Here is a 115,047-nt window from a genome sequence, read left to right on the forward strand (position 1 = left end):
CCCCACCCCACCCCCCTCCCCACCTACGCCTTCCAACACCACCGCTACTGGATCGACCTGACCGCGGACGCCGTGACCGCGGCGGCCGGCGGGTCCGGCGAGTCGCGGGGCCCGGCCGGTGCGCCCGTGCGCATCGCCGGTACGGACGCGACCGTGCACACCACCCGGATCACCGCGCGCAGCCACGCGCACCTGGCCGACCGCACTCCCGGCGGCACGCCCCACCTGCCGGCCTCGACCCTCGTCGAACTCGCCCTGCGGGCCGCCGACCACACGGCCAACAACACCGTCGAACAGCTCACCGTCCACGCCCCGTTGCCCCTCCCCACCACCACCGCCCTCGAGGTCCAGACCCGCACCACCCCCACCGACGACCCGCTGCGCCGGACCGTCACCGTCCACGCGCGCCCCGAGGGCCGGACCGACGTCCCGTGGACGGAACATGCCGTCGGCACCCTGGTGTTCGGCGGCCCCGGCGAGGCCTTCGACCTCGCCCCGTGGCCGCCGGTCGGCGCCGACCGGGTCGACGTGGCCGGAGTGCGGGACCTGCCCCTCGACGGCGCCCCGGAAGCGTTCGAGTGGGGCGAGGTGTGGCGCCGCGGGGCCGAGGTCTTCGCCGAGGTACGTCTGCCGGAGGAAGCCCACGGCCGGGTCGGCGGAGACGGTCTGCACCCGGCGCTGCTCGACGGCGCCGTGCGCGCCTCGGTCTTCCTGACGCCGGACGCCCCGGCGGCGGCGCCCGCGGGGCAGCGCGGCGCGGGCGAGTGGAGGGGCACGCGGCTGTACGCCACGGGAGCGACGTCCGTGCGGGTGCGACTGGCCCCCGTGGAGGGCGGCGAGGGCGGGCTGTCCGTGCGGCTGGCCGACGAGGAGGGACAGCCGGTCGCCGCCGTGGAGTCGCTCGTCCTGCGGGAGGTCGCACCGGCCGGGGACGCCCAGACCGGGTACCGGGGCGGAAGCGCCGAGCGGCGCGAAGGGCGGCTCGCGCTCCAGGAGTCCCTCTTCGAGGTCCGGTGGGTTCCCATCGCCCTCGACGGGCGGGAAGCGGCACCGGACTGGGAGGAGGTGTCCCTCGACGACACCTCCACGGTCCGGGCCCGGGTGGCCGCGGGCCACGGTCCGGACGCCGCCCTGCTCCGCCTCGAGCCGGCCTCCCGGGCCGGGGACGGGGACCTGGCGGCGCTGGCGCGGGCCCGGCTCGACCGGGTGTTGCCGCTGGTCCAGGAGTGGCTGGCGGACGACTCGCTCGCCGACGTACCCCTGGTCGTGGCGACCACACGGGCCGTGGCCGTCGCCGACGGGCAGGAGGTCGACCCCAGCGTCGCCGCGGTGTGGGGCCTGCTGCGCTCGACGCAGTCCGAGGCCCCCGGCCGGATCGTCCTGGTGGACTCCGACGGGGCGCCGGAGACCGGCGCCCAGGACACGGAGGGCACCCTGCGGCTGCCGGCGGGCGTCCTGGCGCTGCGCGAGCCGCAGGTCGCCCTGCGCGGGGGCCGGGCGTTCGTCCCCCGGCTGTCGTCGGCGGCGGCGCGGGTGGACCGCGCCGCGGAGGCGGCGGCCCCGAGCCCGTGGAACGGCTCGGGAACGGTGCTGATCACCGGTGGCACCGGGTCCCTGGGCGCGCTGTTCGCCCGGCACCTGGTCTCCGAGCACGGGGTGCGGCACCTGCTGCTGACCAGCCGGCGCGGTCCGGCGGCACCGGGCGCGGCCGAACTGGCCGCGGAGCTGGAGGAGTCGGGGGCACGGGTGACCGTGGCCGCGTGCGACACCTCCGACCGGGCCGCGCTCGGCTCGCTGCTGGCGGGCATCCCCGCCGAGCACCCGCTGACGGGCGTGGTCCACGCCGCCGGCGTGCTGGACGACGGACTGATCGGGACGCAGACCTCCGGCCGCGTCGCGGCCGTGCTGCGCGCCAAGGCCGACGCGGCCTGGCACCTGCACGAGCTGACCCGTGATCAGGACCTCGGGGCTTTCGTGCTGTTCTCGTCCGTCGCCGGTGTGATCGGCGGACCGGGCCAGTCGAGCTACGCGGCGGCCAACGTGTTCCTGGACGCCCTGGCCCGGCTCCGGGCCGCCCGGGGGCTGGCCGCCACCTCGATCGCCTGGGGCCTGTGGGAGCAGGAGGGCGGCATGAGCGGGCATCTGGAGGAGGCCGACCTCAAGCGGATCGGCCGCTCCGGATTCCGGCCGCTGGCGCAGACGGACGGTGTGGCGTTGATGGACGCCGCCGTCGCGGCCGGCCGGCCGGAGCTGGTCGCCACCCCCATGGATCTGGAGGCGCTGCGGACCAACGCCCTGGAGGCGCCGCGTGTGCTGACCGGTCTGCTGCCGGTTCCGGTACGCCGGGTGGCGCGGAACTCCCGCGCGGAGGGTACGGCGCTGGCGGAGCGCCTGGCCGGTCTCGACGAGCAGGCCCAGCACGAGCTGCTGCTGTCCCTGGTCCGTTCCGCGGCGGCGGCCGTCCTCGGACACGCGGACGCGAGCGGCGGCGGCATCGCCCCGCAGCAGTCCTTCTCGTCGCTCGGGTTCGACTCGCTCACCTCGGTCGAGCTCCGCAACCGCCTGGGGCAGGAGACCGGTTCACGGCTGCCGGGCACGCTGATCTTCGACCATCCGACGGCGGCGGCGCTGGCCGAGCACCTGCGCACGACCCTCGTCGAAGGAGCCCCGGCCGGCCGGACGGACGTCGGTCAGGCAGGCCGGGCCGTCGACCTCCGGGCCGAGATCACCCTCGCCCCGGACATCGTCCCGGCGGACGGGAGCGCGCCCGTCACCGACGACCCGGAGCACGTGCTGCTGACCGGTGTCACCGGATTCGTCGGCTCGTTCCTGCTCAGGGACCTCATGCGGTCGACTCGCGCCACGATCCACTGCCTGGTGCGCGGTGAGGACGAGGCCCTGGCCGTGGAACGGATCCGCGCGAACATGGAGTGGTACCGCATCTGGGACGCGGTGGATCCCGCGCGTCTCAGGGTCGTGCTCGGCGATCTCGCCCAGCCGTGGCTCGGGCTCGGCGAGGACGGGTTCGACGCGCTGTCCCGTACCGTCGACGTGGTGTACCACGCGGGGGCCACGGTGCACTGGCTCCGCCCGTACACCGAGCTCAAGGCGGCCAACGTGACGGGGACGCAGGAGGTCCTCAGGCTCGCCGCCCGGCACCGCACGGTCCCGGTCCACTACATCTCCACCGTGGGCGTCTTCGCCGGCCCGAAGGAGGACGGCTCCCCGCTGTCCGTGGACGACGTCACCGGCCCGCCGGAGGCCCTGCCCACCGGCTACGTGCAGAGCAAGTGGGTGGCGGAAGGCGTCATCGAACTGGCGCGGGAACGCGGTCTGCCCGTCAGCGTGTACCGGGTGGACGTCGTCTCGGGCGACCAGGAGACCGGCGCCTGCCAGACCCGCGACTTCGTCTGGCTGAGCCTGAAGGGCCTGCTGAGCGCGGGCGCCGCGCCCACGGGCGTGTCGGGCGACATCCACGCGGTGCCGGTGGACTACGTCAGCGGCGCGGTGCTCGCCCTGTCGCGGCAGCCGGAGTCGCTGGGCCGGACGTTCCACCTGTCGAACCGCAACAGCCTCGACTACGGCGAGTTCGTACGGTACCTGCGCTCGCGTGGCTATCCGCTGCGGGAGCTGTCCTGGGAGGCCTGGCAGGAACGGGTCGCGGCCGACGTGGACAGTCCGCTGCACCCGCTGATGGCGGCGTTCGAGGTGATGGCCTTCGACGGGGGCCGCTTCTACCCCGCCTTCGACACCTCCGCCACGGACCGGGCGCTCGCGCCCAGCGGCGTCGTCTGCCCGGCGATCGACGAGGAACTGGTGGCGCGCTACGTCGAGTTCTTCGTCGGCGTCGGCTACTTCCCGGCCCCGCCGGCCCAGGCCGAGGCGGTGACGGCGGCGGGCGTCCCGGAGCTCGCGCCGCAGGACTCCTGACACGAGCGACGACAGCACGGCGGCGGGGCGGCAAGGACCGCTCCGCCGCCGTGCTGTCGTTCCCGGGCCCGGGTTCGCCGGCCACCAGTACGGCACCGCCCGCCGCCAGATCCGCACACGCCGGCCGCCAGGTCCGCACCCACTCCCGCCCGCCCGCAGCGGCGTTCACCGGCCCGAAGCGAGCTCCGCGGGGGCTCCGCGGGCCATGAGCGGCGTTCCCGGGCCCGGAGCGGCGTTCCCGGGCATGCGTACGGGCGGTCCGGGAGCGCGCTGTCCGGCGCGCCCCGGACCGCCCGGAGGGGGTTCTGGGGGACGAGAGGTCGACGAAGGTGCAAGGCCGCATGTGCGAGACCGGCCGGCACCGGGCCGCGGCGGAGCGCGCCGCGCGTGTCAGGCCCGGGCGAGGTCCGCGACGGGTGCGAGGTCGGTGCGGATGGCGTCCGCCACGTCGCCGACGAGCGCGTCGAGGTAGAAATGGCCGCCGGGGAAGACCCGTACGGTGCCGCCTCCCTGGGCGTGGTCGAGCCAGGTCCCCGCCTCCTCGGGGGTGACGAGGGGGTCGGCGTCCCCGACGAGGACGGAGACGGGGCAGTCGAGGGGCTGGGCGGTGGCCCAGGAGTAGGCGCCCAGCGCGCGGTAGTCGGAGCGCAGCGCCGGCATGGCCAGGGCCATCAGCTCGGGATCGTCGAGGACCCCCCGGCTGCCGCCGAGCCGGCGCATCTCGGCGGCCAGCTCCGCGTCGCCCCGCAGGCCGTCGCTGCGGCCCGGGCCGAGCGACGGCGCGCCGCGGCCGGAGGCGAAGAAGCGCACCGGGCCCGGGCGCCCGTCCCGGATCAGACGCAGGGCGGTCTCGTAGGCGACGACGGCTCCCATGCTGTGCCCGAACAGGGCGTAGGGCCGGGTGGACGCGGTCGGGAGGGCGGCGGCGACGAGGTCGGCGAGGTGGTTGACGTCCTCGACGGGCGCCTCCTGACGGCGGTCCTGACGGCCCGGGTACTGCACGGCCAGCACCTCGACGGTGGGGGCGAGCGCGCGGGCCAGGGACACGTAGGCGCTGGCCGCCCCGCCCGCGTGCGGGAAGCAGATCAGGCGCGGGGCGTCGTCCAGGGGCGGCCCGAATCGGCGCAGCCAGGTGTCGTTAACGTTCTCGTGCACGACTGGGTTCTCCTTGGTTCTTCTCGGCCGTCACCCGCGGTCGGCGACCCGCGCCGCGGGTGACGTGCGACGGTGACCGGCCAGGCCGTTCAGTACTGGGAGCGCGGTGTCTCGCGCGGGTCGTGCTGCGGGTCGGGGGCGTGGGCGCACCGGGGCGGGCAGAGGCCCGCCCAGTGCCCTGAAAGGGATCCGAACGCACCGGCCGTGAAGTGCGACAACACCACCAACCCGGGGTGGGTCTCCTCCTCGCGGGGCACCGGGCGGGCAGGAATCGATCGGAACGCTGTGCTGCGCATGCATCTCTCCTGACGTCCACCGGATCAGGGACGGGTACGGTGACGGGCGGCCGCGGACAGCGCCGGGCGAGCTGCCCGGAGGGTCGTGGGACGTCGCCCGAGGAACCGAGGATCGGGAATCGGGATTTCGCGGAATCGAGACTCGCGGAACGAGGAATCGAAGCCACGGTATTGCGGTGGCCTCGCGGGCCGTTCACCTCACGGTCACGGCCGGGGCACTCCCGTGGCGCCGCGTCCGTGACCGGGGAATGACCGGTGCGGGACGCCCGTCGGCACGGACGTCGCCGGAGGAGCACCGGCGGCCGGGAGCCCACCCGGGCCACCTCGACGCACCCGGCGCACCCGGCGCCCCGATGCACCCGGCAGCCCCACACACAGACACCCGACACACCCCGGCAGGGCCGGGGTGTGTCGGGTGGGGGTCCGGTCACGGCCGACGCTCGTCCGCGACAGGGCGCCGACGGGTGTTCGCCCGCCCTCTCTCAGCGCACGGTCGGACCGTTGCCCGGCGTGTCGTCGTACGCGGCGAGCGGGGCGTCACCGGGGCAGGCGACCCCTGCCGGGATCCTGTTGAGCACGCCGCGCACGAGGGGGTCCGCGACCGGGCCGAACGGGGGCCGGCCCCCGGGCCGGCCGGTGGGCAGGAGGTCGCGCACCCGGCCGGTGTCCCGCCGGGGTACGGGCGGTTGCCCGACCGGGAGCCGGCCGGCTGAGGGCGGGGCGGTGAGCGTGACCGTGGTGGTGTGGCGCCTGCCGGCCCCCCATTCGGGCCGGCGCCGCAGCAGTTCCGGGCGGGCCGTGACCACGACGAACAGGGGGACGGGCGTGGGCAGATCGGTGAGGGACTCGACGAAGTCGAGCACGTCGTCGTCGGCACGGTGCACGTCGTCGACGGCCAGCACGAGGGGGGTGCGGGCGGAGACGTGCGTGAGGAGTCGCCGGCAGGCCTGGAGGACGTCCTGCCTGGCGACGTCGGGGTGGGGAGCGTTCCTGAGGCCGTACAGCACGCTCAGCGCAGCGGAGAGCCGGTCCCGCTCGGAGGCGAGGTCGACCGACTGGCCGAGGGTCGCCGACAGCCTGCCGTAGACGGCGGCCGGGGAGTCCTGCGGGGAGATGCCGCAGAGGGTGGACACCATGCCGGTCATGACCGTCATGACGTCGTTGTCGGTCGACCTGGGGATGCGGGTCATCAGCCACTGCGCCGGCTCGCCGTGGCCGTCGGCGAGGCCACCGCGGAACTCGTCGAGGAACCGGGTCCGGCCGGCACCGGGTTCGCCCAGGACGGTGACCAGGTGGGTCGTCCGGCGGCGCCGGGTCCAGTCCGCCAGGCCCTGGACCAGGACGAGTTCCGCCTCATGACCGGTCGCCGAGCCGGCAGCGGAGGAGCCGGGGTCCTCGCCCCGGACGCCCTCGACCAGCCAGTCGCCGTCGGTGAATCCCGCGGCGGGCCGGTAGGCGACGGCGCCTTCGGTGGTCAGGCGGGTGCTGTCGCAGACCACGATCTGGCCGCCGGACACCGTGGAGAGCAGGGTCTGGCAGCGTTCCACGAGGGATCCGAACACCGACGGTGCGGCGGAGTCGCCGGACGCGAGGCGTACGAGGGCTTCGCCCGTGGCGACGGCCAGACTGAGCTCCGGGAGCGCGGCGGGCAGGGCGGAGCGGTCGGCCTGGTCTCCGGCGGTGGCCAGGAGGTGGTCCCGGATGGCCAGGGCCGCGCGTACGGCGCGCTCCTCGCAGCCTTCGGCGCCGGTGTCGGCCAGTCCGAACGCCAGCAGGGACAACGGGCCGATGGCCAGGGCGACCTGGCCGCCGAACTGTTCGGCCTTGTCCGCGACGACGGCGGCGACGTGCTCCAGGGCATCGTCGATCTGCGCGGGCCGGAGCTCTCCGGTGTGCTCGCCGAACGGGCTGCGGACCAGCACCAGGCTCATGTGGCGCCGCTCGGGCCGGACGCGCTGGGGCAGCCGCGCGGGCCGAGCGCCCGTCGCGCCGGCCGGGGCGACCGGCGAGGCCGGGGTGGTGGGGGTCGTCAGGCCGGTCACGACGGTCCGGACGGTCGGTGCCGAGGGGGCGGCGGGCTCCTCGGCGTGGGGCGTCGCGTCGGCGAGGAACGCGGGCACGGCACCCGCCGCCGTGCGACCGGTGGTGCCGGGGGCCGTCGGCTCCGCTCGCGGGCGGTCGTCGAGGGGTGCCCGGGGCACCGGCACGGCGGGCGGCTCGACGCGGTGGGACCGCTGCTCGGGGACGAGGGCGGGGTCGTGCGTGAGGATGGCCCGCTGGAGGGACTGCAGTTCACGGCTGGGTTCGAGGCCCAGGTCCTGGGCGAGGGCGGACCGCAGCCGGCTGTAGGCGTCCAGGGCCTCGACCTGTCGTCCGCACCGGTACAGAGCGAGCATGAGCTGTCCGCACGACCGCTCCCGGAAGGGTTCGTCGGCGACGGTGGCGGTGAGGTCGGCGAGTACGTCGTGGTGCCGCCCGCAGCCGAGCTGCGCCTCGAAGTAGTCCTCCATGACGTCGAGCTTGGCGCTCTGCAGCGCGGTCAGGCCCGGCCAGGCGATGCCGGTCTCGACGAGGTCGGCGAGCGCCGGTCCGCGCCACAGGGCCAGGGCGTCGCCGAGCAGGTCGGCGGCCCGTTCCGGGGTGCCGGCGGTCAGATGGGACCTGCCCTGCTCGACCTTGCGGTGGAACTGGTGCAGGTCGACCTGCTCGGGTGCGACGCGCAGCATGTAGCCGGGGGCCTGCGTGACCACCGCGGCCGCCTCGTGCGAGGAGTCCGAGGAGAAGAGGCCCCGCAGGCCCCAGACGGCGTTCTGCAGGACCTTTCGGGCGGTGGGAGGTGCTTCGTCGAACGCCCATAAGGCGTCCTGTAACTCGCTGACGGCGACGACGCGGTTCATCTGCAGCAGCAGGAACCCGAGGGTGGCCCGCTGCTTCGCACCGCCGAGACTCACCGGACGGCCGTCCACCAGAACTTCGAGCGGACCCAGAATCCGAAATTCCATTGCTCCCCCTAGCGTGATACGGACGTTCAGGACGGCCGGTGACGGGTCTGTCCGGCCTTCGGGTCGGGCCCTGTCGACGGTGAGGCCGACAGGGCGGCATGGCGCGTGCCACCAGCGTGTCGTCGGTCGCGGACGGGCGCACGGTGGACGGCAGTGGACGGCGGTCGGGACGGGACGGAAGAGCACTGCGGGCGCGGCGACACTGACGGCCCGGGTCAGAGGTGCACGATCAGTGACCACAAAAATACCTTCCCGAACGTCAGTTTCTTCGAATCGGTCTGCGACTTTGCCATCTCACCCTCTGACCAGTGGCGATACCCGTCGACGGGCTCCGCGAGGGTTCGGACGGGGCCGGAGCGCCGGTCGCGGGGCGGTGCGCCGGGCCTGCGCCGCGAGCGCGACCGGGGCCACCGGGCTGCGACGAGGGCGGACTTGACACACGGAGGCGCCGATCCGGCCAGGACGGAACGCCCCGCCGGATCCGCGGCGGACCGACGGACCCGGGCGCCTCTCCCGGACCGCCACGGGGGAAGTTCCCGCAGGTGAGAGGAGTTGACGTCGCATCAGCACCGGTCAGGGAGCGGTGCACCGGCGGAGGGCCGCCGCGCCGGCGGGGCAGGACGAGATGCAGCCAGATCCCCCGGGAAACCCTTGGCTACCTTGAGGAATGAACCCCTCGAAGGAAAAATTCTCCAGAGAAGGTTATTGCTCTTCCGCCTGGGGAACCTCCGGCGCGACGACCGCCCGTCGGCCGGCGTGGGGCCCCGGCGGCCCGGTCGCCCCGGGCGAACGGTCCCCCCGAACCGACGCGTGGAAAGGTAGGACACCGTGCCGAAGCAGGACCGAGCCAGGAGGACCCATGAGGTGCTCCTGGACGCCGCGGCCGGCGAGTTCGCCCGGTACGGCTACGCCGGGGCGAACCTGGAGCGCATGGCCCTCCATGTCGGCATGACGAAGGGGGCCCTGTACGCGCACTTCCCGTCGAAGGAAGCCCTCGCCGCGGCCCTGACGGTCCCGTTCGACCAGGCGTGGCGGGCGATCCTGCGGCAGACGGACGAGGCGGGCGGCGACGCTCTGGCGGCGCTGCAGTGCATCGCGTTCAGCCTGGCGCGCCGGCTGAGCGTCGACATCCGCTTCAGGGCGGGGCTGCAGCTGGAGTCGGAGGGGGCGCGGGCGCGCGGTGAGGTCCCGGCGATCGTGGGCGACGTGACGCGGGCGGCCGTCAGGCTGGCACGGCAGGCCCAGCAGCGGGGCGAGCTGGGACCGGCCTACACGCCGGAAGCGCTCAGCAGTCTGCTGGCCGCCTCCACGTTCGGCATGTACCACACGATGTCGCTGCACGGACTGGACACCATCCCGCATGAGGCGCGCCGGATCTGGCAGCTTCTCTTCTCCACGCCGACCCCGTGCCCCGCGGACACGGCCGTCACGTCCGGGCGATACGCGGTCGACGGAGCAGCCTGAACGGCCCCGAGGGGCACGCCCTCACGGGACGGGCGAGAGGCGGCGAGCGACGGACACAGCGGCGTGAGCGCCCCGGCGGCCGGTCAGGCGCACGGGCGCCGAGCGCGGTCCGGGGCGGGCGGCGGCAGGGCCGGCGGCGCCACCGGGTGGAGCTGCCGAAAGGCGTAGGCGGCCGAGACCATCGTCATGTGGTGGTGCCAGCCGGGGAAGGAACGCCCCTCGAAGTCCTGGACCCCGTAGTGCGCCTGGAGGTCGGCGACGCAACGGCCGACGCCGGCGGCGCTCCGCACCAGGGCCAGGGTCTCCTCCATCCGGTGCTCGGTGAGGCTCGTGATCCAGAACCGTTCGGGGTGGTGGCGCCCCTGCGAGGCCGGCCGCGCCAGCGACAGGTAGGTGCACGGCACCCCGGTCGCCTGGTTCCCGCCGGACGCCCGGCCGGCCGCGGGGGCGAGCCACAGCCGGCCGAAGTGCACGGTGAACGGCTCCCGTCCCCCCGGCGAGCCGGGGCGCGCCACCCGATGGGCCCGGCGCGTGGGGCTGTGCGCCGCGGCCTCGGCGACGACGCCCGCGGGCGGCCCGGCCTGGGACAGCCGTGCGAGCTGCTCGGCGCTCACCTCGCAGACGAAGTCGGCCCCGTGCCGGACCAGCCCGTCCAGCACCTCCGCCGCCTCGGGGTGGTGCCGCAGGTCCAGCAGCCACGGCGCCTCGCCCGCCCGGCCGCACGCCGCCGCGCGCGCGGCGAAGTCCAGAATGTGCGCCCCGGCCGGACGCGCCTCGACGGACGCGGGGATACGGGCCCGGGCGCGACGCTCCGCGTCCCGGCACCAGGCGTCACCGAGCAACAGGCGCCAGTCCACCGGGACACACGTCGAGTCCGTGACCACGAACAGGGCTAGGGCGACCTGGCAGTTGACGGTACGTCCGGACTCCGCGTCGAACCGCCGGTGCACGCCCACCGAGTGCTCGCCCCGCTTGGGGATCGTCACCTCCGCGACGCTCCAGGCCCGCGGCGGACCGAGCGCGGTGACCGTACGGAACACCGCCTGGCGGACGGGGGTCCACTCCCAGGGACTGTTGTTGATGAACTGCTGCAGCCCGTTCGCCGCCTGCGTGGTGGGCGCCGCGGCCGCGGCCAGCCGCCGCATGGTCTTCTTCCCCGGGACGCTCAGCAGCGCCCGTAAGTAGGCCTGTGCCCAACGCCTTTGATCCGCCCGCCCCAAGGGCTGGAACACGTCCTCCGCGAACGCCCGCAGCAGGCGCGTGTCGACCGGAGCCGTGCCCGGCGCGTCCCCTAACGGCATGTGAAGCTCGTCCCCCCTCGTCCGACCGGGCGCCCGGTGACTCCCGCACCCCCCGAACGAAAGATACCTTCTCGAACGTCAGTTTCACGGCTGCACCACCTCCCCCCGCCCACGGTCAGTACGGCAGGACGTCGGCGGCGGGCAGGGCGGCCGACAGCTCCCGGCTTCCGCCGACGACCACGGGACGACCGACCTCGGTCAGCATCGGCAGGTCCGAGAGATGGTCCCCGTAGGCGTAGCAGTCGTCCGCCGCGACGTGGGGATACCCGCGGAGCACGGCACGGACGGCCGCCCGCTTGCCCTCGCCGATGACCGGTGGGCCGATGACGGCTCCGGTGTAGAGCCCGTCGCGGAGGTGAGGACGGGTGCCCCGCACGTGGGCCGCGCCGATGTCCGCCGCGATCGGGTCGAGCACGGCGTCGAACGCCCCCGAGACGAGGACCAGGACGGCGCCCTCCTCCCGGTGGCGGCGGAGTGCCGCCCTGGTACGGGGCAGGTAGAAGGCACCGCCGGCGCGACGCTCGTCGAACCAGCGCCGCCCCCACTCGGCCACCTCCCCGGCGGGCTGTCCCCGCCAGGCCCCGTAGTACGCCCGGTTCGCCTCCTCCCGCCCGGCGCCCGCCCGTTGCAGGCGAGCCAGGTGCTGTCGCGTCGCGCGCGCGTGCCGGGCCCCGGCGTCGCCGTACCGCCCGGTGAAGAAGAACTCCAGGAAGTCGAACAGACTCTTGGGCCTGATCAGGGTCTCGTCGACGTCCGTGAACACCAGGGTGCCGGCCGAGGTCACGACGATCCCTCTCGGACGGATCGCACGGTCACGGCGTCCGGCGCCGGCCGGAGCGCATCGGAGAACGCGGCCGCGGCGATCTTCCCCCGCAGCGCCCCGTGCGAGGCGACCGTGCGGACATCGCGCACATGCCGGCCCAGGTCACCGACCCCGCCGGGGAGTTCGGCCTCGTCGGCGCCGGTCAGCAGGTCCATCGCGGCGGCCAGGCGCTCGGCCGCGACCTGGGCGTCACGCCGGTTGCGGGCGACCGCGTACGGCGAGACGTCCCCGTCGTCCGCCCTGCGCACCGCCTCGGCCAGCAGCGTTCCCACGGCCTCGACGTCGGCGCGGGCCCGTGCCCACCGTTCCGCTCGGCCGTCCCCGCCCGGCGCCGGGAAGGGGCCCGCCGGCCCACGCCCCGCGGGTCCCGGCCGGTCCGGGCCGCCGCCCCGGAACAACCGCTCGCCCGTCACGGCCAGAGCACGGCGGGCCGCCCCCAGCGCCGGGGTGCAGAACAGCAGTCCGCCCGCCAGATGCGCGGGCGCCACGTGGCAGCGGGCCCGGCCCTCGGGGGCGCCGCCGGCGACCAGGACGTCGAACGGGACGGTGCGGCCGGCGGGTACGAGGGTGGCGGGCACCACGACCCGGTGGCTCGCGGTGCCGCGCATGCCGCTGCTCCGCCAGGTGTCGACCACCGTCACCGCGCTCCGGGGCACCGCACACACCCGGAACCGCGGCCGCCCGCGGTCACCGGGACGCCCCGTACCGACGCCGACGGAGGTCTCAGGGGCGCACAACAGCAGCCAGTCCGCGTGGTCCGCGCCGCTGACGACCGGCCACTCGCCCTGCAGCAGCCATCCGCCGTGGGCCGGGCGGACCGTGCCGGACGGCGGCATGAGTCCTGCCGCGATCCGCGCGTCGGGCGAGGCGCCCCACACCTCGCGCTGCCCCTCCTCGGGCAGCAGGGCCGCGAACCGTCCGTGCGCGGCCCACAGCATGCCCAGCCAGGCGGCCGAGGCGCACCCCTCGGCGACCTCGGCGGTCGCCCGGAACACCTCGGTGAACGTCCCCTCCCGTCCCCCGAACCGACGCGGTACGAAATGCCGGGCGAACCCCGCCTCGTCGAGGGCCGCCAAGGTCGCGGCGCCGAGGCGCCGCGCCGCGTCCGCGGCGCGCGCACCGTCCTCGGCCACGGCTGCGGCCCGCGCGACGGCCGCGCGACGGAAGCCGGGCGCGGCCACGGGAGCCCTGCCGGACGTCACGGCCTGTCCTCCTTCGATCGGAGCTTCGGATGACACACGGAACTCGCCTCGGCCGGGGCCCGGCACGCTCATGCGGTCCCGGCCGCGGCGGCGGGCGCCCAGACCGTCCTGGAGGTCATGACGACGGCGCCCTGCTGCACGGCGTCCACGAGCAGCTCCCGCGCGCCCGGCCGGCCCTCCGCGGCCCGGTCGGAACGCACCACGAGCCGTGTGGGGAGGTCGAGTTCGGCCCAGGCGAGACACTCGGAGGCCAACGACACCAGCCCGTACGTCCCCGCGTCGGGAGAAGGCGAGGGCGAGGAGGAGAGGGAAGGCGAGAGGGGGGAGGAGAGGGAGGAACCGGCACCGTTCACGAGCAGATGCCCGAGCTGCCGGAAACCTTCGAGGACGACCATCAACGGCAGATGGTCGGTGGGATGGTCGAAGAGGATCGCGTGGTCGAGATCGGCCGCGAGCAGCCACTCCCCCGGCCTCTCGCCGGCCACCAGGACACTGTCCTTCTCCCGCAGGCGCCCCACCGAAGCCCCGGCGACACGCCGGGGCGCCCCCGCCGCCCGCCCGCCCGGCAGCCCGGCGACGCGCCCCGTCGCCTCGGCCGGACGGCCCGCGGGCGGCACGACACCGGGGCGGCGGCGCAGCCGGTGGTAGTACGACTCGTCGACGGCCACCACGCTCAGCCCGCCCCGTCCGCACACGACGCCCGCGACGCCGAGCTCGGCCTCGATCCGCATGCCCCGGCGCCGCGGCGAGTCCTTGCCGACCGGGGACCAGCGGACCTCCAGCGCCACCCGGAGCGGCTCCCCGCCCACCCGCAGCGCCTCCGGGTCGTCGATCACCAGGTGCATGTCCCGGCCGACGAACCGGTGCTCCAGCGGGACCCCGTAGTGCCAGTGCGCCACGTACACCAGCGCCTGACGAATCGTCTCGGCGAACAGCAGCGGGTCGCTCCGGCCCGCGGGGTCCGGATGATAGAGCGCGTGATCGCGCGGCCACTGCGCCGCGACCAGGAAGTGGTCCTCCCCCAGTGCCACGGCGTCGGTCAGGAACACCTCCGAGACCGCCGCCCGGTGCACCAGACGCCGGGGAATGGTCTGCTGGAACGCGAGCTCCCCCGCCCGGCTCACGCGACCACCCGCCCGGCCGTGCCTAACACCGCGTGCTGTCCCATAACGCCACCCCCGTCTGGCCGTCAACCCGGCTTTTCCCCGGGCTCTGTTCAACCGTAAATCTACCTTCGGGAAGGTATCTTTTGGCTCGACGGCCCCGCCAATGCGGCGTAGATCACTACCAGTTGACCCTTCGGTGCGATCGGACAGCGGTCAGAATCCCGACATCCGGGCCATGATGTGGGGGGTGTACATCGACCGCCGGACGCGGATCAGACCGGAGTGTGAGGACCGAAGACCATGAACAGACCCGCCACACCTTCCGACCCGGCTCCGCGTCCCGACGCTCCGGCGGACACCGCGCGCACCGCCGTCAAGCAGCAGCGCGCCCTTCGCACCCGCACGCGCATCCTCGCGGCCGCGGCCCAGCTCTTCGCCGACAAGGGGTTCCCCGCCGTCACCATCCAGGACGTCGCCCAGCACGCGGACATCACCAAGGGCGCCGTCTACTTCCACTACGCGAACAAGGAAGCCCTCGCGCACGCCGTCGCCAACGAGTTCTACGCGCGGATCCGTGACATCGCCGACACCATCGAGGACAAGAGCCTCACCCCGCTGTCGGCCGTCGCCGAGCTCCTCACCCGCACCGCCATCGCGCTCCGGGACGACTGCGTCATGCAGGCCGGAGCCCGGCTGCAGATCGAGCGGAGCATGATCACTCCCGAACTCCCGACGCCCTTCGCGGACTACAGCGACATCATCACCCGGTGGCTCCACCGAGGGACCCAGGACGGCACGCTTCCGTCCGCCACGAACCCCACCGCCCTCGCCCAGGTCCTCGTCTCCGCCTTCTTCGGCGCCCAGCACATCTCCTGGACCCTCACCAACCGCGCCGACCTGCCCATGCGCACCCACACGATCATCCAGACCGTCATCCCGCAGATCTAGCGGACGACGACACGCGGCCGGCGCGCCAGGGGCCTCGCCGGCGCGTCACGTGTCGCTCTGCGCGCCGGGGCGGTCCCCGCGCTTGCGCCCGCCGGGGAGCATCTCCTGCACCTTGGCCTTGAAGCCCTGGCGGATCATCGCACCACGGTCGCTGTCGCCCTTCAGGACGGACGCCGCCGCGGCCTCGATCTGGTCGAGCGAGGCGTGCGGCGGGATCGGCGGCACGGCCGGGTCGGTGACGAAGTCGAGCACGCAGGGCCGGTCGGCGGCCAGCGCGGTCTCCCAGGCGGCCCGGACCTCGCCGGGCTTCTCGACCCGGATGCCGTGCAGGCCGGCGAGCTTGGCGAAGTCGGCGTACGGGAAGTCGGGGAGCGACTGGGACGGCAGGAACTGGGGCGCGCCGGACATGGCGCGCATCTCCCAGGTGACCTGGTTGAGGTCCTGGTTGTTCAGGACGGCCACGATCAGCCGCGGGTCCTCCCACTCGCGCCAGTACTTGGCGACGGTGATCAGCTCCGCCATGCCGTTCATCTGCATCGCGCCGTCGCCGACCAGCGCGATCGCGGGCCGGTCACCGTAGGCGAACTTGGCGCCGAGGACGTACGGCACGCCCGGCCCCATGGTGGCGAGCGTGCCCGAGAGCGAGCCCCGCATCGCCCCGCGCAGCCGCAGGTGGCGGGCGTACCAGTTGGCGGCGGATCCGGAGTCGGCGGCCAGGACGACGTTCTCGGGGAGCAGTTCGTCGAGGGCGTGGACGACGTACTCGGGGTTGATCGGGTCGGCGTCGACCGCGGCGCGCCGCTGCATGACCTCCCACCAGCGGGCGGTGTCCTTCTCGATCTTCTTGCGCCAGCTCTTGTTGCGGCCCGCGTCCAGCAGCGGCAGCAGCCGGGTCAGCGTCTCGCGGGCGTCGCCGACCAGGTTCACCTCGAAGGGATAGCGCAAGCCGACCATGTGCGGGTCGATGTCGATCTGCACGGCCCGCGCCTGCCCGAACTCCGGCAGGAACTGCGTGTACGGGAACGACGAGCCGATGACGAGGAGGGTGTCGCACTCCGTCATCAGCTCGTACGAGGGGCGGGTGCCGAGCAGGCCGATGGAGCCGGTGACGTACGGCAGGTCGTCGTCCAGGGCGTCCTTGCCGAGCAGGGCCTTGGCGACGCCCGCGCCCAGCCGTTCGGCGACCGCCATCACCTCCTGCCGGGCACCGCGCGCGCCCTGCCCCACCAGGATCGCCACCTTCTCGCCGGCGTTGAGCACCTCGGCGGCACGCGCCAGGTCGGCGTCGCCGGGCACCGGCGCGTACGTGGACATGCCGAGGCTGGAGGGCACCATCTTGAAGGCGTGCTCGGGCGGTGTGTAGTCGAGTTCCTGGACGTCGGCGGGGAGGATGACGGCGGTCACGGACCGCCGGGCCATCGCGGTCCGCATGGCGCGGTCGATCACGTTGGGCAGCTGCTCGGGGACGGTGACGGTCTCGCAGAAGTCCGAGGCGACGTCCTTGAAGAGGGCCATCAGGTCGACCTCTTGCTGGTACGAGCCGCCCATGGCGCTGCGATTGGTCTGGCCGACGATCGCCACGACGGGGACGTGGTCGAGCTTGGCGTCGTACAGGCCGTTGAGCAGGTGGATGGCGCCCGGTCCGGACGTGGCGGCGCAGACGCCGACCTTGCCGGAGAACTTCGCGTAGCCGACGGCCTCGAACGCGGCCATCTCCTCGTGGCGGGCCTGGATGAACCGGGGGTTGTCCTCGGCCCGGCCCCAGGCGGCGAGCAGGCCGTTGATGCCGTCGCCGGGGTAGGAGAAGACGTACTCGACGCCCCAGTCCCGCAGACGCTCCAGTACGTGGTCGGAGACCTTGATCGACATGATGTGAACCTTTCAGCGGCCTTTCGGCTGCGCGTCGTTCTTCGCTTTCGGTGGTGCCGGTGGACGGAGCGGAGCTCTCCGCGCCCCGTCACGTCATGGGATGCGCCGGTGTCTCGGCGCGCGGCGGCCGGCGGCGACCGCGGCCGCCGCCGGCAGTGCCCCGGCGCCCGCCGCGACGGCCCACCGGGCCGTGCGGGTGGGCGGGTCCGGACGGCGGGCGAGCCGCTCGGGACGCCGGCTCGGCAAAGCACCGTCCAGTCCGTGTCCGTGGCCGTCGCCGGGCAGGGCGTCCTGCCCGCGGTCCGCGCCGCGGCCCCCGGCGGGCTGGTCCTCGCCGACGGCCTTCCGCTATCGCACCCGGATCGAGCAGGGCGGGCGCCCCGCAGCGGGCGCAGACCCCGACCGCTCGCGCTCCGGCCTCCACCGAGCGGGGGACGACCACACCGAGCGGCACCTGGCGGTGGTTCGAGCCGTCGGTCGCGTACGCGCCCCTGCTCCCCGGGTCGAACCGTACTTCCCCGTCCACGTCCTCCCGCAACGTGTGTTCGAGACCTGCCGGGTCCACGGAAGGGGCGCCGGACGACCTGCCCGGCGAGACCGTGTCCGCCATCGAAGGTGACCGCCTTCCTCGGATCGACCGGGCGGCCGCCGGGCCGCCGCGTCCCCTCTGGACGTCGGCTACCCCCGTTCCCGGCACGCATGGGTGCCTTTCCGAGGGGGCGCCATGCCCCGCCGGGAGGGTCAGGAGGGGCGAACCGCTTCCGTGGGGACGTCGCAGGTCGCCGCGGCGGGGCACGCCGCGCCGGGGGTCCGCCCGAGAGGGACGCCGTTCGCGCGCAGCACCTCGCGGACCTTGATGATCAGCGGGAAGACCTCGTGGTTGCGGTCCTCCCCCTGCTCGTCCCACGCCCGCTGCTCCGCCTCGACCGCCAGCCGGTCCTCGGCGAACACGCGCTCGGTGAAGTGCCGCACGAACGGCCAGGCCAGGAGGAGGGCGGCGGGGACCTTCGGCTTCTCGATCATGAGCAGGCCGTAGACGTGGCTCCTGCGCTGTTCGGCGTCCTCGGGAACGTAGGCGGCCCAGAGCCGGAAGGCCGGGTGATCGGCCTTCTCCGGGACCAGGTCGAGGGTCTGGTACGGGTATCCGGTGCGGATGGTCATCACGTCACTGGAGGGCGCGCCGCCGATTCCCTCGCGGGCCAGCAGGCCGGCGCTGCGATTGCGCTTCCCGCCGGTGTGGCTGAACAGGTAACGGGCCTCCACCGAGCGCTCGTCGCTCCGGAATCCCAGCAGCTCGGGGTGCAGCCTGCCGACGACTCCCCGGTGCAGGAACTGGTGGTTCATGTCCAGCAGGTTCTCGTGCAGGAACGAGTAGTGACAGCGGACGGTACGGGAGTAGGTCATGGTCCGGTACTGCGGGGAGCCGAAGGCCGGCAGCTCGGGAAACGGCGTGGACGCCGCTCTCCCGGGGTCGCCCGGGAAGACGAAGACCAGCCCGTACGCCTCGCGGACGGGGTAGGCGCGCACTCCGCGCGGCGGCCGGCCGTCGCCCTTGGACAGGTACGGGATCTGCGAGATGCGCCCGTCGCCGCGGTAGGCCCAGGCGTGGTAGCAGCAGCGCAGGGCCTCGCCCTCGACGACGCCGAGGCTCAGCGGCACCTGCCGATGGGCGCACCGGTCCTCCAGGGCGTGGATCGCGCCGCTCTCCCCCCGGTAGAGCGCGATGCGCTCGCCGGCGAAGGCGGTCGCGACCACCTTGCGACGGCGCACGCTCCGGGACAGGGCGACCGGGTACCAGTGGTCGGGGTGCGCTCCGACGCGCCGGAGGTCCACCGGGCGCGGCTGAGGAGCGGGCTGCTCCGAAAGCCGACGGGTTCCCGTTCCGTCGATGTCGGTCACGGCGCTCCCCCTACGAGGTTGGGACGGAACACCCATCCTGACCGCCGTCCGACACCCCCGCCCGTCGGCAGGTCCGAACGGGGCGGGTCGCCCGGGTGTCGCCGTCCGCGACGAGGGCGGACGGCCCGGCCCTGCCCCTCGCTCGGCCAAGCCTCCGGCGACGGCCGGGCCCGGCCGTCGCCGACTGGGGTAGGCGAACCAGCCGAAGGATGCCGCCCGCCCGGAACGGTGAATCCGGACACGACCAGCGGCCCGCCGAAGAGGTGGAGAGGCGTCCATGCCCCGCGCGGGCGGCCGCACACGCGCGGCGGTTCACCGGTTCACCACCCCGGGCCGGGCGGCCCGGCGGATCAGGTGCTCGCGCGCGGCGACCTGACGTCCGTGGCGGTCATGCCATCCCCCACAGGCCTTTGGCCAGTACGGAGCAGCCACCGGCGAGGGCCAGGGCGAGGACGAGGCGACGCACGCCCCGCTCGCGCACCCTCGGCGCGAGCGCCCTGCCGATGAGCGCGCCCGCCACCAGCGCGGCGACGGTCACCGTCCAGCCCGACCCGCTCAGCCGGGGGACGCCGTTGACGGCCACGGAGAAGACGTTCACCGCGAGGCCGTAGAACTGCGCGTTGGGGACGAACTCGTCGATCGACCAGCCCGCGTTCACGGCGTACAGCGAGTACGGCGGGCCGCCGACACCGGCGGCGGAGTTCATGAATCCGCCCACGGCACCCGCGGTCACGGCGCCGCGCGTTCCGGTCAGCGCCGCTGTGCGGGCGCCTCCCATCACCAGAACCACGGCGAGCGTCACCAGCGTCCCGATGCCCACCAGCAGGACCGGTCCCGGCAGCCGGGCGGCCGCCCAGGAGCCCGCGGGCACGGTGCACGCGGCGGCGACGACCAGGGGGACCATGGCGCCGATCCGTACCCGCCGCCACCCCGCGGCGAGTCCGACGACGCTGATGACTCCGGCCGCGCAGTTGGCGAGCACGACCCCCTGCGCCGGCCCGAGCGTCAGCACGAGCACGGGGACCGCGACGAGCGCGAAACCCATGCCGGTGAGCCACTGCACCGAAGCGGCCAGCACCACGACCGCGCCCAGCAGCAGTTCGGCCGCTCCCACGTCCGCCACGGCGGACTCCTCTCGTCACGGGCATCATCGGGTCGACCGCGGGCGGCCCTCAGGGCGTTCCCGGCGGGCGGTGGGAGGCCAGCGCGGCGCGCATGAGGCGGCGGGCGCGGGGCGCGGCGCGCTCGTCGCCGAGGAGCTGGATCTCCTGGTTGGCGGCCGCCGCGAGGCCGGTGAGGAGGGACACGAGGTCCTCCGGGTCGAGGTCCGGGTCGAGGTCGCCGGCGGCCTGCGCGGTGGTGATCTGTGCGGCCAGGAAGCTCCGCCAGCGGGTCACCGTGTCGTACAGGCGGGCGCGCAACTCGCCGGGCCGTCCGTCGAGTTCGCAGGCTGCGGCCGTCACGAAGCAGCCGTTGGGGAACGGACCGGCGGCCAGGTAGGCGCACCAGGCGTCGATCACGGCATGCAGGCAGGGCAGGCCGGCGCCGGCGGCGCGGCCCGGTGCCACCACGGCCGCCGTGAACATCTCCACCGCCTTCTCCAGGGCGGCGAGCTGGAGTTCGGCCCGGGAGCCGAAGGGGCCGACGACCCCGGCCTTGCTCATGTCGAGCGTCTCCGCCAGCGCGCCGATGGTCAGTCCGGACAGTCCGAGTGCGGACGCCTGGTGCACCGCGACCTCGACGATGCGTTCCCGGGTACGCCGGGCCTCTTCGGCCGATTTCCTCATGGCCCCGATCTTACCGATCGACCGTCTGCTAATTTAACGAACGATCGTACGGTAAACGACTGACGAGGAGATCCTTCATGCGTGTCCGTTGGCTCGGCTGGGCCGGAGTGGAACTCGAAGCGCAGGGCGAGAGCCTGGTCATCGACCTGCTCGGCCGGCCCGAAGGCGTCCTGGAGGGGACAGAGCTGTCGGGAGTGCCGCTCCCCAAGGTCGTGCCGCCCCGCGCGGAAGGCCATGTGCTCGCCGGGCTGTGCACCCACCTCCACCGCGACCACACCGACGCCGGCGCCCTCGCCCGGGCCCTGCGGCCCGGCGGAACGGTCCTGCACCCGGAGTCCTTCGGCGGCGACGCCCACGAGAACCTCTGGACGCTCAAGGCCGAGGCCGAACTCACCGCCCACGAGCTGCCCCGCCGGCCCATGGGCCTGTGGGAGACCACGACCGTCGGGCCCTTCACCATCGCCGCCGTACCCGCCGTCGACACCCTCGGCGACCCCCAGGTCTCCTGGGCCGTCGAAGCCGACGGCAAGCGGGTGATCCACCTGGGCGACACGATGTACCACGGCTACTGGTGGCGCGCCGCCCACCGCTACGGCCCCTTCGACGCCGTCCTCACCCCCATCAACGGACCGACCGTCTGCTTCCCGCACTGCCAGCCGCCGAGCCCCTGTCCGGCCTCGCTCGACGCCCGGCACGCCGCCCTCGCCGCGCGGCTCCTCCAGGCGAGGACCGCGATACCGATGCACTACGACGGCTTCCACTCCGACTTCTACGTCACCCAGCCCGAAGAGCTCGCCCGCTTCCTCGACGCCACCGCCGGCGAGCCCTACGAGGTCCTCACCCCGGAGCTGGGTGAGGAACTGACCCTCTGAAGTCGGCGGAGCCGCCGCACCGGCCCGGCGGGCAGGCGCGGCGGCTCCCCAGGCGAGGCCGGCACGGCGCGCGCGGCACGCACGGCGCCGCCGGCCGGGCACCGGCCCGCGGCGCGCCGAGGCTCAACGGCCGGGGCGACCACCGGTGATGACGTAGTAGTCGAGCAGACCCTGTTCCCAGGCGTACCGGAAGTTCCGCGGCCAGGTGCCGGGCTTCCACTGGGCGGACAGCCAGTGGTCCCAGCCCGGCCACACCGAGGGGCCGATGGACTCGCAGCGCACCTCGGTCAGCCCCGCCCGGGCCAGGGCGTCGGTCAGCTCGGCGGGGGGCCGGGCGATGTCCAGCCCGTCCGCGAAGGTGTCGAGCAGCTCGGCCAGCCGCGGGGCGGCTCCGGGCTCCGGGGCGAAGAAGCTGGTCACGGCGACCCGCCCGCCGGGGCGCAGCACCCGGGCGGCCTCCGCGGCGAACAGCCCCAGGTCGTCGAAGTGTTGTGCGGCCTCCACGCTGTAGACACAGTCGAACTCGGCGTCCTCGAAGGGCATCCGCTCGGCGGCCCCGCGCACCAGCCGCAACCGCTCGGGGCCGGTCCGGTCCAGGAGGTCCGCGTTGGCCCGGCGGGCCCGGTCCAGCTGCTGGGGGTGGATGTCCATGCCGGTGACCCGGTCGGGCCGGTACTCCTCGAGAGCCAGGGCACAGCCCATGCCCAGGCCGCAGCCGACCTCCAGGAGTCGAGCGCCGTCGAGGGGGGCCGCGCAGTCCAGCACGCGCCGGTACAGGTCCTGCTGGCTGCGGATCCTGTCGTCCACGGTGGGCGGGCCGTCGAGGTCCTCGGGCCGCCAGTACCCGAAGTTGATGAAGCCACCCGCGAAGACGGGCACCGCGCTCAGGTCGGCGGGACCGTACGTCTCCTGGACAGCGGCCCGCATGCCGTCGGGCCGGTCGTCATGGGTCATGCGCACACCTCCGCGCCCAGTGTGACCACGGGGTGACGGTCTGTCGACAACGCCCGGGCATGTCGGGGGCGGGTTCCGGTACGAGATCGGGACGTTCCCGTCACGTCACGGGGCTGGACCCGATGGCCGAGAAGTGGCTGAGTAGGAGCGGGCCCGTCGCCACGGGCCGCTTCCACGGGCGAGACCCGTTCCGCCCGCCCATCACGCGAGCACAGGGGGAGTTCGAGCCATGAGCGACGGCAGAGGTGGGCCGGACGTACCCCGTCCGGCGGACGACGCGGCGGCGCACGTACACGAGTCGAGCACGGAAGCGTCGGCGGCGGACCCTCTCGGCGCCGACCACGCGTCGAACGTGTCCCCCGGGACCGTCCCGGGCACCGACGGCGGCTTCACCGACCCGACCCCGGCCCAGGACGGCATCATCGTCCAGGGAGGACGCACGGCCGCGGGCGCCCACGACTCGTCACAGGCGATCGGCCCGAAGCAGGACGACCCGCGGGCCATCGGCCCGAAGCAGGACGACCCGCGGGCCATAGGTCCGAAGCAGGACGACCCGCGGGCCATAGGTCCGAAGCAGGACGACCCGCGGGCCATCGGCCCCAAGCAGGACGACCCGCGGGCCATCGGCCCCAAGCAAGACGACCCCCGCGCCATCGGCCCCAAGCAAGACGACCCCCGCGCGGTGGGCGAGGGCATCATCGTCCAGGGTGGGCGTACCGGGCACCCCGGCACGAAGGCGCGTCAGAAGCGTGCCAGGAAGAAGACGAAGACCATGGCCCTGGTCATCGGGGGCGTCATGGTCGTGGCCGTCGGCGGGGCGATCGCGGGCCGGCAGCTGGGTCAGGACCCGGCGACCACCCTGCCGCAGGCGGCGGCGCCGACGACCGCCTCCGCCGCTCCCGCCCCTTCGGCCACCGCCGGTGGCAGCAGCCCGGCGCCCGCTCCGAGCGAGTCCGCCCCCGCCACGGGCGCGGACTCGCCGACCCCCGTCGCCTCCGATCCGAGTCCGCGCGGTGGCGGCAGCGCGTCGCCGGCCCGTACGGCGCCGGCGACGCGCTCGGCCCAGCCGCCGCGGTCGGCCACGCCCGCTCCGGCGGCCGTGCCGTCGCTGTCGTTGCGTCCGGCCAGGGTCCAGGAGTACTGCGCGAACGGCGAGTGGCCGAACGCCCTGGTGATCCGCAACAGCGGGGGTGGCAGTCTGAAGTGGGCGGTGGGCGAGCTGCCGCCCGGGGTCACCGTCAGCGAGAGCGGGGGCTCCCTCGCCGCTGACGCCTCGCAGGAGATCGCGCTGGGGGGCCGCACCGAGCAGCCGCCCGCGAACGGCCGGTTCACGATCGGCTTCTCCAGCAACGGCGGCAGCGGCCAGGTCACCGTCGACTGCGCCTGAACGTCAGGCCAGGGAGCGGCGGCGGGCCCGGAGCAGTCGGACGCCCTTCACGACGTACCGGTCGGGCATGTCACGGCCCGCGCCGTACCGGCCGCCCGAACCCCGGCACCCGCGCCGGACGGCCCGCTGCCCCGTCGGGATGTGACCGGACGGGTCCGGATGAGGTACGAAAGGGTCCGTGAGTGATCAGTCCCCCGATGCGACCATCCGCGTGTTCATCGCCCTCGCCCCGCCCGACGACGCGAAGGACGAGCTGGCGGAGGCGCTGCGCCCGGCCTACGAGGCGTACCCCTCGCTGCGCTGGAACCGCATCGAGGACTGGCACATCACGCTGGCGTTCCTCGGCGAGCTGCCCGCCGCGGCCGTGCCGCCGCTGCGGGAGCCGCTCGCCGCGCTCGCGGCGGCCCATCGCCCGCTGGAGCTGGCGCTGCGCGGCGGCGGTCACTTCGACGAGCGCGTGCTGTGGAGCGGTGTCGACGGCGCCCTCGAAGGCCTGCACCTGCTCGCGACGGACGTGCGCGCCCTGGTGAAGGAGTGCGGCATCCCCTTCGAGGGACGTCCACTGCGCCCGCACCTGACCCTGGCCCGCGCCCGCCGCGGCGACGCCGCCGCGATAACCGACTCGGCGGCGGGCCTGGCCGGCTTCTCCGGCCGCCGCTGGCCCACGGCCCGCCTGCACCTGGTCGGCAGCAACTTCGGCCGCGGCCCGGGCCCGATCCGCTACCGCGACATCGAGTCCTGGCCGTTCGAGGGGGAGGGCCGGTAGAGCGCGTGAGAGGAGCCGCCGGTCCGGCAGGGGCGGCGGCTCCTCTCACCTCACGGGGGCGTCTTCCGTCAACCGCCGACCGCCATGTCGAAGATCCTCAGCGCCGTACCCGACGTGATGCCGCCCTGCGGCAGCGTGACCGAGTCGAGGGTCTTGCCCGCCGGGAGGGCGATCGTCCCGGCCCAGACGGACGCCGTGTGGGCGTACCGCGTGGTGCTGCCGTTGTACGGCGAGGCGTGCTGGTTCTGGTAGGTCGCGCGGGCGACCAGGACGTTCCCGGCCGCGGGGCTGGTGTCCCACCAGTCGGTGAGCGCGAGGGTGAACGTTTGCGTGGTGCCGTCGCGGAAGCGCAGGGTGCCCGTGCCGGCGGGTGCGTGCGAGGTGCTGAACCCGAGGAATCCGAGCTTGGATCCGGTGCCCGTGACCTGCACGGTCTGTCCGGCGGCGACGACGTGGTCCGGGGTGCCGGGGGCGCCGCGGTGGAAGGTGAGGGTGACGCCGTCGGCGGTGACCTGCCGTCCCGTTCCGAGCCCCGCCGCCGCGAGTGCCTCCGCGGAGAAGGAGCGGCCGGAGTTGGTGCCGGAGGACAGTCCGCCCGCGCTGGGATTGGCGTCGGCCGTCACGCCGACCTGGTTGTACGACGCCGTCAGGGGCAGGGCGCCGGGGGCGATGCCGGGTCCGTTGTACGCGCCGCGGTTCGGACCGGCGGTCGCGGACACGGGATTGCCGAAGAAGTCACGCCCGCCGTTGCCGGCGACGACCGCGCCGGAGCCGAGTGCCGGGGAGCCGGTGCGGAGCCGGTAACCGGTCACGTCGGCCAGGCTCTCGCCGCCGCTGCCGGGGGCGACCAGCCGGGGGTCGGAGGTGATCGCCCGGGAGTCTCCGGGGGCCGGGGCGATGCCGCCGAAGTAGGCGTTGGAGTCGTACGTGACGCCGGTCCCGGTGGCGAAGCTGCCGCCGGGGGCGACGAAGACGTTGTTGGTCACGCGCTTGTTGGCGCCGATCGTGTCCTCGACCGGGCGGGAGGGGCAGATGAACGTGTTGTTGTAGATGTGCGTGATGCCGGTGCCGCCGGTGGTGACGACCATGCGGCAGTCGTCCTGGGAGACGTTGTAGCGCAGGACGGCGTCGGTGGCGGTGGAACCGCCGCAGTTGCCCAGGCAGTTGAGGTACCAGCCGCCGGCGTTGCCGAAGGAGTAGTTGTACTGGAACAGGCAGGTGCCGGTGGTGGCGATGTCGCAGTCCCACGCGGTCGAGTCGAAGGTGGACGGGCGGCTGCGGCCGACGACGTTGAACTGGAAGGTGGGGTCGTGGCTGTTGTACGGCCACATGCCGGCGAAGTTGCCCGCGACGAACGGATAGTGCCCGAGGCCGAGGTCCAGGGCCGTGTTGTGCTCGACGAGGGGCGCGACCGCGTTGTGCACCACGATGCCGTCGCCGCCCGCCTCGCGGACGGTGTTGCCGGCGATTCGGACGGCGGTGCTGCGGGCGGCCCCGTCACCGCTGATCTTGATGGCCCCGCCGCCGGTGTCGTGCACCTGGTTGTCGGTGACGGTGATGCCGTCGAAGGGCCCGGCGGTGCCGGACGCGTGACGGATCATGATGCCGGCCGAGTAGACGTACCAGGATGCCTGGCTGCCGGTCTTGTCGCCCCAACCGGCGGTGTCGTAAACCTCGTTGCCGGTGATGACGATGCCCGCCTTGCGCGCGGCGGAGAGGGAGTCCACCTGGATGCCGGTCCGTTGGGCGCGGGTCGGGGCCGGGTTGGTCACGCGCAGGTCGCGGATGGTCCAGTGGCTCTGGTCGGTCAGGTGCACGGCGTACGGTGCCCCGTTGCCGTCGACGACGGGCGCCGGGCCGCTTCCGTACGCGCCGAGGGTGATCGGCGCGCCCTCCGCGCCGGAGCCCTGCGGCGCGAGCGTGCCCGCGCAGGTCGTGCCGGCGCGCAGGGAGAGGGTGTCCCCGGGGCCGAAGACGTGCCCGTTGGGCCCGCCGAGGGAGTTCCACGGCGCGGTGGCGGAGCCGTCCCCGCCGGTGGCGGCGGAGCAGTCGACGTAGAAGGCGCCGCTCACGGCGGCGCTCGCCGGGGGCGCGAGCGTGGCGAGCCCCGCGACGACCGCGAAGGCGCCGACGGCCGCGAGGGCGCTGCGGACCCTTGATCTCACTGATACCTGCCTCTGCGTGGGGGACGGACGAGGTGGTGGTGCTGCGGTGCGGTGCGGTGCGGTGCGGTGCGAATCTCGGGGCGGAGCAACCGAATGTCAAGAAGTTCGGACAGAAAAACCCAGATTCCAACAGAACTCCGCGTGCGCAGGGGTGGTCCACCGCCCCACATACCGGCCAAGCCGGCCGAGGCCCGGTACGTCGCGGGCGACGGTCCGTGCCGGGAGGCGGTCGAGGTCGAACGTCGACATGGCGAGCGGCATGCTCGCCGCGAGCGGCGGCATCAGCCTCCGCGAGGCGGGGCGGCGCCTGGACGCCTACGCGGCGACGCACGGAACCCGTTCCGCGACCGTCGCCGCGGCGTCGGTGCGCCGGGAACTGGCCCTGGCGGACGTTCTGGAGGCGGGCACCGCTCAGAGCACGGCCGACCCGGCACCGGGCTGGGGCACGGGGCGCCGGGGCCCGAGCCCGAGGCCCGGGCCCGGCCCGGGGGCGTGGGCCCGGCCCGGGGGCGCGGGCCGCGCTACTCCGCGGGCGGCAGGTCGTCGAGGGGTACGCGCAGGGCGGTCGTCCCGGACTCCCATGCGCGCATGACGGACTCCCCGAAGGCGTCCTCGAGCAGGACGGTGGCCTCGGCGCCGAACGTCACCTCGGAAGCGAGGTCCGGCTCCTCCTCCAGCAGACCACCGACCACCTCGCGCCGGACCAGCTGCTCGTGGACGGCGTCGGCCTCCACGTGCTCGTCGTAGAAGCGCGCCGCCACCTCGCCGGCACCGGCCCTGCGCAGCGCGGCGGCGATCCGGGAGGCGGCCGGCGACGACGTGATCTCCAGCGCCGCGAAATGGCCGACGAGGGCGCCCCGAAGGACCCGGCGCAGCCCGAGCATGGACATCAGGTTGGCGTTGGCGAGGGCGGGCGCCCCCACCACGGGCAGATAGTGCCCGTACCGCGGGTCGAGGTCGAGCGCGCCCATGAGGTCGGCGTAGAGCCGGGCGTGCATGCGGTCGGCGCGGCCGCAGCCGTACTCGTCGTACTGCACCGCCATCATCCCGGCCTTGGCCCGCCCCCGGAGCCGGGGTACCACCCACAGATGCGGGTCGGCTTCGCCGAGTTGGTGTACGGAGCGCAGGACCGCGTGCTCCCGCAGGTGTTCCATGGTGCCGTGGCGGAGCAGGTAGTGGGAGAGGCCACGGCCGTCGACGGGTTCGGTCAGCAGCGTCTCGAAGACCTCGACCGGGGTGGCGAAGCGCCCGCATTCGTCGCGCAGCGCCCCCTCGAACCGCCCTTCGAGGAGCGCGCGGAGGCCCAACAGCTCCGGGTCCCATTCGACCTCGTCGGGCACGCCCGCGAAGCCCTGGTAGTGGAGCTCGTAACCGAGGTGGAGGGCCAGTTGCAGGTCCTCCCCGTACGGCTCCGCGGCCGCGACGGCGCCCCGGTCCGGCAGCGCGCCGGGCAGCCCGCGCAGTCGCGCGATCAAGGCCTCGGACAACTCGCCGCGGGGCGGCGGCAGTTCGGGGCCGCCGTCGGGCCGGGCTCGTGCCCCCGTGTCACGCGGGGCTGTGGTCGTCATCGCGCGACCTCCTCACATCGGGTCGGGTCCGGGCAGCACCGCGGTCACCCTGGTTCACTTCGTCCCTGCCGATCCGTTCGTTCCGTTGCTTCAGTTGCTTCCCTTGTTCCCGTTGCTTCCGTTGGTCCCGTTGCTTGCGTTTCCGTTGCCTCCGGAACTGCCGGTGGCCCGCGTCGCCCGCAACCGGGGCCGGTGACTGGTGTCGCAGAACGGCTGCCTGAGGCTGCGGCGGCACATGCACAGGGCGACGACCGGACGGTCGCTGCGGCGGACCGTTCCGTCGGCCGCCACGATCTCGACCGGACCCTCGACCAGCAGGGGTCCGTCCGCCAAGGGAGTGATCCGCGCGGCGGCGGGCGGCCGGCGCTCGGTGTCCGGGTGTCCGGTGTTCTCGTCTGTGCGGCTCACGGCACACCTCCACTCATGGGAAGACCACAGTGCGGATGCCCCGTCGTGCCCTCGGTATGCCCGCGTGGCGCGTGTGCCCGGTGGGACCCGGGTAGTCGCAGGCGGGCAGGGAGGGGATGGGATGGGAGGAGGAGTCGATGAACACGGTGCACGAGACGATCAAGGTGGCGGCCCCGCTGCGCGCGGTCTACGGCCAGTGGACGCGGTTCGAGGACTTCCCCCGCTTCATGGACGGTGTCGACGAGGTCCGGCAGCTCGACGAGCGCCGCTGCCACTGGCGTACGCACGTGGGAGGCGTGTCTCGGGAGTTCGACACCGAGATCGTCGACCAGCTGCCCGACGAGCGGATCTCGTGGCGGACGGTGAGCGGCGACGTGCGGCAGAAGGGCGTCGTCACCTTCCACCGCCTGGACGCCCGTCACACCAGCGTGAGGCTGGCCATGGACGTCGAGCCGCAGGGGATCGTCGAGAAAACCGGAGCAGCCCTGGGACTGCTGGAGAACCGGGTCCGGGGCGACCTGCGGCGCTTCAAGCGGCTGGTCGAGACCGGCGACGCCATGGACGAGGGCTGGCGCGGACGCCTCCGCCCCGCCGACAGCACGGGCGAGGCCCCGCCGGCCCCCGCACCGAAGCCGCCCGAGCGCCCGGGCCCCTACCCCGGCCCGCTCCCGGACGACCCGAGCGGCGCGCCGGACGACTGACCGCCTCGCGACGTGGACCGCGGCCGCGACAGACCGCCAGGGGGACGGACCGCTACCGCGACAGGCCGCCAGGGGGACGGACCGCTACCGCGACAGACCGCCAGGGCCGGACCGCATGCCAGGTCAGAGCGCTAGGGGAAGCGGTGCCGGAAGCGGTGCCGGCCAGGGAAAGCGGTCAGTTCGGGGGCCGGGACAGCGGGCTCGAGTCGATGTGCCGGAGCAGGGTCGCGGCGTCCTCGTAAACGGTGACGGCCCCGGCGTCCTCCAGCTCACCGCGTGACGTGCCGCCCGTCAGCAGACCGATGCACGGGACGCCCGCCCGGCCGGCGGCTTCCACGTCCCATACCGCGTCGCCGACGAAGACGGCGTCCTCCGGCTCCGCGCCCACCTTCCGCAGCGCCGTCTCCACGAGGTCCGGCGCGGGCTTGGTGGTCTCCACGTCGGCGCCCGAGGTGGCCGCCTCGATCACCTCGTCGGCGCCGAGCCGCTTGCGCACCACGGCCACCTCCTCTTCGGCCGCCGAGCTGGCGAGCACCACCCGCCAGCCCCGGGCCGCCGTCGCGCGCAGGAGTTCCGCCGCGCAGTCGAAGGGTCGCAGCGTGTCGTACCACTCGGCGTACAGCGTGCCGTGGGCGTCCGAGACGGCGCCGTCCTCGCTGTGCCGGCGCTGCGGGCCGAGGACGGCGTCGAGGAGCCGGTCGGAGCCCATGCCGATGGCGCGGTGGATCCGGGCCATCGGCACCTGGTGACCGAACTGGCGCAACGCCTGCCACCAGGCCAGCGTGTGCAGGTAGTTCGTGTCCACGAGGGTGCCGTCGAGGTCGAACAGGGCCACGCCTCGGGCCTGTCGTACTCCGTGCGAGGTCATCACACCTCCCCATAGGGGCCAGGGGCCGGGTCTGGTCCGCCGGGCGCGGTGCTCACGCCCGTGCGGCGCCGCACATCCTCGCGGCGCTCGCGCTCACATGGGCTCACGCCGCGTCGTCGGCGTGGCGTCCCGGCGTCGTCACTCCGCGACTGCCCGCCGACGTCGCCGCCATGCGCGCCCCGGTCCGGACCGCCCGGATCACCACCAGCTCCTCGCTGCGCGCCCCGGGCTCGGCCAGGCCCCGCCGCTCGAACCAGGCCGCGCGCTCCGCCATCACGGGGCCGTACGGCTGGACGCGGCGCGCGCTGACCTGGGCCCAGAGGCCCCCTTCGCGCAACGCGGTGAGGCTGGCCGCGACTCCGCTGAGCGAGGACTGGACGAGCAGCAGCACCCCACGGGGGGCCAGCAGCGAGGGCGCGGCCCGGCAGATCCGGTCGAGGACGATCCGGCCGTCCGGGCCCGCGTCCCATGCCCGACTCGGCCCCCTGGTGGGCGTCGACGGCGAAGCGGCCGGTACGTAAGGGGGGTTGACGGTCACCAGGTCGAAGCGCTCGCCGGACACGGGCGCGGTGAGGTCCCCGCGCACGACGCGCACCCGGCAGCCGTGCAGCCGGGCGTTGCACCGCGCCGCCGCGACGGCCGCGCCGGAGATGTCGGCCGCGGTCGCCTCGGCTCCTCGGGCGGCGGCCGCGATGGCGAGGATGCCGGTGCCGGTGCACAGGTCGAGCGTGCGCACTCCGGGCTCCAACCGCTCGCGCGCGAGACTCTCCAGGAGCAGTGCCGTGTCGCCCTGCGGGGCATAGACGCCGGGCGGTCTGAGCATCCTCATGACTCCTGTACCGCCGAGCATCTCTTCCGGCTCGGCCGGGGCGCGGACTGCGGGAACGGGGAACGTGACCTCGTCCATGTGGACACCTCCTGCGGGGCGGTTACCCACGACGGCGGTCGGCAGACGTCGGACCGGCCCGGTCGGCATGTCGGGGCGGCCGGCCGGAAGAACGGGCAGGTCCGTGGCAGAACGGCAGATGCGTGGCAGGACGGCGGATCGATGGCAGGACGGCGGATCTGTGGCAGGACGGCAGGACGACAGGTCCGTGGCAGGCCGGCGGGCTGCGGCCGGGCAGCAGGACGGTAAGACCGGTCACAGAGGGGAACGGCGTCGAGACGGATGGTCCGTATTCAGGCAGCGGCCGTCAGGTGGGCGAGGGCGTCCACGACGTCGGTGAGGCGGCCGTTCCGGCGGTACTCCGCGCGCTGCCGGGTCGCGCCGCCGCCGTGCGCGCGGATGCGCTGCCACTGGCGCAGCACCTGCGCGGTGTCACCGGTGACGTCGAGCGCCGGGCGGGCCCGTGCCACGAGCCGGTCCACCAGCTCGACGGCGGGCCGTGCGAGTCCCGTACAGGGATCGATGCCGTAGCCGGACAGGCCGTGCCAGGCGGCCAGTTCGTGGGCGAGCAGGAGCCGCCTCGGCGGGATGCGCTGCACGGGACGGTGGGCCAGCTCGTCGGCGAGCAGGGTCATGGCGAGGGCGCGGACGAGGGCCGCGAGCAGTACGACGGTCCCGACGTCGGCGTTGGAGTCGGCGACCCGGATCTCCAGGGTGGGTACGTGTTCGGACGGCCGGGCGTGCCAGTACAGCATGCGGCGGTCCATCAGCGTGCCGCTGCGCACCAGCTCGGCCACGTAGGCGAGGTATCCGGTCTCGTTCAGGTCGGGTGCGGGGCCGACCGTGGGCCAGCTCGCGTACTCGACGGAGCGCCAGCTGTCGAATCCCGTGTCCCGCCGCCGCGCGAAGGGCGAGTTGGTCGAGACGGCCTGCAGGACCGGCAGCCACGGCGCCATCCGGCGCGACAGGGCGAGCGCGCGTTCGCGGTCGAGGCTGCCGACGTGGATGTGGCAGCCGCAGACGAGCCCGTCGACGGCGCTGAACCGGGACGCGAAGCGGTCCGCCATGCGGCGGTAACGCTCCGTGTCGGTGACGGTGAGTGGCCGTTCGGGCGGCACCACGGACGTACCGCTGGCGACCGGCAGGCATCCCTCCGCCTTGGCGGCGTCGGCGACCACCGCACGCAGCCAGACCAGTTCCTCCCGCAGGTCGGCGAGGCAGGCCGTCGGCCGGGAGGTGGTCTCGATCTGGGCGTTGAAGAACTCCCGCTGGACCTGTTCGCCGAGCACCGTGGCGGCCGAGGCGATCACCTCGGATCCCCGGTCCGCCGGAGCGCGGGTGGTCCTGTCGGCGAGGAGGAACTCCTCCTCGACCCCCATTGTCAGGACCTCCATGACCTCCTCCTCGCGTCGGTCCGCGACTACCCGGAAACGCGGGTTCCACCCGCGGCGCGGTCGGCTCACCTTCCAGTGTGTCCCCCGGCCGTCGATCAGGCGGTCCGCTACGGCGCCGCCGCGGTGCGCCGGAGGGCGAGGCCGAGGCCGGGGGCGCGGGAGGACCCGGGGCGGACGGCGCCGCCGGAAGGGCCGCGGAGGCCGTCGCCCTCGCACGGCATCGGTTCGAGGCGGGCGTGGTCGGCGCAGCATTCGACGTGCCGCAGGGCGGAGGCGTTCCGCGGCCGGGACGGCGAGGGCGGCGCCGCCGAGGGCGGAGGTGTCGAGGGCGGAGGCGTTCCGCGGCCGGGACGGCGAGGGCGGCGCCGCCGAGGGCGGAGGTGTCGAGGGCGGCGACGGCGGCAGGGACCGGGGCGTCGTTCATCGGGGCGGCCCCGGAGTCATCGCTCGGTGTCGGTACGACCCGGCCGGCCCGGCCCGCCCGTTCCGTCGCCGTCCTGGGCCCCGGCCCCGTCGAGCAGCGGCAGCACCTCGGTGCGGTAGAAGTCGAAGAAGCCGCGCTGTTCGGGCCCCATCTGGCCGATGTGGACCCGGTCGACGCCCGCGTCGACGTACTCGCGCAGGCGGCGGACGTGCTCCTCGGGGTCCGGGCCGCAGGGTACGGCCGCGCCGACGGTCTCCTCGGTCACGAGTTCCGAGGCCTGCTCGAAGTGGCGCGGGGTGGGCAGGATCTGGTTCAGCTCACCGGGCAGGTGCTCGGTCGGCCAGAGCCGGTGCGCCGTGCGGACCGCCTCGTCACGGTCCCGCGACCAGCAGACCTTGGTCGCGGCCGCCACGGGCCGCGTCGGGTCGTCGCCGCGGAAGGCGTCGATCAGCTCGCGGTCGGGAGCGGTCGTGACGAAACCGTCGGCGATGCGCGAGGCGAGCTCGGCGGCCTTGGGGCCGAAGGCCGAGATGTCGATGGGCGGCGGGGTGTCGGGGACGGTGTAGAGGCGGGCGTTCTCGACGGTGTAGTGGGCGCCCCGGTGGGAGACCTGTTCGCCGGTGAACAGCAGCCTGATGACCTCGACGGCCTCCTCCAGCATGTCCAGGCGTACGTCCGCGGCCGGCCAGCTGTCGCCGAGGATGTGCTCGTTGAGCGCCTCTCCGCTGCCGAGCCCGAGCCGGAATCGCCCGTTCAGCATGACCTGGGACGTGGCGGCCGCCTGGGCCACGAGCGCGGGGTGGAGGCGTACGGTCGGGCAGGTCACGGCGGTCTCGACCGGCAGGTCGCAGCTCTGCGAGAGGGCACCGATCACGGACCAGACGAACGGGCTCTGCCCCTGGGCGTCGTTCCAGGGGTGGTAGTGGTCGGAGATCCACAGCGAGCGGAAGCCCGCGTCCTGGGCCATGCTCGCCTGCTCGATCAGGTCCGCGGGCCCGAACTCCTCGCAGGACAGGAAGTAGCCGAATTCGGTCATCGCACCTCCCGGGTGCGGCTGACCGCTCCCCACGCGTGTTCCGTGGGGAGCGGAACGGTCGTGCGTGTCACGGGGCGGGTGCCTCGGGCAGGCGGCTGCCCCGCGACTCCCCGGGAAAACCCGGGATCGGCGGCATGAAGCCCGACAGCAGGGGCAGCCGCGGGGTGAAGGCGACCACCGGCGTGGTGGAAACAGGTCGGGGACCGCGGCCTGCCCGCGCCACGACACAGGGGACAGCGAACCGTTATGAAGAAGGCACGTGACCTCATGACCCCGGACGCGACCTGCGTCCGGTCCTCCGAGACCGTCCTCGACGCCGCCCGGCGGATGGCCGAACTCGACGTGGGCGCGCTGCCCATCTGCGGCCCCGACGAACGCCTGCAGGGGATGCTCACCGACCGCGACATCGTCCTGAAGGTCGTCGCCGCGGGGAAGGACCCGGCGCAGTGCACCGTGGCCGAGCTCGCCCAGCACGAGATCGTCACCGTGGCGGCGGACGACTCGGCCGACACCGTGCTGCACGTGATGAGCGAGCATCAGATCCGGCGCGTCCCCGTCATCGACGGGCACGTCCTCGTCGGGATCATCGCGCAGGCCGACGTCGCCCGGGAGCTGCCCGAGCGGCAGGTGGGCGACCTTGTCGGATCCGTGTCGTCGCACTCGTGAGCGACGTCGGGTCCGGGTCGTCGTCATCGTGAGCGACGGATCCGTCTCGTCGTCATCGTGAGCGCGAGGGAGCGCGACGAGGTCGGCGCCGCCCGTGCGGGGCGACGCCGACCTCGTGCCGTACGACCGCCGGGGCGGCGGCGTCCGGTCACATGCGGGCGTACGCGCCCTGGGCGGTGACCGTGTCGAAGGCCAGGCGGACGGCCGTGCTCGAATCCGCCGGGGCCGGGGTGTCCGCCGAGCGGAGGGCGGTCAGTTCGGTGTCCGACAGGGCGCGGCGGACCAGCCGGAACTCGTCCAGCGAGCCGTGGAGGCGGTCCGCGGCGCCGCCGTCGGGGCGGGCGCCGAGGAGGAAGCCCCGGACGTCGAACCCGTCGTCGTACGTCACCGAGCCCGCCGGGGCCTGCTTCGCGCTGGTGGTGCCGTCGACCGACAGGGTCAGCGTGCCGCCCTGGCGGCGCAGCACGACCAGGCGCCAGGTGTCGTCGCCGAAGACGGTGCCCTGCGGGGCGACGACGTCGAGCGTGGTGGTCGCCGCGTCCGTCTGGAGCAGGGCCGTGACCTTATTCTGGGAGGGCACGGCGCGGATCCACAGCTGGCGTTCCCCGGCGCCCACGCCGTAGGCCCAGGCGAGCACCGGGGTCGTGTTGTCGGCGGCCGTGAAGCGCACCCAGGTGGCGAGGGTGAAGTCGCCCGCGCCGAGGGCCTTCGCGTCGCCGTAGGGCAGCTCGACGGCGTCGTCGACGCCGTCGAGCACGAGGGCCCGGCCGTACTTGGCGCCGGTGGAGGTGGGCGTCGCCCCGCCGCGGACGTATCCGTGCCCGCAGTGCGGGCCGGCGTCGGGCGTGGCCCGGGTGGTCGCGTCGTCGACGGGCCGCGCCACGAGGTGCTGTTCGGTGTTGCCGGGCTCCATGGACCACCACAGGTCCGGGTCCTTGGGGGCGGCCCAGCCGCCGGCCGGCGTGTCCAGGATGTCGGCGACGTCGGCGGCGCTCAGGGCGCGCCGGTAGTAGCGGAAGTCGTCGAGCTCGCCGGTGAGCACGTCCGTGCCGGTCGGCTTCGAGCCGATGCGGAAGCCCTCGGGCGTGGCGATGCCGTCCGTGAAGGAGCCGGTCAGGCCGTCCGCGGACACGACGCGCGCCCCGGCGGCGGGGTCGGCGCCGTCGACGCCCAACGTGAGGCGGGAGCCGGGGGCCTGGCCGGCGCTCCGGGTGAGGGTGAGCAGGTGCCACTGGCCGTCACCGAAGGCCCTGCGGTCGGTCTGGCCGGCCGCCTGGGTGTCGGGCAGGTCCATCTCGACCGCTCCGCCCGCGGTCTCCGCGCGTACGGTCAGCTTGTCGAGGGAGGGCTTGGCGCGCACCCACAGGGACGGCCTGCCGGAGGTGGAGCCGTACGCCCAGATCAGCGCCGCGTCCTTGGTGGTGGCGGTGGCGGCGTAGCGGAACCAGAGGGCGAAGGTGAAGTCGCCGGCGCCGTTGTCGAGGGCGGGGACGAACGGGGCCTCCACGCCGGGCAGTCCGGCGCCGACCGCGAGCGCGCCGCTGCCGATCCGTCCGGCGGTCACGGCGTTCTCGGACGAGGTGGTGCCGAGGAGGGTGCCGTCGGCGCAGTGGCCGGACACGTCGTCCTGGATGCGGGTGGTGCGCAGCGCCACCGTGTCGGCGGTGTCGACGACCTGGAAGGGCAGGTGTGCGGCGAGCCGGTCGGTGGCCACGCCGGAGGCACCGGCTCCGCGCAGCAGGGCGCGCTGGTCGGCGGTGAGCGCGGTCCTGTAGAGCCGGAACTCGTCGAGGGAGCCGGTGAATCCGTCGGCGGGCGCGCCCGCGGGGTCCACGACGGGCTTGTCGCCGACGCGGATGCCGAGGACGGTGGGGTCGGTGCGCGGGCCGGCGAGCGCGCCGGAGACCTGGCCCTGCTGGGTGCCGGTCAGCCCGTCGACGTCGAGAGTGACCGTGCCGCCGCCGCGGACCAGTGTGAGGTGGTGCCACTGGCCGTCGCCGAAGGCGGGCCTCGCCGGGTCGGGTCCGGTCAGCGTGGCCGTGGCGGTGCCGCCGGTGCCCTGCACCCAGGCGTACAGCCGGTTCTGGCCGGGCTGGGCCCGCACCCAGACCTGCGGCTTGGCCGAGCCCACGCCGTACGCCCAGAACAGCGCCTGCTGCGGGGTGCTCGCCGTGGTGTCGTACTTGAAGAAGAGGGAGTACGTGACGTCTCCCGCGCCCGGGTCGAGCGAGGGGGTGTACGGCAGGTCGGCGTGGCCGTCGACGCCGTCGAGGACGAGGCCCTGCCCGAACGACGTCGAGGGGCCCGTCGGCGGGTGGACCGCGCCGGAGCCGAGGGCGGCGCCGGCGGACACGTAGGCGTCGTTGGCGTCGGCGGTGGTGTCGGGGGTGGTCCGCCCGGCCGCCGGGGTGGGCTGGGGCAGCGCGGAGCCGAGGTGCGTGACGGAGGCCGGGAGCTGGAGGTCGGCCGCGCGGAAGCGGTTGAAGTAGATGTTCTCGGCGGAGAAGCTGGGGCCGCCCTCGTAGAGCAGGCCGAACTCGCCCTCGGAGAGCTCGGCGAGGTCGGAGTAGCCCGCCCGGTCCGTGGCCGCCGCGCTCATCAGACCGCCGGGTGCGTCCGTCCAGGTCGTGCCGTTGTCCGTGGAGTAGCGGATCCGCATCTCCTGGCGGTTGGTGGGGTGCGCCGGGGCGGACATGAGCAGCAGGTCGCCGGGGGTCGAGCGGTAGGTCCGGGCCGGGACGAGGACGGAGCCGTTCACGTCGGGGCCGGTCCAGCCGGAGGTGAGCCCGAGCTTCGGGACGGTTGTGCCGCCGTCCGCGCTGACGGCGTGCATCCGGTGGCCCGCGGCGTAGGGGCTGCGGGCGCTGATGTACACGGCGCCGCCGGGGAGTTCGGCGACGGTCGGTTCGCCGGGCTTGGCCGTGGGGGTGCCGTCGGCGTCCTGGGCGTACGAGTTGACGGTGGAGCTGCGCTGCCAGGTCGCGCCGTGGTCGTCGCTGTAGAGGATGCCGACCCGGGCGTCGGTGCCGCTGGGCCGTTCGTACGCGCCGACGAGGAGGCGCCCGGCGTGCGGGCCCTCCTGCAGCTGGATGCCGTGGGTCGGGCCGGTGCCGAACCAGCCGGTGCCGGTGGCGGTCAGGCGCGGGGCGGGCTGCGGGGCGCCCCAGGTGAGGCCGTCGTCGGAGCTCTTCTGCACCCACGACTTGCGGGTCTCGCCGGCGGTGGGGACCGCCTTCTCCGAGTTGGAGAGCAGGAAGACGTCACCGGTCGCGAGGTCGGCGATCGGCGAGGCGTTGCCGCGGACGTACGGTGCCTCGGGGTCGCTCTCGCTGCCGGAGAGGACGACGCGGATCGGGCCCCAGGTGCGCCCGTCGTTGGTGGAGCGGCGCACGACGGTGTCGATGGGGCCGCGGTCGGCGCAGGAGGGTGAGGTGCGGGCCTCGGCGAAGGCGAGCAGCGCGCCCGACCTGGTGCGCACGAGCGTGGGTATCCGGAAGCAGCCGTAGCCGGCGGTGCCCGAGCGGAAGAGGATCTGCTGGGTGCCGATGCGCTGGGCGTCGGACAGCGCCGTGCCGCTCGCCGCCGCGGGGGGTGCCGCGGCGAGGCCGAGGAGGGAGCCGAGGGAGGTCAGTGAGGCAAGCAGCGCCCCGGCGCGCAGCCGGGGACGTGATCGTGTTCTCATCATGACCAGGACGCTAATCAGTCGTCAGATCGCCCTGGCGACCGCCCCTTTGCGACATCCGCTCCGTCCCGCTTCGCGGCGCGACGGCGGCACGGTGTGCTCCCGCCCGTCTCCGCCCGGGCAGCCGCCCCGGCCGCCGTTCCGGCCGGGGCGGGGGGCCGTCAGCGTGCGGCGCGGAGGGAGACGCGCAGGTTCTCGTGCTGGTCGCGGACGACGAAGAGGCCCGCGCCGGCCACGCCCGTGTGGAGCGGGATCTCCACGCCGGCGTCGAGCACCTTGGCGTCGCCCGTCTTCGTGGTCAGGTCCAGACGGGCGAACACCTCGGCGGAGGCGTCGCCGTCGACCTTGCCGTAGGCGGTGCCGTCGTCGGCGACGGACTCGACGGCGACGGTCTTGGCGTTGCCGTCGCCCTGGAGGCAGACGCCCTGCTTGCGCTCCACGTCGAAGGTGACGGGCCCGGCGGCGAGGAAGCGGCCCGAGGGTGAGGTGACGACCGGGTACTCCCGCGAGTGGCCCTCGACGCCCTTCGACGGGAAGGCCTCGTAGGCGCATTCCATCCGGGCCAGCACCGCGCCCGTGGCGATGTCGTGCACCGACCACTCGGTCGGCCCGCTCGACCCGTTCCGCTCGGGGCCGTGCCACTGGGCGAGGAAGCGGCCGCCGGCCACTCCGTAGACGTCGCCGTTGGTGTCGAACGAGAGTCCGCCGGGCGGCGAGGGCGCCGCGCCCTCGGGCCGCACGTCCTCGCTGGTCCAGACGCCGGGGACGCTGAAGCCGTGGCCGAGACCGACCAACGGCCCCTTGGCGCCGACCGCGACCACCCGGGACCAGCCGCACTCGTACGGCTTGTTCTCGCACTGTCCGTTCAGGAGGTCGTTCGGGTTCTCGTACCGGGTCATCCGGCCCGTGGCGACGTCCACGGCAACCGACCGGCTCGGGTAGCGCCCGTGCTCGCCGTAGGCCACGAGGAGGCGGCCGCCGTCGGCGCTCACCCGCCACTCGTTCTCCTCGGCGTCCACCGGTACGTCGATCTCACGCAGCGGCTTGCGGCCGGTGCCCTCGCCGTCGGCGGCGTAGACGGCGAGGCGGACCACCTCGGTGCCGTCGTGGAGCGCGTCCTTGCCGGTCATGCCGTGCGCGGACAGCACGACGTACTCGCGCCCGTCCTGCTCGTAGCCGAGCACGGCGGGGATCTCCCCCTCACTCCTGGCGTCGTCCATGGGCGTCGGCGGGTGCCAGGCGGCCGAGGTCCACCGGTCCTTCCCGGTGTCGGCGGCCTTCGTCCGCAGGGCGAAGCCGGCGGAGTCGTCGAGCGTCAGGAGCGCCACCGCGGCGGCGCGCGGCAGCACGGCCACGGGCGGTTCGTCCGCCTCTCCCGGGACCCAAGGGAGGGTCTCGTCCCAGCCCTTGCCGGCGTCGTAGGCGGGCGGCAGGGTCATCGTGGCGAGCGCCTTGTCGCCGCCGGTCGCCGCCGGGTCGGCGCCGTCCTTCCCGTTCGCGTCCGACCCGTTGCCGCAACCGGCAAGGACCGCGGCCGTGAGCACGGCCATCGCCGTGGCCTTCGCTGCGCGCATGCGTTCGTGTCCCCCATGCATTGTTGATCAAATAGGCGTCACATTAGCAATGTGACGCCTGGTCAGTGACCACGGGCAACGAACCGGATCCGGCCGGGCGCCGGTACCCCGGCGGGGCGGTCGGGTGCGGTGGTGGCGGCCAAGTGGGCGACCAGCGCCCGGACTTCGCTCGTGACGCCGCCTTCCCGCGCGGTCACGTCGGCGAAGACGGTGAAGCCGTCGCCGCCGTCGGCGAGGGACTCGTCGAGCACGACGCGGTACGTCGCCGCCGGATCCAGGGGCTCCCCGTGGACGCGGACGGTGTCGGCGAGGACCCGGTCGGCGCCGGTCCGGCTCATGTCGACCGCGTACGACAGCTCCGCCGACAGCTGGAGGAAGCGCGGGCTCGCCCGGTTCTCCCCGGTGAACTGCTGCCGGAGCGCGGCGAGCAGGTGCTCGCCGGTGACCGGCAGGACCCACAACGGGGCGTCGGACGGCTGCACATGGCGTGCGTCGGCGTAGGTGACCGCGCCGCCATCTCCGTAGCGGAGGTCGGCGCTCATGCGGCCCGGGTTCACCAGGGCGAAGTCGGCACCGTACGCCTGGCCGGCGGCGGCCTGGGCGTCGGCGATCAGACTTCCGAGCGGCGTCTCGGGGAGGGTGGAGCTCCGGCCCGGCAGGTCGTCCGCGATGTAGCCGACGACGCGGTCCTCGGGGGCGAGGTCCGCCCCGAGGCCGAGAGCCGGGTCGGTCCGGAGGCCGGGGGCCGGATCGGTCCGGAGGCCGGGGGCCGGATCGGTCCGGAGGCCGGGGGCCGGATCGGTCCGGTCGGCCTGGTCGGCGCCGGCCGTGCCGCCGGGTACGACGGCGGTGAGGGCGAGGGAGGAGAGGAGCAGTACGGGGAGGCCTCGGCGGGCGAATCTGCTGGTCACGTCCACGGTTGTACGGGCGGGGCGAGCGCCGGCGGGCGAGCCGGCCGGGGCGGCTCACTCCGACGGAGGGGAGGCTTTCACCGCGGGGACGACGCCGGTGCGTCCTTCCGGCCCAACCGTCCGTACGGGCTTCCCGGGCGGGAGCGCCGGCGGGCGGCGGAGGCAGACGTTTCCCGGCTCTTTACGTGCGGGGTCCTTCAAGGTTGGCATGAGCACGCCTAGCCTTCGGCTGCACCGCCCCCTGTCACCCCCTCAACCGGAGGTAGCCGTGTCCGGCGCGTCCACCCCTCGCCGCACCGCCCTTCTTTCCGCTCTCGGCCTCGCGGCCGCGTCGATCGGCCTCTGGGCCGGTTTCGGCGGTACCTCGTCGGCGGCCGAGACCGCGGCGACCGTTCCCACACCCGACCACGTGGTGGTCGTCGTCTTCGAGAACCACGCCTACAGCCAGGTCATCGGCAGCTCCAGCGCCCCGTACATCAACTCGCTGAAGTCCGGGGGCGCCAACCTGACCCAGTCGTATGCGGAGACCCACCCGAGCCAGCCGAACTACTTCGCGCTGTTCTCCGGCTCCACCCAGGGCGTCACCGACGACAGCTGCTACACGCCCGGCTTCTCGTCGGCGCCCAACCTGGCCTCGGAGCTGATCGCCGCGGGCCGCACCTGGGCGAGCTACAACGAGACGCTGCCCAGCCAGGGTTCGACCACGTGCAGCAGCGGCAGGTACGCCCGCAAGCACAACCCCTGGTTCGGCTTCTCCAACGTCCCGACCTCGTCGGCGTACACCTTCGCGCAGTTCCCGACCGACTTCACCAAGCTGCCCCAGGTGTCCTTCGTCGTGCCGAACCTGTGCAACGACATGCACGACTGCTCGGTCGGCACCGGCGACACCTGGCTGAAGAACAACCTGGGCGCCTACGCGACCTGGGCGAAGACCCACAACAGCCTGCTCGTCGTCACGTTCGACGAGGACAACCGGTTCGCCGGCAACAAGATCCCGACCGTGCTCTACGGCCAGCAGGTCACACCGGGCGCGACGTCCTCGACGACGTACAACCACTACAGCCTGCTGCGCACGATCGAGGACATGTACGGCACCACGCACGCCGGCCAGGCCGCCAACGCGAGCCCGATCACGGGCGTCTGGACCTCGTGACGCGTCCCTAGGTCCTGTGGTCACACTCCCGTCCTTGCGCGGGGCAGGCGGGAGTTCGACGACAGGGCCCTGCGGACCTCGCGACGCCCCCGCGACGGCCGCGGGCCGCCGCCCGGAGCCCCGGTTCCGGGCGGCGGTCCGTGGCCACCCCCCATGTCTCCGAGGGAAGGCCCGTATGACCCTGCGCACCAAAATGCTCGTCCTGCTCACGGCACTCGTCGTGCTCGGCGGGGTGGCCACCGTCTCGCTGCTGCACGCCGCGGACCGGGCCGCCGAGAAGGACCGCCCCCGGGCGGGCGGCCCCGCGGTCACGGCCGGCCGGGTGTCCCTCACGGCGGGCGCCGCCCGCCGGATCGTCTTCCGCAACATGGCCTGGGGCCCGCACCGCGACGAGCTGGTCACCGTCCCGGCCGCCGCCCCGACGGGTCCGCGCACCTCCTCCGGGGTCAGGTGCCTGCGCTTCCACGCGGCCGGCGGCACCGGGATCTGCCTGCGGGCGGAGCGGGGGGCCGTGGAGGACCGCTACCGGGCGGTGGTCCTCGACGCCGGCCTCCGGGAACGGGCGCGCTATCCGCTGCCGGGTGTCCCGACCCGGGCCAGGGTCTCGCCCTCGGGCCGGCTCGTGGCCTGGACCGTGTTCGTCGGCGGCGACTCGTACGCGGGCGCGAACTTCTCCACGCGCACGGCGGTCCTCGACACCCGGACGGGCCGGCTCACGAAGTCCCTGGAGGAGTTCCGGGTACGGAAGGACGGCCAGGACCACCGCGCCACGGACATCAACTTCTGGGGCGTCACCTTCTCCCGCGACGACCGGCACTTCTACGCCACGATGGCGACCGGCGGCCGGACCTACCTCGTACGGGGCGACCTCGCGGAACGCACCGTCACGACGTTCCACGGGAACGTCGAGTGCCCCTCGCTGTCCCCGGACGAGACCCGGATCGTCTACAAGAAGCGGGTGGCGGGCGCGCCCGCCGACGCGCCCTGGCGGCTGTACGCCCTGGACCTGGCGACCCTGCGGGAGACCCCGCTCGCCGAGACGCGCAGCGTCGACGACCAGGCGGTCTGGCTCGACGCCCGCACGGTCGCCTACGCGCTGCCGGGCGACTACGGCGCCGACCTCTACACCGTCCCGGCCGACGGCTCGGGCACGGCGGTCCGTCTTCTGGACGCGGGGCTCGCCCCGGCGTTCCTCGACTGACCGCCCGCCGGGCGGGGGAGCGCGGGCGCCGGCCGTCCGAGGCTTCAGCCGTCCCGGGGCTCCACCCTCTCCGGCTTCAACCTCCCGGATCCCCACCGCCCCGGCTTCAGCCGTCCAGGACCTCCAGCCTCTCCGGCTTCAGCCCTTCCGGGGCTCCACCACCCCCGGCTTCAGCCGGTCTTCTCCATGCCGGGGCGCAGGCGCTCCAGGAGGGCGTAGAGCGTGCCGCTCTCGGCCGGGCTGAGGGTGTCGAGGGCGCCGTGGGTGGTCTGCATCTCCTCGCGGAGGCGCCGGACGGTCTCGCGGCCCTCGTCCGTCACGACGACGTTCTTCACGCGGCGGTCCGCGGGGTCGGGCTCGCGACGCACGAGCCCGCGGATCTCCAGCCGGTCGACGATCCCGGTGACGTTGGACGCGTCGCACACCAGGAGCGTGGCGAGGGCGCGCATGGGCAGGGGGCCGTCGAGCTGGGCCAGGAGCTTGGCCTGGGTGGGGGTGAGCCCGTGGCGCGTCGCGGCGGCCGCGAAGTCGCGCCACTGGGCCGTGCCGATCGCGGCGAGCAGCTCCAGGAGCTGCGGCTTGGTCGGGGTCTCCGGGGTGGTCGCGCTCATGCCTGGAGCGTACTCAAGGTGCTTCACATTATCAATTATTTACTTGACCGCCTTAAGTATCCCCGCGTACCTTCGGCGAAGTACTTGATGAAGTCAAACATCTAGGCCCTGAAGCACCGAGAAGGTCCGCCCCTGATGAGCAACACCACTCCGCCCTCCACCGGGCAGCGCCGCGAGACGGTCATCGTCTTCGCGCTCAGCCTGGCCGCCATGGTCGTGTCGATGATGCAGACCCTGCCGGTCCCGATCCTCGGCCTCATCCGCGCCGACCTCGGCACGTCCACCGCGAACGTCAGCTGGGTGACCACCGCCACGCTGCTGTCCGCCGCCGTCTTCACGCCGCTGCTCGGCCGCTTCGGCGACCAGCACGGCAAGAAGCCCACGCTCGTGGCCGTGCTGGGTGTGATGGTGGCCGGATCGGTCGTCGCGGCCCTCGCGACCTCGCTCCCGCTGCTCATCCTCGGCCGCGTCCTCCAGGGCGCCGCCACCGCGATCTTCCCGCTCGCCCTCTCCGTGCTGCGCGAAGAGGTCCGCCCGGAGAAGCTCCCCGGTGCCATGTCGCTGGTCAGCGGCACCCTCGCCTTCGGCAGCGGCCTCGCGCTTGTCGCCACCGGCCTGCTCACCTCCGGCTCGGACGCCGACTACCGCTCCGCCTTCTGGATGGCGACCGGCTTCGCCGCCCTCGCGCTCCTGGCCGTGGTCTTCCTCGTCCCGGCGACCCGCCACAAGACCGGCGGGCGCACCGACTTCCTGGGCGCCCTGACCCTCGGCATCACCCTGCTGCTGCTCCTGCTGCCCATCTCCCAGGGCCACGAGTGGGGCTGGTCCTCCGCCCGCACGCTCGGCAGCTTCGCCGGCGCCGCCGTGATGACCGTCGTCTGGGTCTTCACCGAGCTCAAGGTCCGCGAGCCGCTCGTCGACATGCGCATGTTCGTCCACCGGCCGGTCCTGATGGCCAACCTGGCCGGCGTGCTCGTCGGCTTCGGGATGTTCGCCAACTTCCTCGGCGTCTCGTACCTGGTCCAGATGCCCGAGGCGCTCACCGGCTACGGCTTCGACGCGTCCATCCTGCGCGCCTCCGTGGAGTTCCTGCTGCCCGGCGCCATCGTCTCGCTGCTCGCCTCCCCCGTCGGCGGCCAGCTCGTCCGCCATCGCGGCCCGCGTACGGCGCTGGCACTCGCGGCCGCCCTGGGTGCCGTGGGCTTCGGCTGGCTGGCCCTGGACCACGGGCACACCGCATCCGTGATCGGCGCCGGCGTCGTCGTCGGCGCGGCCGTCAGCTTCGGCTACGCGGCCATGCCGGCCGTGATCATGTCGAGCGTGCCGCACCACCAGAGCGGCATCGCCAACGGCATCAACTCCATCTCCCGCTCCACCGGCAGCGCGATCGGCAGCGCCGTCGTCACGACGATCCTCGCCTCGAAGACCATCGAGCACCTGCCCGCCGGCGTCCCGGCGCTGCCCGCCGAGTCCGGCTTCACCCTCACGTTCGGGGTGGGCGCCGTGGCCTTCGCGCTCGTCGCGGTCATCGCGCGCTTCGGCCTGCGCGCCCGTCCGTCGGCCCCCGCCGCGGCGGCGCCCGCGACCGCGCCCGCCGTCGCGAAGACCGCCGAGCCGGCGGCCTGACGAGGACTCGGGAACACGGCGAGGGCCGGGGCGGTGAAAACCGCCCCGGCCCTCGCGTTACACGTCTCGCATCACGCGTTACACGTCTCGCGTCACGCGTCGGAAAGATCCGGTCAGACCAGCTCGTCCTCGGGGATGCTCACCAGCCAGCGCGTGGCCTGGCGCGGGCGGAGGTACAGCGCCCAGTAGAGCGTGGCCACCGCCGTGATGCCGCCGGTCCACAGCAGGTACTCGGTGTCCTGCATGTAGAGGACGTACGCGAGGACGGCGATGAGCAGCACCGGGACGGCCGGCCACAGCGGCATCCGCCACGCCCCGACCTCGCGGTGCGCGCCCCGGCGGCTGAACAGCGCCGCCACCGCGACCAGCAGGTACATGCCGGTGACGGAGACGCCGGTGACGCCGTAGAGGGTGTCGAGGTTGACGAAGCACAGGGCCGCGCCGGGCACGCCCACGACCAGGGTGGCCACCCAGGGGGAGCCGAAGCGGCCCAGGCGGGACAGCGCGTTGTTGACCGGCTCGGGCCAGGCCTTGTCGCGGGCGGAGGCGAAGAGCACCCGGGAGTTCTGGATGACCATGACGATGCCGGCGTTGATGATGGCCAGCGCGACGCAGAGGCTGATGAAGGTGCCGACGGCGGAGTTGGACCAGGCCGCGATCATGCCGCTGATGTCGCCGCCGGTCAGGGTCTCCAGGTCGCCCGCGCCGAGGGTGATGGCGACGACGGGGACCAGGATGACGGCCGTGGAGATGGCCAGGGTGGCGAGCACGGTGCGGGCCACGTTCCGGCGCGGGTTCTCCAGCTCCTCGGAGAGGTAGACGGCCGTCGAGAAGCCCTGCGTGACGAAGAGGGCGATGGCGAGGCCGGAGACGACCAGGGCGCCGGTCACGAGCGAGTGGGTGCCGCCCTCGGCCGCGACCTCTCCGTGTACCAGGGCGCCGACGCCGCGCTCCGAGTGGGCGAAGCCCAGGACCGCGACGATGCCCGCCGCGACGACCTCGAGGACGAGGAAGATGCCGGTGATCCAGGCGTTGGCCCGAAGGTCGAGCAGGCCCGCGAGAGTGGCGAGGAGCATGACGCCCGCGCCCGCGATCGGGGCCGGGATGTGCACCAGGGGCGCGAGGTAGTCGGCGGTGCCCATGGCGATCACCGGTGGCACGATCATCACGACGAGCAGGGACAGCACGAACACCAGCCAGCCGGCCAGGCGGCCCGAGAGGGTCGAGACGATGGCGTACTCGCCGCCCGCGCTGGGGATCAGGGTGCCCAGCTCGGAGTAGCAGAACGCCACGCCGATACAGAGGAGCGAGCCGATGGCGATGGTGAGGGCGGTGAAGGTGCCGACCGATCCGAACAGGTCCGGTACGACCACGAAGAGGGTCGAGGCGGGCGTCACGCACGACAGCGTGAGCAGTGTGCCGCCCACGACACCGATGGAGCGCTTGAGCTTCTGCGGCACGGGGCCGGTCTGAGGGGCCAGCGCGTGCGGTGCGCTGAGGGTGTCGGTCATCAGGCGGTTCCGATCGGTGCGAGCGGTGTGTGCGAGCGGGAGCGGTATCGCCTCCGTGGCGGCTGTTGATCAGGTGGTTCCGGTGCTCCCGGCCCTGAATGGAAGCCCGGAGAGAACCGCAGGTCAATGCCCTGCCAACTGCGGAATCCGTCGTTCCGGCACGCCGTGGAGGGGCGCTGGGGCGTCAAGAACGCGTCAAGACGGCGGAAACGCTCCGTACGGGAACCGCAGGCGGCCCGGGAGGACTTTTCCCGCGCTTTACCCGGCGCGCCGCTCGGGTCCTCGTGCCATCCACCGTTCGAGACGGGCCGCGGGCGGGAGGAGCACGGGCGCGGTCCCGCAAGGGGGCTCCGGTTCGCGCCACAGCCGGAGCTTCGCCCGCCGCTCGCGACCCGATCCGCACGCCCCGCCCGAATCGTCCCGCCCGCCCCTGTCGCCATCCCTCGCGACCCGGTCACATAATGCGCGGGGAGTCCCCACGCACACGGCTCAGGAGGCGCGATGACGATTCCGTTCCAGGTACGGGTCCAGGCGGCGGTCGTACGGGGGGTCTACGCGCTGCCCGGGCCGCTGCGGCGACTGATCGCGGGCGCGCCCGTGCGGCGGGACGGCCAGGAGCTCGCCCTCGACGCCCAGCTGCTGCTGCGCCTGCAGCGGCTGTCCGGCGACCCGCTGGTCAGTCCGCGCGGGGTCGCGCACTCCCGGGCGGTTCTGGACCTGGGGCGGCACCTGGTGAGCGGCCCGCCGATCGAGCCGGTGACCGCGCGGGAGATCGACATCCCCATGGAGTACGGCGGCCTGCCGGCGACCCTGTACACACCGGCCGGACTCGACGGGCCGTCAGGGCTGCTCGTGTTCTTCCACGGCGGGGGCTGGGTGGTGGGCAGCCGGGCCAGTCACGACAACACGGCCCGCTTCCTCGCCCAGCGGGCGGGCGTGCGCGTGCTGTCCGTGGAGTACCGGCTGGCTCCGGAACACATCTTCCCCGCCGCCGTCGACGACGCCCTCGCCGCCTTCGACTTCGCCCACGCCAAGGCCACGGACCTCGGCGTCGACCCGGCGCGGATCGCCGTCGGCGGGGACAGCGCGGGCGGCAACCTCGCCGCCGTCACGGCCCAGCTGGCCACCCGGCGCGGCGGGCCGGCCCCCGCCTTCCAGCTGCTGTTCTACCCCGCGACCGACGCCTCCCGGCACCGGCGGTCCCGGAAGCTCTTCGCCGACGGCTTCTTCCTCACCAGCGCGCACATGGACTGGTTCTCCGGCCACTACGCGCCCGAGGGGGTGGACCGTACGGACCCCCGGCTCTCGCCGCTGCTCGCCGACGACCTCTCCGGCCTGCCGCCCGCCTACGTCGCCACCGCGGGCTTCGACCCGCTCCGCGACGAGGGCGAGGCCTACGCGCGACGCCTGTCCGAGGCCGGGGTGACGGTCGCGCTCAGCCGCCAGGCCGACCTGGTCCACGGCTACGTGAACTTCCTGGGCATCGGCCGCCGCTTCCGTGAGGCCACCGCCGAGGCCGCGGGCGCCCTGCGCCTGGCCCTGAGCGCGCACTGACCCTCCCGGCGTCCGCCCCGCCACCGGTCGCAGGGGCGGACCGCCCACTCGTGCCGCTGACGAGGGGGGCCTGAGCCGGGCGGGGCCCGGAGGGAGCGCGGCTCTTCGCCGGATCGCGCTCGAACAGCCGAACGATCCCCGTAGGCTCAGGCCATGAGCGACCACGCACCCCCCACCGTGTTGGGCAGAATCGTCACCGCCGGCTGGATCGGCAGGCACCCGGGCGACGGGGGCGACTTCCCCATGCTGATGGCGTACGCCCCCGGCGACGGAACCCTGGGCGAAGCCGCCACCCGGGCGGCCATGCGCGATCTCCTGGCCGTGTGGGGCATGCGCCCCGGCGGGTTGATCGAGAACCCCCGGATCAACGGCACTCCGCTGGTGGCCGCGGTGGACGGGATCGACGTCCGCGTCACCGGTTTCCCCGGCCTGGAGATATCGCGGCCCACCTCCGCCACGTGGACCGAGGTCGCCCGGCAGCGCGGTCGGATCCTGCTCGTGGTGACGGCCAGGACATGGCCCGAGGGACCGGAGGCCGGCCCGGAGGAGACCTTCGCGTTCGTCCAGGACGACCGGACCCTGGCCGCCGCCGCCACCCTGCTCCTTCCCCTGGCCTGAGCGGCCCGGCGGAACGACCGCCGACCGCGCGGCCGTGAGACCGACCGGCGCGGCCCGAGCGGCACCGGGCCGCCCCGGTCAGACGGAAGCGTGACCGGTCGCATCCCCGGCCGCCCCGCGGGCCGCTTGCCGGATCGTGTCGCGCAGCCAGCGCTGGGCGGGGTCGGCGTCCAGGCGGGCGTGCCAGAAGAGACGGACGTCGAGTTCCGGAAGCGGGGCGGCGACCGGGAACCAGCGCAGCTTCAGGGACCGGGCGTGCTGCTCGGCGAGGCGGCGCGGCACCAGGCCGACGTACGGGGTCGAGGCCACCAGGAGGAGGGCGACGGCGAAGGTCGGCACCACCGCGGCGACCTGGCGGCCGAGGCCCTCGGCGTCGAGGGCCTCGTCCAGCGGGCCGCGCGCGTGCCCCCGTCGGGAGGCCGAGACGTGCGGGTGCGCGCACAGTTCGGCGAGGGTCGGGGCGCGGCGACGGCCGAGCGGGCTGTCGGCGCGGACGACGCCGACCATCCGGTCGCGGTAGAGCGGGGCCGTACGGATGTCGGGGGCCGTCACGTCGCCGACGCCGACGTCCAGGTCGACGGAGCCGTCGCGCAGGTCCTCGGCGCTCTCGGTGCCCTCGGCGACGAAGCGCACCACCACGCCCGGGGCGGCGGACGCCGTGGCCTCGACGGCGGCGGGCGCGAGGGTCGCGGCCACCCCGTCGTTGATGCGGACCGTGAAGGTGCGCTGGAGGTCGCCGATCGCGAACGCGCGGTCCGCGCTGATCAGCGCGGACGCCTCGTCGAGCAGCGACCGCACCCGGGGCGCGGCCCGCAGCGCGAACGGCGTCGGGGCCATGCCGCGGCCGGCCCGTACCAGGATCGGGTCGTTCATCGCCCGGCGGAGCCGGCCCAGCGCCCGGCTGGTCGCCGGGATCGACAGGTGCAGACGCTCGGACGCCGCCGTGACGCTGTGCTCCCGCATCAGCGCGTCGAACACGCGCAGCAGGTTCAGATCGAGCTGCTCGGACCCCATGGACGTCCTCCCCCGTCGCCGCACCCCTCGGTTGCACTGTACGCAAGTACCCCTTGCCGAAGTTGCGTGGCGTGGATACCCGGCCGGTTCCTAACGTCCCTGTCATGCCACTGAATCTGACGTCCCTTCGGCGGGCGGCCTCGGCGCGGCCGCGATCCACCGCCCCCGCGGCCTCCCCCGCCGCCTCCTCCTCCGCAGCCTCCTCCCCGGCAGCCTCCTCCCCGGCGTCCTCCTCCCCCGCTGCCTCCCCCGCCGTTCCGGCGGCTGCCCCGCCCGTCGTGCCGCGTGGGCTGCTCTCCGTCCTGTGCTCCTGTGTCGTCCTCGCCGTCGGCATGGTGGCGGCCGTCAATCTGGCCGTGCCGCTGCTCGCCGCGAGCGAGCTGCGGCCGTCCTCCTCGGCCCTGATCTGGATCGTCGACACCTACGTGATCTTCTTCGCCTGTCTCGTGATCCCCGGCGGGGCGGCCGGCGACCGGCTCGGGCGCAAGGGCGTCCTGCTCGCGGGACTGCTGGTGTTCGCGGCGGGCGCGCTGCTGTCGGCGGTGGCGCCGAACACCGGCCTGCTGCTGGCGGGGCGTGCGGTCACGGGCGTGGGCGCCGCCGCCGTGCTGCCCAACACGCTGGCCGTGCTGCTGCACGCCGTACCCGCCGAGCGCAAGGGCGTCACCATCGCGACCTGGGCGTCGATGACCGGCTTCGGCGGGGTCGTCGGCAACGTGGGCGGCGGAGCGCTGCTCGCCGGCGGGTCGTGGCGGTGGCTGTTCGCCGCTGCCGTGCCCGTGGCCGGTGTCCTCGCCGTGCTGGTGGGGCGGGTGGCCCCGGTCTCACCCCGCGGCGACCGCCGGCTCGACCTGCCCGGCACGGTGCTGCTCGTCGGCGCCTCCGTGGCCCTGCTGCTCGGCATCCTCCAGGGCCCCGAGTCCGGCTGGGGCAGCACGGTCGTCGTCGCCGGGTTCGTCTGCTCCGCCGTGCTGTTCGCCGGGTGGACCCTGGTCGAGCTGAGGAGCCGCCAACCGCTGCTGGATCCCCGGCTGTTCCGTTCCCCCGCCCTGCGCAGCGCCTGTCTGGGCATGACGGCGGTCTTCTTCGGCATGTTCGCGCTGTTCTACGTCAACGCCTCGTTCCTGCAGTACGCCAAGGGCTTCGGCGTCCTCGCGACCGGTCTCGGGATCGTCCCGCTGATCCTTCCCCTCATCCTGGGCGCGCGGCACGTCGGACGCCTCTCCGCGCGCCTGGGCCTCGGACTCGACGCCACGCTCGCGGCCGCCTTCGGGTGCGTCGGCTGCGGACTGCTCGGGCTGTCCGCCTGCGACGGCGCGACGCCGTACGCCGGGTACGCCGCGTGGCTCATGGTCACCGGGCTCGGTCTGACGCTCGCGCTGCCCACCCTCTCCGGTGCCATCGCCGTCGCGCTGCCCCCGCACCAGGCGGGGGTCGCGGCCGGACTGCAGGCCACCACGCGGGAGTTCGGCAGCGCTCTCGGCGTGGCCGTCATCGGCACGGTGCTCACCGCGCGGTTCGTCGCCGCCCTGCCGCCGGACGTGCGGGCGGGCCACGATCCGCACACGGTGGCACAGGCCCTCGCCGTCACCTCGCCCGCCCGCGCCCCCGAGGTCGTCGCGGCGTTCGTGGACGCGGCGGGAACGGCCCTGCGGGTGATCGGCGGGTCCGTCCTCGCGCTGGGCGCGCTCGTCGTCCTGGAGTCGCTGCTCGTCCGCCGCCGTCCCGCCCGCTCGTGACGAGGACGACGGCGGTCACCCGCCCAAGAGCCGCCGGGGCCCGCCCGAGGCCGCCGTCGCCCCGCCCCGAAACCGCCGTCAGCCCACCCGGCAGTCGCCGTGGCCCCGCCCCGGAGCCGCCGTCACCGGCCCGAACGCGCCGTCACACGTCCTGGATCCGCCGGAACGGGTTCTCCGCCTCCAGCTCGAACGCGACCTCCAGCAGCGTCCGTTCGTGGCCGGGCCGGGCGGAGAACATGACGCCGATGGGCAGTCCCTCCTCCGTCGCGCCCGCCGCCGGCAGCGACAGCGAGGGCGTGCCGACCACGTTGTTGATCGGGGTGAACGCGACGTACGCGAGGATCCGCTCGACCAGCGTCGGATACGGCACGTTCGGGCTGAGCCGGCCCAGCTCCGGCGTGGTGTGGGCGAGCACGGGGGACAGGATGAGGTCGAGTCCGCGGAAGCCCGCCGCGTACGCCTCCGTCGTGCGCCTCAGCCGCCGCACCACGCCCGGGGTACGCCGCCAGTTCTCCAGGTAGCTCTCGCGCAGCCCCCGGCTCAGGCCGTCCATGCGGCGCCGGTCGAAGTCGGCGCCGAGCGTGCGGCCCGTGGTGCCGAGGAGGAACGACAGCATCCCCCAGTAGGTGAGGAAGTCGTCGGTGAAGCGGGGGTCGATGGCCAGTTCAACCGGCCGCACGGTGTGGCCGAGCCCCTCCAGCGTCTTCGCGGTCTCGGTGACGGCCGCGCGGGTGGCGGCGTCGGAGCGGACGCCGTTCGGCGAGTCCAGCAGGAGTCCGATCCGCAGCCGCCGCCCGGAGGGGCCCTCGACCAGGCCGAGGGGTGGCAGCTTCGGGTTGCGCCAGTGGGTCTCGGCGGCGGCGAGGAAGGCCGCGGTGTCCCGGACGGAGCGGCTCACGACGCCGTCGGAGACGATGTCGAGCGGGAGTTGGCGGCTCTGCGCGTTGCGGACGACCCGGCCGCGGGTCGGCTTGAGGCCGACGAGTCCGCAGCAGGCGGCGGGGATCCGGATGGAGCCGCCGCCGTCGTTGGCGTGTGCGATCGGCACCGCGCCGGCGGCGACGAGCGCCGCGCTGCCGCCGGACGAACCGCCCGCCGAGTAGCCGGTGTTCCACGGGTTGCGCACCGGCTCGGCGTCCTCGTACTCCGTGGTCGGGCTGAAGCCGAACTCGGGCAGCCGGGTCTTGCCGAGCACCGTGACCCCGCTGCTCAGGAACTGCCGGGCGAAGGGAGCGTGCCGGCGCGCGGCCCTCGGCGTGAAGGCGGCGCTGCCGTGGCCGGTGGGCAGTCCGCGGTAGTCGGTGTTGTCCTTGACGAAGGTGGGCACCCCGGCGAGGGCGCCGGCCGCCGGCCCCTCCTCGTACGGCGCCGGCGCGTCGAGGCGCACCTGCACCGCGTGGAGCCGGTCCTCGACCGCCCGCACCCGCTCGGCCGCGTCCCGGGCGACCTCGGCGGCGCCGACCTCACGGCGCCGGATCGCCGCGGCGATCCCCACGGCGTCGCGCTCTCCCAGCGCGTCGTCCCGGAAGGCGTGCACCCTCGTCCGTTCCTCGGAAGTCGTCACCGCTGCCTCAGCCCCCGCCGCCGTGTGGATGGTGGATCCCCATCATTGCCTACCGTCGAGTAACACGCGAGGGGTTCGCACGCTTCCTATGATCACCGGGGATCACCGGAGATCACCAGAGGCCGACCGGGCGATCCACGAACACGATCCACGACCACGATCGACGACCACGGTCGACGGCGATCGACGACCACGACCGGCCACCGAAGAGCGGTTCTTCGGACCGGCGACCCAGGGGAGGCTCGACCAGCATGGCGGAGCAGTGCGTGTATCTCGTAACCGGCGGCGGGACCGGCATCGGCGCGGCGACCGCCCGCCTGCTGACGGCGGCGGGCCACCGGGTGGTGGTGTCCGGGCGCCGGCCCGAACCCCTGCACCTGGTCGCCGCGGAGACCGGCGCGCTGGCCGTCCCCTCGGACATCGGTGACCCCGAGGCCGTACGCGCCCTGGTCGACGCGACGCTCGACGCGTACGGGCGGCTCGACGGCCTCGTCCTCAACGCCGGGATCGGCCGCGGCGGCGGTGTGGGCGAGGTGACGCCGGAGGACTGGGACGCGGTCATGCGCACCAACCTCACCGGGCCGTTCCATCTGCTGCGCGCCGCGCTGCCGCATCTGCTCGACGCCCGTGGGGCGGTGGTCGCGGTCGCCTCGGTCTCCGCGCTGCGCAACGGTGTCGGCAGCGCCGCCTACTCCACCTCCAAGGCGGCGCTGCTCCAGCTGTGCGGCTCGCTCGCCGTCGACTACGGCAGCGCCGGGCTGCGCGCCAACACCGTGTGCCCGAGCTGGGTGCGCACCGACATGGCGGACCGGCGGATGAACCGCTTCGCCGAGGAGGCGGGCCTCGGGGACGGCGGGGTCGAGGCGGCGTACGACGAGGTCACCCGGGTGCTGCCGGCCGGGCGGCCCGGCGAGCCGCGCGAGGTGGCCGAGGCGATCGCCTGGCTCCTCTCCCCTGCGGCCTCCTTCGTCAACGGGGCGGTCCTCACGATCGACGGCGGCGCCACCGCCCTGGACCCCGGCACCCTGGGCTTCCGGTTCCACCTGGAGCCCCGCGCCCCGCAGGGCTGACGGACCGGCCCGCAGGGCCGCCCGGCACGACGTGCCCGTCCTGGTCCTACGGCGCCCGGCGCGGCTCGTCCGCGCCGCCGCGCTGGTGCCACAGGCAGGAGACGACCACGACCAGGGGCCACAGCGACTGCATGCTCGTCACAAGGCGTTCGGCGACGCCCGCGGCGCCGCGGCCGTCGGCCTCGGCGACGAACCAGAGGGCCGCGACGCCCATGGACAGCGTCGCCGCGAGGGCGGGGACGCGCCGTAGCGCCCAGGGGGCCGGCCGGCGGACGCCGCGTCCCGTGGCCAGCACCGGCCACAGGGCGAGCAGGGCGAAGCCCGTGGCGGCGATGGAGCCGTGCCGCAGCGAGCCCCCGCTGGTCGGCGTGGGGAAGAACGCCACGACCAGAGCGGTCAGCCCGCCGGCCGCCAGGGCCACCCGGCCCGCGGGAGCGGCGGCGCGCAGCCCCCAGGCGGTGCCCAGGTGGCAGACGCCCAGGGCGACCAGCGCGCCGGACATCACCCAGAACCCGGCGGCGCCGTAGGCCGCCAGGACGCTGATCGTCTGCCGGACCGCGTCGTAGGACGGCCCCTGGAGCGCGGCCGCGGTCGTCCAGCCGCCGACCAGCACCACGGGGGCGCAGCCCGACGGCACGAGGGCCCACATCGGAACGGGTCGCATCGGATCACCGTAGGCGGACGATCGCCGGACGGCGAAGCAGCACGCCGCGCGGCGCCCGCACGGCGCCGGGGCGGCTCACCGGGCGCCGAAGACCTGCGTCCAGTAGGGGCCGCCGGCCGTGTGGATGCCGATGCCGATCTCGCGGAAGTCGCAGTTGAGGATGTTCGCCCGGTGGCCGGGGCTGTTCATCCAGGACTCCATCACTTCGGCCGGGGTGCGCTGGCCCTTCGCGATGTTCTCGCCGTACGTCGACCAGCGGTAGCCGGCGGCGGTGACGCGCTCGCCGGGCCCGTCGCCGTCGGGGTTGGTGTGGTCGAAGAAGTCGCGGGCGGCCATGTCGTCGGAGTGGCCCTGCGCGGCCCGGGTCAGCAGCGAGTTCTCGGTCAGCGGTCCGCAGCCGGCGCGTGCCCGTTCGGAGTTGACGAGGTCGATCACCTCACGGGAGTCGGAGGTGTCGCCCGAACCGCCGCCGTCGGTGGGCTCGGGGCGGGGCGCCGGCGCCGTGGTGCGTGGCGGGACCGGCTTCGCGGTGGTCCGGGTGGGCGTCGGCCGGGCCGTGCGGCTCGGCTTGGCCGAGCGGCTCGCGGTGGGGGTCGGCGACGCGGAGGGCGAGGTCGTCGTGGTCTGCGGCCGCGTGCCGAAGGTCGTGGTGCCGGGGGCCGCCGCCTGTGTCACGTCGACGGCGTCCGGATCGCCGTCCCCGGGGCCGCCGAGCAGCTGGAAGGCCCCGCCGGCGACGGCCACCACCGCGAGGCCCGCGGCGGCGACGGCACGGCGCCGGCCGCGCTTGCGCTGCCGCTCCCTGCGGCGGGCGCCCCGGGTGCCCGGTGCCGCGGCCGGTGCGCCGCCCGGTGTGGCGGCGTGCCGGGCCCGCGCGGAGCCGGGCCGGGGCCCGCTCGCGCGGGGCGCGGTCGCGGCGGCGAGCCCTTGCGCCGGTCCGGCGCTCTCGAGGACGCGGGTGAGCAGCAGCGCCGCCGGCGGGACGAGGAGCAGCCCGACGAGCAGCCCTTCGGCGGGCACGAGGCCGTGCCACAGGCCGGCGCAGTGCGGGCAGGTCCGGGCGTGCCGGGCTATGCGCTTGCGCCACAGTGCGGAGGGCCGGCCGTCCCAGGTGCCGAGCCCGGACCCCAGCGTGGGGCACAGCGGTCGGGCGGACAGGGCCCGTACGACCACGCGGGAGGTCTCCAGGCGTTCCTTCATGCGCTGCACCCGGACCGCGGTGTGCTCCGGTGTCAGTTCGAGGGCGGCCGCGACCTCGTGCCGGGTCAGCTCGCCGGCGCACTCCAGCCACCACAGGGACAGCAGGGCGGCGTCCTCGGGCTCCATCCAGCGGGTGGCCTCGGCGGTCTCGCGGCGCTGGCCGGACAGCTGCAGCCGAGCGACGGTGAGGTCGACGAAGTCGGCTCCGGGCTGGGCGAGGTCGCGGGCGTCCTCGAGCCCGCCGGGGGCGTGGCCGGCCCGCCCGCGGTGCCAGTGGGCACGGAGGGTGTTCATGGCGATGGCGACGAGCCAGGACCGGAAGCTGTCGGGGGAGCGCAGGCCGCCGAGCCCGTCGAGCGCCCGCAGCATGGTCTCCTGGACGACGTCGTCCACGTCGTGGTGCCCGTTCATCGCGCGGCCCACGATGTTGTAGACGAGCGGCAGCCAGGCGGCGGCGAGCCGGCCCTGCGCCTCCGTGTCGCCCTGCTGCGCGGCCCTGACCAGCTCGGTGCCGTTCGGTGGTGCCATCCCCTGCGTCATGCCGTTCGTCCTGCCTGTTGCCGATGCCCAACACCTGGGAGATCGAGGGGCGCGCGCACGATAACGGAAATCACCGAAGAAACTTTCGAGAACGGCGGCGCAGGATCGGCCCGTGCGCGCTGAACCGGTCCCCTTCGCCCCCGGGTACGCCGCCGTCGTGGCGTCCTGGCCCGCCTCCGCGACCGAGCTGCTCCACCGGTGCGGGAGCCGCGGGCTCCCCGCCGAGGAGGAGGACGAGGCCGAGCTCGCGCGCATCATCGTCGTTCCCGAGGCCCGGCGCAAGGGTCGGCCGTCTGCTCGTACGGGAGCTGCCGGGCCGGGCGGTGGCCGCCCGCGCAGCCCGTGCCGGCGCGGGTGCGCAACGCGCGAAGTGGTGGCCGGGACTGCTCCCGACCACCACTTCGCTGGTGAACCTGTGGTGTCCGAGGGGGGACTTGAACCCCCACGCCCGATAAAGGGCACTAGCACCTCAAGCTAGCGCGTCTGCCATTCCGCCACCCGGACAAGGTGTGTCGTCCTCCGCGGGGCTGCCCGCGGCGACGGGGATCAATCTACCAGGGATTCGAGCTGATGTTCACCACGTTTCCCGTGGTCAGCGGCGTGCGGGCGGGTGAGGGCGGGCCGTCAGCGGCCGCGGTAGACCTGGGCGCTGCGGCTGTGCTCCGCACAGAGCCACACCCCGTGCGGGCAGTAGTCCGACAGGGACTGGTAGAGCGGGCGGTGGACGCGGATCCAGTCGAGCATGCCCCGCATGAACGTGGGGTTGTCGCCGTTCCGGTAGAGCCCCCACTCCGGGTACGAGACGGGCTTGCGGTGTCGCTTCGCGAACTCGATCTGGGCGAGCAGCCCGTACGGCTCCTCGACCATCCGGCGGAAGGTCATGCCGCTGGGATGGTCGTAGCTGTCCATGCCGATGACGTCGACGTACGCGTCCCCCGGGTAGCACTCCGTCCAGGGCACGGCGTCCCGGCCGCGGTTGGGCGCGAAGTCGAACCGGAAGCGCTGGCCCTTGACCGCGCGCATGGTGCGCACGATGCGCTGCCAGTAGGCGCGCCACCGGTCCGGGGCCGGATGGCAGCGGTGGGTGAACGTGACGCCGTTCATCTCCCAGCCCAGCACCAGCACGCTGTCGGCCAGGCCCACGTCGACGAGCCGTCGGGCCAGGACGTCGAAGTGGGCGTCGAAGCGCCCGTTCGCGCCGTCCTCCAGGAGCGCGGCGACCTCGTCGTCGGGCAGGTGGGCCTCGTTGCGGTCGAGCATGGGCACGTTGACGACGACGAGCCGGTCGGCGCGGGCCTGCCGCCAGATCCCCCACGGTCGCAGGAACGGCGGCGGCCCCTCGATGCTCTCCCAGTCGTCGCCCGGGAGGTAGGTGCGTCCCGCGGTCAGCCGTCCGCGCCCCCACCACTTCTCGAAGGCCGGCACCCGGGCGATGCCCTCCGCGCCCGAGCCGACGAAGACGCCGTTCGCCGTGCCCGGCCGCGGACCGGCCTTCGCGTCCTCGGGGACGCGCGGGCACGCGAGCAGCTGGGCGACGGTGAGCAGCGCCAGCAGTACGCCGATCGCACCGGCCCGGCCGCCAGGCGTCACGGCTACTTGGGCGGCAGGCCCGCCGCGAAGGCCCGGCCCTGATCGATCCATCCGGCGAGCGCGGCGTCCTCGGCCACGGCGCCCGCGTCCACCACCACCCACCCCCGCATCGGGCGTCCGGTCATGTCGAACACCCGCGCGCCCGGCCGGGCCAGCGCGTCCTCGGTGGCCTCCGGCCCGACCCGGACCATCAGGTCGTCCCCGGTCACACCCACGGCCATGTTCCCGCCGCACAGGAACGCGATCCCGCCGAACATGCGCTTCTCCGTGATCGCCGGATCCCCGGCCAGATGCCCGCGGACCCGTTCCGCGAGCCCCTCGTCGAATGCCATGGGACGTCCTCGTGGTCAACGCCCTGACGGGGATGGCCCGGGCGGCGTGTGATGCTCCCGAGTCTGGCCAACACCGCCCGAAGCCGCCACTCAAGGCGCCCGGCCGCGCGTACGGCGCGACGTGGAGCCGCCCACGTCAGGCCGCGGCCGGCCCCGCCGCCCGTTTGCCATACTGCTGCGATGCCCTCGACGCCCCGCACCGCGCAGCAGCCCGGCCCCACCGCCCCGTCCGGTGCGCCCTTCGTGCGCTTCCAGGGAACGGTGCGCGGTCCGCGAGGGCATTTCCCGGGGATCTTCGCGCTGGCCAACGCCCTGGCCCGGGAGGGGCGGCTCAGCGAGGAGCAGTACCGGTTCTGGCGGGCCGCGAACGACTGGTACGACGCCGCGTACCCCGACCCGTCCGCCACCGACCCCACCGTCTACGACGAGGCCCGCAACCCCGGTGCCGTCGCCTGGTTCAAGGCCACGGCCACGCATCTCCTCGACCGGGTCCCCGGCTATCTGGACCTGCTCGCCGCGCACGGCGTGCCGTGCGCGCGGATCGAGTCGGGCGACCCGGGGCGGATCGTCTACGAGGACGACGTACAGGTCGTGGCGGTGCCGTGGGAACCGGCCACGGCACCGGCCCCGGACGCCGGCGGCTCACGCTGACGTTCCGTCACTCGGGCAGCCGGGTGCCTTCGGGGAGCCGGATGCCGAACTCCTCCCGCAGGACCTTCAGGACCTCGTCGCCGTCCGCGAGCTCCCGCTCGATCCGGGAGCCGTCGGGGGCGGTCTGCGTGAAGCGGCGCCCGGTAAGGGACAGATGGGTGCCGGGCGTGGTGCGCTGGACGTAGACGACGCGGGCGAAGGGCGACCGCGGGTTGGTGGCGATGTGCCAGTTGACGACCTCGTAGTCCGGCGCCTGGAAGGGCTCCACCGTGAAGGAGTACTGGTCCTCCCACTCGCCCTCCGCCACCAGGTACGTCTGGAGCTTCCACAGCTCCAGCGGCCCCTCGTGCGGTGCGTGCACGAGCCGGTGGCGGCGCGGGGCGTCGTGGAGTTCGACGTCGGCGGCGAGCGGGATCGGTTCCAGGAGCGCGCCGATGCTGCCGAAGCCGACGTCGGACACGTACGGCACGGGCTCGCCCGGCACCTCGGTCAGCATGAGCATGTGGGTGCGCGGCCGGATCTCGTCCGGCTTGGCCCCGACGAGCACGCGGGCGGTCAGCAGCGTGACCCGGAAGCCGATGGCGGTGAGGGCCGCCGCGAGCAGGGTGTTGTGCTCGTAGCAGTAGCCTCCGCGCTCGCCGTGGACGAGCTTGGCCTCCAGGTCGGGCAGGGCGAGCGAGGGCGCGCTGCCCAGGACGGGGTCGAGGTTCTCGAAGGGGATGCCTTCCATGTGCGCGCGGTGGACGGACCGCAGCACGTCGAGGGTGGGGCGCGTCTGCCCGGGCAGGCCGATACGGGCGAGATAGGAGTGGAGGTCGATGCTCATGCGCCCACCGTACGTACCAGCTCCCGGCTCCCGCCTCGGCCTGACGCCCGATCCGGAGGCGGACGGGGCGTACGACTTCGGTCCCGGCCGCCCGCGGGGGGCGGCCGGGACGGGTGCGCGACGACAACGCGGCGATCGTGCACGCCGGGCGTCGCGAGCCGGGCGGGACCTCAGGGACACTCCCTAGGACACGGGGACCCCGTAGACCTTGAACTCCCAGAGCGAGTAGCCGTACGGCGTGGCCCGCTCGGTGCCGAGGACGCGGACGTAGCGGGCGGTGCCGGAGACGGTCAGGTCGTCGGTGGCGCCGTCGCCGGTCGTGGTGGCGTAGAGGTCGGTCCAGGTGGTGCCGTCCAGGGAGCCCTGGACGCGGTAGGCGCGGGCGTGGGCGGCCTCCCAGTCGAGCCGGACGCGGGAGAGGGCGGCGGGGGCGCCGAGGTCGACGCGGAGCCACTGCGGGTCGACGCCCTCGGCGGAGGCCCAGCGGGTGGTCCCGGCCCCGTCGACGGCCTTGCCCGGTTCGAGGCCGGCGGCCTCCGTGGACGAGGCGGTGGCCGGGCGCCCCAGGGAGAGCAGGGTGCCGGGGGCGGGGGCGCTGTCGGTGAGCTGGTAGGCCCGCAGGTTCTTGACGAGCAGGTAGGTGTCGCGAAGGGACCCGGACGTGTCGCCGAGCGAGCGGTAGATGCCCCACTTGGGGCGTACGCGGTCGGCGAGGAAGGTGTCGACGCCGGTCCTGGTGGCGTCGACGACGGTGGTGCCGCCGCTCTTGACGACCCAGCGCACCGAACCGGCCGTGCCGTCGCCGATCTTCATCTCGTACTCGATGTCGATCCACTTGTTCTGCAGCGGCTCCAGGTCGGTCCGGCCGACCAGGACGTCACCGTCGAAGATCTTGTGCTCCATGGTCTGCACACCGTTGACCCGGCGCAGCGAGGTGACCGTGATCGGCGAGGTTCCGGTGCCCGGCTGCTTGGTCTGCATGATGTGGGTGAAGGTCGTGGTCGCCATGAGGGAGCTGGGGATGTACATCGAGTACGTCACGCGCCAGGTCTCACCGGGCCGCCATTCCAGGTAGCTCGACGCCGAGGTGCGGTTTCCGGTGACCTCGTGGCGCTGCCGGTCGGTGGAGGTGTCGCGGTCCACCATGTGCATGTCAAATCGATAGGCGTCTCCGGCGACCTTGATGTGCGGCGCGCCCGCGGGGTGGGAGCCGGCCCGGTCGTCCTCGATCGTCTCGAACGCGCCGAGGCCGTCCCGGGCGACGTCCGGCGACCACCGGAGCGTCCAGGCGGCGGCCGCGCGGGCCGTGGACGAGGGAGAGAGCAGAGCGAGCAGGCTGAGGGCGAGTGCCGCCAGGGCCGCGAACGCGACCGGGATCACACGTCGGCGTGTCATGTGCCGCCTCCGGACGGGGAGTTGGGGGGCCGATGTCGATGGTGCGCGCCATACTGCCCGTCCGGAGGTCGTTAGTAAAGGTTCCTGACAGTTCTGCGCGCTCGCAGGTGAGCCAGGGCGCCGGGACTTCCCGCGGTCTTCACGCCTTGGCGGCCTCCCCGGCCTCCCGGGCGATCCGGTCGAACTGGGCACCCATGGCGGCGGCGAGGGCCTGGGCCGCGGAGAGCGGGCGGACCATGACGGTGAAGTCGTCGATCCTGCCCTCCTCGTCGAAGTGGAGGAAGTCGCAGCCCTGGATCTGCCGCCCGTCGACGGTCGCGGTGAAGACGAGGGCATGGTCGCGGCCGTCCGGGTCCGCGATCTCGCGGACGTACGTGAAGTCCTCGAAGACGCGCATCACGCCCCGGAGGATCGCCGCGGTGACGGCCTTGCCGGGGTACGGCTTGAAGGCGACCGGGCTGGTGAAGACGACGTTCTCGGCGAGCAGCGCCTCGACGGCGGCCTCGTCGCGGGCCTCGACGGCCTGACGGAACGGGTGCATGATCCATCCTCGTAATACTCAATTAATTGAATAGGTGGGGGGAGACTAAGGCGGAGGGAGGGTGATGTCCAGGGATGCCGCGCGGGACCACACCCGGCGTGGGATTTCTCGTGTGCCCGGCGACGAGCGGGCGGCTCGGGCACGTAGGCTCACGGCGGCGCGGCACTTGCGACAAGGAGGACTCCATGAACGCCACCGAGGAAGGCCGGCAGCGGCTGGACGAGGCCGACGTCCTCAACGCGAAGAGGACCCTCGTCCAACTCCTCGCCCGGGCGGGGGTCTACTCGGGCGACGCCGAGGAGCTCATCGGGCTCGTCGAGGCCGGGGCCCTCGCCCTGGCCCACGAGGAGCTGGACGCCCTCGCGCGCGACGCGCCCGGCGGGAAGGGCGAGCCCTACACGTCCGGCTGGCTCGAGGGCGCGGGCACGGTCACCGACGAGCTGGGCGCCCTCGCCGAACGGACCCTGAGCCAGGCGGTCGGCCCCGCCCCCTCGGCCGCCGAGACGGAGCCGCGCCCGCCGGTCGGCCGGATGGAACTGGAGCGGGCCAAGGTGGTGGTCCTGCCGCTCTACCTGACCTTCACCACCGCCTCCGACCTCGACCCGGAGGTCTCCGAACAGGTCCTCACAGCCGTCCTCGGCACGATGAGCGCCCGTCAGCGGGCCGGGTACGCGGGCCGGCTCACGCAGTTCGCCACGGTCCACCGCGAGCGGGTGGAGCGGATGTACGCGGAGTACGGCCCCGGCAGCCCCATCGCCATCCACGGGCGCTACTCCCTGCTCCACTCCCCCACCAGCATCGCCGTCCTGGAACGCCTCACCACGACCCCGGACCCGCTCCGCGAGGAGTGGGACGCGGCCGAACTCCCGCCCGCCTGGCTGGAGGGCCTGACGACGGCGTGGGAGACGGCGGCGTGACGGGCGGACCCACGCCATGACCCGAGGCGACGCAGACCCCGCCGTACCGGCCGTGGAGTTCGTGGACACGGACCGGATCACCTTCGTCGAGCACCCGTTCCCGCCCCTCACCGCCGAGGAGGGCCGCGCCGTCGACCGCCTGTGGGCGGAGACCACGGCCGGCAACCCGGCGACCTTCGACGGCCCCCTCGTGGCGAGCCTGGGCCTCGACCGGCCGGCCCCCGGCCAGGCACTGGTGCGGTGGGCCAGGACGACGTACCGGCACCGGGCACTGCGCTGGCTCCGCCCGGCCGCGAAGGTCCCGGGCTCGGTCTTCGTGACGGTGCTGCTGCCCACCGAGGACGGCCTGGCCGTGGGCCGCGGCTCCCGCACCACCGCGGCACCCGGCCGCTGGACCCTGCCGGGCGGCGCGGCGGAACCCCCGCCGGACGGACGCCCGCTGGACCTGGCGGCGCTCCGCGCGCACGCGGCCCGGGAGCTCGCCGAGGAACTGGGCGTCCACACGCCCGAGTCGGAGCTGACCCTGCGGGCGCTGACCCGGGGCGCCCGCTTCGGCAGCCTCGGCTTCCACTTCCTGGCTCCGCCCGTACCGGCCGCGCTGGTACGCCGTCACCACGCCCGCGTCGCCGCCGCGGAGACCGCGCACGGCACCGGTCCGGAACTCGACACGCTCGCCTTCCTGCCCGCGCCGGACCGATCGACTCCCACGCGTCGCGCGGACCGGTCGGGGCCGGCGCTCGGCGGGGGTCCGTCGGCGCCGGTCCTCGCCCGATGCGCCGACTACCTGCCCCAGTTGCTCGACCGCCATTACGCCCCCGAGGGCTGAGGCGGGGGTGGCGCCCGACCGCGAGGCCGGGCGCCTCGACGGCACCGGCGGTCAGGGCAGGACCGGGCGTACGCCGCGGGACGACGGGGCGGGGGAAGTGACCCGTCGTACCGAACCCTCCGGAGCCGCCCGGTCCGTGCCGTTCGAACGCGGTGCCGCGGGGCGCGCGTCGCGGGAACCATCCTGGCCGGGCGCCCCGGCGGCCCACCAGGGCCCCGGGCCTGCGTGAACACGCGATGGCGCGATCACGCCAGGCCTCCCGGCCCGGCCGCGCCTCTACGATGAACCCGGCGAGGAGTCAGCGTCACGACGAGCCCGGCGAGGAGCCGGCGCCGACGGAGAGGACACGCGCGGATGCGTCGGCTGGGGGATCTCGAAGCGGAGATCATGGACCGCTTCTGGAGGTGGAACCGCCCCGCGACCGTGCGCGAGATCGTCGACGACATCAACCGGCACCGGGACGTGGCCTACACCACCGTCACGACCGTGACGACGATCCTCTTCCACAAGGGCCACCTCACCCGCGCCCGAGAGGGCCGTGTCTGGGTGTACGGGGCGGCCGGCACCCGCGAGGCCTACGCCGCCGCCCTGATGGAGGACGGCCTGTCCGCCAGCGAGGACCGCCCGACCGCCCTCGCCCACTTCGTCCGCGGCCTCGGCGGACCCGAACGCGCCGCCCTCCGCACGGCGTTGCGCGCGACCGACCGTCGTCCGAGGGGCTGAGCCCGGGAGATCGACGGCCTCTCAGCGCTCCGGGCGCAGGCCGCCCTGGGGCAGGCCGAGTTCGCGCTCGGCGACGCGGACGGTGAGGCCGTCGAGGACCGGATGGATCGACGGGGCGTCGTCCTCGGCGTCGGCGTAGGAGTCCAGGCCGTCGATCGTCACGAGGATGACCACACAGGCGGCCAGGGGGTCGTCGGCGGCGAAGTCGCCGGTGCGGACGCCGCTTCCGCTCCCGGCCACGCCGACTCCCTGGTGCGGGAGCTGGTGACGTGGGCGGGCGAGCCGCCCGTGACCTGTGTGCCCGACCCGGCCGCGCCGCCGGGTCGCCGATGGGCGAGTCTCGCCACGGTGGTCCTCGACCCGGCCGCACGCACCGCGCGGGTGCTCGACGGCACGCCCGCCGAGCGGCTCACCCGACCCTGGACTCCGCTCCGGGCGTGACCCGTGGCGCCGTGACGGCGAGGCCGCCGACGAGCGCCGCGAGCAGGGCGGCCCCGGCGCCCCACCAGAGGCTGGCGGCGTACGCGTCGAACAGGCGGTTCAGCCCGCCGCCCCCTGACGTCCCGACGCCCGTACCGGAGGTCATGACGGTGGCGAAGACGGCCGCCCCGATCGCCCCGCCCAGCTGCCCGACCACGGCGACGGCCGCCGCGGAACCGCCGGTCCCGACGGACGGCTGCTCCGCCGGGGCCCCGGTGGCGAGGTCGTACAGCGGCGGGAAGGCGAGGCCGCTGCCGCTGCCGATGAGCAGCAGCGCGGGCAGCACGAGAAGGTAGCCGGCGTGCAGGGGGGCGAGGGCGAGGACGACGAGCCCGGCGCCCGTCAGGGCCGCGCCCGTCACCACCAGGATCCGGGGCGCGGTGGGCGAGCTCAGGCGGGCGGCGATCAGCGTCGCCGCCAGCAGGGCGGCGACGGCCAGCGGCAGGGCGCTCAGGCCGACCATGACGGGGGCCTGGCCGAGTACGTACCGGAGGCGGAACGCGACCGCCGCGTACAGGCCGAACGTGCCGACGCCCAGCAGGCCGAGGACGACGAGCGAGCCGGCCCGGCGCGGGTCCCTGAGGGTGTGCACGGGGAGCAGCGGGCTCGCCGCCCTGCTCTGCGACCAGAGGAAGCCGACGGTCAGCAGGAGCCCGGCCGCGCAGGGCACCAGGGTGGCGGGGGCGGTCCAGCTCTGCTCGCCGATCCGGCCGAGTCCGTAGACGAGGGCACCGAGGCCGAGCGAGCTCAGCACCACCCCGGCCGGATCGAAGCGCGTGCCGCTCGGCGTGGCGGGTTCGGAGACCAGGGTCAGGGTGCCGATCAGAACGACGACGGCGAAGGGGACGGCGGCGTAGAACGCCACCCGCCAGCTGAGCAGCTCGGTCAGCGTGCCGCCGGCGAGCATCCCGAGGGCCGCGCCGCCGCCGACGACGCCCGTGAAGAGGCCGAAGGCCGTGCGGCGCTCCCTGGGGTCGGTGAAGCTTCGGGCGACCAGCGAGAGCGCGGCGGGCGTGATCAGCGCGGCGCAGACGCCCTGGAGGAACGAGGCGGTGATCAGGACCCCCGGTACGGGCGCCGCACCGGCCAGCACGGCGGCCACGATGCCCACCGCCACGCCGACGACCAGGGTCCGCCTGCGGCCGACGAGGTCGGAGAGGTGCCCGCCGAACAGGGTCAGGGCGGCGAACGCGAGGGCGTGGGCCAGGTACGTCCAGTTCATCTGGTCGAGACCCAGGCCGAGATCGGCCTGGACGGCCGGCAGGACGTGGTTGAGCACGGAGCCCTGCATCAGCACGAGCAGCTGGGCCAGGACCGCCACCCCGAGTCCCCACCACCGCCGGGGGTTCGGGGCCGCGGAGTCGTGGACGGCGTGGGCCGGGGCGGTGGCCCCGGCCCATACGGCGCCGGCCACCGCGGCCTGCCCGACCGGCGGACCGAAGCCCTGCCCCGGGGCGCCGTGGGCGGGCGCCGTGGGGGCGTGTCCGGGCGGCGGAGGCACCTGCTGTGCCTGCTGCCACGCGAGCGCGATCCGGGGGTCGGCCTGTGCCGGCACGGCGGGCGGCGCGTCCTGCACCGGCGGCGCGAAGTCCAGCAACCGGGCCGCGTGGCGTCCGAGTTGGGCGAGCACGGAGCCGGGGAGCCATTCCGCGCGGTCGTCCGGCACCGTGGCCTGGGCGATCTCCCGCGGCGCGGGCCGCCGGGCCGGGTCCTTCTCCAGGCAGGCCCGGACGAGGCCGACGAGCGAGTCCGGTACGCCGGTGAGGTCCGCCTCCTCCTCGGCGACGCGGAAGAGGTGGGCGTTGAGGCCGGTGTCGGTGGCGCCGAAGAGCATGCGCCCGGTCGCCGCGTAGACGAGCACGGCGCCGAGGCAGAACACGTCGCTGGCCGGGGTGAGTTCGAGGCCGCGGACCTGTTCGGGCGACATGAAGCCGGGCGAGCCGATCAGCATTCCGGTGTGGGTGTGCAGGCTGTCGCCGGTGAGGCTGTCCATGGCGCGGGCGATGCCGAAGTCGATGACGCGCGGCCCGTCGACGGTGACCAGGACGTTGGACGGCTTGAGGTCCCGGTGGATCAGCCCGGCCTCGTGGACCGCCTGCAGGGCGAGGGCGAGGCGGTTGGCCAGCGCGCGCACGGAGTGCTCGGGCAGCGGGCCGAAGTCCTCGGCCACGACGGAGTGCAGGTCCGGCCCGGGGATGTACTGGGTCGCCACCCACGGCACGGCCGCCTCGGGGTCGGCGTCGAGCACGTCCGCCGTCCAGCTGCCGCCGACCCGCCGCGCGGCGGCGACCTCACGGGCGAACCGTCTGCGGAACTCGGCGTTTCCGGCGTACTCGGCCTGGACGACCTTCACGGCGACGGTGCGTCCCCCCTCGGAACGCCCGAGGTAGACCAGCCCCATCCCGCCCGCCCCCAGGCGGGCGATGAGCCGGTACGGGCCGATGCGGGCGGGGTCTTCGGCGGTCAACTGATCCACGAGGAAGGAACATAGCCCAACAGCCGCAAGACCGTGAGGTCATGGGCCGAATCCCCGCGGCACCACGGGGCCGGGACACCAGGTGGTCGGGGACGGTGGGGAGCGTCGGCGGCGGCCCGGTGCGATGATCGACGGGGACGGGTCGGCGGGACATCGGGAGCGGCAGCGTGCGGAACCTCACCTATGACGACGTGAAGAGCGCGGCCCGGCGGGTGGCCGGGCAGGTCCGACCGGTCACCGTCGCTCCGGCGGGCACCGGCGGGACGGTGACCGGCGACGCCGCGGGAACCGGCGGGGCGGACGGCTACGAGCTGTTCTTCGCCCTGGAGTTCCTGCAGCACACGGGCACCTTCAAGGCGCGTGGCGCGCGGAACTTCCTCCAGGCGCACCGGGAGGCCGGGACCCTGCCGGCGGCCGGGGTGACGATCGCCTCCGGGGGCAACGCGGGGCTCGCGTGCGCGTGGGCGGCGCGGCGGCAGGGGGTGCCGGCCACCGTCTTCCTGCCCGAGTCGGCGCCGAAGGTGAAGGTGGAGCGGCTCCTCGGTTACGGCGCGGACGTGCGCCTCGCGGGCAGGGAGTACGCCGAGGCCCTGGCCGCCTGCGAGGAGTTCGCGGCGGAGAGCGGGGCGCTGGCCTCGCACGCGTACGACCACCCGCTCGTCGCCGCCGGGGCCGGCACCCTCATGGAGGAGATCCACGAGCGCCTCCCCTGCCTCGACACGGTGGTCGTCTCGGTGGGCGGGGGCGGTCTGTTCGCCGGCGTCGCCACGGCGGCGCGGCAGCACGGCGTCCGTACGGTCGCCGTCGAGCCGGAGCACTGCCGGGCGCTCGACGCCGCGCTGGAGGCCGGGCGCCCGGTCGACGTGACCGTCGACTCGGTCGCCGCGGACGCGCTGGGCGCCCGCCGGGTCTCCGCCGCCGCGCTGCACGCCGCCCGCCAGGAGGGAGTCCGCTCCGTGCTCGTCCCGGACGCCGAGATCGTACGGGCCCGCCGGGCGCTGTGGGACGAGCACAGGCTGGTCGTCGAGCACGCCGCCGCGACCGCCCTCGCGGCCCTGACCGCCACCACCCCGGTGTACCGGCCCGCGCCCGGCGAGAAGGTCTGCGTGGTCCTGTGCGGCGCCAACACCGACCCCACGGACCTGATCCGCTGACCGGCACCGGCCGGCTCGGCGGACGCGCGCTCCGCCCGGCGGCTCCACGTCCTCCTCATCGACCCGTCGGGCGCGCGCTCAGCCGGTCGGCTCCACGTCCTCGTCGCCGACCCGTCGGGCGCGCTCAGCCGGTCGGCTCCTCGTCCTCGTCGTCGATGGCGAGGTCCCGCCGCATGACGCCCCGCATCCGCGCGAGCAGGCTCCATCCGCGGTCTACCCGCTCCTGGAAGCGCTCGAAGTCCTGCTCGGTGGGGGTGTCGTCGCCGGCCGCGACGAGCCGCTTGAGGCTGCCGTAACCGCCGTTGAGCCAGTGGCTCACCTCCCTGGCGGAGGACAGCACCACGTCCGGGACGATCATCTGGGCCTCTGCGTAGGTGGTCCGGAAGGCGATGCGCCGCTCCTCCAGCTCCGCCAGCCGGCCGCCCGGGTCGCCCTGCGCGCGCAGCGCGTGCGCCACGTTCACCTGGGCGATCTGGTACTGCCGGGCGGCGGTGTTCAGCGCGATGTAGCAGCCCCGCCGCAGCTCGAGGCGCTCCCGCGCCCGCGCCTCGTCCCGCTCGGCACGCCGCACCGCTTCGGCGTGCCGCCGGTCCTCCCGCTGCTGCTCGGCGGCCGCCGCCAGCTCCCGCCGCTTCGTCCGGTCGGCCCGCGACTGCGTGAGCAGCGCGGCCCCGAGCGTCCCGACCACACCGACGACGGCCACCACGAGCGCGACCCAACTCTCCCCCACGCGTTCCCCTCCCCCTGACACCTCGTCAGCCCACCCTGTCACGCGCACCGGCGCACCCGAAAGATCTTTTCCGAGCGCTGCCCGCCGCGTGACGACGCCGCCGTGACCGGCGCCGCGCGTACGGGTGGCGGCCCCGGTCGGGGGAATGTGGGGGTGGGGGCGTGGGTGGGTGGGGTGGGGGTGGTACGTCGATGGCCATGCAGCCTGGCTCGGCGCCCGCGGTCGCCCCCCTTCTCCGTACGGCCGCCGCCTACGCGTGGCGGGTGCTCGTCGTCGGCGGGCTCGTCTACGCGCTGTTCGCGGTGCTCGGGCGCTTCCACGAGATCGGTGTGGCCGTGTTCCTCGGCCTGGTGATCACCGCGCTGCTGCGGCCGGTCGCCGATATCGTCGCCAAGGGGTTGCCCCGTCCCCTCGCGGTGGCCCTGACGCTGCTCGGTGGCATCGCGCTCGTTCTCGGGATCCTCGCGCTGGTCGGCGAGGCGGTGGCGGGTGAGCGGACGACGCTGGTGCGCGAGTTCCGGGAGGGGATCGGCCGGATCGAGCACTGGCTGGAGCAGCCGCCGTTCCGGCTGAGTCCGCGGGCGCTGTCCGATGTCCAGGGGCGGATCGGGGAGTTCCTGTCGAGCCATCGTTCGACGCTGGTGAGCGAGGCGGTGAGCGGCGCGCACCGGCTGGTCGCGGTGCTGACCACACTGGCCCTCGCGCTGTTCAGTTCCGTGTTCTTCATCCACTCGGGGGACCGGCAGTGGGTCTGGTTCCAGGAGCAGCTGCCGTCGTCCCTCCGTGGCCGGGCGGACCTCGGCGGGCGGGCGGCCTGGCGTACGTTCACGGGCTACACGCACGGGATCGTGCTGGTGGCCGCGACGAACGCGATCCTCGTGGGCATCGCCCTCTGGCTGCTCGGGGTACCGCTCGCGGTGCCGCTCGCCCTGCTGGAGTTCATGGCCGCGTTCATCCCGCTGATCGGCTCCCCGATCGCCCTGGCGGTGGCCGCCGTGGTCGCGCTCGCGGCCAAGGGGCCGCTCGTCGCGGGGATCGTGATCGCCCTGATCGTGGTGATCGGCCAGATCGAGGGCCATCTGCTGCATCCGCTGGTGATGAGCTGGGCCGTCCGGCTGCACCCGCTGGTGGTGGCGATCTCCGTCATCGCGGGGTCGATCGCCGCCGGCATCGTCGGCGCGGTGGTGGCCGTACCGCTGGTCTCGGTGGTGTGGGCGGTCCATACGGCCCTCCGCGAGGCGCGGGCGACGGAGCGGGTCCTCGCGGAGGAGGGTCCGCGGGACGGCGACGGTTCAGCGCGGTGAGGTCGCGATGCTCAGCACGTTGGCGGTGACGACGGCGCCGATGGCGGCCCCGTCGGCCCAGCCGAGGCCCTGGCCGAGACCGATCCAGCCGACGAGGGCCGCGAGGACGGGGTTCACGCTCATGAAGAGGCCGAAGGCCGCGGGCGGGACGTGCCGGAGGGTGAAGAGGTCGACGAGGTACGGGACGGCCGAGGCGAGGACGCCGGCGGCGACCGCGTAGCCGAGGGACGCGGCGGTCGGCGGGTGGCGCAGGACGACGACGAGGCCGACGGGCAGGAACATCAGCGCGGACAGGCCCGACGCGGCGGCGCTGCCCTGCGCGCCGGGGACGCGGCGGCCGACGGTGCGGTTGAGCAGGATGTACGAGGCCCAGCAGACGGCGCCGAGGAGGCCGAAGCCCATGCCGACGTAGTCGGTGGTGGGCTGCGGGCGCATCAGGGTGACGACACCGGCCGCCGCGAGCACCGCGCAGCAGGCGTCGACCCGGCGGCGGGTCGCGGCGAGGGCGATGGCGAGCGGACCGAGGAACTCCAGGGTGACGGCCAGGCCGAGGCCCACCCGGTCGATGGCCGTGTAGAGGGAGAGGTTCATCGTGCCGAAGACGACGGCCAGCAGGATCACCGGCTGCCACTGGCGGCGGGTGAACGACCGCAGCCGGGGCCTGCCGACGGCGAGGAGGACGATCGCCGCGACGTACTGGCGCACGGCGACGACCCCGACCGGGCCGAGCACGGGGAAGGCGAGGGAGCCGGTGGCGGCGCCGATCTGGTTGGACAGACCGCTGCCGAGCATGGCGGCCACCCCGGCGGGGGACGTGCGGTGCGGGTGCGCGGCGAGGCTCGGCTCGGTGGAGGTGGCGGGGGCTGCGGGCATGGCCCGATGGTCCTCGCCACCCGACCTTGCGCAAAATGCATGACCGGATGACATCTATACGCTGAGCGTATGAATCTGGAGCTACGGCAGCTGCGCTGTCTCGTCGCGATCGTCGACGAGGGCACCTTCACGGACGCAGCCCTCGCCCTCGGCGTCTCCCAGGCCGCCGTGTCGCGCACCCTCGCCTCCCTGGAACAGGGCCTGGGCGTGCGCCTGTTGCGCCGCACCTCCCTCTCGGTGACACCCACCGCGGCCGGGATACGGGTCGTGGCGCACGCCCGGCGGGTGCTGGACGCGGCGGACGAACTGGTCCGGGAGGCCGGCTCCGGGGAGCGGACGCTGCGGATCGGGTACGCCTGGTCGGCGCTGGGGCGGCACACCCCGGCGTTCCAGCGCGGATGGGCCGCGGCGCACCCGGGGACGGAGCTCCAGCTGGTCCGGGTGAACTCGCCGACCGCCGGTCTCGCCGAGGGCTCCTGCGATCTGGCGGTGCTGCGCAGGCCGCTGGAGGACCGGCGTTTCGACGCGGCGATCGTCGGTCTGGAGCGACGGCTGTGCGCGATGGCCGCCGACGAGCCGCTGGCCAGGCGCCGTTCGGTGCGGCTCGCCGATCTCAGCGGGCACACCCTGCTGATCGACCGGCGCACCGGCACCACCACTCCGGAGCTGTGGCCGCCGGACTCCCGGCCGGCCACCGAGGAGATCCACGACGTGGACGACTGGCTGACCGCGATCTCCACCGGCCGCCGCATCGGCATGAGCGCGGAGGCCACCGCCAGCCAGTACCGCCGGCCCGGCGTCGTCTACCGCCCGGTGCGCGACGCCGAGCCGGTCGCGGTGCGCCTGGCCTGGTGGCGGGACGATCCGCACCCCGCGGCCCAGGCCGTGATCGAGCTGCTCACGGCGCTCTACCGCACGGCGTGAGGCCGGCCACGGAGACGTGGCGGACGGCCCGTCAGACGACGTGGTCCGCGCGCAGGTCCTCGATGTCGGCCGTCCCGTAGCCCAGCTCCGTGAGGATGCGCTCGGTGTGCTCGCCGACCGCGGGGACGGGATCCATGCGCGGGGTGGTGCCGGACAGGTCGGCCGGCGGCAGCAGGGCCGGGATCACGGCGCCGCCGGGTATGCCGACGTCCCGCCAGCGGGCGCGGGCGTCGAGGACGGGGTGCGCCAGGAACTCCGTCATGTCGTTGACGCCCGCGTTGGCGATGCCCGCCTCGTCGAGGAGTTTCATCGCGGTGCCGCTGTCGAGGCGGGTGAAGCGCTCGGCCACGAGAGCGTCGAGCTCCTCGCGGTGGGCGACGCGGTCGGAGCCGGTGGCGAACCGCGGGTCGCCGGCTAGCTCGGGCCGCTCCAGGAACCGCTCGCACAGCGCGACCCATTCGCGCTCGTTCTGGATGGAGAACAGCACGTCCTTCCCGTCGGCGGCGGTGAAGGCGCCGTACGGGGCGATGGTGGCGTGGCGGGTGCCGATCCGCGGCGGCTGGGTGCCGCCGAACCGGGTGTAGTAGGCGGGCTGGTGCATCCATTCGGCCAGCGCCTCGAACAGGGAGACCTCGACGGCGCGGGCGACTCCGGTGGTGGCGCGGGTGAACAGGGCCGTGAGGATGCCGGTGTACAGGTACATGCCGGCGGCGATGTCGGCGACGGACACCCCGGCGCGGGCGGTCCCGTGCTCGTTGCCGGTCAGCGAGACCAGGCCGGTCTGGCACTGGACGAGGAGGTCGTACGCCTTGCGGTCGGCCCAGGGCCCGCTCGTGCCGTAGCCGGAGAGACCGGCCGCGATCAGCGAGGGGAAGCGCTCGGCGAGGGCCTCGGGGGCGAGGCCGAGGCGGGCGGCGGCGCCCGGCGCGAGATTCTGCACGAACACGTCCGCCTCGGCGAGCAGCCGCTCCAGGACCTCGCGGCCCGCCGGAGTCTTCAGGTCGAGCGTGATCGACTCCTTGGAGCGGTTGAGCCACACGAAGTAGCTGGACTCGCCGTGCACGGTGGTGTCGTACCGGCGCGCGAAGTCGCCCTCCCCCGGCCGCTCGACCTTGATCACCCGGGCGCCGAGATCGGCGAGCTGGCGCGTGGCGAAGGGAGCCGCCACCGCCTGTTCGAGGCTGACGACGGTGATGCCGGACAGCGGCAGGTCCGGGGGAAGACCGGTCATCGGGCGACCTCCTGGGGCCGTGGTGTTCGCCGGGGTGCGGAACGCGGGGGCGCGGTCAGCGTATGACGGCGCTCGACAGGGCGTGCAGGCGGAGGGCCAGCTGGATCTCCAGGGCGCGGGCCGGTGACTGCCAGTCGGGGCCGAGGAGGCGCCCGATCCGCTCGACGCGCTGGGCCACGGTGTTCACGTGCACGTGGAGGTCGTCCTTCGTACGGGCCGGGCTCATGCCGCTGGCGAAGTAGGCGTCCATGGTGCGCACCAGGTCCGTGCCGCGGCGCCGGTCGTAGGCGACGACCTGGCCGATGGTGCGCTCCACGAAGCCGTCGATGTCCCGGCTGTCGGCGAGCAGCAGGCCGAGGAAGCCGAGGTCCTCGGCGGCCGCGCCCTCGCCCTGCCGGTGCAGCAGGCGCAGCGCGTCGAGGCAGCGGCGCGCCTCCTCGTAGGCCGGAGCCACCCGCTCGGGGTGGGCGAGGGGGGCCACGACGGGGGCGGAGGCACCGACGGTGACGGGCTCGCGGAGGGCGCCGCCGAGCTGTTTCGCGGTCTGGCGGGCCAGTTCGGCGGCGGTCTCGCCCGGGCCGAGGGGCAGCAGCAGCACCGTGCCGCCGTCGCGGGCCGAGGCCAGGCCGTGGTGGGTGGCGGCCAGGTGGGACGCGGCGGAGCGCAGCCGCTGGCGGTCCGCGCTCTCCCGGCCGCCGGTGTCCGTCTCGGCACCGGCGCCCGCCCGGTCGATGCGGGCGGCGAGCACCACATGGGGAGCGTCGGTGTCGGTGTGCAGCCGGGCGGCCCGCTCGCGCAGCAGCCGCCGGTCGCGGTCCGGGGCGTCGAGCAGGTCGTCGAGGAGCTCGCCGCGGACCCGCTGCTCGGCCTCGCCGGCGGAGCGGCGGGCGAGCAGCAGCAGGGAGGTGACCAGGGCGGCCCGCTCCAGGGTGCGCAGATCGACGGGGTCGAGGTCGGGCCGCTCGCGCAGCACGAGGGCGCCGAAGGTCTCGCCGCCGGCGGAGACGGCCGCCACCCAGTCGTCGCCGTCGCGGCCGGCGTGCCCTTCGGCGATCCTGCCGAGCCCGGGCCGCTCCTCGACGAACTCGACGGCGCCGCCGAGCACCTCGGAGACGGCGGCGGCCACGTCGTGCACCCCGCCGCCGCGGAGCACGAGCTCCGTGAGCCGGTCGTGGACCTCGGAGGCCCGCTCGATGACCCCGCTGTGCTCACGGATGATGTCGTTGGCCCGCTCCAGCTCGGCGAGGGCGGTGCGGGTCTCGGCGAGCAGATGGGCGGTGTCGATGGCGACGGCCGCGTGGGCGGCGAAGGAACCGAGCAGCGCGACCTGCTCGCGCTCGAAGACGCGGGCCCGCCGGTCGGCGGCGAACAGGACGCCGATGACCTGACTGCCGAGGGTCAGCGGCACGCCGAGGATCGCGACCAGGCCCTCGTCCCCGACGGCGCTGTCGATGGACTCCGTGTGCTGGAAGCGCTCGTCGCGGAAGTAGTCGTCGGTGACGTAGGGCCGGGCGGTCTGGGCGACCAGTCCGCCGAGCCCCTCCCCCATGCCGAGCCTGACCTGCTGGAACCGGGCGGAGACGGAACCCTCGGTGACCCGCATGTAGGTGTCCCCGCGCACCGGGTCGTTCAGGCTGAGGTAGGCCACCTCGGTGCCGAGCAGGGAGCGGGCGCGCTGCACGATGGCACGCAGCACGTCGTCGAGGTCACGCAGGCCGGCGAGGTCGTGCGCGGTCTCGAAGAGCGCCGACAGCTCGGCCTCGCGGCGCCGCCGGCCCTCCAGCTCGGCCCGGACCCTGAGCGCGAGCTGCTTGGCCTGCTCCAGCCCGGCCAGCTCCTCGGGCCCCGCGCCGCTCGCACGGGCGAGCAGCACGGGGCGGTCGTACGCCTCGGCGGCGGCGCCGCGGGCGAGGAGCTCCAGGTAGACGGCCTGTTCGTGGGTCATGGTCACAGGGATACCTGCCGTACGGGGGGTCGCACCAGCCTTGGGGTCGAGCCTTGGGGTCCCCCGGACGGAGTCCGAGGGAGGGACAACCGTCCGTGGACAACGGTCTCGGCGCTCAGTGCGCCGTCCAGCCCCCGTCGAGGGCGAGCGAGGTGCCGGTCACGAAGGAGGCCTGCGGGGTGCAGAGGTAGAGCACCGCCTCGGCGACCTCGTCGGGCTCGATCAGCCGCTTGAGCGCGGAGTCCTTCAGCATCACGTCGGACAGCACCCGCTCGGCGGGGATGCCGTGGGCGGCGGCCTGGTCGGCGATCTGGCGCTCGACGAGGGGCGTGCGCACATAGCCGGGGTTGACGCAGTTGGAGGTGACGCCGTGCGGGGCGCCTTCCAGGGCGGCCGTCTTGGACAGACCCTCGAGACCGTGTTTGGCGGCCACGTACGCGGACTTGTAGGGGGAGGCGCGCAGCCCGTGGACGGAGGAGATGTTCACGATGCGGCCCCAGCCACGGGCGTACATGTCCGGCAGTGCGCCCCTGATCAGCCGGAACGGGGCCTCCAGCATCACGGTGAGGACGGTGTGGAAGACGTCCGGCGGGAATTCCTCGATGGGGCGGACGAGCTGGAGCCCGGCGTTGTTCACGAGGATGTCGGCGCCCGCGGCGGCCGCCTCGGCGGCGTCGAGGTCGGTGAGGTCGAGGAGCCGCGCCTCGACCGCGCCGGGCAGCCCCGCGGCGGCCTCCGCGAGCGCGTCGAGCCCTTCGGCGGCCCGGTCGACGGCTCTGACCCGGGCCCCGGCGGCGGCGAGCCGCAGCGCGACGGCACGGCCGATGCCGCCGGCGGCGCCGGTGACGAGCGCGGTGCGCCCGGAGAGGTCGAGGCTGACGGGCCCGGGGACGGGCCGGGGCGCGGGGGCCTGGGCCGGGACGGGCCGGGGCGCGGGGGCCTCGGCCGGGACGGGCCCTGATGTGGTGGGGGCGCTCATGCTCCGCACCTTATGAAGCGCCCCACCCCCGACCGATGTGCGCCGGACCCACAGTTCAGCCCACGGGCATGGTGTCGAACCATGTGGGTTCGTCCTTGAGGGCCTGCTCGATCCGGAAGTACGAGAAGCGCTTCATCTCCGGCAGCGCGTCCAGCTCGAACCAGCCGACCTCTGTCGACTCCTCGTCGTTGACCCGGGCCTCGCCCCCGACGGCCCGGCAGCGGAACGACACGTCCATGAACTGGCACTGGTCGCCGTTGGGGTACACCACGGGCTTCCGCAGGGTCTGTACGAGCACCACCCGCTCGACCTCGCAGCGCACGCCCGTCTCCTCGTACACCTCGCGCACGGCGCAGGTGGCGGGCTGCTCGCCGGGCTCGACGATGCCGCCGACGATGGCCCACATCCCGGTGTCCGCCCGCCGGCCGAGCAGCACCCGCCCTCGGTCGTCGAAGACGACGGCGGAGACGCCGGGCAGGAAGAGGAGCTGATGGCCGGCGGAGGCGCGGAGGTCGCGGATGAAGTCAGGGGTGCCCATGTATCGACCCTAGATCATCTCGGAAACGCTCACCGGGCCCCTCCCGCCCAGGCGGCGCGGGCCGTGCGGGCCGCGCTGGCCGCTCAGACCGCTCAGACCTCGCGGTCCTCTGAGCCTCGCGGTCCTCTGAGACCGCGCGGGCCGCTCAGGCCGCCCGGGCCGCACGAGCCCCGCTAGCCGCTCAGGCCGCCAAGGCCGCACGAGCCCCACGGGCCGCTCAGGCCGCGCGGGCCCCAAGAACCGCTCAGATTGCTCAGGCCGTGCGGGCCTTGCGCGCGCGCACGGACCGGGCGGCGGACCAGCCGAGCCCGGCCACGGCGAGGGCCACGAGCAGCGCCTCGGGCAGGGGGCCCATCCGGGTCGCCGGGGTCAGCGAGGACCGGAGCGGCACCTTCTCGACGAGCACGTCCGGGGTGAAGAGCTTCGTCTCGGCCACGATCCGGCCGTCCGGCCGGATGATCGCGCTGACGCCGCTGGTGACCGGGACGACCACGGCGCGGCTGTGCTCGACGGCGCGCACCCGGGACATCGCGAGCTGCTGGTAGGTCATCTCGCTGCGGCCGAAGGTGGCGTTGTTGCTGGGCACGGTGATCAGCTGGGCGCCGTGCGTGACGGTGTCCCGCACCGCCCAGTCGAAGGCCGCCTCGTAGCAGGTCGCGAGGCCCACCTTCGTACCGGCGAGGTCGAAGACGCCGACCTTGTTCCCCGGGCCGAAGTCGCGGCGGACGCGGTCGACGTCGCTGTTGAAGAGCCGTACGAAGGACCGCATCGGGATGTACTCGCCGAAGGGCTGGACGTGCCGCTTGTCGTACTCGGCGACCGGGCCCTTCTTCGGGTCCCACTCGATGAGGGTGTTGCGCAGCTTGCCGGTCTCGGGGGCGATCACGGAGCCGATCACGGTCGGCGCGTCGACCTCGCGTACCGCCTCGTCGATCACCTCGTACGCGTCGGGGTTCGCGTACGGGTCGATGTCGGAGGAGTTCTCCGGCCAGAGGACGAAGTCCGGCTGCGGCTCGCGGCCCGCCTTCACGGCGGCGGCCAGCTCGCGGGTGCGGTTGGCGTGGTTGTCGAGGACCGCGCGCCGCTGCGCGTTGAAGTCGAGCCCGAGGCGGGGCACATTGCCCTGGACGGCGGCGACCGTGGCGGTGCCGTCCTCCGCGGCGTCCGACACGAGCGGCAGCGCGGCGAGTGCGCCGGCCACCGGGACGAGTACGGCGAGCGCGGCGGCGAGCAGCGGGCCGCGGGCGGCCGGCGGGGCGCCGCCGGCCGTGCGCCGGGCGCGCAGCCGGCACACCAGCTCGTACAGCCCGAAGCCGCAGAGGGCCACCGCGTAACCGAGCACGGGGGTGCCGCCGACGGCCGCGAGCGGCAGGAAGACGCCGTCCGCCTGCCCGAAGGCGATCTTGCCCCAGGGGAAGCCGCCGAACGGCACGCGCGCGCGTGCCGCCTCGCCGAGGATCCACACGGCGGCGGCGAACAACGGCCAGGCGGGGAGCCGCGACACGGCGGCGATCCCGAGGCCGACGGCCGCGACGAACAGCGCCTCCACCGCGGCCAGTGCCAGCCACGGAACCGGGCCGACCTCCTCGCCGGTCCACATGAGCAGCGGCAGCAGGAAGCCGAGCCCTGCCAGATAGCCGAGACCGAAGCCGGCCCGCAGGCGGCGGCCGCGCAGCGTCCAGCCGAGCAGTGCGAAGGCGGGCAGTGCGAGCCACCACAGGGGGCGGGGCGGGAAGCTCAGGAAAAGCAGCACCCCGGACAGCACGGCCGCGCCGGGCCGCAGCAACCGGCGCGCTCCGCGGGGCCGCTGGGGGGTGGGGGCGGACTCGGGCACGTCGGCGGGTGCGATGGCGGTGCTCACCCGGGGAGTCTACGGCGCCCCCGCCCCGGGCCGGCCCGCGCGTCCCGCCCCCTGGCGCCCGCGTCCCCGGGCGCACCACCCCACACCGGCGCGGCCGCCCGCCCACGCCGACCCCCGTGTGGGCGCCCCGTCCCGCCGGGGCGAGACGGCTGGGCACACGGCACCACACCGAGCGCCGCGCCCACCCCCTGCACCAACGCCCACCCCGTAGCGCGCCAGGCGGCGCGCCCGCCCCCTCAGTGCCGGGCGGCGCGTCCGCTGCCGGCAGGTCCGGCAACTTCCGCCCACCCCCTGCACCAACGCCCACCCCGTAGCGCGCCGGGCGGGCGCGTCCGCTGCCGGCAGACCCGGCGGGCCCCGGCGACGTTCGCCCACCCCCGTGTGGGGCGCTCGCCCACCGCCGTGTGGGCAATCGTCCCTCCCAGACTTCGTCCGGGGGGACCCCCAGGGCGGGACGGGTGGGCACACGGGACCGCGCCGAGCGCCGCGCCCGCCCCCTGCACCAACGCCCACCCCGTAGCGCGCCGGGCGACGCGTCCGCTGCCGGCAGACCCGACGGGCCCCGGCGACGTTCGCCCACCCCCGTGTGGGGCGCCCGCCTCGCCGCCCTCCGTGTGGGCAGTCGTCCCGCTGGGGCGGGACGGGTGGGCACACGGGACCGCGCCTGGCGGCGCGCCCGCCCCCCTGCACCTACGCCACCCCTTACGGCGCCGCGCCGTCTCGGCGGGCGTCAAAGCGGTAGGAGCCTAGGCGCGGCAAGGCGCGATGTTCCGTTGTGCCCACCCGTTCCGCCCCAGCGGAACGACTGCCCACAACGAGGACCGCCGGGCGCAGCCCACAACGGGCGGGCGCAGGCCACAACGGGGGGACGGAGGGCGGCAGGCGCAGCCCACGGCAGGGCCGGGCGCAGCCCACAACGGGGGCGGCGGCGTCAGCGCCTCCAGGGGAGCGCAAACGCTGGCAGGCCGGCGTCGCCCGTGAAGAGGCGGGCCAGGCGGGGAAGGCCCCCACGGAGCGGGCGGGCCGGCCGAAGTCGCTGGGTGCGGCGGCAGGGGGCAGGCGCAGCCCATAGCAGGGGGCAGGGCAGGGGGGCGGGCGGCCCGGCCGGGGTCGGTGGGGCCGCGGCCGGGACGCAGCCCACCGCGGGGGTGCAGGGCAGGGAGGCGGGCGGCCTGGGCGCGTGGTCGGTCAGGCGCCTGTGGGGGTTGGGGGTGTGGTGCGGTGGAGGAGGGCGCGGATCACCGTCACCGCCGACTCCGCGTCATCGACCGTCACGGTGAACGTCCGCCCGTCCCCAAGGCGCAGCACCAGCCCCTCGCCCCGCCGGACCACGACCGCCGTCCCCATCTCGGGCCGCCAGCGGTAGCCCCACCCACCCCACTGACGCGGAGTGACGGACGGGGCGAACTCGGCACCGACGACGTGGGAGAGAGGAATGCGCCGGCGCGGTACGCCGATGTGCCCGCAGCGCACCTCCATCGCGAGGTCGTCGACCCGGACCGCGACGTGGACGAAGGCGAGCGTGCCGAAGAGCACGAGGAGGCCGGCGGCGACGCAGCCGATGACGGCCATGAGCAGGGGCGCGATGCCCGAGGTCCAGGGCGATTCGACGGCGAGCGCGATGCCGAGCGCCAGGCAGGCGACTCCGGCGACGGCCGGCAGCCATTGCATCCGGTTGGTCGCGCGACCGGTCCAGACCGGGGAAGCGGGTCCCTCGGGACCCTGGTTCGGGGGGTGGTCCCTCATGTTGACAGCCTACGCACGCTCCGCCGGGTCGGCTCCCTCAGCGCAGCCGTCCGGACACTCTCAGTGCGCGGCGGTCGCCGCCCCCAGGCAGCGGCCCTCCGCGTAGCCGAGCGCCGCCGGGGGCAGTGCGCCCGTACGGCCGCTCAGGATCACGGTCAGTCCGCCCGTGGGGGCCGCCGCGGGGTCGGCCTCGGCTCCGATCCGCCGCAGCGCCTGTGCGGCGACTGCCCCGGCGGAGCCGTGCAAAACGACGGGCGGGTGGTCGGTGCGGTGCAGCGCCTCCCGGATGAGGTCGGCGACGAGCTCGTAGTGGGTGCAGCCGAGGACGACGGCCCGTACGTCGCGCGGCGTGAGCGCGGCCGCGGCCGTGACGGCCCGGCGTACGGCGTCGGTGTCGGCATGCTCGACGGCGTCGGCCAGGCCGGGGCAGGGCACCTCGGTGACCTCGGCGCCGTCGGCGAAGTCGCGGATGAGCCCGCGCTGGTAGGGGCTGCCGGTGGTGGCCGGCGTCGCCCAGATGGCGACCTTGCCGCCGCCGACCGCCGCCGGCTTGATCGCGGGGACGGTGCCGATCACGGGGATGTCCGGCTCCAGCGCGGCGCGGATCGCCGGCAGGGCGTGCACGGTCGCGGTGTTGCAGCCGACGATCAGCGCCTGGGGCGCGTGCGCGGCGGCGGCCCGGGCGACGGCGAGGGCACGCTCGGTGAGGTCCTCGGCGGTGCGCGGACCCCACGGCATGCCGTCGGGGTCGGAGGAGAGCACGAGATCCGCGTCGGGCCGCATGGCGCGGACCGCCGCAGCTGCCGGGAGGAGGCCGATTCCGGAGTCCATGAGCGCGATCTTCACCCGGTCACCCTAGCCGACGGCCCTTGATTCCCCGGCGATCTGGGGCAGACTGCGGCGAATGAGCACACTTGCCTGGATCGCGATAGCTGCTCTGGCCGTCTGGGGATGGCTCCTCCTCGGGCAGGGCTTCTTCTGGCGCACGGACCAGCGCCTGCCGGCACCGGTGGGTGCCCCGGAGAGGTGGCCGGCGGTCGTGGTGGTGGTCCCCGCGCGGGACGAGGCCGAGGTGCTGCCGCTGAGCCTGCCCTCGCTGCTCGCCCAGGACTATCCGGGGCCCGCGGAGGTGATCCTCGTGGACGACGGGAGCACCGACGGCACGGGGCGGCTCGCCGGCGAGCTCGCGCGGCGCCACGGCGGTCTGCCGCTGACGGTCGTCCGGCCGGGCGAGCCGGAGCCGGGCTGGACGGGCAAGCTGTGGGCGCTGCGGCACGGGATGGCGCTGGCACGCGCGCGTGAACCCGCGTTCCTGCTCCTCACGGACGCGGACATCGCGCACGAGCCGGACAGTCTGCGCCTGCTCGTCATGGCGGCGACGGGGCACCGGCTCGACCTCGTGTCGCAGATGGCGCGGCTGCGGGTGGCGAGCGGCTGGGAGCGGCTGATCGTGCCGGCCTTCGTCTACTTCTTCTGCCAGCTGTACCCGTTCCGCTGGGTCAACCGGCGCCGCCCGCTGGCGACGGCCGCGGCGGGCGGGTGCGTGCTGCTGCGGGCGGAGACGGCGGAGCGGGCCCGGGTGCCGGAGGCGATCCGGCAGGCGGTGATCGACGACGTGTCGCTGGCCCGTGCGGTGCGGCGGGCGGGCGGCCGGGTCTGGCTGGGGCTCGCGGACCGGGTGGACAGCATCCGCCCGTACCCGCGCCTGCACGATCTGTGGCGCATGGTGTCGCGGAGCGCGTACGCGCAGCTCCGCCACAGCCCGCTGCTGCTCGCGGGTACGGTCGCCGGGCTCGCGCTCGTCTATCTGGCGCCGCCCGTGACGCTGGTGGCGGGGCTGCTCGCGGGGGACGGCCGGGCGGCCTGGGCCGGCGGGCTCGCCTGGGCGGTGATGGCGTTCACGTATCTGCCGATGCTCCGGTACTACCGCCAGTCGCCCTGGCTCGCCCCGCTGCTGCCCTTCACGGCCCTGCTCTATCTGCTGATGACGGTGGACTCGGCCCGCCGGCACCACCAGGGCCGGGGCGCGGCCTGGAAGGGGCGCACGTACGCCCGTCCCGAGGCGGCGCCGGACCGGTGAGCGGGCTCGTTCGAGGGCGGGTCGCCCGTCCACAGAGGGCGGCGAGGAGGCCGGCCGGCGGACGGCAAGGTGGCCGACGAGCAGGCGAGGTCAGAGGGGGTCGTCGAACTGGCTGAGGAGGGCGTCGGCGAGTGCGTCTCCCCTGGCCGGCGTGGCGCCGTCGTGGAGGAGCTGTTCGCTCCAGATGACCTTGCCGCGGGCGGTGTAGCGGGTGCCCCATCGCTGCGCGAACTGGGCGACCAGGAACAGTCCGCGCCCGCCCTCGTCGGTGCTCCTGGCCCGTCGCATGCGCGGGGAGGTGTTGGACCCGTCGAACACCTCGCACGTCAGCGTGTGGTCGTACAGCAGCCGCACCTTGACCGGTGGCGCCCCGTAGCGGACGGCATTGGTGATCAGCTCGCTGAGGATCAGCTCGGTGGTGAACCCGATCTCCTCCAGGCCCCACTCCCGCAACCTGTCCCCGGCTTCGTTACGCACCGGCGCGACCGCCGCCGGGTCGGACGGCACGTCCCACTCCGCCACCTTCGAGGGCGGGAGCAACCGGGTACGTGCCACCAGAAGCGCGACGTCGTCGGACAGCCGTGCGGGCAGAGTCGCGTCGATCACCGCCTGGCAGGTCTCCTCCGGGGTGCGTTCCGCCGTTCCCTCCAAGGCCCTGTGCAGCGACTCCAGCCCGGTCTCGATGTCCCGGTCCCGGTCCTTGACCAGTCCGTCGGAGAACAGCACCAGGCGAGCGCCCTCGGGCAGGCTCAGCCGGGCGGCCTCGAAGGGGTGGCCGCCCACGCCGAGCGGCGGCGACGCCGGCACGTCCGGGTATGCGATGGTCCCGTCCGGGTGGACCACCGCGGGACCCGGGTGCCCCGCCCGGGCCACCGTGCACTGGCCCGTCACGGAGTCGTAGACCGCGTACAGACAGCTCGCCCCCGTCACCCCCTCGCTCTCCCGGTCCTCCGCGCCCTCGGCGGTGCTCTCCTCGCTGTCGATGCGGGTGACGACGTCGTCCAGGTGGGCCAACAGCTCGTCCGGCGGCAGGTCCAGAGCGGTGAAGTTCTGCACCGCGGTGCGCAGGCGACCCATCGTGGCAGCCGCGTGCAGGCCGTGGCCGACGACGTCACCGACCACCAGGGCCACGCGCGCGCCCGGCAGCGGGATGACGTCGAACCAGTCTCCGCCCACGGCCGCCTCCGCCGGCTGGTACCGCCACGCCACCTCCAGGGCGTCCTGCTCGGGCAGCCCCCGAGGCAGCAGGCTGCGCTGCAGTGTCACCGCCGTGGCGTGTTCCCGGGCGAACCGGCGGGCGTTGTCGATGGCCAGCGCCACCCGCGCCGCGAGCTCCTCCGCGAAGGAAGGGTCCTCTTCCTCGAAGGCCGGTGAATGGCCCGCCCGGTAGAAGTGCGCCATACCCAGCACCACGCCGCGCGCCTGAAGGGGCACCGTCACGAGGGAGTGGATTCCGTACTCCAGCAGCCGCCGCGTCCGGTCCCGGTCCTGTGCCTGCCACTCCTGGGCCTGCCCGAGGTCTTCCTCCAGCACCGCCCGCCCCCGGGTCAGGGCCCTCATCTGCGGCGTCGTGGGCAGAAAGGTGATCAGCTCTCCGACCGAGTAGAGCGGCAGCCCCTCCCCCATGCCGCTGATCGCCATGCGGCGCATCTGCCGCCGCGTCTCCCGCGTCGGCTCCTCTCCCCGCACCACGACGTCCAACAGGTCCACGACGGCGATGTCGGCGAAGCGCGGCACCGCCACCTCGGTCAGTTCCTGCGCCGTCCGTACCACGTCCAACGTCGTTCCGACCCTCACGCCCGCGTCGTAGAGCAGCTTCAGCCGCTCCCGCGCCATTTCGGCCCGGCCCGTGACGGCCGCCAGCTCCGTGGTGTCCCGCAAGGTCACCACCCAGCCGGGCTGGCCCCCGTACGGGGCGGTGGGACGCTTGTTCACCGCCAGCAGCCGGTCGCCGGCCAGATGCACGGCGTCCGTGACCGCGTCGCCCGACGCGAGCAGCCGCGCGGTCTCCTCGTCCAGGTCCAGTTCCCCCACCTGTCGCTGCTCCGCGTCCGCCGCCAGGCCCAGGAGCCGCTGGGCCTCGTCGTTGGCGAGCAGCAGCCGCCCGTCGGCACGGATGATCAGGACGCCCTCTCGTACGGCGTGCAGCACGGCGTCGTGGTGCTCGTACATCCGCGTCATCTCGGCCGGGGCCAAACCGTGTGTCTGCCGTCGCAGGCGCCTGGTCACCAGCGCCGTCCCGGCCGTCGACAGCGCGAGGGCGGCCAGGCCGGTGCCGATGATGATCGGCAGTTGCTGATCGAACTGACCGGAGACGTTCTTGACCGTGATCCCGGCGGACACGAGGCCGACCACCGAACCGCCGGCGTCCTTCACCGGCGCCACTGCCTGGACGGCCGTGCCCGAGGTCCCGGGCAGAGGCGGCCCGCCCGCCCGCTCGACGATGGTGCGGCCCTGAAGCGCCGGTGCGATGGTGCCGACGAACTTCTTCCCGATGTATCGAGGATCGGGGTACGTGAGCCGCACCCCATTCGTGTCCATGACAATCATGAAGTCCACGCCCACCTTCTTCCGGGTCGCTTCCGCGCTCGGCTGCAGCAGCGCGGTCGGGTGGGCGCTCTTCAAGGCCGCGGCCGTACCCGGGGCATTCGCGAACGACTCGGCCGCGGTCACGGACACGCGCTCCGCCTCCCGCGTGTTGTCGCGCGTCACCTGGACCGCCAGGGCCGCCACCCAGGCCACGACAAGAAGCACCACGATCAGGACCTGCAGCGCGAACACCTGTCCGGCGGCACTGTGGATGTTCAGCGCGAACCTCCGTGCCGAACCGGGCCCGGGGGACCGCCCCGCCCCCGAGCCGACCGCGAGGCGCCCCCGCCTCCTGGGCGCGTCGTGCGGCGAGTTCCGGTTTGACCGGAAAGGCACCTTCATAGGTCATTCCTAACACCCGGCTCCCCGTGAGCCCAGCCAGGCCTGATGCCCCTCGGCGCGCAGGCCGCGGCGTACCGGCTCAGTGGTGGGTGCCGATGCGCAGCTGGAGCCAGCAGGAGAGGCGGTCGTCCGGGTCTTCCAGATCGAGGCCGAAGAGCTCCCGAACGCGGCGCAGCCGGTACTTGAGGGTGTTCTGGTGGACCGTCAGGCGGCGCGCGGCCTCGCCCACGTTGCCGACCGCGTCCAGCCAGGCCGTCACCGAGGCCGCGTAGTGGGTGTGATGAGAGCGGTCGTGCTCCAGCATGGCCTCGACGCCCGGGTGGCGCAGCCGTGGCCGGCGGTCGAGTTCGTCCGCGATGCGGGCGAGGAGCACCCGGGCGTGCACCTCGGTCAGCCCGGCGACGTCCGGGGCGGCCGGGTCGGCGGCCGTGACGCGGAGCACGTCGTCGCATTCCGCTCGCAGCTCCGGCAGTTCGGCCAGACTCCCGGCGGGGCGGCTGACCGCTGCGCGCAACCGCGCCGAAGAACGGGGCCGGGCCGTCACCGCGACGGCCTGAGCGGCCAGCCGCCGGGCCGTTTCGGTGTCGTCGCCCGGCAGGAGCGTGTATACGGCACGCGGTCCGGTGGCGACCGCGGCGGCAGGGCGTACGGCCGCCCAGTGCCGGCCCAGATCGGCGCCCAGGCGGGCCAGCCTGGCGCCCGAGTCGGTATCCGTACCCGAGCCCGTACCCGTACCCGTATCCGCGATCGCGCCCGGCACCGCCCTTCGGTCGGCGTCCGCGCTCCCGTCCCCCTCCCCGCCCCCGGCCGCTCCCGCCCGGGCCGTGGCGCCTGTCGGGGCGAAGGCCAACAGGGTCACCCGGGCGCGCGTCGGCAGACCGAGCCGGTACGCCGTCTCCTCCGCGGGGCTCGTGCCGTCGAGAGCGGCGCGCAGCGCCTGCTCGCGGGCTTGCAGCTCCAGGGCCGCCGCGCCGCGGCGGCGCAGCATGTGCAGGGCCGCCGTCCGGGCACCGTCCAGCAGCACCCGTTCCCCCGCCTCCTCCAGCGGCAGCCGGTCCACGAGGGCCCAGATGGTGCCCAGCGGCAGGTCCCCGGCCCGCACGGCGACCGCGGCGCGCGGCAGCTCGTCCTCGGCCAGCGGCAGCAGTGACACGACACCCGGCGCGGCGAGCACCTGCCGGTACTGGCGCAGCTGCCCCTCGGCCTGCTCCCGCGGCTGGTCGGGCACCCGGCGGCCGAGGATGCCCTGGCGGCGCAGCTCGTCGATGTGCTGGCCGGGCAAGGTCGAGTACGCCAGGACACGCGTGTCGAGGTCCTCGATGGCCGTCGAACCGCCGATGACCGCGGCGATGGCGTCGGCGAGTGCGAAGAGCTCCTCACCGGTACCGTCGCCGCCCCGCTCGCCACTTGGCGTATCCGACAAGGTCATGCGCGAAGTGTAGGCGGTCGCGCCAAAGCTCCGGCGAGAAGCGGGCCCCAGCATGGTGCCACCGACCCCCGCCGGGTCCCGGACCGATCACCGGGACGGCGCGGGGGCCGGCGCATCCCGTCGCCGGCCGCACCGCATCCCAGGCAGCGGCACCGCTTCCGGTCAAAGCCGCACCGCATCCCCAGGCAGCGGCGCCGCGTCCGGTCGGGACCGCGCCGCATCCCCAGCAGTGGCACCGCTTCCGTCCGGAACCGCACCGCACCGCACGGCGGCCGGCCCCCACCACCTCGGACCCCTCGGAGGAACCATGACCACCCCGGTCGCACCCACCGCCCCGCCCTCGCAAGAGGCGCTGCTCGGACTCTTTCCCCCAGGCACCGCGCTCGACCGGGACGGCACGCTCGTGATCGGCGGCTGTCGGGTGACCGAGCTCGCGGACGTCTACGGAACCCCCGCGCTGCTCGTCGACGAGACGGCCCTGCGCGCCCGTGCCCGCCGGTACGTGGACGGACTCGCCGCCCGGTGGCCCGCCTCGCGGGTGGCGTTCGCCTCCAAGGCCTTCCCCTGTACCGCCGTTTACCGGCTGCTGGCCGAGGAGGGGCTCAGCATCGACGTCGCGGGCGGCGGCGAGCTGACCCTGGCCCTGGCCGGCGGGGTGGACCCGGCCTCCCTGGTGGTGCACGGCAACGCCAAGACGGAGGCCGAACTCCGGCTGGCCGTGGACGCGGGAGCGGGTCTGATCGTCGTGGACAACTTCGACGACATCGACCGCCTGGAGCGGATCGTGCCTGCCGGCGCCCAGCAGGCCGTGCTCGTACGGGTCACTCCCGGGATCCGCCCCGACACCCACGCCGCGGTCGCCACCGGCCAGGAGGGATCGAAGTTCGGCCTCGGTCTGTCCCAGGCCAGGCAGGCCATCGCCCGTCTCCGGGCGAGCAGCACCCTGCGGCTTGACGGAGTGCACGTCCACATCGGCTCGCAGATCCTCGACACCGAGCCGTTCGCCCGGGCGGTGGAGGCGGTCGCGGACCTCGGCGCCTTCGCCGTCTACGACCTCGGCGGCGGGCTGGGCGCCCGCTACACCTACCAGGACCGGCCGCCCGGCATCGAGGAGTACCTGGACACGCTGACGGCGGCGGCCCGGAGGGTGCTGCCGGCCGAGGCGCAGATCATCATCGAGCCGGGACGTTCCATGGTGGCCGAGACCGGAGTGAGCCTCTACCGTGCCACGACCGTCAAGCACGGCGACCCGACCTTCGTCGCCGTGGACGGCGGCATGGGCGACAACCTCGAAGTCGCCCTGTACGGTCAGCGGTTCGAGGCGACCGTCGCCACTCGGGTGGGTGGCGGAGATCCCTGCCAACTCGTCGGCCGCCACTGCGAGTCCGGCGACACACTCAGCGCCGGTGTGCCCCTGCGCGACCCGCGCCCCGGCGACCTGATCGCCGTCCCCGCCACCGGCGCGTACTGCTACTCGCTGAGCAACAACTACAACGGCGCGCTGCGCCCGCCCGTCGTCTTCTGCCGGGACGGCGAGGCACGGGCCGTCGTGCGCCGGGAGACCTACGCGGACCTGCTGCGCCGCGACCTGCCCTGAGCCCCGGCGGCCCCGTCCCCGCGCCGCGTCGGGGCCGCCATGCCCTCGGCCCGCCCGAGCCCTGACCTCCCCCCGCGTCCCCTCACCTCTGGAGAGTCCGATGTCAGCACGGCCGACCCTGCGTCAGCAGCTGGTCAGACGAAAGCCCTTGGAGTCCTTCGAGCCGGACTCGACCACCGGCGGCGGACTGCGCCGCACCGTCGGCGCGTTCCAGCTCACGATGATCGGCATCGGTGCCACCATCGGCACCGGCATCTTCTTCCTGCTGGGCGCGGCCGTTCCGGAAGCCGGCCCGGCCGTGATCGTCTCCCTGGCCGTCGCGGCGGCCGCGGCGGCCCTGACCGCCCTCTGCTACGCCGAACTGGCCTCGGCCGTACCGGTGTCAGGCTCCTCGTACTCCTACGCGTACGCCACGCTGGGCGAGTTCGCCGCCTGGGCCGTGGGCTGGTGCCTGCTGCTGGAGTACGCGGTCTCCGGTGCCGCGATCGCGGTGAGCTGGGGCCAGTACCTCAACGACCTCACCGACCTCACCAGCATGGGCACGCTGGCGGCCTTCGCCGTGGTCTCGCTCGGCGTGCTGATCCTCCGCCGCACCGCCCCCGACCTGGAACGCCGCTTCCGGGTGCCCGGCCATCCGGTGATCCCTGTGCTCTCGATCCTGGCCTGCGTCTGGCTGATGTACGAACTGCCTACCGACACCTATGTGTTGTTCGGCGGATGGCTCGCCGTGTCGGTGACGGTGTACCTGCTCTACAGCCGCAGGAACTCCCGGCTCGAGGCCGACGCCGATCGGATTCGCCGTTCCGCACAGCCGCTGCGGCGGCGATCGGAGCAATCCCGCGGTACACCCCGGTGAAGTCGACGAAACGCGTCCTCGTCATGGGCCGTGCCCGCGCGCACGCCCCTCGAAGGCGTCGGACACACCGCTGTTACGGTCGGTAATACAGCGATAATCCTGAGTTTCGACGGTTCAAGATCGAAAACCATCCGCCCTGGGCAACCCGGATGACGTCACCCGGGTTGCCCGTCCGCCGTTTCCCCTCGACCCCTGCGGCCGGCAGTGAAAAGCCCTCTCCGTTAACGCAGCCTTTAACAATGTTTTAGCAGGTCAGGCCGACAAAAACAGCGTAAATCGGATGACCCGAAGATGGGGGCTCCCCAACCAGCACATCGTGGGCTTAACTTATGGCCATGACCTCCCCGCGCTCCACCTACGGAGGCGGTTACTACACCGCGCCGTCGTTCCCCGACACCCCTATCTACGACTCCCTCGTCGCAGAGCGGGGCACGCCTCAGATCGCCCCGATCCGAGTGCCCTCCGCGTACGACTCCGGCAGCGGCTTCTCCGGAAGCAGCAGCTACCTGCCGGCGCTGCCCGCGGCCCTGCCCGCCCTCCCGGCGGCGCCCACCCCCCAGCCCGCCCCCTCCTACGGCGGCCACGGCGGCTACGGCTATCCGCAGCCCGCCCCGCAGATGGCCCCGGCCGCGCACATGGCCCCGGCGACTCAGCTGATGGCCCCCGTGCCGCTGCAGCAGGCGCCGACGCCGTACATCCCGCAGCAGCCCGCCGCCCCGCGCGGCTATCCGGGACCGCAGGCTCCGCAGCAGCCGCGCCCGGTGGCCACCGGGTACGAGGCGATGCGCCCGGCGGCCGCACGGCCGGCCCCGGCGCCCGCGGCGTACGACGACCCGTACAACCGCCCCTACCAGGGCCGCGGATACTGATCTACGGATCGGGCGGGGCGACTGGCAGGATGAGGGCATGCCAATTCCTGTCTTGCAATCCGTCCATGTCCACCCGGTCAAAGCACTGCGCGGGTTCTCACCCGTCGAAGCGGAGGTCCAGCCATGGGGACTGGCCGGTGACCGCCGCTGGGCCGTCGTGGACACCGCGGGCAAGGTCGTGACCCAACGCCAGCACGCACGGCTGGCGTTGGCGTCCGCCGCTCCGGCGGAGAACGGCGCGATCACGCTGTCCGCGCCCGGCCGGGCACCGCTGACGGTGGAGGTGCCGCGCCCGTCCGCCGCGCACGGCACGATCCCGGTGGACGTCTTCGGCACCGTCGTGGAGGCGGTTCCGGCGGATCCCGCGGCGGACGCGTGGTTCAGCGCCTATCTCGACAGCGACGTCCGCTTCACGCACATGGACGACCCGGCCCACCGGCGTCCCATCGACCCCGAGTACGCGCTGCCCGGCGAGACCGTGAGCTTCGCCGACGGCTATCCGCTGCTCGTCACCACCACCTCCTCGCTCGACGCCCTCAACTCCCTCATCGCCCAGGGCGATCACCCCGACGAGGCCCCCCTGCCCATGAACCGTTTCCGGCCCAACGTGGTCGTCGACGGCACCGCGCCCTGGGCGGAGGACGGCTGGCGGCGGCTCTCCATCGGCGACGTCGTCTTCCGCGTCGCCAGGTCCTGCGGCCGCTGTGTGGTCACGACCACCGACCAGGGGACGGCGGAGCGGGGCAAGGAGCCCCTGCGCACCCTGGCCCGGCACCGGAAGGTCGGCAGCAGCCTGGTCTTCGGCCAGAACCTGGTGCCCGAGCACCGGGGGATCATCCGGGTCGGCGACCCGGTCAAGATCCTCGACTGACGCCCGCGGCACCGGCGCGCCCGCACCTCTCCCCCGAGCCGGCCGGAATTTCTCCCGACAGGCGCGGAACCCACCCCCGGGGGACACTCGTTGGAAGAGCGGTAACCGCCGAGGGGCCCGTCCCGGGCCGTCGACGAGACGAGGGGGTGCGGAGCGTGCGTGCAGTTGCCGGACTCTGGCGCTGGCGACACAATCCCCTGCGCCGGACCACGGACCTGGTCGAGGCCTGGGTCGCGCTGACGGCCGCCGTCCTGCTCTGCCTGGCCGTGCCGCTGGCCGGCTGGGCCGCCGGTGCCTCCGCGAACGCCTCGCTGCAGCAGTCCGTCCGCGCGCAGCAGCGGGAGCGCGTCCCGACGGTCGCCCGGGTGGTGCGGAGCGCCGACCCGGCCGGGGAGCGGAGCGCGGAGCTGGCCGGGGAGCAGCGGCTGAGACCTGCCGTCGTGGCCGACTGGACCGCCCCGGACGGCAGTCGCAGGACCGGCACCGTGACCACCAGCCGGGAGCACGCGCGCCCCGGTGACATGTTCCCGCTGTACACCGACCGGACCGGCCGGGCCGTGACGCCGCCGATGGCCGCCGGGACCGCCCGGGCGCACGCCCTGATCGCCGGGCTCACCGTCGCGCTGCTCGTCGCCCTCCTGATCGAGACCGCCCGGCGGACGGTCGTACACCGGCTGGTACAGCGGCGGTACGCACGTCTCGACCGCGCCTGGGCCCAGGTCGGTCCCGACTGGGGGCGTACGGGGACGGGCAGCTGACGCCGTGACGGAGGACGGGGGCGACCCGTCAACCCGGCGGCGCCGCGCGCGCTACGGTGGGGCATTCGGATCAGGTTCGGCGTCGACGCACGAGGCGGGGGCAGAGCACACCCATGGCACAGGGCACGGTCCAGGTGACGCACACCGGCACATCGCGGTGGCGGCGCCGCACGGGCGAGTACGCCTCTCTCGCCGCCGCCCTGGAGGCCGCGGGCGACGGTGACGTCCTCACCGTGGCCCCCGGCACGTACCGGGAGAACCTCGTGGTCCAGCGGGCGGTCACGCTGCGCGGCGGCGACGGGGCCGTCGGCTCGGTGCGCATCGCGCCCGTGGACGGCGTGCCGCTGACCGTACGGGCCTCGGCCACGCTGCAGGACCTGCACATCGAGGGGCAGGACGCGGCCGCGCCCGCGCTGCTCGTCGAGGACGGCACGCCCGAGCTGTTCGACCTGCGGATCGTGACCCGCTCGGCCGCCGGCATCGAGGTGCGGGGCGCGGCGCGGCCGACCGTCCGCCGGGCGACGGTCGACAATCCGGCAGGCGTCGGCATCGCCGTACTCGACGGTGCCGGCGGGGTGTTCGAGGACTGCGAGATCGTCTCGGCCGGGCAGGCGGGGGTCTCGGTGCGGGGCGGCGCCCACCCACGGCTCGAACGGTGCCGGGTGCACCACGCCTCGGGCGCCGGGATCAGCGTCAACGGCGAGGGCAGCGGCCTCGAGGGCATCGGCTGCGAGGTGTACGAGATCAAGGGCACGGGTCTGCAGATCGCGGCCCGGGCCACCGCGCACCTGAGCGACTCGACCGTGCACCGGACCTCCACCGACGGCGTCACGCTCGACACGGACGCGGTGCTGACGCTCTCCGACTGCGACATCCACGACATCCCGGAGAACGCGGTCGACCTGCGGTCCCGGTCGGTCCTGACGCTGACCCGTTCGGCGGTGCGGCGCTTCGGGCGCAACGGCCTGTCGGTGTGGGACCCGGGGACCCGCGTGGACGCCAACCAGTGCGAGATCCACGACAGCACGGGCGACTACCCGGCCGTCTGGGTGAGCGACGGGGCGACCGCCGTGCTCGACTCGTGCCGGGTGCACGACGTGCCCGACGCGCTGTTCGTGCTGGACCGCGGTTCACGGGCGGACGTCGTCGACAGCGACCTGTCGCAGGTGCGCAACACGGCCGTGTCGGTCAGCGACGGAGCCACCGCGCAGCTGGACGACTGCCGGATCCGGGAGGCGTCGACGGGTGCCTGGTTCCGGGACCACGGCAGCGGCGGCACGCTCGGCGGGTGCACCATCGACGCCGTGCAGACGGGGGTGATCGTCACCAAGGGCGCCGATCCGACGATCGAGCGGTGCACGGTCACCTCGCCCGCGGAGGCCGGGTTCTACGTGTCCGCGGAGGGCCGCGGCTCCTTCCACGGCTGCCGGGTGACGGGCAGCGGCGGCTACGGCTTCCACGTCATGGACGGCTGCCGTACGACGCTGCGCAAGTGCCGTACGGAGCGGTGCGCCCGCGGCGGCTACGAGTTCCCCGAGGAGGGGCCGGTCGCCGAGGACTGCACCAGTGACGAGAGCCAGGTGCGTTCCCGCCCGGCGCCCGAGCCGGGCAGCGTGCTGACCGCGACGCAGCCGGGCGGACTGCTCGGCACGGTGCCCGCGCCCCGCGCCCCCGCCGTGGCGCCGCCGGCCGCGCCGGAGCCGGTGGCGGCGCGCTCCTCGCACGAGGTGCTCGGCGAACTCGACGCGCTGGTGGGCCTGGAGAGCGTCAAGCACGAGGTGAAGACCCTCACCAACATGATCGAGGTGGGCCGCCGGCGTCAGGAGGCGGGCCTCAAGGTGGTGTCCGCGCGCCGCCATCTCGTGTTCACCGGCAACCCGGGCACCGGCAAGACGACGGTGGCGCGGCTGTACGGCGAGATCCTGGCGTCCCTGGGTGTCCTGGAACGCGGTCATCTGGTGGAGGTGTCCCGGGTCGACCTGGTCGGGGAGCACATCGGCTCGACGGCGATCCGTACCCAGGAGGCCTTCGAGCGGGCCCGTGGCGGTGTCCTGTTCGTGGACGAGGCGTACGCGCTGTCCCCGGAGGACTCGGGGCGGGACTTCGGCCGCGAGGCGATCGACACGCTGGTGAAGCTGATGGAGGACCACCGGGACGCGGTCGTGGTGATCGTCGCCGGGTACACGGCGGAGATGGATCGCTTCCTGACCGTCAACCCCGGTGTGGCGTCCCGCTTCTCACGGACCATCTCCTTCTCTGACTACGTGCCGGAGGAGCTGCTGCGGATCGTGGAGCAGCAGGCGGAGGAGCACGAGTACCGGCTGGCCTCCGGCAGCGGCGAGGCCCTGCTCAAGTACTTCACGGCGTTGCCGAAGGGCCCGACCTTCGGCAACGGGCGTACGGCGCGCCAGACCTTCGAGTCGATGGTGGAGCGGCACGCGGGGCGGGTCGCCGCGCTCGCGGAGCCGAGCACGGACGACCTGTCCCTGCTCTATCCGGAGGATCTGCCCGAACTCCCCTGAGGGACGGCGTCGTTGTCGCGCTGGCGGGGCAGCGGGGGCGGCAGCCGGTCGAGCAGTGCGGCGCGGGCGGCGGCGAAGGCCGGGTCGGCCTGGTAGTCGGAGTGCCCCAGGATCGGTTCGGGCAGCGGGTGGGCGCGGGTGCGCCCGTACGCGACGGGGTCGAGGAGCTCGGGCCGGTCGACGGCCGGCCGGTCGCCCTCGGCGGGGAGCCGGACGGGGCCGCCGATGGGGTCGGTGGCCCGGTAGAGGTTGCTCCAGCAGTGCACGGTGCGGTGCAGTCCGCGCAGTGACTCGGGGCCGAAGTAGGCGGGGAACCAGCGCCCGTAGAGGCGTTCGAGCGGCGAGCCGTAGGTGAGCAGCGCGACCCGGCCGCGGGTGGCGGGCGGCAGCTGCCAGACCGCGGCGGCGGCGAGGACGCTGCCCTGGGAGTGGCCGGAGATGACGAGCCGCCCGCCGGTCTGCCGGGTCCAGGAGCTCATCCGCCAGGTGAGGTCGGGGACGGCCCGTTCGGCGTAGCAGGGCGGGGCGAAGGGGTGGGCGGCGCGCGGCCAGAAGGTGCCGACGTCCCACAGGATGCCGATGGTGCGGCGTGCGGACGGGTCCTTGTAGGCGCGGCGGCCCCAGGTGACGAAGAGCAGGAAGCCGAAGCCGATCATCCAGGAGCCGAGGGCCTGGGCGGCGGTGGCGGCGGAGGCGATCGCGGGATGGGCGCCGTCGAAGGCGCGCCCGGGCACGTTGCCGCTGGCCCAGGCACCCGCGACGGAGGCAGCGCCGAGGAGGAGGGTGGCCCCGGAGACGACGCCGACGAGGACGGGCGCGGAGTCGGTGAGTCCGGCGCGGGCCCGGCCGGCCGCGATCTGGTCGGTGCGCAGCCGGTCGGGGTCCTCGGCGCCGTAGGCGGCGTCGACGGCCGGGCGGAGGCGGCGGCCGGTGAGCACGGTGCGGGCGACGAGCAGCGCGGTCGGTACGAGGAGCAGCAGGAGCAGCACCGGGATGACGGAGGCCTGCCAGCTGAGCAGGACGGGCGGTCCGGTGATGAGGCCGTCGCCGGTGCCGGGGGTGCCGGATCCGTCGAGCCAGTCGGCGACCCGCTGCGCGACGCCGCCGGACATGACGCCGCCGAGGGCGCAGGCCAGCATGGCGGTGGCGGGTCCGCCGAGCCCGTGGAGGGCGGTGCGCGGGTCGCGGCGGGGGCGGTGGAGGAGCAGGGCGACCACCCCGAGGGCCACGACGAGCGCGCCCTGGGCGACGGTGAGGCTGCCGAAGACGGCGTCACCGGGCAGGGTGCCGGTGGAGCGCCAGCCGGGGCGGGACCAGGCGGTGTGCACGGCGGTGAGGGCGAGCAGCAGCAGGGCGGACGCGGGCAGCCAGGAAACGAGCGCGCGTTCGACGCGCAGGTCGAGCCGCCGCTCGCTGCGGCCGCGGCGGCAGACCACCCACAGCACGAGGACGGCGAGGACCGCCGCGGCGCCCTGGAGGAGCAGGCCCAGGACTTCGCCCGGCGAGCCGGGGGCGGTGTGGTCGTGTCCGGCGGTGGCCACGGTGAGCACAGCGGTGACGGTGAGGAAGCCGGCGGCGGTGTGGGCGGCGCGCAGCCGGGCGACGAGCCGGCGCCCGTACCAGAAGCCGGGCCGGCCGAGCGCGGGGCGCTGTTCGACGGGGGTGGCCCCGGTGGGGCTGGTGGCGTCGGCGGCCTCCGTGTCGGACTCGGGTCCCCGGGGGTCCGTGGGCTCGGTGTCGTAGCCGGTGGGCGGGCGCTGGGCCTCGTAGGCGCTCCAAGTGCGGTTGGACAGGTACCAGAGCAGTCCGACGAGGGCGGTGGGGACGAGGGCGGCGAGGGTGAGGCGGCGGCCGGGCTGGGACCACCAGCCGCCGCGCTCGGCGGAGAGGAAGCCGAGCCAGGAGCGCTGCCCGGCGCAGGGGCCGGAGCCCGCGCACTGCCAGGCCGTCAGGTCGAGGGCGACCTCGCAGGCGGCGGCGGTGAGCAGGACGGTGAGGGTGAGCGCGACGAGCCGGACGAGGACGCCGTAGAGCCGCACGAGTCCGGCGCGGCCCTCGGTGGGCGGGCGCATCCAGTGGGCGAGGTTGGCGACCATGAACGGCAGGAGCAGCAGCCACAGGGCGCGGGCGCCGTTGCCGGAGGTCAGGTTGGACCAGCAGTAGGCCTCCGGGACGGGGCCGTCGGCGTACCGCTCGGGGTGCTCCTCGGCGTCGACGTCGTCCCGGCGGCGGTGCATCGCGGCCGTCCTGTCGCCCGTGACCCGCACCGTGCGCGGGTCGTCGAGCATGTCGGCCGCGGTGGCTCCGCCCACGCCGTGGACGAGCAGTTCGAGCGCCGCACCCCCGGTCGTCGGATCGGGTGTGGCAGGGGACACTTCGGGGGCTCGCTCTCTGAGTGGGAGGATCTGGGGTGGGAGGATGCGACGGCGGGCACCAGGATCGCGGACGGCCGTGCCCCATGGCAGGGTCCTCACCGAATCCGACGCCTCTTTACGCCTTTACCCCGTTTCATGTCTCCTTCGAAAGGACCGGCCCCGGCGGTGAGTGACAATCAGAACCTCCTCGCGGAGCAGCGGCGCGCCCTGATTCTCGACGAGGTGCGCCGGCGTGGAGGTGTCCGGGTCAACGAGCTGACCCGGCGTCTCAACGTCTCCGACATGACCGTGCGCCGGGACCTGGACACGCTGGCCCGGCAGGGCATGGTGGCGAAGGTGCACGGCGGGGCGGTGCCGGTGGTGGAGGCGAGCACGCACGAGCCGGGCTTCGAGGCGAAGTCGGCGCTGGAGCTGGGCGCCAAGGAGGAGATCGCGCGGGCGGCGGCGGCGATGGTGCGGCCGGGGACGGCGATCGCCCTGTCGGGCGGCACGACGACGTACGCGCTGGCACGGCACCTGCTCGACGTGCCGGATCTGACGGTGGTGACGAACTCGGTCCGGGTCGCGGACGTGTTCTACGAGGCGCAGTACGCGGGTTCCGGCGGCGAGGCCCGGCCGGGGGCGGCGACGGTGGTGCTCACGGGCGGGGTACGGACGCCGTCGGACGCCCTGGTGGGCCCGGTGGCCGACCAGGCGATCCGGTCGCTGCACTTCGACGCGCTGTTCCTCGGGGTGCACGGCATCTCGGTGGAGGCGGGTCTGTCGACGCCGAACCTGGCGGAGGCGGAGACCAACCGGCGGCTGGTGCGCTCGGCGCGCCGGGTGGTGGTGGTCGCGGACCACACCAAGTGGGGCACCGTGGGCCTCAGTTCGTTCGCGACGCTGGACGAGGTGGACACGCTGGTGACGGACCGGGGGTTGTCGCCGCGGGTGCGCGAGGAGATGGCGGAGCATCTGCCGGGGCTCGTGGTGTCGGGCGAGGAGGGACCGGAAGGCGACGCGGAGGAGCCGGCGTGAGCAGGTTCCGGCTGGAGCGGGCCGTGGCACTGCCGCCAGCGGAGGTGTGGCGTCGGCTGACGGACTGGCCGGCGCACGGCGAGCGTGTGCCGTTCACCCGCACGACGGTGCTGACGCCGGGTCCGAACGGCGTGGGCACCCGGTTCACGGCGCGGACGGGCCTGGGCCGCCTCACGTTCGACGACCCCATGGAAGTGGTGCGTTTCGAGCCGCCGGGGCCGGATCGGCCGGGTGTGTGCCGGCTCGTGAAGCACGGCCGCGCGGTGCGCGGCTGGGCAGTGTTCGAGGTGCTCGGCGAGGGCGCGGGGAGCCGTGTGCGGTGGACGGAGGAACTGCGGCTGTGGGGGGTCCCGGCCGCGCTCGACCCCGTGCTGTCGGCGGCGGGGCGGCTGGTGTTCGGCCGGGCGCTGGACGGACTGCTGCGTAACTGATGGGTTGTCAGTTACGGTGGACGCGCCCACGATCCGCCCGACGGGAGGAACGGCCCATGGCACGCCGACTCCGGCCGGTGGAGCTCGACTTCACCGAGTCCGCGCCCCTGCGCCTCGTGTTCAGCACCGAACTGGCCGCCCCGCCTCCGGCCGTCTACCGGTCGCTCGCGGTCGAACTGGCGAGTACGCCCGCGTGGTTCACGGCCGTCGCGGCCGCGGCGCCGATCGACGGCGGCGCCGGGCGGACGATACGCCTGCGGGGCGGGGTCCGGTTCCGCGAGACGATCCTGGCGACCGTCCCGTCGACCCGCTACGCCTACCGGGTCGACGAGACCAACGCGCCCGGCCTGTCCGCCCTCCTGGAGGAGTGGGCGCTCTCCCCCGCCGGAGCCGGCACGCGGGTCCGCTGGACCATGGCGCTCGACGGGAACGGCGCCTGCCGGCTCGCGATGCGGCTGGCCCGGCCCGGCGTCGGCCGGTCCTTCCGGGACGCGATGCGCAACCTGGACCGGCGGCTCACTCCGGCCAGGCTCCCGTCGCCAGGAACCGGTCGATAGTCGCCGCGTACGGCGCGATGTCGAGGCCCTGCGAGGCCAGCCACTCGTCGGAGTAGTACTTGTCGAGGTAGCGCTCGCCGCCGTCGCAGATCAGGGTGACGACGCTGCCGGTGCGGCGCTCGGCGACCATCTCGGCGACGATCTTCAGCGCGCTCCACAGGCCGGTGCCGGTGGAACCGCCCGCCTTGCGCCCGATCGCGGTCTCCAGGGCGCGGACGGCGGCCATGCTCGCGGCGTCGGGCACCTTCATCATGCGGTCGATGGCGCCGGGGACGAAGCTGGGCTCCATCCGGGGCCGCCCGATGCCCTCGATGCGGGAGCCGCAGTCGCTGGTGGCGTCCGGGTCGTGGTGGGTCCAGCCGTCGAAGAAACAGGAGTTCTCGGGGTCGGCGACGCAGACGCGGGTGTCGTGCTGCATGTAGTGCACGTAGCGGGCGATGGTGGCCGAGGTGCCGCCGGTGCCGGCCGTGGCGACGATCCAGGCGGGCTCGGGGTAGCGCTCCAGCTTCAGCTGCTGGTACATCGACTCCGCGATGTTGTTGTTGCCCCGCCAGTCGGTGGCGCGCTCGGCGTACGTGAACTGGTCCATGTAGTGGCCGCCGGTGCGCACGGCGAGCGCGGCGGCCTCCTCGTACATGGTGCGCGAGTCGTCCACGAAGTGGCACTGACCGCCGTGGAACTGGATCAGCCGGCACTTCTCGGGGCTGGTGGTGCGGGGCATGACGGCGATGAAGGGGACGCCGATCAGCTTGGCGAAGTACGCCTCGGAGACGGCGGTCGAACCGCTGGAGGCCTCGATGACGGGCGCGCCGGGCCGGATCCAGCCGTTGCACAGGCCGTACAGGAACAGCGAGCGGGCGAGCCGGTGCTTGAGGCTGCCGGTGGGGTGGGTGGACTCGTCCTTGAGGTAGAGGTCGATGCCCCAGCTCTCGGGCAGCGGGAAGCGCAGCAGATGGGTGTCGGCCGAGCGGTTGGCGTCGGCGTGGACCTTACGGACGGCTTCCTTCAGCCAGGAGCGGTACTCGGCGTCGCTGCGGTCGACGTCGACGGTAGCCATCGGGCTTGCGGTGCTGGTCATGCGTGCGTGCCTCTTCTCGTGCTGCCCAGGGGGGTCGCCCACGGGGTTGCCCACTCCTCGACAATACCGCTCTCACCTGGGCAAACGTTCCCTTTGAGGGTCCATAGGAGTGCCTTGCAGACGGCGTGGAAAGAGGTGTGAAGGGGGCTTTCCTGCACCGCTCGGAGGGCCCCTTCGGAGCGGGCTCCGGCGCGCGTCCGGCGCCGTTCTGGTGTCGGGGGCCGGAGCCCGGCACACTGGGGAACAGGCAGTCTGCGCGAAGGGGGCGGAGCACCATGTCGGAGCCCGAGTTCACGGCCACCGGGGTACGGATCGACCGCTGGCCCCGGTCGCTGACCCGCGCCGGCGAGGTACGCATCGAGGACGGGCGGCTGTCCCTGCTGACCAGTTACGGCAGCGAGATCGACAGCGCGCCGCTGGGCAAGGTGCGGGCGGGCCGGCCGTGGTTCGCGAAGTCGGACGAGGCGGTGGCGACGGTGAACGGCACGCGCTACCGCATCTCGGGCTCGGGGCGGCTGCTGGAAGCGCTGAAGAAGGCCACGAAGGCCTGAACGGGGGGCCTGAGCAGAGGCCCTGAGCAGGGCCTGAGCAGAAGACCTGGGCTAGGGGCGCGGGCGGAGGCCTGGGCTAGGGGCGCGGCGGAGGCCTGGGCTGAGCGCGGGCAGAAGGCCTGGGGAAAGGGCGCGGGCAGCCTAGGCAAAGGGCGCGGGCAGAGGCCTGGGCCGACGGACTGATCCGATGCTCGACCGGAGGTCCGGCGGGAGCCGCCTGACCGGGCCTCGACACGCCGCTGACCTGGGGCGCGTCGCCGCGAGTTGCACCCCCGTCACCACTGGTTCACGCTGGAACCACCTCACCGAGGGTTTACCGGCGGTGACGCTGCGAACCAGCCACCGTCCTGCTACACCGCATGACAGATCCGAATCTCCGTCTTATTGACCTACTTCGGGGAGTCGCAGCCGTGATCAGCGAGCCCAGCAGGTACTGCACGGTGGAGCTCCAGGCCCTGCCGTCGCGGATCGGTCAGGTCCGCAGAATCGTTTCGGCGCATCTGCGCCACTGGCAGCTCGACGCTTTGATCGACCATGCCACGCTCGGTGTCACCGAGCTTCTGACCAATGTTCACCGGCACGCCCAGCCCGACAAGATGTGCACCGTCGAGGTCGAGCTCCTGCTGGACCGCCTCACCGTGTCCGTCCGCGACAACGACCCGCGGATACCGGATATCGCCGAACCGGACGACCCGGACGCCGAGTTCGCCACATCCGGCCGGGGCCTGGCCATCATCGAGGCGATGAGCGAGAGCTGGGGCGTCCGCCCGCAGGGCGACGCGGGGAAGGTCGTCTGGTTCACCCTCCAGGCGCCGCCCTCCCCTGTCGCCGTCGTCCCCCACTCCCTCGCCGTCTACGGCGCCACGACGGACGGCCCCCTCGTGGGAGCGGGCCGTCCGGGCGGGACGAGCCTGGTCGACTCGCTGGCGGGCTGACCGCATCGGATCCTGGATCCGATCTCCAGGCTCGTGGATCCGATCTCCAAGATCGTAGACGCGATCTCCAGATCGTCGATCCGATTCCAGGGTCCTGGATCCGATCTCCAGGATCCTGGATCCGATGCGGAGCGCCCTCGACCCGGCAGTCGCCGTCAGGGTCTGGCCTCACTCCGTCGCGATGGCGCGCAGGACGTCCAGGCGGGCCGCCCGGCGGGCCGGGCGCCACGCGGCGATCGCGCCGGCGGCCAGGCCGATCAGGGCGACGGTCGCCAGCTGGACCGGAGGCAGGGCGAAGCTGAACGCGCTGTCCGAGGCGCCGTCGGAGGCGCGCACCAGGACCCAGCCGAGGAAGCCGCCGAGGAGCAGTCCGCCGGTGGTGCCGAAGGCGGCGACCAGTACGGACTCCCAGCGGACCATGGCCCGCAGTTGGGGGCGTGTCTGGCCGACCGCGCGCAGCAGACCCAGCTCCCGGGTGCGCTCGTGGACGGCGAGGGTCAGCGTGTTGGCGATGCCGAGCAGGGCGATCAGCACCGCGAGGGCGAGCAGCGCGTAGACCAGGGTCAGCATCATGTCGATTCCGGCCGCCGAGGACTCGGCGTACTCGTCACGGGTCTGCACCTCCGGATCGCCGTACCGCGCGGCGACGCCCGCGACGGCCGCCTTGCCCGCGTCGGCGCGCACGCCGTCCTTGAAGGTGACGGCGACGAGCCGGTCGGCGTCCTGGGTACGGTGCGGGGCCCAGGCCTCTCGGGTCAGCACGTAGTCGCCGGCGAGGTCGGCGCGTTCGTAGACGGCGCGGACGGTGAAGGTGCGCCGGGTGCCGTCGGTGAAGGCCAGTTCGGCCGTACGGCCCGGCGTGAGCCCGTAGCGTTCGGCCTCGTCGTCCGCGACCGCGATCCCGTCCGTGCCGAGCCCGGCGAGCGAGCCCCGTACGGACCCGAGGTCGAAGGTGCGGGCGAGGGCGGCCGGGTCGGTGACCGTGAGGGCGCGGCCGCGGCCGTCGACCTCCGCGACGCCCTTGCCGAGCCCGACGGCGGTGTCCACCTCGGGCAGCGCGGCGACGGCGGGGGCGAGGCGCGGGCTGAGCCCGCTGCCCCCCGCGCCGAACGACGGGGCGCTGACCGCCACGTCGCCCGCGAAGGAGCGGGAGACCGTGTCGTCCATGGTCGCCTTGAGGGAGGCGCCGAAGACGGTGAACAGGGAGACGACGGCGACGCCGATCATGAGCGCGGTGGCGGTGGCGGCGGTACGGCGCGGGCTGCGCAGCGCGTTGCGGCGGGCGAGATCGCGGTTGGTGCCGCGCAACGGGCCGCCGAGGATCCGTACGGCGTACGAGGACGCCACCGGGCCCAGGACGACGAACGCGGCGAGGGCGAGGACCGCGCCGGTGCCGGCGAGCCACAGCGACGGCGTGCCCAGGACGCCCGCGAATACCAGGCCGACGGCCAGGGCGAGGAGCCCGGCACCGGCCGCCGAGCGGGTGCGGGAGGCGGCCGAGTCGTCGACGGCGGTCTCGCGCAGGGCGGCGAGCGGGGCGGTGCGTCCGGCCCGTACGGCCGGGAGCAGGGCCGAGCCGACGCAGACGCCGAGGCCGACGGCGAAGGGCAGCACCAGGGAGGTGCCGCTGATCACCAGGTCGCTGTCGGGGAAGGGGAAGCCGACGGCCGGGAAGAGCGCCTGGAGTCCGGCCGCGATGCCGATGCCGCCGAGGAGGCCCGCCGCGGAGGCGAGGACCGCCACGACGACGGCCTCGGCGAGCGTCATCGCGACGACCTGGCGGCGGGCGGCGCCGAGGGCGCGCAACAGGGCGTTCTCGCGGGTGCGCTGGGCGACGACGATGGCGAAGGTGTTGTGGATGGAGAAGACGGAGACGAGCAGGGCGACCCCGCTGAACACCAGCAGGAACGTGGTGAAGAGCGAGAGGAAGCGGCCGGAGATCATCTCGTTGCTCTCGTCGGTGGCCTGCTGTCCGGTGATCGCCTCGACGCCCTCGGGGAGGACGGGGCCGAGTGCGGCGACGAGCTCGTTCTGGGAGGTGCCGGGGCCCGCCCTGACGAGGATGGCGCCGGCTTCTCCGGCCTTCGGGGTGAGGTACCTCTCGGCGTCGGCGCGGGTCAGTCCGGTGTAGGTGACCTGGCCCATGCCGTCCGCGCCACCGAAGGTGGCGAGGCCGACGACGGTGACGCGCACGGGGTCGGGAGTGCGCAGCACCGTGGTGGAACCGAGGGTGAGCTTGCCGGCCTTGGCGGCGCCCTTGTTGACGACGACCTCGCCGCTCTTCTGCGGAGCGCGGCCTTCGGCGAGAGCGTACGGATTGAGTTCTGGATCCTGGATCCAATTGCCGGCGAGGGTCGGCGGGCCCTGACCGCCGATCGGCTTGCCGTCGGCGCCGACGAGCTGGCCCGCGCCCTCGATCCGGGGCACGGCGGCCGCGACCCCGGGGACCTTGGCGAGGTACTCGGCGAGGGTGGCGTCGACGGGGCTACGGGTGCCCTGGGCCTCCCCCGCGACCGTCACGACGCTCGTGCTGCGCACGACCGCGTCCGTACCGCTGTTGGCGTTGCCGAAGAGGCTGTCGAAGCCGGCCCGCAGGGTGTCGCCCATGACGAGGGTGCCGGTGAGGAAGGCGACGCCGAGCAGGACGGCGGCGAAGGTGCCCAGGAAACGGCGCCGATGGGCGCGCAGGGAGGCGAGGCCGAGACGGATGGTGGTCATGTCACCGCTCCTCCGCCGCGGAGCCGGCTCTCGTGGTGCCGAGCCTGTCGGCGGTCTTGCCCAGGGCCGTGCCGTCTGTCCTGCCCTTGGTCATGCCGGAGGCCGTGCGGTCGGTCCCGCAATCGGTCCTGCGGGAGGCCGTGCCGTCGTTCCTGCCGTCGGTCGCGCCGGCGATCCTGCCCGAGGCCGTGCCGTCGGTCGCGCTGTCGGTCCCGCCGTCGAGGGATTTCATCCGGTCCAGGACGAGATCGGATGTCGGATCCTGGATCCGATCGACCAGGCGCCCGTCCGCGAGGAAGACGACCTCGTCGGCGTGGGCGGCGGCCACCGGGTCGTGGGTGACCATGACGACCGTCCGGCCGGTCCGCCGTACCGTGTCGCCGAGCAGCCGGAGCACCTCCTCGCCGGAGCGGGAGTCCAGGTTGCCGGTGGGTTCGTCGGCGAAGACGACGTCCGGGCGGCTCGCGAAGGCGCGGGCCACGGCGACCCTCTGCTGCTGGCCGCCGGACAGCTGGCTCGGCCGGTGGTGGAGCCGGTCGCGCAGCCCCACCGTGTCGATGAGACGGTCGATCCAGACCCGGTCCGCGGTGGCGCCCGCCAGGTCGAGGGGCAGGGTGACGTTCTCTGCGACGGTGAGCGTCGGCAGCAGGTTGAAGGCCTGGAAGACGAATCCGACGCGCTCGCGCCGCAGCAGGGTCAGGCGCCGGTCGTCGAGCGCGGACAGATCGGTGTCGCCGATGAGGGCGGAGCCGGAGGTCAGGGTGTCGAGTCCGGCGGCGCAGTGCATGAGGGTGGACTTGCCCGAGCCCGACGGGCCCATGATCGCGGTGAAGCGGCCGGCCGGGAAGTCGACGCTCACCCCGTCCAGGGCCCGGACCTCGGTGTCCCCACGTCCGTAGACCTTGACCGCGTCGACGACCCGCGCGGCGGCCCGGAGCTCGGTGGTGGTGGTCATCGGCGGCGGCCCTTCTCGTCGGACGTACGGCCGAACTGCTCCTCCAGGACGGTCAGCCGGCGCCAGTACTCGTCCTCGTCGATCTCGCCCGCGGCGAAGCGGTGGCCGAGCAGTGCGATCGGCGACCGCTCGTCGACGCGGGACGCTCCGGGGCCGCCGGGCCCGCCGAAGCCGCCGAAGCCGCCCGGGCCGCGGTGGCGGCGCCTGCCGAAGCCGCGCAGCACGGTGATCACGGTGATGATCACAGCTGCCCAGACGAGCGGGAAGAAGAGGATCCACGGGCCGGGGCCCGCGTGGGCGAGGGTGTTCATCGTCGGTCAGCTCCTCTGGTGGTCGATGCTTCGAGACTCGCTCCGGTGGGGCCTCCGCGTCGTCGTACGGCCAGCGGCTTCGCACGTACGCCGGCGGGAGTAGGAGCGGGGTCGGCGGCTGCGCCTCGACTCTGTACCTACTGGTATGTACAGTGATCCGCATGAGCGCGAACGCGTCCGAGCGACTGATCGAGGCCACCCGCGAACTCCTGTGGGAGCGCGGCTACGTCGGCACCAGTCCCAAGGCGATCCAGCAGGCCGCCGGGGCGGGCCAGGGCAGCATGTACCACCACTTCAGCGGCAAGCCCGATCTCGCCCTCGCCGCGATCCGGCGCTCGGCGGCGGAGCTGCGGGCGGCCGCGGAGCGCGTGCTCGGCACGGAGGGTTCGGCGTACGCGCGGATCGAGGCGTATCTGCTGCGCGAGCGCGAGGTGCTGCGTGGCTGCCCCCTGGGCCGGCTGACGATGGACCCCGAGGTCATCTCCAGCGACGAGCTGCGTGCGCCGGTCGACGAGACGATCGACTGGCTGCGCGGCCGGCTCGCCGGAATCGTCCAGGAAGGCCTGGACAGCGGGGAGTTCCCCGGACCGCTGCGCGCGGAGGAGGTCGCGTCGACCGTGGTCGCGACCGTCCAGGGCGGCTACGTACTGGCCCGCGCGTCCGGCTCCCCCGCCGCCTTCGACACCGCCGTACGCGGCCTGCTCGCGCTGCTGACCCCGCGTACCGCCCGCTGACGGCCGAACCGCACGCCTCCGGCCCCTGAAACCCCAGGCCCCCGAACCCCAGGCCCACGACGCCCGAGCCCGCCCCCCAGCCACAAGCTACGCCCCGAGCCCCGAGCGGCGAGCGGCGAGCGGCGAGCGGCGAGCGGCGAGCGGCGAGCGGCGAGCGGCGAGCGGCGAGCAGGCCCTACCCGGGCACCCCATCCCATCCCACCCAGCCCCACCCAGCCCCGCCCGTCCCACGGTGACCCGACGACCACGAGGAGCCCGGCTCATGCACGCCATGCAGTACGACATCACGCTGCCCGCGGACTACGACATGGAGATCATCCGCAAGCGCGTCGCCACTCGGGGGCATCTCCTGGACGACTTCCCCGGCCTGGGCCTGAAGGCGTATCTGATGCGGGAGCGGGAGGACGGCTCGCCGGTCAACCAGTACGCGCCGTTCTACCTGTGGGACACGGCGGCCGGAATGAACGCGTTCCTCTGGGGCCCCGGCTTCCAGGGCATCGTGAACGACTTCGGGCGCCCCGTCGTCCAGCACTGGACCCCCGTCGCGCACGAGGAGGGCCCGGCGACCGCCGCGGTGCCGCGCGCCGCGACCCGCCGCCGGCAGCACCTGGCCGAGGGCACGCCGCCCGCCGAAGCGGTCGCGGAGGCGCTGGTACGGCACGCCCGCGAGGCGGCGGCCGACGGGGTGGTGGCGAGTGCGCTGGCCGTGGACCCGCGGCACTGGGAGCTGCTCACCTTCACGCTCTGGGCGACTCCGGAGGCACCGCCCGGGACGGCCGGGGACGGCGGCGCGGACGAGGCGGACCGGGCGGGCGGGGCCGACGCGGCGAACGGGGCCGATGCGGCGAACGGGGTGGCTGAGCGCTTCCAGGTGCTGCACCTGTCGCAGCCGGGCCGGGCGGGTCTGCCCGTGGGCCGGCTGTGGTGACCGCCCGCGGGGAGGGGCGACCGGGAGGGACGATCAGGTCGACGACGATGCCGGATCAGCGCACGTGGGCGGCAATGACCCGGGCGCACTCCAGGGACTCCGTGCGGGAGGTGTCGACCTCCACGTCGTAGAGGACCCCTTCGTGGACCAGGTCCGCCTGCTGGGCGGCCATGCCCGGGGTACGGTCGCCGCGGGCGATCTCGCGGCCGGCGGCGACCGCGCTGTCGCAGCGCACGCCGACCCACAGCACGTCGACGCCGTCGAGGACCTTGCGCCAGCGCTCCTGGGAGGCGGCGGCGCCGAGGAAGACGTCGTCGACGACGATCCTGGCGCCGGCCCGGGCCATCGCGGCGATGCCCTCCGCCCAGGCCGCCTCCAGGGCGCGGAAGTCCGCGCCGACGTTCACGCTGCCGTCCTCCCCGAACTCGATGCCGCCGTCCGCGTCCCGCATCTTCACGGGCAGGGCGTCGACGAAGTCGTCGACGCCGAAGGCGAGCCACGGGTCGGGGAGCACGGCCTGCAGGCAGCGGACCATGCCGGACTTGCCCGAGCTCGAACCGCCGTTGAGGATGATCATCTGGGTCGTCACCGCGCCACCCTAGGGGGTGGGTCCGGGGCCCGCACCGGAATTTCAGCCGACCGGCACCAGGGTCAGGTAGGCGATGCCGAGCACCGAGCGGTAGGCCAGCCACTGGGAACGCTGGCGGTCGACACGGGCGCGGGTCTCGGCGGCGAGGGGGTGGTCCGGGTGGGCGGCGAGCCAGAGTTCGGCGGCGTGCCGGTAGCCGGACTCGAACTCCTCCCACTCCTCCTGGCTCGCGGTCTCGATCCAGGCGGTCCGGAACCCCGCCTCCAAGGCGAGGTCGACGAGGCCGTCGAGCGAGGGGTGCTCTTCGACGTGGGCGTCGGGCCACATCCGGGCGAGTTCGGCATCGGTGGGCGTGCGCTGCCAGAAGCCCTCGCCGAGCAGGACCCGGCCACCGGGCCGTACCAGGCGGCGCAGTTCGCGCAGGACGACGGCGGGATCGTACGGGTCGTCGGGACAGAGGGCCTGGCCGGAGCCGAGGCACAGGACGAGGTCGGCCGGACCGCGTTTCGTGCCGAACCCGGACTCCTCGACGTACGTGACCCGCTCGGCGAGCCCGCGCGCGGCGGCGAGCCGGCGGCCGAGGGCGAGGTCCTCGCCGTTGATGTCGATGCCGAGCCCGTCGGCGCCGGGTACGGCGTCGAGGACGCGCAGCAGCAACTCGCCCCAGCCGCAGCCGACGTCCAGCACCGTGCGGGGCGAGGCGGCGGCGAGCCGCGCGACGATCCGGCCGGCCCGGGCCTCGGAGAGCGGACCGTGGAAGATGAGCCCGGCGCCGAGGCGAGGCGGAGAGTCGGCGGTGACGGGGGCGGTGACGCCGGATTCGGCTCCGATCCCGGCTCCGGCTTCGGCGCCGGTCCCGGTTCCAGCTCCAGCTCCTACTCCCGCTCCGGTCCCGGCTCCGGCTCCGGCGCGGGCTCCTGGATTGGCCTCGGTCTCGGCCTTGGTCTCGGCCTTGGTCTCGGGCTCGGCCTTGGTCTCGGGCTGGGGCGGGGCCTTGGCCTCCGCGTCGCTCTGGGTCATGGGGCCGGACCCTAGTCGGCGGAGGGCACCCCGCCCAACGCATTAAGCGGGTCGTCGAGGACCGGCTGCCAGGCGAGCTCGGCGGCACCCACGAGGCTGTTGTGGTCGAGGGTGCAGGGAAGGATCGGTACGCCGCCGCTGCGGCCCCAGAGGCTGCGGTCGGCGACCACGGCGCGGAGCCGGCCCGGGTCGGCGTCCAGGAGCTCGCGGTGGAGGCCGCCGAGAATGATCCGGTCGGGGTTGAGGATGTTGACGAGTCCGGCCAGGCCGAGGCCGAGCCGGTCGATCAACTCCTCGGTGGCGGCGCGTACTCCGGGGTCGTCCGCGTGGTCGCGGAGGAGGTCACGGGCCTGCTGGAGCAGGGAGACCTCGGGGCCGGGCGCGCGGCCGGCGACCGTGAGGAAGGCGAGCGGGTCGGTCTCGACGTCGAGGCAGCCGCGGGAGCCGCAGTGGCAGGGGCGCCCCTCCGGGTTGACGGTGAGGTGGCCGACCTCGAGGGCGAGTCCCGAACTTCCGGTGTGCAGACGCCCGTCGAGCACGAGCGCGCCGCCGACGCCGCGGTGGCCGGTGGCGACGCACAGCAGGTCCTTCGCGCCGCGTCCGGCCCCGTGGCGGTGCTCGGCGAGAGCGGCGAGGTTGACGTCGTTGCCGGTGAAGGCGGGACCTTCGATGCCGGCCGCACGCACCTGCTCGGCGAAGATCTCGCGGACGGGCGCGCCGGCGGGCCAGGCGAGGTGGAGCGGGTTGAGGGCGGTGCCTTCGGGCTCGGCCACGGCGGAGGGCGCGGCGAGCCCGGCGCCCACGCAACGGCGCCCGCTGGCCCGGAGCAGTGCGGCCCCGGCGGCGACGACCTCGCCGAGGACCTGGGCGGGGTCGGCGGAGACGGTGACGCAGCCGGGGGCGGTGGCCTCGATGGTGCCGCCGAGCCCGACGAGCGCGGCGCGGAAGCCGTCGGCGTGGACCTGGGCGGCGAGGGCGACGGGGCCCTTCTCGTGCACGGCGAGCCGGTGCGAGGGCCGGCCCTGGGAACCGGCGGCGGCGCCGGGGTTGGAGTCGACCCGGATGAGCCCGAGCGCCTCCAGCTCGGCGGCGACGGCGCCGGCGGTGGCCCGTGTGACACCGAGCTCGGCGGTCAGCACGGCCCGCGTCGGCGCCCTCCCCGTGTGCACGAGCTCCAACGCGGGTCCGAGCGCGCTGCGCCCCCTGTCCAGCCGTGTCCGGGTCGTCGTCGCCTTGCCGTTCATGTGGCCGAGTCTCCCATGATCGACCCACCCGAAGCTGCGGGCACCCGGCTTTGGCCGGGCAAGAGCGGTGACCGACACCTGGGCGCGTCCGATCGGCCGGGGGCTGGTAGCAGCCCCCGACCCGGCTGGGGGGTCGGTGGCGGGGCTCGGGGGCCGGTCGGCGGAACCTGGGCGCGGACGGTCGGCCGAGGCCGGGCCCGGGTCGGCGGCAGGGCCGCCTGGGACCGGTGGCCGGTCGGCCGGGGGCCGGCCGCAGGTCGGCTCCGGGGCGGATCGACCGAGACCGGACCGCGGGTCGGCTGGGTTCCGGCCCGGTCAACGGCGAGTCGGTAGCCGCTCGTCAACTGAGTCGGAGGCGGAGTCGGAGTTGGGTCGGCCCGAACTCATGGCGGGGCGGCCAGGGCCCGGGGGCCGGTCGGCCGGGCCCGGTCGCCAGGTCGCATCGGGGCCGGTCGGCCGGGACCAGCCTCAGGTCGGGTCCGGGCCGGTCGGCCGGGACCCGGCCACAGGCCGACGCGGCTCCGCCCCCGGGCCGACGACAAGTCGGGCCCCGCTCACCCACGGGTCGGTTGCGGCTCGTCCGCCGGTCGGTCGCCGCTCGTCCGCCGGTCGGTCGCCGCTCGACCGTGGGCCGGTCGCCGCTCGTCCCCCGGTCGGTTGCGGCCCGCCCCCACCCCCTCGTCTTGAATCCACCGCCCCCGCACCCCTATCCTGAGTTTGTGCCGCTACTAAACAAAGTACGGACGGCCGTATCGGGGGGATCCCGCGGAGACACCGCTTCCCTCCCCCTGGCTCGCCTCCGCCTCGCCCTGACCCTGTTCTTCGCTCTCGACGGATTCCTCTTCGCCGGCTGGGTGGTCCGCATCCCGGCCATCAAGGAGCAGACCGGCGCCTCCGCCGGTGACCTCGGGCTCGCGCTGCTCGGGGTGTCCGCCGGCGCCGTGATCACCATGACGCTGACCGGACGGCTCTGCCGGCGTCACGGCAGCCATCCGGTCACCGTCGCCACCGCCGTGCTGCTCTCCCTCTCGCTCGCCCTGCCGCCGCTGACCCGCTCCCCGCTCACCCTCGGGCTCGTCCTGCTCCTCTTCGGCGCCGCCTACGGCGGGATCAACGTGGCCATGAACAGCGCCGCCGTCGATCTCGTCGCCGCGCTCCGCAGGCCCGTCATGCCGAGCTTCCACGCCGCCTTCAGCCTCGGCGGCATGGTGGGCGCCGGTCTCGGCGGGCTGGTGGCCGGGAGCCTGTCACCGACCGCGCACCTGCTCGGCCTCACGCTCGTCGGACTGCTCCTGACGGCCGCCGCCGGCCCCGTACTCCTCCGGCATCCCTCCCCCGCTCCGCCCGAGTCGCTCCCCGCCGACACCACCGGCACCCGGCGCGCCGGTTCGCGCCGCGCCGTTCTCGTCTTCGGCGTCATCGCGCTCTGCACGGCGTACGGAGAGGGCGCGCTGGCCGACTGGGGCGCCCTGCACCTCGCGCAGGACCTGCGGGCCCACCCGGGCGTCGCCGCGGCCGGGTACTCGCTCTTCGCCCTGGCCATGACCGCCGGACGGCTCTCGGGCACCGCCCTGCTCGAACGGCTCGGCCAGACCCGCACCCTCGTCGCGGGCGGGCTCACCGCCGGCGCGGGCATGCTGCTCGGGGCGCTCGCCCCCACCGTGTGGGCGGCGCTGCTCGGCTTCGCCGTGACCGGCCTCGGCCTCGCCAACATCTTCCCCGTCGCCGTCGCCCGCGCGGGCGCCCTCGCCGGGCCGAGCGGCGTCGCGACCGCGTCCACGCTCGGCTACGGCGGCATGCTGCTCGGCCCGCCGTCCATCGGCTTCCTCGCCGACTGGTTCTCGCTGCCCGTGGCCCTCACCACGGTCGCCCTCCTCGCCGCCGGCGCCGCCGTGATGGGCTACGCCTCCCGCAACACGGGGGTACGTACCACGAGTTGACGGCCGCGTCGTCATCGCGGCGCCCGGCAGCGCGGGCGGGCGTTCCTGCTCGGCGACGCCCTGCTCGCGCCTCGGCGCCGCGTGCCCGTCGCACACGACGGGACGCCCTCATCCGTCCGTACGGCCCCGCCGATCATCCGCCCCGTACGGCTCCGCCGCTTGGCGGTCGACGCGCAATAATCCGACACCATGGACACCTTGAGCATCGACACGCACATCGACGCGCTCGACGCGGCGGGCAAGGCTCTCGCGGACGCCGCCGCGGCGGCGGGGACCGACGCGCAGGTCGCGACCTGCCCGGGCTGGCAGGTCCGTGACCTGCTGCGGCACACCACGATGGTGCACCGCTGGGCCACCGCGTACGTCGTCGAGGGCCACACCTCCCCTCAGCCCGACGGCGGCGAACCCGACCTCGACGGCGACGAGCTCCTCGCCCATTTCCGCGAGGGGCACACCCTCCTGGTCGACGCCCTGCGCACCGCCCCGGCGGACCTGACCTGCTGGTCCTTCCTGCCCGCGCCCTCACCGCTGGCGTTCTGGGCCCGCCGGCAGGCGCACGAGACGACCGTGCACCGGGCCGACGCCGAGTCCGCGCTCGCCGCCGGTCCCGGCCCCGTCGACCCGGCGATCGCCGCCAACGGCATCGACGAACTGCTCAGTGCCTTCCACGCCCGCGAGCGCAGCCGGGTCCGCACCGACGTGCCGCGCACGCTCCGGGTGCGCGCCACCGACACCGGCGACGTGTGGACCGTGCACCTGTCGCAGGACGCGCCGCGGACGGAGCGGAACGCGGACGGGCCGGCCGACTGCGAACTCGGCGGGCCCGCCGACCGGCTCTACCTGACGCTGTGGAACCGGCTTCCGCAGGAGGCCGTGACGGTGACCGGCGACGCGTCCCTGGCCCGGCTGTGGCGGGAGAACTCCGGCATCGTCTGGTCGTAGCCCCCGATCCCGCCGCCCGGCCGCCGTGTCGCGGGGCTCAGCCCAGCCACCCGGGACGCACCAGGCCCGACTCGTAGGCCAGGACGACGAGTTGGGCCCGGTCCCGGGCGCCGAGCTTCACCATGGTGCGGCTCACGTGCGTCTTGGCGGTGAGCGGGCTGACGACCAGACGGCGGGCGATCTCCTCGTTGGAGAGGCCGATACCGACCAGGGCCATCACCTCCCTCTCCCGCTCGGTCAGTTCGTCGAGGCCCGCGGCCCGGGCGGGTGGCTTGGACCGGGCCGCGAACTCCTCGATGAGCCGCCGGGTCACCCCCGGCGAGAGCAGCGCGTCGCCGGCCACCACCGCGCGCACGGCGCGCAACAGCTCCTCCGGCTCGGTGTCCTTGACGAGGAATCCGGAGGCGCCGGAGCGGATCGCCTCGAAGACGTACTCGTCGAGTTCGAAGGTCGTCAGCATGACCACCCTGACCGCGCCGAGCTCTCCGTCCGCGGTGATGAGGCGGGTCGCGGCGAGACCGTCCAGGTGGGGCATCCGGATGTCCATCAGGACCACGTCGGGGCGCAGTTCGCGCACCTTCGCCACGGCCTCCTCGCCGTCCGCGGCCTCCCCCGCCACCTCGATGTCCGGCTGGGCGTCCAGGAGCGCACGGAAGCCGGCCCGCACCAGCGACTGGTCGTCGGCGAGCAGGACGCTGATCACCGTGCTCGCCGGGCTCTCGGGGCTCACGGGGCTCACGGGGCTCACGGGGACTCCTCGGGTCGTACGGCGGGCGGTTGCTCGGGGCCGGGGGCGTGCGGTTGCTCGGGGCCGGGGACGGGCGGGTCCTCTGGTCGTACGGCGGGCGGCTGGTCGTGCCGTACGGGCGGCTCGCCCCGCCGCGCCGGCGGCTCCTCCGGCCGTACGGGCGGCTCGCCCGGCCGCGCCGACGGCTCGTCCGACCGTTCGGACAACTCGCCCCGCCGTCCAGACAGCTCCTCCGGCCGTACGGGCGGCTCGCCTCGCCGTGCAGGCGACTTCTCCGGCCGTACGGGCGGCTTGTCCGGCCGTGCCGACCGCTCGTCCGGCCGTGCCGACCGCTCCTCCGGCCCTGCCGCCTGCTCCGTCGGCCGTACGGGCAGCACCGCGTGCACGCGGAAGCCGCCGTCCGGACGGGCGCCCGCCTCGATCGTGCCGCCGAGCGCCGCCGCGCGCTCCCGCATTCCGGCGAGGCCGTTGCCGCTGCCGCCCGCGTCGTCGCCGGTCGCGGGACCCTCGTCGTCGATCCGCAGGTCGAGGGCGCCGGGGCGGTAGCCGAGGACGACGACGGCCGTACGCGAACCGGAGTGCCGCACCACGTTGGTCAGCGCCTCCTGCACGATCCGGAAGGCGGCGAGCTCCGTGCCGGGCGGGAGCCGTCTGCGCCGCCCCTCGGTCTCGGTCCGCACGGTGAGCCCCGCGGCGGCGGCCTGCTCGACGAGTTCGGGGAGACGGTCGAGGCCGGGGGCGGGGGCGCGGGGCGCGTCGCCGGGGGCGCGCAGGGTGTCGAGCACCTGCCGCACCTCGCCCAGGGCCTCCTTGCTGGCGGCCTTGATGGTGGTGAGGGCGGTACGGGCCTGGCCCGGGTCGGAGTCGAGCAGGGCGAGGCCGACGCCGGCCTGGACGTTGATCACGGAGA

91 protein-coding genes, 1 tRNA gene and 4 pseudogenes (1 of these 96 only partly in view) are annotated in these 115,047 nt (G+C 74.4%); 38 read left to right on the top strand and 58 right to left on the bottom strand.

Annotation, left to right across the window (positions count from 1 at the left end; genetic code table 11):
* The coding region (locus tag ACIGXE_RS12705; protein WP_399746390.1) for a thioester reductase domain-containing protein at window positions 1-3,930 on the top strand (3,930 nt) is incomplete at its 5' end.
* Window positions 3,931-4,320: 390 nt separating this feature from the next.
* On the opposite strand, the gene ACIGXE_RS12710 is transcribed toward ACIGXE_RS12705, so the two are convergent.
* Complete coding sequence (locus ACIGXE_RS12710) at window positions 4,321-5,085, bottom strand: thioesterase II family protein (protein WP_399746392.1); 765 nt, start codon at window positions 5,083-5,085, stop codon at window positions 4,321-4,323.
* Between the two features lie 778 nt (window positions 5,086-5,863).
* A complete protein-coding gene (locus tag ACIGXE_RS12715; RefSeq protein WP_399746394.1) occupies window positions 5,864-8,383 on the bottom strand; it encodes a BTAD domain-containing putative transcriptional regulator in 2,520 nt (839 codons plus the stop codon).
* Between the two features lie 828 nt (window positions 8,384-9,211).
* On the opposite strand from ACIGXE_RS12715, the gene ACIGXE_RS12720 reads away from it, so the two are divergent.
* The gene (locus ACIGXE_RS12720; protein WP_399746396.1) at window positions 9,212-9,847 is read left to right on the top strand and encodes a TetR family transcriptional regulator; all 636 of its coding nucleotides are present in this window, start codon (window positions 9,212-9,214) and stop codon (window positions 9,845-9,847) included.
* 83 nt (window positions 9,848-9,930) lie between these two features.
* Here the strand turns inward: ACIGXE_RS12720 and ACIGXE_RS12725 are convergent, their stop codons facing one another.
* From ACIGXE_RS12725 to ACIGXE_RS12740, 4 genes are all read right to left on the bottom strand, one after another.
* Window positions 9,931-11,148 (bottom strand): transposase, encoded by a 1,218-nt coding sequence (locus ACIGXE_RS12725; RefSeq protein WP_399746398.1) that lies wholly within the window; start codon window positions 11,146-11,148, stop codon window positions 9,931-9,933.
* A gap of 115 nt (window positions 11,149-11,263) precedes the next feature.
* On the bottom strand, window positions 11,264-11,932 hold the full coding sequence (locus ACIGXE_RS12730) for an HAD family hydrolase (RefSeq protein WP_399746400.1): 669 nt from the start codon (window positions 11,930-11,932) through the stop codon (window positions 11,264-11,266).
* Window positions 11,929-13,173: an oxidoreductase gene (locus ACIGXE_RS12735; RefSeq protein ID WP_399746402.1), complete on the bottom strand. Its 1,245-nt coding sequence runs from the start codon at window positions 13,171-13,173 to the stop codon at window positions 11,929-11,931. Before ACIGXE_RS12735 ends, ACIGXE_RS12730 begins: the two co-directional genes overlap by 4 nt.
* Before the next feature lie 68 nt (window positions 13,174-13,241).
* Window positions 13,242-14,297 (bottom strand): ScbA/BarX family gamma-butyrolactone biosynthesis protein, encoded by a 1,056-nt coding sequence (locus ACIGXE_RS12740; RefSeq protein WP_399746404.1) that lies wholly within the window; start codon window positions 14,295-14,297, stop codon window positions 13,242-13,244.
* Window positions 14,298-14,579: 282 nt separating this feature from the next.
* On the opposite strand from ACIGXE_RS12740, the gene ACIGXE_RS12745 reads away from it, so the two are divergent.
* Window positions 14,580-15,227: a ScbR family autoregulator-binding transcription factor gene (locus ACIGXE_RS12745; protein ID WP_399746406.1), complete on the top strand. Its 648-nt coding sequence runs from the start codon at window positions 14,580-14,582 to the stop codon at window positions 15,225-15,227.
* Between the two features lie 45 nt (window positions 15,228-15,272).
* Here the strand turns inward: ACIGXE_RS12745 and ACIGXE_RS12750 are convergent, their stop codons facing one another.
* The 5 genes and pseudogenes from ACIGXE_RS12750 to ACIGXE_RS12770 all read right to left on the bottom strand — a co-directional run bounded on the left by ACIGXE_RS12750 (window position 15,273) and on the right by ACIGXE_RS12770 (window position 20,782).
* Entirely contained in the window at window positions 15,273-17,096 is a 1,824-nt protein-coding gene (locus ACIGXE_RS12750) for a thiamine pyrophosphate-requiring protein (protein ID WP_399746408.1), read from the bottom strand.
* 367 nt (window positions 17,097-17,463) lie between these two features.
* A pseudogene (locus ACIGXE_RS12755) lies at window positions 17,464-17,706 on the bottom strand (hypothetical protein); the annotation flags it as partial.
* A gap of 131 nt (window positions 17,707-17,837) precedes the next feature.
* Window positions 17,838-18,986, bottom strand: coding sequence for a Rieske 2Fe-2S domain-containing protein (locus tag ACIGXE_RS12760; RefSeq protein ID WP_399747115.1), 1,149 nt, complete (start codon window positions 18,984-18,986; stop codon window positions 17,838-17,840).
* Window positions 18,987-19,383: 397 nt separating this feature from the next.
* On the bottom strand, window positions 19,384-20,118 hold the full coding sequence (locus ACIGXE_RS12765) for a TSUP family transporter (protein ID WP_399746410.1): 735 nt from the start codon (window positions 20,116-20,118) through the stop codon (window positions 19,384-19,386).
* 49 nt (window positions 20,119-20,167) lie between these two features.
* Window positions 20,168-20,782, bottom strand: a complete 615-nt coding sequence (locus tag ACIGXE_RS12770; protein WP_399746411.1) for a TetR/AcrR family transcriptional regulator — start codon at window positions 20,780-20,782, stop codon at window positions 20,168-20,170.
* A gap of 77 nt (window positions 20,783-20,859) precedes the next feature.
* On the opposite strand from ACIGXE_RS12770, the gene ACIGXE_RS12775 reads away from it, so the two are divergent.
* Entirely contained in the window at window positions 20,860-21,654 is a 795-nt protein-coding gene (locus tag ACIGXE_RS12775; protein ID WP_399746413.1) for an MBL fold metallo-hydrolase, read from the top strand.
* A 123-nt stretch (window positions 21,655-21,777) separates the two neighbouring features.
* Here ACIGXE_RS12775 and ACIGXE_RS12780 read toward each other — a convergent pair whose 3' ends face one another.
* Entirely contained in the window at window positions 21,778-22,608 is an 831-nt protein-coding gene (locus tag ACIGXE_RS12780) for a class I SAM-dependent methyltransferase (protein ID WP_399746415.1), read from the bottom strand.
* Window positions 22,609-22,837: 229 nt separating this feature from the next.
* Here ACIGXE_RS12780 and ACIGXE_RS12785 point away from each other — a divergent pair, with 229 nt between their 5' ends.
* Together ACIGXE_RS12785 and thpR are read left to right on the top strand one after the other, a co-directional pair.
* On the top strand, window positions 22,838-23,995 hold the full coding sequence (locus tag ACIGXE_RS12785) for a hypothetical protein (RefSeq protein ID WP_399746417.1): 1,158 nt from the start codon (window positions 22,838-22,840) through the stop codon (window positions 23,993-23,995).
* Window positions 23,996-24,173: 178 nt separating this feature from the next.
* Complete coding sequence (gene thpR / locus ACIGXE_RS12790; RefSeq protein ID WP_399746419.1) at window positions 24,174-24,761, top strand: RNA 2',3'-cyclic phosphodiesterase; 588 nt, start codon at window positions 24,174-24,176, stop codon at window positions 24,759-24,761.
* A gap of 68 nt (window positions 24,762-24,829) precedes the next feature.
* Here the strand turns inward: thpR and ACIGXE_RS12795 are convergent, their stop codons facing one another.
* The 3 genes from ACIGXE_RS12795 to ACIGXE_RS12805 form a co-directional block, all read right to left on the bottom strand.
* Entirely contained in the window at window positions 24,830-26,926 is a 2,097-nt protein-coding gene (locus tag ACIGXE_RS12795; RefSeq protein ID WP_399746421.1) for a right-handed parallel beta-helix repeat-containing protein, read from the bottom strand.
* A 521-nt stretch (window positions 26,927-27,447) separates the two neighbouring features.
* Entirely contained in the window at window positions 27,448-28,494 is a 1,047-nt protein-coding gene (locus ACIGXE_RS12800; protein ID WP_399746424.1) for an iron-containing redox enzyme family protein, read from the bottom strand.
* 90 nt (window positions 28,495-28,584) lie between these two features.
* Entirely contained in the window at window positions 28,585-28,902 is a 318-nt protein-coding gene (locus ACIGXE_RS12805; RefSeq protein ID WP_399746426.1) for a CDGSH iron-sulfur domain-containing protein, read from the bottom strand.
* A 137-nt stretch (window positions 28,903-29,039) separates the two neighbouring features.
* Between ACIGXE_RS12805 and ACIGXE_RS12810 the strand changes: the two genes are divergently transcribed.
* Window positions 29,040-29,603, top strand: coding sequence for an SRPBCC family protein (locus ACIGXE_RS12810; RefSeq protein WP_399746429.1), 564 nt, complete (start codon window positions 29,040-29,042; stop codon window positions 29,601-29,603).
* Between the two features lie 175 nt (window positions 29,604-29,778).
* Here ACIGXE_RS12810 and ACIGXE_RS12815 read toward each other — a convergent pair whose 3' ends face one another.
* The 4 genes from ACIGXE_RS12815 to ACIGXE_RS12830 form a co-directional block, all read right to left on the bottom strand.
* Window positions 29,779-30,471, bottom strand: coding sequence for an HAD family hydrolase (locus tag ACIGXE_RS12815; protein ID WP_399746431.1), 693 nt, complete (start codon window positions 30,469-30,471; stop codon window positions 29,779-29,781).
* A gap of 103 nt (window positions 30,472-30,574) precedes the next feature.
* The gene (locus ACIGXE_RS12820; RefSeq protein ID WP_399747117.1) at window positions 30,575-31,300 is read right to left on the bottom strand and encodes a HemK2/MTQ2 family protein methyltransferase; all 726 of its coding nucleotides are present in this window, start codon (window positions 31,298-31,300) and stop codon (window positions 30,575-30,577) included.
* A 350-nt stretch (window positions 31,301-31,650) separates the two neighbouring features.
* Complete coding sequence (locus tag ACIGXE_RS12825; protein ID WP_399746433.1) at window positions 31,651-32,751, bottom strand: glutamate--cysteine ligase; 1,101 nt, start codon at window positions 32,749-32,751, stop codon at window positions 31,651-31,653.
* Between the two features lie 440 nt (window positions 32,752-33,191).
* Window positions 33,192-34,211, bottom strand: a complete 1,020-nt coding sequence (locus ACIGXE_RS12830; protein ID WP_399746435.1) for an LLM class F420-dependent oxidoreductase — start codon at window positions 34,209-34,211, stop codon at window positions 33,192-33,194.
* Between the two features lie 246 nt (window positions 34,212-34,457).
* Between ACIGXE_RS12830 and ACIGXE_RS12835 the strand changes: the two genes are divergently transcribed.
* On the top strand, window positions 34,458-34,877 hold the full coding sequence (locus tag ACIGXE_RS12835) for a CBS domain-containing protein (protein WP_399746436.1): 420 nt from the start codon (window positions 34,458-34,460) through the stop codon (window positions 34,875-34,877).
* 148 nt (window positions 34,878-35,025) lie between these two features.
* Here ACIGXE_RS12835 and ACIGXE_RS12840 read toward each other — a convergent pair whose 3' ends face one another.
* From ACIGXE_RS12840 to ACIGXE_RS12850, 3 genes are all read right to left on the bottom strand, one after another.
* Complete coding sequence (locus tag ACIGXE_RS12840; RefSeq protein ID WP_399746438.1) at window positions 35,026-38,562, bottom strand: LamG-like jellyroll fold domain-containing protein; 3,537 nt, start codon at window positions 38,560-38,562, stop codon at window positions 35,026-35,028.
* Window positions 38,563-38,720: 158 nt separating this feature from the next.
* Entirely contained in the window at window positions 38,721-40,133 is a 1,413-nt protein-coding gene (locus ACIGXE_RS12845; protein ID WP_399746440.1) for a hypothetical protein, read from the bottom strand.
* A gap of 62 nt (window positions 40,134-40,195) precedes the next feature.
* Window positions 40,196-41,044 carry a 5'-nucleotidase gene (locus ACIGXE_RS12850; RefSeq protein ID WP_399746442.1) on the bottom strand — a complete coding sequence of 283 codons (849 nt, stop codon included), beginning with the start codon at window positions 41,042-41,044 and terminating at the stop codon, window positions 40,196-40,198.
* Window positions 41,045-41,312: 268 nt separating this feature from the next.
* Between ACIGXE_RS12850 and ACIGXE_RS12855 the strand changes: the two genes are divergently transcribed.
* The gene (locus ACIGXE_RS12855) at window positions 41,313-42,197 is read left to right on the top strand and encodes an alkaline phosphatase family protein (RefSeq protein ID WP_399746444.1); all 885 of its coding nucleotides are present in this window, start codon (window positions 41,313-41,315) and stop codon (window positions 42,195-42,197) included.
* Between the two features lie 175 nt (window positions 42,198-42,372).
* On the top strand, window positions 42,373-43,398 hold the full coding sequence (locus tag ACIGXE_RS12860) for a TolB family protein (protein WP_399746446.1): 1,026 nt from the start codon (window positions 42,373-42,375) through the stop codon (window positions 43,396-43,398).
* A gap of 170 nt (window positions 43,399-43,568) precedes the next feature.
* Here ACIGXE_RS12860 and ACIGXE_RS12865 read toward each other — a convergent pair whose 3' ends face one another.
* Window positions 43,569-44,009 carry a MarR family winged helix-turn-helix transcriptional regulator gene (locus tag ACIGXE_RS12865; protein ID WP_399746448.1) on the bottom strand — a complete coding sequence of 147 codons (441 nt, stop codon included), beginning with the start codon at window positions 44,007-44,009 and terminating at the stop codon, window positions 43,569-43,571.
* Between the two features lie 135 nt (window positions 44,010-44,144).
* On the opposite strand from ACIGXE_RS12865, the gene ACIGXE_RS12870 reads away from it, so the two are divergent.
* Window positions 44,145-45,635: an MFS transporter gene (locus tag ACIGXE_RS12870; RefSeq protein ID WP_399746450.1), complete on the top strand. Its 1,491-nt coding sequence runs from the start codon at window positions 44,145-44,147 to the stop codon at window positions 45,633-45,635.
* Between the two features lie 113 nt (window positions 45,636-45,748).
* On the opposite strand, the gene ACIGXE_RS12875 is transcribed toward ACIGXE_RS12870, so the two are convergent.
* Entirely contained in the window at window positions 45,749-47,146 is a 1,398-nt protein-coding gene (locus ACIGXE_RS12875; RefSeq protein WP_399746452.1) for an APC family permease, read from the bottom strand.
* A gap of 501 nt (window positions 47,147-47,647) precedes the next feature.
* Here ACIGXE_RS12875 and ACIGXE_RS12880 point away from each other — a divergent pair.
* Both ACIGXE_RS12880 and ACIGXE_RS12885 read left to right on the top strand, forming a co-directional pair.
* Window positions 47,648-48,700: an alpha/beta hydrolase gene (locus tag ACIGXE_RS12880; protein WP_399746454.1), complete on the top strand. Its 1,053-nt coding sequence runs from the start codon at window positions 47,648-47,650 to the stop codon at window positions 48,698-48,700.
* A gap of 153 nt (window positions 48,701-48,853) precedes the next feature.
* Window positions 48,854-49,318, top strand: coding sequence for a DUF5949 family protein (locus tag ACIGXE_RS12885; protein ID WP_399746456.1), 465 nt, complete (start codon window positions 48,854-48,856; stop codon window positions 49,316-49,318).
* Between the two features lie 78 nt (window positions 49,319-49,396).
* Here the strand turns inward: ACIGXE_RS12885 and ACIGXE_RS12890 are convergent, their stop codons facing one another.
* Entirely contained in the window at window positions 49,397-50,332 is a 936-nt protein-coding gene (locus ACIGXE_RS12890; RefSeq protein ID WP_399746458.1) for a LysR family transcriptional regulator, read from the bottom strand.
* A 104-nt stretch (window positions 50,333-50,436) separates the two neighbouring features.
* Between ACIGXE_RS12890 and ACIGXE_RS12895 the strand changes: the two genes are divergently transcribed.
* Window positions 50,437-52,071 (top strand): MFS transporter, encoded by a 1,635-nt coding sequence (locus tag ACIGXE_RS12895; RefSeq protein ID WP_399746460.1) that lies wholly within the window; start codon window positions 50,437-50,439, stop codon window positions 52,069-52,071.
* Between the two features lie 142 nt (window positions 52,072-52,213).
* Here ACIGXE_RS12895 and ACIGXE_RS12900 read toward each other — a convergent pair whose 3' ends face one another.
* Window positions 52,214-53,635 carry an amidase gene (locus tag ACIGXE_RS12900; RefSeq protein ID WP_399746462.1) on the bottom strand — a complete coding sequence of 474 codons (1,422 nt, stop codon included), beginning with the start codon at window positions 53,633-53,635 and terminating at the stop codon, window positions 52,214-52,216.
* Between the two features lie 251 nt (window positions 53,636-53,886).
* Between ACIGXE_RS12900 and ACIGXE_RS12905 the strand changes: the two genes are divergently transcribed.
* Window positions 53,887-54,705 (top strand): SDR family NAD(P)-dependent oxidoreductase, encoded by an 819-nt coding sequence (locus ACIGXE_RS12905; RefSeq protein ID WP_399746464.1) that lies wholly within the window; start codon window positions 53,887-53,889, stop codon window positions 54,703-54,705.
* Window positions 54,706-54,751: 46 nt separating this feature from the next.
* Here the strand turns inward: ACIGXE_RS12905 and ACIGXE_RS12910 are convergent, their stop codons facing one another.
* The 5 genes from ACIGXE_RS12910 to ACIGXE_RS12930 all read right to left on the bottom strand — a co-directional run bounded on the left by ACIGXE_RS12910 (window position 54,752) and on the right by ACIGXE_RS12930 (window position 59,031).
* Window positions 54,752-55,369, bottom strand: a complete 618-nt coding sequence (locus ACIGXE_RS12910; RefSeq protein ID WP_399746466.1) for a DUF998 domain-containing protein — start codon at window positions 55,367-55,369, stop codon at window positions 54,752-54,754.
* Between the two features lie 75 nt (window positions 55,370-55,444).
* Window positions 55,445-57,097 (bottom strand): sigma-70 family RNA polymerase sigma factor, encoded by a 1,653-nt coding sequence (locus ACIGXE_RS12915; RefSeq protein WP_399746468.1) that lies wholly within the window; start codon window positions 57,095-57,097, stop codon window positions 55,445-55,447.
* 428 nt (window positions 57,098-57,525) lie between these two features.
* Window positions 57,526-57,613, bottom strand: a tRNA-Leu gene (locus tag ACIGXE_RS12920).
* A 120-nt stretch (window positions 57,614-57,733) separates the two neighbouring features.
* Complete coding sequence (locus ACIGXE_RS12925; protein WP_399746470.1) at window positions 57,734-58,699, bottom strand: glycoside hydrolase family 26 protein; 966 nt, start codon at window positions 58,697-58,699, stop codon at window positions 57,734-57,736.
* Between the two features lie 2 nt (window positions 58,700-58,701).
* Window positions 58,702-59,031, bottom strand: coding sequence for a TfoX/Sxy family protein (locus ACIGXE_RS12930; protein ID WP_399746472.1), 330 nt, complete (start codon window positions 59,029-59,031; stop codon window positions 58,702-58,704).
* Between the two features lie 180 nt (window positions 59,032-59,211).
* Between ACIGXE_RS12930 and ACIGXE_RS12935 the strand changes: the two genes are divergently transcribed.
* Window positions 59,212-59,682, top strand: coding sequence for a hypothetical protein (locus ACIGXE_RS12935; protein ID WP_399746474.1), 471 nt, complete (start codon window positions 59,212-59,214; stop codon window positions 59,680-59,682).
* Window positions 59,683-59,689: 7 nt separating this feature from the next.
* Here ACIGXE_RS12935 and ACIGXE_RS12940 read toward each other — a convergent pair whose 3' ends face one another.
* The 4 genes and pseudogenes from ACIGXE_RS12940 to ACIGXE_RS12955 all read right to left on the bottom strand — a co-directional run bounded on the left by ACIGXE_RS12940 (window position 59,690) and on the right by ACIGXE_RS12955 (window position 62,444).
* The gene (locus ACIGXE_RS12940) at window positions 59,690-60,508 is read right to left on the bottom strand and encodes an arylamine N-acetyltransferase (RefSeq protein ID WP_399746476.1); all 819 of its coding nucleotides are present in this window, start codon (window positions 60,506-60,508) and stop codon (window positions 59,690-59,692) included.
* Window positions 60,509-60,691: 183 nt separating this feature from the next.
* Window positions 60,692-61,129 carry a discoidin domain-containing protein gene (locus ACIGXE_RS12945; protein WP_399747119.1) on the bottom strand — a complete coding sequence of 146 codons (438 nt, stop codon included), beginning with the start codon at window positions 61,127-61,129 and terminating at the stop codon, window positions 60,692-60,694.
* A pseudogene (locus ACIGXE_RS12950) lies at window positions 61,112-61,903 on the bottom strand (Tat pathway signal sequence domain protein); the annotation flags it as partial. The gene ACIGXE_RS12945 and the pseudogene ACIGXE_RS12950, both read right to left, overlap by 18 nt.
* Window positions 61,904-62,042: 139 nt before the next feature.
* A complete protein-coding gene (locus tag ACIGXE_RS12955; RefSeq protein WP_399746478.1) occupies window positions 62,043-62,444 on the bottom strand; it encodes a nuclear transport factor 2 family protein in 402 nt (133 codons plus the stop codon).
* Window positions 62,445-62,629: 185 nt separating this feature from the next.
* Between ACIGXE_RS12955 and ACIGXE_RS12960 the strand changes: the two genes are divergently transcribed.
* From ACIGXE_RS12960 to ACIGXE_RS12970, 3 genes are all read left to right on the top strand, one after another.
* Complete coding sequence (locus tag ACIGXE_RS12960; RefSeq protein WP_399746480.1) at window positions 62,630-63,361, top strand: hypothetical protein; 732 nt, start codon at window positions 62,630-62,632, stop codon at window positions 63,359-63,361.
* Between the two features lie 16 nt (window positions 63,362-63,377).
* The gene (locus ACIGXE_RS12965; protein WP_399746482.1) at window positions 63,378-64,187 is read left to right on the top strand and encodes an NUDIX hydrolase; all 810 of its coding nucleotides are present in this window, start codon (window positions 63,378-63,380) and stop codon (window positions 64,185-64,187) included.
* A 354-nt stretch (window positions 64,188-64,541) separates the two neighbouring features.
* Window positions 64,542-64,910: a BlaI/MecI/CopY family transcriptional regulator gene (locus ACIGXE_RS12970; RefSeq protein ID WP_399746485.1), complete on the top strand. Its 369-nt coding sequence runs from the start codon at window positions 64,542-64,544 to the stop codon at window positions 64,908-64,910.
* A 21-nt stretch (window positions 64,911-64,931) separates the two neighbouring features.
* Here ACIGXE_RS12970 and ACIGXE_RS12975 read toward each other — a convergent pair whose 3' ends face one another.
* Both ACIGXE_RS12975 and ACIGXE_RS12980 read right to left on the bottom strand, forming a co-directional pair.
* The gene (locus ACIGXE_RS12975; RefSeq protein ID WP_399746487.1) at window positions 64,932-65,150 is read right to left on the bottom strand and encodes a hypothetical protein; all 219 of its coding nucleotides are present in this window, start codon (window positions 65,148-65,150) and stop codon (window positions 64,932-64,934) included.
* A gap of 169 nt (window positions 65,151-65,319) precedes the next feature.
* Window positions 65,320-67,866 (bottom strand): bifunctional serine/threonine protein kinase/MFS transporter, encoded by a 2,547-nt coding sequence (locus ACIGXE_RS12980; RefSeq protein ID WP_399746489.1) that lies wholly within the window; start codon window positions 67,864-67,866, stop codon window positions 65,320-65,322.
* 167 nt (window positions 67,867-68,033) lie between these two features.
* Between ACIGXE_RS12980 and ACIGXE_RS12985 the strand changes: the two genes are divergently transcribed.
* Window positions 68,034-69,020: a serine/threonine dehydratase gene (locus ACIGXE_RS12985; RefSeq protein ID WP_399746491.1), complete on the top strand. Its 987-nt coding sequence runs from the start codon at window positions 68,034-68,036 to the stop codon at window positions 69,018-69,020.
* Between the two features lie 124 nt (window positions 69,021-69,144).
* On the opposite strand, the gene ACIGXE_RS12990 is transcribed toward ACIGXE_RS12985, so the two are convergent.
* Entirely contained in the window at window positions 69,145-69,750 is a 606-nt protein-coding gene (locus tag ACIGXE_RS12990; RefSeq protein ID WP_399746492.1) for a hypothetical protein, read from the bottom strand.
* Between the two features lie 197 nt (window positions 69,751-69,947).
* On the opposite strand from ACIGXE_RS12990, the gene ACIGXE_RS12995 reads away from it, so the two are divergent.
* The gene (locus ACIGXE_RS12995; RefSeq protein ID WP_399747121.1) at window positions 69,948-71,054 is read left to right on the top strand and encodes an AI-2E family transporter; all 1,107 of its coding nucleotides are present in this window, start codon (window positions 69,948-69,950) and stop codon (window positions 71,052-71,054) included.
* Here ACIGXE_RS12995 and ACIGXE_RS13000 read toward each other — a convergent pair.
* The gene (locus ACIGXE_RS13000) at window positions 71,043-71,927 is read right to left on the bottom strand and encodes an EamA family transporter (protein WP_399746494.1); all 885 of its coding nucleotides are present in this window, start codon (window positions 71,925-71,927) and stop codon (window positions 71,043-71,045) included. The genes ACIGXE_RS12995 and ACIGXE_RS13000 overlap by 12 nt on opposite strands.
* 69 nt (window positions 71,928-71,996) lie before the next feature.
* Here ACIGXE_RS13000 and ACIGXE_RS13005 point away from each other — a divergent pair, with 69 nt between their 5' ends.
* The gene (locus ACIGXE_RS13005; RefSeq protein ID WP_399746496.1) at window positions 71,997-72,851 is read left to right on the top strand and encodes a LysR family transcriptional regulator; all 855 of its coding nucleotides are present in this window, start codon (window positions 71,997-71,999) and stop codon (window positions 72,849-72,851) included.
* Window positions 72,852-72,882: 31 nt separating this feature from the next.
* On the opposite strand, the gene ACIGXE_RS13010 is transcribed toward ACIGXE_RS13005, so the two are convergent.
* The 7 genes from ACIGXE_RS13010 to ACIGXE_RS13040 all read right to left on the bottom strand — a co-directional run bounded on the left by ACIGXE_RS13010 (window position 72,883) and on the right by ACIGXE_RS13040 (window position 81,997).
* A complete protein-coding gene (locus tag ACIGXE_RS13010) occupies window positions 72,883-74,082 on the bottom strand; it encodes a CaiB/BaiF CoA transferase family protein (RefSeq protein WP_399746498.1) in 1,200 nt (399 codons plus the stop codon).
* Between the two features lie 55 nt (window positions 74,083-74,137).
* Entirely contained in the window at window positions 74,138-76,027 is a 1,890-nt protein-coding gene (locus ACIGXE_RS13015; RefSeq protein WP_399746500.1) for a helix-turn-helix domain-containing protein, read from the bottom strand.
* Window positions 76,028-76,142: 115 nt separating this feature from the next.
* Window positions 76,143-77,006: a 3-hydroxybutyrate dehydrogenase gene (locus ACIGXE_RS13020; protein WP_399746502.1), complete on the bottom strand. Its 864-nt coding sequence runs from the start codon at window positions 77,004-77,006 to the stop codon at window positions 76,143-76,145.
* A gap of 55 nt (window positions 77,007-77,061) precedes the next feature.
* Complete coding sequence (locus tag ACIGXE_RS13025) at window positions 77,062-77,544, bottom strand: NUDIX hydrolase (RefSeq protein ID WP_399746504.1); 483 nt, start codon at window positions 77,542-77,544, stop codon at window positions 77,062-77,064.
* A gap of 253 nt (window positions 77,545-77,797) precedes the next feature.
* Window positions 77,798-79,405 (bottom strand): apolipoprotein N-acyltransferase, encoded by a 1,608-nt coding sequence (lnt, locus tag ACIGXE_RS13030; RefSeq protein WP_399746506.1) that lies wholly within the window; start codon window positions 79,403-79,405, stop codon window positions 77,798-77,800.
* Window positions 79,406-80,593: 1,188 nt separating this feature from the next.
* On the bottom strand, window positions 80,594-81,151 hold the full coding sequence (locus tag ACIGXE_RS13035; RefSeq protein WP_399746508.1) for a hypothetical protein: 558 nt from the start codon (window positions 81,149-81,151) through the stop codon (window positions 80,594-80,596).
* Window positions 81,152-81,211: 60 nt separating this feature from the next.
* Entirely contained in the window at window positions 81,212-81,997 is a 786-nt protein-coding gene (locus tag ACIGXE_RS13040; protein WP_399746510.1) for a glutamate racemase, read from the bottom strand.
* A 58-nt stretch (window positions 81,998-82,055) separates the two neighbouring features.
* On the opposite strand from ACIGXE_RS13040, the gene ACIGXE_RS13045 reads away from it, so the two are divergent.
* The gene (locus ACIGXE_RS13045) at window positions 82,056-83,231 is read left to right on the top strand and encodes a glycosyltransferase (RefSeq protein WP_399746512.1); all 1,176 of its coding nucleotides are present in this window, start codon (window positions 82,056-82,058) and stop codon (window positions 83,229-83,231) included.
* Between the two features lie 90 nt (window positions 83,232-83,321).
* Here ACIGXE_RS13045 and ACIGXE_RS13050 read toward each other — a convergent pair whose 3' ends face one another.
* Both ACIGXE_RS13050 and ACIGXE_RS13055 read right to left on the bottom strand, forming a co-directional pair.
* Window positions 83,322-86,162: a SpoIIE family protein phosphatase gene (locus ACIGXE_RS13050; protein ID WP_399746514.1), complete on the bottom strand. Its 2,841-nt coding sequence runs from the start codon at window positions 86,160-86,162 to the stop codon at window positions 83,322-83,324.
* A 79-nt stretch (window positions 86,163-86,241) separates the two neighbouring features.
* Window positions 86,242-87,591, bottom strand: coding sequence for a PucR family transcriptional regulator (locus ACIGXE_RS13055; protein WP_399746516.1), 1,350 nt, complete (start codon window positions 87,589-87,591; stop codon window positions 86,242-86,244).
* A 307-nt stretch (window positions 87,592-87,898) separates the two neighbouring features.
* On the opposite strand from ACIGXE_RS13055, the gene lysA reads away from it, so the two are divergent.
* From lysA to ACIGXE_RS13085, 6 genes are all read left to right on the top strand, one after another.
* The gene (lysA, locus tag ACIGXE_RS13060; RefSeq protein WP_399746518.1) at window positions 87,899-89,188 is read left to right on the top strand and encodes a diaminopimelate decarboxylase; all 1,290 of its coding nucleotides are present in this window, start codon (window positions 87,899-87,901) and stop codon (window positions 89,186-89,188) included.
* Between the two features lie 100 nt (window positions 89,189-89,288).
* The gene (locus tag ACIGXE_RS13065; protein WP_399746520.1) at window positions 89,289-90,044 is read left to right on the top strand and encodes an APC family permease; all 756 of its coding nucleotides are present in this window, start codon (window positions 89,289-89,291) and stop codon (window positions 90,042-90,044) included.
* A gap of 335 nt (window positions 90,045-90,379) precedes the next feature.
* Entirely contained in the window at window positions 90,380-90,913 is a 534-nt protein-coding gene (locus tag ACIGXE_RS13070) for a DUF6643 family protein (RefSeq protein WP_399746522.1), read from the top strand.
* 37 nt (window positions 90,914-90,950) lie between these two features.
* Window positions 90,951-91,784, top strand: coding sequence for an MOSC domain-containing protein (locus tag ACIGXE_RS13075; RefSeq protein WP_399746524.1), 834 nt, complete (start codon window positions 90,951-90,953; stop codon window positions 91,782-91,784).
* A gap of 155 nt (window positions 91,785-91,939) precedes the next feature.
* Window positions 91,940-92,542 (top strand): hypothetical protein, encoded by a 603-nt coding sequence (locus ACIGXE_RS13080; protein WP_399746526.1) that lies wholly within the window; start codon window positions 91,940-91,942, stop codon window positions 92,540-92,542.
* A gap of 113 nt (window positions 92,543-92,655) precedes the next feature.
* On the top strand, window positions 92,656-95,064 hold the full coding sequence (locus tag ACIGXE_RS13085; RefSeq protein WP_399746528.1) for a right-handed parallel beta-helix repeat-containing protein: 2,409 nt from the start codon (window positions 92,656-92,658) through the stop codon (window positions 95,062-95,064).
* Here ACIGXE_RS13085 and ACIGXE_RS13090 read toward each other — a convergent pair.
* The gene (locus ACIGXE_RS13090) at window positions 95,034-97,439 is read right to left on the bottom strand and encodes a hypothetical protein (RefSeq protein ID WP_399746530.1); all 2,406 of its coding nucleotides are present in this window, start codon (window positions 97,437-97,439) and stop codon (window positions 95,034-95,036) included. The two genes, ACIGXE_RS13085 and ACIGXE_RS13090, sit on opposite strands and share 31 nt — an antisense overlap.
* A gap of 165 nt (window positions 97,440-97,604) precedes the next feature.
* On the opposite strand from ACIGXE_RS13090, the gene ACIGXE_RS13095 reads away from it, so the two are divergent.
* The 3 genes from ACIGXE_RS13095 to ACIGXE_RS13105 are packed head-to-tail and all read left to right on the top strand — an operon-like array spanning window position 97,605 to window position 99,444.
* Window positions 97,605-98,456, top strand: coding sequence for a DeoR/GlpR family DNA-binding transcription regulator (locus ACIGXE_RS13095; protein WP_399746532.1), 852 nt, complete (start codon window positions 97,605-97,607; stop codon window positions 98,454-98,456).
* Window positions 98,453-98,887, top strand: a complete 435-nt coding sequence (locus ACIGXE_RS13100; RefSeq protein WP_399746533.1) for an SRPBCC family protein — start codon at window positions 98,453-98,455, stop codon at window positions 98,885-98,887. Before ACIGXE_RS13095 ends, ACIGXE_RS13100 begins: the two co-directional genes overlap by 4 nt.
* Before the next feature lie 56 nt (window positions 98,888-98,943).
* On the top strand, window positions 98,944-99,444 hold the full coding sequence (locus tag ACIGXE_RS13105) for an SRPBCC family protein (protein ID WP_399746535.1): 501 nt from the start codon (window positions 98,944-98,946) through the stop codon (window positions 99,442-99,444).
* Here the strand turns inward: ACIGXE_RS13105 and ACIGXE_RS13110 are convergent.
* The gene (locus ACIGXE_RS13110) at window positions 99,404-100,522 is read right to left on the bottom strand and encodes a PLP-dependent cysteine synthase family protein (RefSeq protein WP_399746537.1); all 1,119 of its coding nucleotides are present in this window, start codon (window positions 100,520-100,522) and stop codon (window positions 99,404-99,406) included. The genes ACIGXE_RS13105 and ACIGXE_RS13110 overlap by 41 nt on opposite strands.
* Before the next feature lie 275 nt (window positions 100,523-100,797).
* Between ACIGXE_RS13110 and ACIGXE_RS13115 the strand changes: the two genes are divergently transcribed.
* On the top strand, window positions 100,798-101,073 hold the full coding sequence (locus ACIGXE_RS13115; RefSeq protein WP_399746539.1) for a hypothetical protein: 276 nt from the start codon (window positions 100,798-100,800) through the stop codon (window positions 101,071-101,073).
* Window positions 101,074-101,483: 410 nt separating this feature from the next.
* Window positions 101,484-102,008: an ATP-binding protein gene (locus ACIGXE_RS13120; protein ID WP_399746541.1), complete on the top strand. Its 525-nt coding sequence runs from the start codon at window positions 101,484-101,486 to the stop codon at window positions 102,006-102,008.
* Window positions 102,009-102,176: 168 nt separating this feature from the next.
* On the opposite strand, the gene ACIGXE_RS13125 is transcribed toward ACIGXE_RS13120, so the two are convergent.
* The 3 genes and pseudogenes from ACIGXE_RS13125 to ACIGXE_RS13135 all read right to left on the bottom strand — a co-directional run bounded on the left by ACIGXE_RS13125 (window position 102,177) and on the right by ACIGXE_RS13135 (window position 105,992).
* The gene (locus ACIGXE_RS13125; protein ID WP_399746543.1) at window positions 102,177-104,726 is read right to left on the bottom strand and encodes an FtsX-like permease family protein; all 2,550 of its coding nucleotides are present in this window, start codon (window positions 104,724-104,726) and stop codon (window positions 102,177-102,179) included.
* 217 nt (window positions 104,727-104,943) lie between these two features.
* A pseudogene (locus ACIGXE_RS13130) lies at window positions 104,944-105,681 on the bottom strand (ABC transporter ATP-binding protein); the annotation flags it as partial.
* On the bottom strand, window positions 105,678-105,992 hold the full coding sequence (locus ACIGXE_RS13135) for an SHOCT domain-containing protein (RefSeq protein WP_399746545.1): 315 nt from the start codon (window positions 105,990-105,992) through the stop codon (window positions 105,678-105,680). The pseudogene ACIGXE_RS13130 and the gene ACIGXE_RS13135, both read right to left, overlap by 4 nt.
* A gap of 161 nt (window positions 105,993-106,153) precedes the next feature.
* Here ACIGXE_RS13135 and ACIGXE_RS13140 point away from each other — a divergent pair, with 161 nt between their 5' ends.
* Window positions 106,154-106,726: a TetR/AcrR family transcriptional regulator gene (locus tag ACIGXE_RS13140; protein ID WP_399746547.1), complete on the top strand. Its 573-nt coding sequence runs from the start codon at window positions 106,154-106,156 to the stop codon at window positions 106,724-106,726.
* A 262-nt stretch (window positions 106,727-106,988) separates the two neighbouring features.
* Window positions 106,989-107,654, top strand: a complete 666-nt coding sequence (locus tag ACIGXE_RS13145) for a DUF4865 family protein (RefSeq protein ID WP_399746549.1) — start codon at window positions 106,989-106,991, stop codon at window positions 107,652-107,654.
* A gap of 55 nt (window positions 107,655-107,709) precedes the next feature.
* Here ACIGXE_RS13145 and cpt read toward each other — a convergent pair whose 3' ends face one another.
* The 3 genes from cpt to ACIGXE_RS13160 form a co-directional block, all read right to left on the bottom strand.
* Complete coding sequence (cpt, locus tag ACIGXE_RS13150) at window positions 107,710-108,231, bottom strand: chloramphenicol phosphotransferase CPT (protein WP_399747123.1); 522 nt, start codon at window positions 108,229-108,231, stop codon at window positions 107,710-107,712.
* A 54-nt stretch (window positions 108,232-108,285) separates the two neighbouring features.
* Window positions 108,286-109,074, bottom strand: coding sequence for an SAM-dependent methyltransferase (locus ACIGXE_RS13155; RefSeq protein WP_399747125.1), 789 nt, complete (start codon window positions 109,072-109,074; stop codon window positions 108,286-108,288).
* A 200-nt stretch (window positions 109,075-109,274) separates the two neighbouring features.
* On the bottom strand, window positions 109,275-110,507 hold the full coding sequence (locus tag ACIGXE_RS13160; RefSeq protein WP_399746551.1) for an ROK family protein: 1,233 nt from the start codon (window positions 110,505-110,507) through the stop codon (window positions 109,275-109,277).
* Window positions 110,508-111,226: 719 nt separating this feature from the next.
* On the opposite strand from ACIGXE_RS13160, the gene ACIGXE_RS13165 reads away from it, so the two are divergent.
* Both ACIGXE_RS13165 and ACIGXE_RS13170 read left to right on the top strand, forming a co-directional pair.
* On the top strand, window positions 111,227-112,447 hold the full coding sequence (locus ACIGXE_RS13165; protein WP_399746553.1) for an MFS transporter: 1,221 nt from the start codon (window positions 111,227-111,229) through the stop codon (window positions 112,445-112,447).
* A 198-nt stretch (window positions 112,448-112,645) separates the two neighbouring features.
* Entirely contained in the window at window positions 112,646-113,389 is a 744-nt protein-coding gene (locus ACIGXE_RS13170; RefSeq protein ID WP_399747126.1) for a maleylpyruvate isomerase family mycothiol-dependent enzyme, read from the top strand.
* A gap of 37 nt (window positions 113,390-113,426) precedes the next feature.
* On the opposite strand, the gene ACIGXE_RS13175 is transcribed toward ACIGXE_RS13170, so the two are convergent.
* Window positions 113,427-114,092: a response regulator gene (locus tag ACIGXE_RS13175; RefSeq protein WP_399747128.1), complete on the bottom strand. Its 666-nt coding sequence runs from the start codon at window positions 114,090-114,092 to the stop codon at window positions 113,427-113,429.
* A gap of 392 nt (window positions 114,093-114,484) precedes the next feature.
* Window positions 114,485-115,047: pseudogene (locus tag ACIGXE_RS13180) on the bottom strand (sensor histidine kinase) (its annotated part continues 769 nt past the right edge of the window); the annotation flags it as partial.

The organism is Streptomyces sp. NPDC053431, from assembly GCF_044544925.1.
GTDB lineage: Bacteria > Actinomycetota > Actinomycetes > Streptomycetales > Streptomycetaceae > Streptomyces.

Coding starts and splice junctions, on each gene's coding strand:
- ACIGXE_RS12715 (WP_399746394.1), bottom strand. CDS start 8,383: ATGGAATTTCGGATTCTGGGTCCGCTCGAAGTTCTGGTGGACGGCCGT.
- ACIGXE_RS12725 (WP_399746398.1), bottom strand. CDS start 11,148: ATGCCGTTAGGGGACGCGCCGGGCACGGCTCCGGTCGACACGCGCCTG.
- ACIGXE_RS12745 (WP_399746406.1), top strand. CDS start 14,580: ATGAACAGACCCGCCACACCTTCCGACCCGGCTCCGCGTCCCGACGCT.
- ACIGXE_RS12750 (WP_399746408.1), bottom strand. CDS start 17,096: ATGTCGATCAAGGTCTCCGACCACGTACTGGAGCGTCTGCGGGACTGG.
- ACIGXE_RS12770 (WP_399746411.1), bottom strand. CDS start 20,782: ATGAGGAAATCGGCCGAAGAGGCCCGGCGTACCCGGGAACGCATCGTC.
- ACIGXE_RS12775 (WP_399746413.1), top strand. CDS start 20,860: ATGCGTGTCCGTTGGCTCGGCTGGGCCGGAGTGGAACTCGAAGCGCAG.
- ACIGXE_RS12780 (WP_399746415.1), bottom strand. CDS start 22,608: ATGACCCATGACGACCGGCCCGACGGCATGCGGGCCGCTGTCCAGGAG.
- ACIGXE_RS12785 (WP_399746417.1), top strand. CDS start 22,838: ATGAGCGACGGCAGAGGTGGGCCGGACGTACCCCGTCCGGCGGACGAC.
- ACIGXE_RS12800 (WP_399746424.1), bottom strand. CDS start 28,494: ATGACGACCACAGCCCCGCGTGACACGGGGGCACGAGCCCGGCCCGAC.
- ACIGXE_RS12810 (WP_399746429.1), top strand. CDS start 29,040: ATGAACACGGTGCACGAGACGATCAAGGTGGCGGCCCCGCTGCGCGCG.
- ACIGXE_RS12815 (WP_399746431.1), bottom strand. CDS start 30,471: ATGACCTCGCACGGAGTACGACAGGCCCGAGGCGTGGCCCTGTTCGAC.
- ACIGXE_RS12820 (WP_399747117.1), bottom strand. CDS start 31,300: ATGAGGATGCTCAGACCGCCCGGCGTCTATGCCCCGCAGGGCGACACG.
- ACIGXE_RS12825 (WP_399746433.1), bottom strand. CDS start 32,751: ATGGAGGTCCTGACAATGGGGGTCGAGGAGGAGTTCCTCCTCGCCGAC.
- ACIGXE_RS12830 (WP_399746435.1), bottom strand. CDS start 34,211: ATGACCGAATTCGGCTACTTCCTGTCCTGCGAGGAGTTCGGGCCCGCG.
- ACIGXE_RS12835 (WP_399746436.1), top strand. CDS start 34,458: ATGAAGAAGGCACGTGACCTCATGACCCCGGACGCGACCTGCGTCCGG.
- ACIGXE_RS12840 (WP_399746438.1), bottom strand. CDS start 38,562: ATGATGAGAACACGATCACGTCCCCGGCTGCGCGCCGGGGCGCTGCTT.
- ACIGXE_RS12845 (WP_399746440.1), bottom strand. CDS start 40,133: ATGCGCGCAGCGAAGGCCACGGCGATGGCCGTGCTCACGGCCGCGGTC.
- ACIGXE_RS12860 (WP_399746446.1), top strand. CDS start 42,373: ATGACCCTGCGCACCAAAATGCTCGTCCTGCTCACGGCACTCGTCGTG.
- ACIGXE_RS12865 (WP_399746448.1), bottom strand. CDS start 44,009: ATGAGCGCGACCACCCCGGAGACCCCGACCAAGCCGCAGCTCCTGGAG.
- ACIGXE_RS12870 (WP_399746450.1), top strand. CDS start 44,145: ATGAGCAACACCACTCCGCCCTCCACCGGGCAGCGCCGCGAGACGGTC.
- ACIGXE_RS12875 (WP_399746452.1), bottom strand. CDS start 47,146: ATGACCGACACCCTCAGCGCACCGCACGCGCTGGCCCCTCAGACCGGC.
- ACIGXE_RS12880 (WP_399746454.1), top strand. CDS start 47,648: ATGACGATTCCGTTCCAGGTACGGGTCCAGGCGGCGGTCGTACGGGGG.
- ACIGXE_RS12885 (WP_399746456.1), top strand. CDS start 48,854: ATGAGCGACCACGCACCCCCCACCGTGTTGGGCAGAATCGTCACCGCC.
- ACIGXE_RS12890 (WP_399746458.1), bottom strand. CDS start 50,332: ATGGGGTCCGAGCAGCTCGATCTGAACCTGCTGCGCGTGTTCGACGCG.
- ACIGXE_RS12895 (WP_399746460.1), top strand. CDS start 50,437: ATGCCACTGAATCTGACGTCCCTTCGGCGGGCGGCCTCGGCGCGGCCG.
- ACIGXE_RS12905 (WP_399746464.1), top strand. CDS start 53,887: ATGGCGGAGCAGTGCGTGTATCTCGTAACCGGCGGCGGGACCGGCATC.
- ACIGXE_RS12910 (WP_399746466.1), bottom strand. CDS start 55,369: ATGCGACCCGTTCCGATGTGGGCCCTCGTGCCGTCGGGCTGCGCCCCC.
- ACIGXE_RS12915 (WP_399746468.1), bottom strand. CDS start 57,097: ATGGCACCACCGAACGGCACCGAGCTGGTCAGGGCCGCGCAGCAGGGC.
- ACIGXE_RS12930 (WP_399746472.1), bottom strand. CDS start 59,031: ATGGCATTCGACGAGGGGCTCGCGGAACGGGTCCGCGGGCATCTGGCC.
- ACIGXE_RS12935 (WP_399746474.1), top strand. CDS start 59,212: ATGCCCTCGACGCCCCGCACCGCGCAGCAGCCCGGCCCCACCGCCCCG.
- ACIGXE_RS12940 (WP_399746476.1), bottom strand. CDS start 60,508: ATGAGCATCGACCTCCACTCCTATCTCGCCCGTATCGGCCTGCCCGGG.
- ACIGXE_RS12955 (WP_399746478.1), bottom strand. CDS start 62,444: ATGCACCCGTTCCGTCAGGCCGTCGAGGCCCGCGACGAGGCCGCCGTC.
- ACIGXE_RS12960 (WP_399746480.1), top strand. CDS start 62,630: ATGAACGCCACCGAGGAAGGCCGGCAGCGGCTGGACGAGGCCGACGTC.
- ACIGXE_RS12965 (WP_399746482.1), top strand. CDS start 63,378: ATGACCCGAGGCGACGCAGACCCCGCCGTACCGGCCGTGGAGTTCGTG.
- ACIGXE_RS12970 (WP_399746485.1), top strand. CDS start 64,542: ATGCGTCGGCTGGGGGATCTCGAAGCGGAGATCATGGACCGCTTCTGG.
- ACIGXE_RS12995 (WP_399747121.1), top strand. CDS start 69,948: ATGCAGCCTGGCTCGGCGCCCGCGGTCGCCCCCCTTCTCCGTACGGCC.
- ACIGXE_RS13000 (WP_399746494.1), bottom strand. CDS start 71,927: ATGCCCGCAGCCCCCGCCACCTCCACCGAGCCGAGCCTCGCCGCGCAC.
- ACIGXE_RS13005 (WP_399746496.1), top strand. CDS start 71,997: ATGAATCTGGAGCTACGGCAGCTGCGCTGTCTCGTCGCGATCGTCGAC.
- ACIGXE_RS13010 (WP_399746498.1), bottom strand. CDS start 74,082: ATGACCGGTCTTCCCCCGGACCTGCCGCTGTCCGGCATCACCGTCGTC.
- ACIGXE_RS13015 (WP_399746500.1), bottom strand. CDS start 76,027: ATGACCCACGAACAGGCCGTCTACCTGGAGCTCCTCGCCCGCGGCGCC.
- ACIGXE_RS13020 (WP_399746502.1), bottom strand. CDS start 77,006: ATGAGCGCCCCCACCACATCAGGGCCCGTCCCGGCCGAGGCCCCCGCG.
- ACIGXE_RS13025 (WP_399746504.1), bottom strand. CDS start 77,544: ATGGGCACCCCTGACTTCATCCGCGACCTCCGCGCCTCCGCCGGCCAT.
- ACIGXE_RS13035 (WP_399746508.1), bottom strand. CDS start 81,151: ATGAGGGACCACCCCCCGAACCAGGGTCCCGAGGGACCCGCTTCCCCG.
- ACIGXE_RS13045 (WP_399746512.1), top strand. CDS start 82,056: ATGAGCACACTTGCCTGGATCGCGATAGCTGCTCTGGCCGTCTGGGGA.
- ACIGXE_RS13050 (WP_399746514.1), bottom strand. CDS start 86,162: ATGAAGGTGCCTTTCCGGTCAAACCGGAACTCGCCGCACGACGCGCCC.
- ACIGXE_RS13055 (WP_399746516.1), bottom strand. CDS start 87,591: ATGACCTTGTCGGATACGCCAAGTGGCGAGCGGGGCGGCGACGGTACC.
- lysA (WP_399746518.1), top strand. CDS start 87,899: ATGACCACCCCGGTCGCACCCACCGCCCCGCCCTCGCAAGAGGCGCTG.
- ACIGXE_RS13065 (WP_399746520.1), top strand. CDS start 89,289: ATGTCAGCACGGCCGACCCTGCGTCAGCAGCTGGTCAGACGAAAGCCC.
- ACIGXE_RS13070 (WP_399746522.1), top strand. CDS start 90,380: ATGACCTCCCCGCGCTCCACCTACGGAGGCGGTTACTACACCGCGCCG.
- ACIGXE_RS13075 (WP_399746524.1), top strand. CDS start 90,951: ATGCCAATTCCTGTCTTGCAATCCGTCCATGTCCACCCGGTCAAAGCA.
- ACIGXE_RS13085 (WP_399746528.1), top strand. CDS start 92,656: ATGGCACAGGGCACGGTCCAGGTGACGCACACCGGCACATCGCGGTGG.
- ACIGXE_RS13105 (WP_399746535.1), top strand. CDS start 98,944: ATGGCACGCCGACTCCGGCCGGTGGAGCTCGACTTCACCGAGTCCGCG.
- ACIGXE_RS13110 (WP_399746537.1), bottom strand. CDS start 100,522: ATGACCAGCACCGCAAGCCCGATGGCTACCGTCGACGTCGACCGCAGC.
- ACIGXE_RS13115 (WP_399746539.1), top strand. CDS start 100,798: ATGTCGGAGCCCGAGTTCACGGCCACCGGGGTACGGATCGACCGCTGG.
- ACIGXE_RS13125 (WP_399746543.1), bottom strand. CDS start 104,726: ATGACCACCATCCGTCTCGGCCTCGCCTCCCTGCGCGCCCATCGGCGC.
- ACIGXE_RS13135 (WP_399746545.1), bottom strand. CDS start 105,992: ATGAACACCCTCGCCCACGCGGGCCCCGGCCCGTGGATCCTCTTCTTC.
- ACIGXE_RS13140 (WP_399746547.1), top strand. CDS start 106,154: ATGAGCGCGAACGCGTCCGAGCGACTGATCGAGGCCACCCGCGAACTC.
- ACIGXE_RS13145 (WP_399746549.1), top strand. CDS start 106,989: ATGCACGCCATGCAGTACGACATCACGCTGCCCGCGGACTACGACATG.
- cpt (WP_399747123.1), bottom strand. CDS start 108,231: ATGATCATCCTCAACGGCGGTTCGAGCTCGGGCAAGTCCGGCATGGTC.
- ACIGXE_RS13160 (WP_399746551.1), bottom strand. CDS start 110,507: ATGAACGGCAAGGCGACGACGACCCGGACACGGCTGGACAGGGGGCGC.